Annotated in this window: 93 protein-coding genes and 1 other RNA gene (2 of these 94 only partly in view); 32 read left to right on the forward strand and 62 right to left on the reverse strand. The window is 69.4% G+C overall.

The window, feature by feature from the left end; genetic code table 11:
* Together KV106_RS10810 and KV106_RS10815 are read left to right on the forward strand one after the other, a co-directional pair.
* A protein-coding gene (locus KV106_RS10810) for an ATP-binding cassette domain-containing protein (protein ID WP_057597884.1) crosses the window boundary here: on the forward strand, positions 1–263 show its 3' end. Its footprint begins 1636 nt before the window's first position; 263 of the gene's 1899 nt are visible here — the last part of the coding sequence; the start codon falls outside the window, past its left edge; its stop codon occupies positions 261–263.
* 98 nt (positions 264–361) lie between these two features.
* Positions 362–2137 carry a phospholipase D family protein gene (locus KV106_RS10815; RefSeq protein WP_261210145.1) on the forward strand — a complete coding sequence of 592 codons (1776 nt, stop codon included), beginning with the start codon at positions 362–364 and terminating at the stop codon, positions 2135–2137.
* A gap of 25 nt (positions 2138–2162) precedes the next feature.
* Here KV106_RS10815 and KV106_RS10820 read toward each other — a convergent pair whose 3' ends face one another.
* The 4 genes from KV106_RS10820 to KV106_RS10835 all read right to left on the reverse strand — a co-directional run bounded on the left by KV106_RS10820 (position 2163) and on the right by KV106_RS10835 (position 7170).
* A complete protein-coding gene (locus KV106_RS10820) occupies positions 2163–3065 on the reverse strand; it encodes a copper chaperone PCu(A)C domain-containing protein (RefSeq protein WP_261210147.1) in 903 nt (300 codons plus the stop codon).
* Positions 3066–3109: 44 nt separating this feature from the next.
* Positions 3110–5407, reverse strand: coding sequence for a TonB-dependent receptor (locus KV106_RS10825; RefSeq protein WP_261210506.1), 2298 nt, complete (start codon positions 5405–5407; stop codon positions 3110–3112).
* 117 nt (positions 5408–5524) lie between these two features.
* Positions 5525–5896 carry a DUF2946 family protein gene (locus tag KV106_RS10830; RefSeq protein WP_057597421.1) on the reverse strand — a complete coding sequence of 124 codons (372 nt, stop codon included), beginning with the start codon at positions 5894–5896 and terminating at the stop codon, positions 5525–5527.
* Positions 5897–5907: 11 nt separating this feature from the next.
* Entirely contained in the window at positions 5908–7170 is a 1263-nt protein-coding gene (locus KV106_RS10835; protein ID WP_261210149.1) for a TraB/GumN family protein, read from the reverse strand.
* Between the two features lie 135 nt (positions 7171–7305).
* Here KV106_RS10835 and KV106_RS10840 point away from each other — a divergent pair, with 135 nt between their 5' ends.
* Both KV106_RS10840 and KV106_RS10845 read left to right on the forward strand, forming a co-directional pair.
* On the forward strand, positions 7306–7719 hold the full coding sequence (locus tag KV106_RS10840) for a VOC family protein (RefSeq protein WP_057597423.1): 414 nt from the start codon (positions 7306–7308) through the stop codon (positions 7717–7719).
* On the forward strand, positions 7716–8921 hold the full coding sequence (locus tag KV106_RS10845; RefSeq protein WP_409976508.1) for a toxin-antitoxin system YwqK family antitoxin: 1206 nt from the start codon (positions 7716–7718) through the stop codon (positions 8919–8921). Before KV106_RS10840 ends, KV106_RS10845 begins: the two co-directional genes overlap by 4 nt.
* 19 nt (positions 8922–8940) lie before the next feature.
* On the opposite strand, the gene KV106_RS10850 is transcribed toward KV106_RS10845, so the two are convergent.
* From KV106_RS10850 to KV106_RS10860, 3 genes are read right to left on the reverse strand one after another with little or no spacing between them, the layout of a single operon-like run.
* A complete protein-coding gene (locus KV106_RS10850; protein WP_261210152.1) occupies positions 8941–9915 on the reverse strand; it encodes a Bug family tripartite tricarboxylate transporter substrate binding protein in 975 nt (324 codons plus the stop codon).
* A gap of 19 nt (positions 9916–9934) precedes the next feature.
* Positions 9935–10156 carry a hypothetical protein gene (locus KV106_RS10855; protein ID WP_261210154.1) on the reverse strand — a complete coding sequence of 74 codons (222 nt, stop codon included), beginning with the start codon at positions 10154–10156 and terminating at the stop codon, positions 9935–9937.
* A complete protein-coding gene (locus KV106_RS10860) occupies positions 10153–11943 on the reverse strand; it encodes an FAD-dependent monooxygenase (protein WP_261210156.1) in 1791 nt (596 codons plus the stop codon). Before KV106_RS10860 ends, KV106_RS10855 begins: the two co-directional genes overlap by 4 nt.
* Before the next feature lie 88 nt (positions 11944–12031).
* Here KV106_RS10860 and KV106_RS10865 point away from each other — a divergent pair, with 88 nt between their 5' ends.
* On the forward strand, positions 12032–12817 hold the full coding sequence (locus tag KV106_RS10865) for a response regulator transcription factor (protein ID WP_093356030.1): 786 nt from the start codon (positions 12032–12034) through the stop codon (positions 12815–12817).
* Positions 12818–12827: 10 nt separating this feature from the next.
* Here KV106_RS10865 and KV106_RS10870 read toward each other — a convergent pair whose 3' ends face one another.
* Positions 12828–13925, reverse strand: coding sequence for a fumarylacetoacetate hydrolase family protein (locus KV106_RS10870; RefSeq protein ID WP_261210162.1), 1098 nt, complete (start codon positions 13923–13925; stop codon positions 12828–12830).
* A 132-nt stretch (positions 13926–14057) separates the two neighbouring features.
* On the opposite strand from KV106_RS10870, the gene KV106_RS10875 reads away from it, so the two are divergent.
* Positions 14058–15239 (forward strand): DUF3108 domain-containing protein, encoded by a 1182-nt coding sequence (locus tag KV106_RS10875; RefSeq protein ID WP_261210164.1) that lies wholly within the window; start codon positions 14058–14060, stop codon positions 15237–15239.
* A gap of 117 nt (positions 15240–15356) precedes the next feature.
* Entirely contained in the window at positions 15357–15635 is a 279-nt protein-coding gene (locus KV106_RS10880; RefSeq protein ID WP_057597632.1) for a BTH_I0359 family protein, read from the forward strand.
* A 54-nt stretch (positions 15636–15689) separates the two neighbouring features.
* Here KV106_RS10880 and KV106_RS10885 read toward each other — a convergent pair whose 3' ends face one another.
* Positions 15690–16745, reverse strand: coding sequence for an AbrB family transcriptional regulator (locus tag KV106_RS10885; RefSeq protein ID WP_261210166.1), 1056 nt, complete (start codon positions 16743–16745; stop codon positions 15690–15692).
* 71 nt (positions 16746–16816) lie between these two features.
* On the opposite strand from KV106_RS10885, the gene KV106_RS10890 reads away from it, so the two are divergent.
* Positions 16817–17668, forward strand: a complete 852-nt coding sequence (locus tag KV106_RS10890) for a ChaN family lipoprotein (RefSeq protein ID WP_261210168.1) — start codon at positions 16817–16819, stop codon at positions 17666–17668.
* A 94-nt stretch (positions 17669–17762) separates the two neighbouring features.
* Here the strand turns inward: KV106_RS10890 and KV106_RS10895 are convergent, their stop codons facing one another.
* From KV106_RS10895 to aptA, 4 genes are all read right to left on the reverse strand, one after another.
* Positions 17763–23141, reverse strand: coding sequence for a beta strand repeat-containing protein (locus tag KV106_RS10895; protein ID WP_261210170.1), 5379 nt, complete (start codon positions 23139–23141; stop codon positions 17763–17765).
* 159 nt (positions 23142–23300) lie between these two features.
* A complete protein-coding gene (locus tag KV106_RS10900) occupies positions 23301–24911 on the reverse strand; it encodes a CsgG/HfaB family protein (RefSeq protein WP_261210172.1) in 1611 nt (536 codons plus the stop codon).
* Positions 24912–24922: 11 nt separating this feature from the next.
* A complete protein-coding gene (locus KV106_RS10905; RefSeq protein WP_261210174.1) occupies positions 24923–25510 on the reverse strand; it encodes a hypothetical protein in 588 nt (195 codons plus the stop codon).
* Positions 25511–25769: 259 nt separating this feature from the next.
* Positions 25770–27104 carry an omega-aminotransferase AptA gene (aptA, locus tag KV106_RS10910; protein ID WP_057594449.1) on the reverse strand — a complete coding sequence of 445 codons (1335 nt, stop codon included), beginning with the start codon at positions 27102–27104 and terminating at the stop codon, positions 25770–25772.
* Between the two features lie 132 nt (positions 27105–27236).
* Here aptA and purU point away from each other — a divergent pair, with 132 nt between their 5' ends.
* A complete protein-coding gene (gene purU / locus KV106_RS10915; RefSeq protein ID WP_261210177.1) occupies positions 27237–28091 on the forward strand; it encodes a formyltetrahydrofolate deformylase in 855 nt (284 codons plus the stop codon).
* 79 nt (positions 28092–28170) lie between these two features.
* On the opposite strand, the gene KV106_RS10920 is transcribed toward purU, so the two are convergent.
* The 4 genes from KV106_RS10920 to KV106_RS10935 all read right to left on the reverse strand — a co-directional run bounded on the left by KV106_RS10920 (position 28171) and on the right by KV106_RS10935 (position 35063).
* On the reverse strand, positions 28171–28548 hold the full coding sequence (locus tag KV106_RS10920; RefSeq protein WP_057594447.1) for a YXWGXW repeat-containing protein: 378 nt from the start codon (positions 28546–28548) through the stop codon (positions 28171–28173).
* Between the two features lie 143 nt (positions 28549–28691).
* Positions 28692–30035, reverse strand: a complete 1344-nt coding sequence (locus KV106_RS10925) for an SGNH/GDSL hydrolase family protein (RefSeq protein WP_057594446.1) — start codon at positions 30033–30035, stop codon at positions 28692–28694.
* A gap of 71 nt (positions 30036–30106) precedes the next feature.
* Positions 30107–33406, reverse strand: a complete 3300-nt coding sequence (locus tag KV106_RS10930) for a carboxyl transferase domain-containing protein (RefSeq protein ID WP_261210182.1) — start codon at positions 33404–33406, stop codon at positions 30107–30109.
* Positions 33407–33416: 10 nt separating this feature from the next.
* Entirely contained in the window at positions 33417–35063 is a 1647-nt protein-coding gene (locus tag KV106_RS10935; RefSeq protein WP_261210184.1) for an AMP-binding protein, read from the reverse strand.
* 178 nt (positions 35064–35241) lie between these two features.
* Between KV106_RS10935 and KV106_RS10940 the strand changes: the two genes are divergently transcribed.
* Positions 35242–35913 carry a TetR/AcrR family transcriptional regulator gene (locus tag KV106_RS10940; RefSeq protein ID WP_409976512.1) on the forward strand — a complete coding sequence of 224 codons (672 nt, stop codon included), beginning with the start codon at positions 35242–35244 and terminating at the stop codon, positions 35911–35913.
* 23 nt (positions 35914–35936) lie between these two features.
* Positions 35937–37196, forward strand: a complete 1260-nt coding sequence (locus KV106_RS10945; RefSeq protein ID WP_261210188.1) for a branched-chain amino acid ABC transporter substrate-binding protein — start codon at positions 35937–35939, stop codon at positions 37194–37196.
* Between the two features lie 4 nt (positions 37197–37200).
* On the opposite strand, the gene KV106_RS10950 is transcribed toward KV106_RS10945, so the two are convergent.
* Genes KV106_RS10950 through KV106_RS10960 form a run of 3 tightly spaced genes read right to left on the reverse strand, consistent with a single transcriptional unit; the run spans position 37201 to position 41320 of the window.
* Positions 37201–38928, reverse strand: coding sequence for an acetyl/propionyl/methylcrotonyl-CoA carboxylase subunit alpha (locus KV106_RS10950; protein WP_261210190.1), 1728 nt, complete (start codon positions 38926–38928; stop codon positions 37201–37203).
* Positions 38925–40529: a 5-oxoprolinase subunit B/C family protein gene (locus KV106_RS10955; protein ID WP_261210508.1), complete on the reverse strand. Its 1605-nt coding sequence runs from the start codon at positions 40527–40529 to the stop codon at positions 38925–38927. Before KV106_RS10955 ends, KV106_RS10950 begins: the two co-directional genes overlap by 4 nt.
* Positions 40529–41320, reverse strand: a complete 792-nt coding sequence (locus KV106_RS10960; RefSeq protein ID WP_261210509.1) for a LamB/YcsF family protein — start codon at positions 41318–41320, stop codon at positions 40529–40531. The genes KV106_RS10955 and KV106_RS10960 overlap by 1 nt, the downstream gene beginning before the upstream one ends.
* Before the next feature lie 259 nt (positions 41321–41579).
* Between KV106_RS10960 and KV106_RS10965 the strand changes: the two genes are divergently transcribed.
* The gene (locus KV106_RS10965) at positions 41580–42272 is read left to right on the forward strand and encodes a GntR family transcriptional regulator (RefSeq protein WP_057594441.1); all 693 of its coding nucleotides are present in this window, start codon (positions 41580–41582) and stop codon (positions 42270–42272) included.
* A gap of 43 nt (positions 42273–42315) precedes the next feature.
* Here KV106_RS10965 and KV106_RS10970 read toward each other — a convergent pair whose 3' ends face one another.
* The 16 genes from KV106_RS10970 to gyrA all read right to left on the reverse strand — a co-directional run bounded on the left by KV106_RS10970 (position 42316) and on the right by gyrA (position 60355).
* Entirely contained in the window at positions 42316–42513 is a 198-nt protein-coding gene (locus KV106_RS10970) for a hypothetical protein (protein WP_261210193.1), read from the reverse strand.
* Between the two features lie 47 nt (positions 42514–42560).
* Entirely contained in the window at positions 42561–44078 is a 1518-nt protein-coding gene (locus KV106_RS10975) for a hypothetical protein (RefSeq protein WP_216087426.1), read from the reverse strand.
* Positions 44079–44576: 498 nt separating this feature from the next.
* The gene (locus KV106_RS10980) at positions 44577–45878 is read right to left on the reverse strand and encodes a TRAP transporter large permease (protein ID WP_261210198.1); all 1302 of its coding nucleotides are present in this window, start codon (positions 45876–45878) and stop codon (positions 44577–44579) included.
* Positions 45871–46380, reverse strand: coding sequence for a TRAP transporter small permease (locus KV106_RS10985; protein ID WP_057589599.1), 510 nt, complete (start codon positions 46378–46380; stop codon positions 45871–45873). The genes KV106_RS10980 and KV106_RS10985 overlap by 8 nt, the downstream gene beginning before the upstream one ends.
* Before the next feature lie 22 nt (positions 46381–46402).
* Positions 46403–47371 (reverse strand): TRAP transporter substrate-binding protein, encoded by a 969-nt coding sequence (locus KV106_RS10990; RefSeq protein WP_261210201.1) that lies wholly within the window; start codon positions 47369–47371, stop codon positions 46403–46405.
* 236 nt (positions 47372–47607) lie between these two features.
* Positions 47608–47934 (reverse strand): ComEA family DNA-binding protein, encoded by a 327-nt coding sequence (locus tag KV106_RS10995; protein WP_057589601.1) that lies wholly within the window; start codon positions 47932–47934, stop codon positions 47608–47610.
* Positions 47935–48065: 131 nt separating this feature from the next.
* Entirely contained in the window at positions 48066–49244 is a 1179-nt protein-coding gene (lapB, locus tag KV106_RS11000; RefSeq protein WP_261210203.1) for a lipopolysaccharide assembly protein LapB, read from the reverse strand.
* Positions 49234–49572 (reverse strand): LapA family protein, encoded by a 339-nt coding sequence (locus KV106_RS11005; RefSeq protein WP_261210205.1) that lies wholly within the window; start codon positions 49570–49572, stop codon positions 49234–49236. Before KV106_RS11005 ends, lapB begins: the two co-directional genes overlap by 11 nt.
* Positions 49573–49644: 72 nt before the next feature.
* Complete coding sequence (locus KV106_RS11010; RefSeq protein ID WP_057589604.1) at positions 49645–49962, reverse strand: integration host factor subunit beta; 318 nt, start codon at positions 49960–49962, stop codon at positions 49645–49647.
* A gap of 74 nt (positions 49963–50036) precedes the next feature.
* On the reverse strand, positions 50037–51722 hold the full coding sequence (gene rpsA, locus KV106_RS11015; RefSeq protein WP_057589605.1) for a 30S ribosomal protein S1: 1686 nt from the start codon (positions 51720–51722) through the stop codon (positions 50037–50039).
* A 197-nt stretch (positions 51723–51919) separates the two neighbouring features.
* Positions 51920–53932 (reverse strand): bifunctional 3-phosphoshikimate 1-carboxyvinyltransferase/cytidylate kinase, encoded by a 2013-nt coding sequence (locus tag KV106_RS11020; RefSeq protein ID WP_261210209.1) that lies wholly within the window; start codon positions 53930–53932, stop codon positions 51920–51922.
* 1 nt (position 53933) lies between these two features.
* Positions 53934–54827, reverse strand: coding sequence for a prephenate dehydrogenase (locus tag KV106_RS11025; RefSeq protein WP_057589607.1), 894 nt, complete (start codon positions 54825–54827; stop codon positions 53934–53936).
* A 19-nt stretch (positions 54828–54846) separates the two neighbouring features.
* Positions 54847–55968 (reverse strand): prephenate dehydratase, encoded by a 1122-nt coding sequence (pheA, locus tag KV106_RS11030; protein ID WP_057589608.1) that lies wholly within the window; start codon positions 55966–55968, stop codon positions 54847–54849.
* Between the two features lie 19 nt (positions 55969–55987).
* Positions 55988–57127, reverse strand: a complete 1140-nt coding sequence (gene serC / locus KV106_RS11035; protein WP_261210213.1) for a 3-phosphoserine/phosphohydroxythreonine transaminase — start codon at positions 57125–57127, stop codon at positions 55988–55990.
* Position 57128: 1 nt separating this feature from the next.
* Entirely contained in the window at positions 57129–57713 is a 585-nt protein-coding gene (locus KV106_RS11040) for a DUF2059 domain-containing protein (protein WP_261210215.1), read from the reverse strand.
* On the reverse strand, positions 57710–60355 hold the full coding sequence (gyrA, locus tag KV106_RS11045; protein ID WP_057589610.1) for a DNA gyrase subunit A: 2646 nt from the start codon (positions 60353–60355) through the stop codon (positions 57710–57712). The genes KV106_RS11040 and gyrA overlap by 4 nt, the downstream gene beginning before the upstream one ends.
* Positions 60356–60580: 225 nt before the next feature.
* Between gyrA and ompA the strand changes: the two genes are divergently transcribed.
* The 4 genes from ompA to ssrA all read left to right on the forward strand — a co-directional run bounded on the left by ompA (position 60581) and on the right by ssrA (position 63154).
* Positions 60581–61240: an outer membrane protein OmpA gene (gene ompA, locus KV106_RS11050; RefSeq protein ID WP_057589611.1), complete on the forward strand. Its 660-nt coding sequence runs from the start codon at positions 60581–60583 to the stop codon at positions 61238–61240.
* 131 nt (positions 61241–61371) lie between these two features.
* Positions 61372–62094 carry a bifunctional 2-polyprenyl-6-hydroxyphenol methylase/3-demethylubiquinol 3-O-methyltransferase UbiG gene (gene ubiG, locus KV106_RS11055; RefSeq protein WP_261210224.1) on the forward strand — a complete coding sequence of 241 codons (723 nt, stop codon included), beginning with the start codon at positions 61372–61374 and terminating at the stop codon, positions 62092–62094.
* Positions 62091–62756, forward strand: a complete 666-nt coding sequence (locus KV106_RS11060; protein ID WP_057589613.1) for an HAD-IA family hydrolase — start codon at positions 62091–62093, stop codon at positions 62754–62756. The genes ubiG and KV106_RS11060 overlap by 4 nt, the downstream gene beginning before the upstream one ends.
* Before the next feature lie 13 nt (positions 62757–62769).
* Positions 62770–63154: a transfer-messenger RNA gene (ssrA, locus tag KV106_RS11065) on the forward strand.
* A 214-nt stretch (positions 63155–63368) separates the two neighbouring features.
* Here the strand turns inward: ssrA and KV106_RS11070 are convergent.
* Complete coding sequence (locus KV106_RS11070; protein ID WP_172705375.1) at positions 63369–63527, reverse strand: hypothetical protein; 159 nt, start codon at positions 63525–63527, stop codon at positions 63369–63371.
* A gap of 216 nt (positions 63528–63743) precedes the next feature.
* On the opposite strand from KV106_RS11070, the gene KV106_RS11075 reads away from it, so the two are divergent.
* From KV106_RS11075 to ntrC, 12 genes are all read left to right on the forward strand, one after another.
* Positions 63744–65339 carry a class I SAM-dependent methyltransferase gene (locus tag KV106_RS11075; RefSeq protein ID WP_261210228.1) on the forward strand — a complete coding sequence of 532 codons (1596 nt, stop codon included), beginning with the start codon at positions 63744–63746 and terminating at the stop codon, positions 65337–65339.
* A gap of 56 nt (positions 65340–65395) precedes the next feature.
* On the forward strand, positions 65396–67129 hold the full coding sequence (ggt, locus tag KV106_RS11080; protein WP_261210230.1) for a gamma-glutamyltransferase: 1734 nt from the start codon (positions 65396–65398) through the stop codon (positions 67127–67129).
* 90 nt (positions 67130–67219) lie between these two features.
* On the forward strand, positions 67220–67951 hold the full coding sequence (locus KV106_RS11085; protein WP_057589615.1) for a pseudouridine synthase: 732 nt from the start codon (positions 67220–67222) through the stop codon (positions 67949–67951).
* 90 nt (positions 67952–68041) lie between these two features.
* Positions 68042–69061: a YncE family protein gene (locus KV106_RS11090; protein WP_057589616.1), complete on the forward strand. Its 1020-nt coding sequence runs from the start codon at positions 68042–68044 to the stop codon at positions 69059–69061.
* Entirely contained in the window at positions 69045–69866 is an 822-nt protein-coding gene (locus KV106_RS11095; RefSeq protein ID WP_261210236.1) for a polysaccharide deacetylase family protein, read from the forward strand. Before KV106_RS11090 ends, KV106_RS11095 begins: the two co-directional genes overlap by 17 nt.
* 10 nt (positions 69867–69876) lie before the next feature.
* Complete coding sequence (locus tag KV106_RS11100) at positions 69877–70851, forward strand: sterol desaturase family protein (RefSeq protein ID WP_057589618.1); 975 nt, start codon at positions 69877–69879, stop codon at positions 70849–70851.
* A 122-nt stretch (positions 70852–70973) separates the two neighbouring features.
* Positions 70974–71855: an EI24 domain-containing protein gene (locus KV106_RS11105; RefSeq protein ID WP_057589619.1), complete on the forward strand. Its 882-nt coding sequence runs from the start codon at positions 70974–70976 to the stop codon at positions 71853–71855.
* Positions 71852–72652: a competence/damage-inducible protein A gene (locus tag KV106_RS11110; protein ID WP_261210244.1), complete on the forward strand. Its 801-nt coding sequence runs from the start codon at positions 71852–71854 to the stop codon at positions 72650–72652. The genes KV106_RS11105 and KV106_RS11110 overlap by 4 nt, the downstream gene beginning before the upstream one ends.
* Positions 72653–72799: 147 nt before the next feature.
* On the forward strand, positions 72800–74215 hold the full coding sequence (gene glnA, locus KV106_RS11115; protein WP_057589621.1) for a type I glutamate--ammonia ligase: 1416 nt from the start codon (positions 72800–72802) through the stop codon (positions 74213–74215).
* A 147-nt stretch (positions 74216–74362) separates the two neighbouring features.
* Positions 74363–74866 carry a hypothetical protein gene (locus KV106_RS11120; protein ID WP_057589622.1) on the forward strand — a complete coding sequence of 168 codons (504 nt, stop codon included), beginning with the start codon at positions 74363–74365 and terminating at the stop codon, positions 74864–74866.
* A gap of 40 nt (positions 74867–74906) precedes the next feature.
* On the forward strand, positions 74907–75986 hold the full coding sequence (gene glnL / locus KV106_RS11125) for a nitrogen regulation protein NR(II) (protein ID WP_057589623.1): 1080 nt from the start codon (positions 74907–74909) through the stop codon (positions 75984–75986).
* A 24-nt stretch (positions 75987–76010) separates the two neighbouring features.
* Positions 76011–77549, forward strand: a complete 1539-nt coding sequence (gene ntrC, locus KV106_RS11130; protein ID WP_261210250.1) for a nitrogen regulation protein NR(I) — start codon at positions 76011–76013, stop codon at positions 77547–77549.
* A 51-nt stretch (positions 77550–77600) separates the two neighbouring features.
* Here the strand turns inward: ntrC and KV106_RS11135 are convergent, their stop codons facing one another.
* Both KV106_RS11135 and xth read right to left on the reverse strand, forming a co-directional pair.
* On the reverse strand, positions 77601–78149 hold the full coding sequence (locus KV106_RS11135; RefSeq protein ID WP_261210252.1) for a hypothetical protein: 549 nt from the start codon (positions 78147–78149) through the stop codon (positions 77601–77603).
* Positions 78142–78927, reverse strand: coding sequence for an exodeoxyribonuclease III (xth, locus tag KV106_RS11140; protein ID WP_261210254.1), 786 nt, complete (start codon positions 78925–78927; stop codon positions 78142–78144). The genes KV106_RS11135 and xth overlap by 8 nt, the downstream gene beginning before the upstream one ends.
* Positions 78928–79321: 394 nt before the next feature.
* Between xth and KV106_RS11145 the strand changes: the two genes are divergently transcribed.
* The 4 genes from KV106_RS11145 (at position 79322) to KV106_RS11160 (ending at position 97005) form a co-directional block, all read left to right on the forward strand.
* Complete coding sequence (locus KV106_RS11145) at positions 79322–94579, forward strand: RHS repeat domain-containing protein (protein ID WP_261210256.1); 15258 nt, start codon at positions 79322–79324, stop codon at positions 94577–94579.
* A 5-nt stretch (positions 94580–94584) separates the two neighbouring features.
* On the forward strand, positions 94585–95223 hold the full coding sequence (locus tag KV106_RS11150; protein ID WP_261210258.1) for a hypothetical protein: 639 nt from the start codon (positions 94585–94587) through the stop codon (positions 95221–95223).
* 680 nt (positions 95224–95903) lie between these two features.
* Positions 95904–96473 (forward strand): tetratricopeptide repeat protein, encoded by a 570-nt coding sequence (locus KV106_RS11155; protein ID WP_261210260.1) that lies wholly within the window; start codon positions 95904–95906, stop codon positions 96471–96473.
* A gap of 61 nt (positions 96474–96534) precedes the next feature.
* Positions 96535–97005 (forward strand): hypothetical protein, encoded by a 471-nt coding sequence (locus tag KV106_RS11160; RefSeq protein WP_261210262.1) that lies wholly within the window; start codon positions 96535–96537, stop codon positions 97003–97005.
* 26 nt (positions 97006–97031) lie between these two features.
* Here KV106_RS11160 and KV106_RS11165 read toward each other — a convergent pair whose 3' ends face one another.
* The 23 genes in view from KV106_RS11165 to flhA are tightly spaced (at most 51 nt apart) and all read right to left on the reverse strand, a layout consistent with a single transcriptional unit that may run on beyond the window.
* Positions 97032–98318 carry a tetratricopeptide repeat protein gene (locus KV106_RS11165; protein WP_261210264.1) on the reverse strand — a complete coding sequence of 429 codons (1287 nt, stop codon included), beginning with the start codon at positions 98316–98318 and terminating at the stop codon, positions 97032–97034.
* Between the two features lie 51 nt (positions 98319–98369).
* Positions 98370–99248 carry a sigma-70 family RNA polymerase sigma factor gene (locus KV106_RS11170; protein WP_261210266.1) on the reverse strand — a complete coding sequence of 293 codons (879 nt, stop codon included), beginning with the start codon at positions 99246–99248 and terminating at the stop codon, positions 98370–98372.
* A gap of 21 nt (positions 99249–99269) precedes the next feature.
* A complete protein-coding gene (fliP, locus tag KV106_RS11175; protein ID WP_261210268.1) occupies positions 99270–100352 on the reverse strand; it encodes a flagellar type III secretion system pore protein FliP in 1083 nt (360 codons plus the stop codon).
* Positions 100352–100843, reverse strand: a complete 492-nt coding sequence (locus tag KV106_RS11180; RefSeq protein WP_261210270.1) for a FliO/MopB family protein — start codon at positions 100841–100843, stop codon at positions 100352–100354. Before KV106_RS11180 ends, fliP begins: the two co-directional genes overlap by 1 nt.
* A gap of 3 nt (positions 100844–100846) precedes the next feature.
* Positions 100847–101275, reverse strand: coding sequence for a FliM/FliN family flagellar motor C-terminal domain-containing protein (locus KV106_RS11185; RefSeq protein WP_261210272.1), 429 nt, complete (start codon positions 101273–101275; stop codon positions 100847–100849).
* Positions 101272–102207: a FliM/FliN family flagellar motor C-terminal domain-containing protein gene (locus KV106_RS11190; protein WP_261210274.1), complete on the reverse strand. Its 936-nt coding sequence runs from the start codon at positions 102205–102207 to the stop codon at positions 101272–101274. Before KV106_RS11190 ends, KV106_RS11185 begins: the two co-directional genes overlap by 4 nt.
* Positions 102204–103400 carry a flagellar hook protein FlgE gene (locus KV106_RS11195; RefSeq protein ID WP_261210276.1) on the reverse strand — a complete coding sequence of 399 codons (1197 nt, stop codon included), beginning with the start codon at positions 103398–103400 and terminating at the stop codon, positions 102204–102206. The genes KV106_RS11190 and KV106_RS11195 overlap by 4 nt, the downstream gene beginning before the upstream one ends.
* 49 nt (positions 103401–103449) lie before the next feature.
* Positions 103450–103851, reverse strand: a complete 402-nt coding sequence (locus KV106_RS11200; protein ID WP_093343357.1) for a flagellar hook assembly protein FlgD — start codon at positions 103849–103851, stop codon at positions 103450–103452.
* The gene (locus tag KV106_RS11205) at positions 103851–104666 is read right to left on the reverse strand and encodes a hypothetical protein (protein WP_261210282.1); all 816 of its coding nucleotides are present in this window, start codon (positions 104664–104666) and stop codon (positions 103851–103853) included. The genes KV106_RS11200 and KV106_RS11205 overlap by 1 nt, the downstream gene beginning before the upstream one ends.
* Positions 104663–105175: a hypothetical protein gene (locus KV106_RS11210; protein WP_261210284.1), complete on the reverse strand. Its 513-nt coding sequence runs from the start codon at positions 105173–105175 to the stop codon at positions 104663–104665. The genes KV106_RS11205 and KV106_RS11210 overlap by 4 nt, the downstream gene beginning before the upstream one ends.
* Positions 105172–106611, reverse strand: a complete 1440-nt coding sequence (locus KV106_RS11215) for a FliI/YscN family ATPase (protein WP_261210286.1) — start codon at positions 106609–106611, stop codon at positions 105172–105174. The genes KV106_RS11210 and KV106_RS11215 overlap by 4 nt, the downstream gene beginning before the upstream one ends.
* Before the next feature lie 5 nt (positions 106612–106616).
* Positions 106617–107531 (reverse strand): FliH/SctL family protein, encoded by a 915-nt coding sequence (locus KV106_RS11220; protein WP_261210288.1) that lies wholly within the window; start codon positions 107529–107531, stop codon positions 106617–106619.
* Entirely contained in the window at positions 107528–108193 is a 666-nt protein-coding gene (locus KV106_RS11225; protein ID WP_261210290.1) for a hypothetical protein, read from the reverse strand. The genes KV106_RS11220 and KV106_RS11225 overlap by 4 nt, the downstream gene beginning before the upstream one ends.
* The gene (gene fliF / locus KV106_RS11230) at positions 108190–109659 is read right to left on the reverse strand and encodes a flagellar basal-body MS-ring/collar protein FliF (protein ID WP_261210292.1); all 1470 of its coding nucleotides are present in this window, start codon (positions 109657–109659) and stop codon (positions 108190–108192) included. Before fliF ends, KV106_RS11225 begins: the two co-directional genes overlap by 4 nt.
* Positions 109656–110006: a flagellar hook-basal body complex protein FliE gene (gene fliE, locus KV106_RS11235; protein ID WP_261210294.1), complete on the reverse strand. Its 351-nt coding sequence runs from the start codon at positions 110004–110006 to the stop codon at positions 109656–109658. The genes fliF and fliE overlap by 4 nt, the downstream gene beginning before the upstream one ends.
* Entirely contained in the window at positions 110003–110473 is a 471-nt protein-coding gene (gene flgC, locus KV106_RS11240; RefSeq protein ID WP_261210296.1) for a flagellar basal body rod protein FlgC, read from the reverse strand. The genes fliE and flgC overlap by 4 nt, the downstream gene beginning before the upstream one ends.
* Positions 110474–110475: 2 nt before the next feature.
* On the reverse strand, positions 110476–110859 hold the full coding sequence (locus tag KV106_RS11245; RefSeq protein ID WP_261210298.1) for a flagellar basal body rod protein FlgB: 384 nt from the start codon (positions 110857–110859) through the stop codon (positions 110476–110478).
* Positions 110860–110908: 49 nt separating this feature from the next.
* Positions 110909–112054, reverse strand: a complete 1146-nt coding sequence (locus KV106_RS11250) for a flagellar basal body P-ring protein FlgI (protein ID WP_261210300.1) — start codon at positions 112052–112054, stop codon at positions 110909–110911.
* Positions 112054–112641, reverse strand: a complete 588-nt coding sequence (locus KV106_RS11255) for a flagellar basal body L-ring protein FlgH (protein WP_261210303.1) — start codon at positions 112639–112641, stop codon at positions 112054–112056. The genes KV106_RS11250 and KV106_RS11255 overlap by 1 nt, the downstream gene beginning before the upstream one ends.
* Positions 112638–113669, reverse strand: a complete 1032-nt coding sequence (gene flgA / locus KV106_RS11260) for a flagellar basal body P-ring formation chaperone FlgA (RefSeq protein ID WP_261210305.1) — start codon at positions 113667–113669, stop codon at positions 112638–112640. The genes KV106_RS11255 and flgA overlap by 4 nt, the downstream gene beginning before the upstream one ends.
* A complete protein-coding gene (gene flgG / locus KV106_RS11265; RefSeq protein ID WP_261210307.1) occupies positions 113653–114441 on the reverse strand; it encodes a flagellar basal-body rod protein FlgG in 789 nt (262 codons plus the stop codon). The genes flgA and flgG overlap by 17 nt, the downstream gene beginning before the upstream one ends.
* A gap of 43 nt (positions 114442–114484) precedes the next feature.
* Positions 114485–115276, reverse strand: a complete 792-nt coding sequence (locus tag KV106_RS11270; protein WP_261210309.1) for a flagellar hook-basal body protein — start codon at positions 115274–115276, stop codon at positions 114485–114487.
* Between the two features lie 22 nt (positions 115277–115298).
* Positions 115299–115343, reverse strand: the final stretch of a protein-coding gene (gene flhA / locus KV106_RS11275) for a flagellar biosynthesis protein FlhA (protein ID WP_261210311.1). It continues 2052 nt past the right edge of the window; only the last 45 of its 2097 coding nucleotides appear in the window; its start codon lies beyond the right edge, outside the window; its stop codon occupies positions 115299–115301.

Here is a 115343-nt window from a genome sequence, read left to right on the forward strand (position 1 = left end):
CCAGCGTGGCCCCGGCCTCCACCGGCGCGGCGCGCAAGAAGCTCAGCTACAAGGAGCAGCGCGAATTCGACGCCCTCCCCGCGCTGATCGAATCGCTGGAGACCGAGCAGAAGCGCATCGCGGAAATCCTCGCGCTCGACGGCGGCGCGATCTACGCCACCGACGCCTCGCGCGCCACCGAGCTGGCGGCCCGCCATACGCAGATCGACGACGAACTGCTGAGCGCGATGGAACGACAGGAGGAATTGGGCGCGAGCCGCTGAGTCCGCCTGCCGTCCGACGCCGGACGGCCGCGACCTCGGCTATACATGCGGCTCCCACCCAATCCAGACCACAGACAGCGCCCGGGGGAGTCCACCGCATGCCGTTCATTCCAGCGTTCCTCGGCCGATCGATGGCGGCGACCGTGTTGCTCGTCCTCGGCGCCTGCGCCCAACTGCCCCAGGACGTGGACCGCCCGGTGTCCAATGCCCTGGCCTCCCCGGCCGGCACGGCGCTGGCCACGCTGGTCCAGGAACGCCGCCGGGCCGACGCGGCGCGCTACGAATCGGGCTTCCTCCTGCTGGCGGGCCCGCAGGCGGCCTACGGCAGCCGGCTGGCGCTGATCGATGGCGCCCAGAAGACGCTGGACCTCCAGTACTACGCCATCCACGTCGATGCCAGCACGGGCCGCCTGGTGCGCGGCCTGCGCGCCGCGGCCGAGCGCGGCGTGCGGGTGCGCATATTGCTCGACGACTTCCACAGCACCGGCCGCGACGCGCTGGTGCTGGGCCTGGCCTTCGTGCCGAACATCGAGCTGCGGCTGTTCAATCCGCTCGCCGGCGCGCGCGGCTCGACCTTCAGCCGGCTGCTGAACTCGGCCGGCGACGCCTCGCGCATCCAGCAGCGCATGCACAACAAGCTGTTCCTGGCCGACAACGTGCTGGGCGTGACCGGCGGGCGCAACCTCGGCGACGCCTACTTCGGCAACTCGCTCAACGGCAACTTCATCGACGTCGACGTGCTCGCGGCCGGCCCGATCGTGCAGGACCTCTCGCGCAGCTTCGACAGCTACTGGAACAACGAGCGCGCCTACCCGGCGCAGTCGCTGGTCTCGCGCGAGGAGCTGCAGGCGATCCGCGAGCGCGCGCGCCAGACCGACAAGGAGCTGGCCGAGGAATCGGCCCGCGCGCGCGACCCCGCCACCGCCAATTCCGGCGACCAGCCCAAGCCGCCCGACGGCGAGCCCCGCCCCGACGGCCCGCCCACGGCCGAGCAGCGCGCGCGCGCCTGGGACGAGAAGCCGCTCGACCTGCGCAGCGCGCGTTTCGTCTGGGCGCCGGCCGCGATGCTGGCCGACCAGCCCGGCAAGATCCCGGCCGACGTGCCCGGCGGCCCGGACGGCGCCCGCGCGCCCGGGCTGGTGGTGAGCCAGCCCGAGGACAAGGCCAGGGTCTCGCGCAGCGCGGCCGCGCTCACGGCCGACTCCGACCTCGCGGCCGGCAGCGAGACGGTGGTCGAAGGACTGCTGCAGCTCATCGGCCAGGCCCGCTCCGACCTGCTGATCATCTCGCCCTACTTCGTGCCCGGCGCCGACATGAAGCAGGCCTTCGCCGCCGCCCGCGCGCGCGGCGTGCGCATCCGGGTGCTGACCAATTCGCTGGCCTCGAACGACGCGCCGGTGGCCCACGTGGGCTATGCGCGCCACCGCGAGGAACTGCTCAAGATGGGCATCGGCCTGTACGAACTGCGCAGCGAGCAGGCCGGCCTGGGCAGCGCCTTCGGCGGCTCCACCGGCTCGACCGGCGGCAGCAGCGTGACCGGCGAGTCGCGCGCGATGCTGCATTCGAAGGTGCTGGTGATGGACGGCCGGCTGCTGGTGGTCGGTTCGATGAACCTCGACCTGCGCTCGCAGTTGCAGAACACCGAGATCGCGCTGCTGATCCGCAGCACCGAGCTGTCGCGCCTGGCCGCCGATCAGATCGAGCGCGGGTTGCGCGAGCGCGCGTGGCACGTCGAGCTCGTCGACGGTTCGCTGGTCTGGCATGCGCCCGAGGGCAGCGGCCTGCCCGACAGCCGGACCGAGCCCGATGCCAGCCTGAGCCTGCGCCTGCTGCTCAAGCTCTTCGGGCCGCTGGCGCCGGACCAGTTGCTCTAGTCAGCCCGGCGCCGCGGAAGCGGCCTCAATGCTTGTGCTGATGCGCGGCCCCGCCCGCGTCGGCACCGGCCGGCGCGCCCACGGGCAGCGTGACGTCGAGCGCGGTCTTCACGCCCTTCGCGTCCTCGAACTTCAGGGTCAGCGGCACGTTCGTGCCCTTGGCGACCGCGCCCTTCAGGTCCATCAGCATGACGTGGAAGCCACCCGGCTTCAGTTCCACCGTCTGGCCGGCCGGCAGGTCGAGGCCGGCGCTCAGTTCGCGCATCTTCATGGTGTCGCCTTCCATCTTCATCTCGTGCACCTCGGCCACGCCGGCCGCGGGCGTGGAGATGCCCACGAGCTTGGTGCCCGTGGGCGAAGTCAGCTTCATGAAGGCGCCGGTGCCGCTCTGGCCCGGCACCGACTGGCGCACCCAGCCATCGCGCACGTCGACGGTGGCGACACCTTGCGCCACTACGTCCAGCTTGGCGGCCGGGCGCTTGAGGCCCGCGGTGGAATTGCCCGAGGCCGGCACCTCGGCCCAGTCGGCGCTGCCCACGTCGCAGGTCTGCAGCACCTTGAACCACAGCGTGCCCGGCGTGGCCGGCGCCTTGCCGCGCACCACGAACTCGGCCTTCTCGGTGGCGGGCAGCGCGGCCTGCGCGTTCTCGGCGGTCCAGCGCACCTCGCCGCCGGCGCCCTTCTGCACATCGAGCTTCCAGCCCTTGCGCGCCTGCGCCTCGCTCAGCACGAAGCCCGCGGGCAGCTTCACCGCCAGGCCGGTGGTGGACTTGGCGCCTTCGCAGGCATGGCCGACGCGGAAGGCGGCGTCGTAGTCGCTGCCCACGGTGACGCCGCCGGGCGGCAAGGTGACGTGGGCCAGCACGGCGGCGGCGCTGCCGGTCAGCAGGACGGCGGCGACGCTGCGCAGGGTGAGGTGACGGTTCATGAGAGTTACTCCTTGAGGAAAGACGGTGGAAGACAGGGCAGGCGTCAGAGGTCGAACTTGAGTTCGCCCACGTAGGTCCGCTGCGGATAGGGATGGAAGGCCCAGTACTTGTTGTTGTTCAGGTTGTCGATGCCGAAGGATGCGCTCCACTGGCGGTCGATGCGATAGCGCACCCGCAGGTCGGCCACGAAGAACTTCGAGAAGCCCATGTAGGCGAAGCCGTTCGGATCGCTGTTGTCGAGCGTGCCGTACTGCTTGCCGCTGTAGCGCATGCCCAGGGTGTAGCTCCAGTTGGCGTCGGGCCGGTAGGTGGCCAGCAGGGTGGCGCGCACCTTGGGCACGCGCGGCTGCTGCTGGCCGACGCTGGCCGGAAAGCCGCGGTTGGCCGTGATCTTCGAGCTCGCGAGCGTGAGGCTGCCGCCGAGGTCGAGCCCGCGGAGGCCGACGTCGGTGGCGTTCAGCGCCACCTCGAGCCCGCGGGTGCGGATGGCATCGACGTTCTGCACCGTGCTCACGAGGTTGGTCAGCGCCTGGCTGTAGAGCGCGTCCTTCGTGCGCTCGAAGAACAGCGTGGTGCGCAGCACGCCGTCGAGCCCCCAGCCGTCGAGGCCGCGCTCGGCGCTGAGCTCGGTGGTCCACGAGCGCTCGGGCCGCAGGTTGGGGTCGGTGTTGACGATGCGGTTGCCGTCGATCGAGCCCTGGTAGAGCTCGCTCACGGTCGGCATGCGCACCGCGCGGCCGGTCGAGGCCTTGAACAGCCAGTCGGACGTGGCCTGCCAGGCAATCGCGGCCTTGGGCGAGTCGTAGCTGTTCTTGCGCGGCGCGAAGTCGAGCAGCCGGGTCGCGTTGCCGAGTTGGCCGCCCCAGGCCTCCCAGCGCTCGTGGCGCAGGCCCAGGGTGGTCTTCCAGTCGCGCGCGAAGCGCCAGGTGTCCTGCAGGTAGAGCGACTGCAGCCGCGTGTTGCCGTTGAAGGCCGAGAACGGCGTGACCGGCGGGCCGCCGATCCAGTCGAGGGTGTTGCCGACGCTGGTGCGCAGCTTGGCCGTGTCCTGCTGGAAGCCGAAGTCGACCACGTGCGCGCCCACGCCCTCGGCCGAGCCGGTGGGCCGCCAGGTGCCCGCGGCCTTGAAGGTGCGCCAGCCGCTGCCGCCCATGTCGGTGGTGCGGCCCGGCCCGCCGAGGAAGGCGCCGGGCAGCGGCGTGGTCGGCGTGCGCGAGGTGTCGCTCGCGTAGTCGAACAGGCTGGCCGCCACCTCCCAGTCGAACACGCCGCCGCTGTGGCTCTTGACCGAGAGGCCGTGCATGTAGTGGGTGAGCCGGGTCTCGGTCGGCACCAGCGCTCCGCTGGGCGCGTCGAGGTTGTAGCTGCGCCCGGCGATGTTGACCCGCCCGCCGTAGACCGGCTGGCCCAGCGGATCGCGCAGCCAGGTGTCGACGCTGCCGTGCGTGCTGTTGTTCCAGGCGCCCAGCGTGTAGGTGGCGCGCACCGTGGGCGAGAAGTCGTAGGCCAGCTTGAGCTTGGCCTGTTCCTGCGTGGTGTCGTAGATCGTCGCGCCACCGACCAGCCACCAGGGCTGGTTCGAGGGGTTGAGCCCCAGCACCGCGCCGGCGACCGGGGTGCCGGCATTGCCGAGCGTGCCCGCGCTCAGCAGCCGGTTGCCGAACACCAGCGCCTGGCCCTTGCTCTGCGTGCGCGAGGCGCTGAGCCACCACGACCAGTCGCCGCTGCGGCTGCCCAGCGACAGGTCGAGCTGCTGGCCGGCCGGCGAGGAATGGCTGTTGTAGAGATCGAAGTTCGAGACGAAGCCGCTGAGCTTCACGTGGGCCTCGAACTTCTCGGGCATGCGCGTCACGTAGTCGACCACCGCGCCCACCGAGTTGCCGGGGTAGGCAGCCGAGAACGGTCCGTACAGCACGTCGACGCGCTCGATCTCCTCGGGCGAGACCATGCCCCAGCGCGGCGCGTAGGTGGCGCCGTTGCCCAGCGGGTTCGACAGCATGATGCCGTCGGCATAGACCATCGAGCGCGCGCTGTTGCCGGTGCCCGAGGCGCGCGTGGCCAGCACCGCGTGGTTGAAGTCGCCGATGTAGCGCTTGCGCACGACCAGGCTCGGCAGGTACTTGAGCGCGTCCTCGCTGTCGGTGGCGTTCACCGTCTCGACGATCTGCGCGTGCGTCGTGCCTTCGATGGTGGTCGGGATCTGCGCCGGCAGCGAGGTCGGCCGGCCGCCGGTGACGGTGATGGCGCCGAGCGCGCGCTCGGCGCCGGTCGCATCAGCCGCCGCCGGCGCGGGTTGCGCCCAGGCGGGCGCGCCGAGCGAGGCGCCCAGCGGGAATGCCATGGCGATCGCCACGGCGCGGGAATGCTTGTTCACAGGGATACTGCTCCACGAAACGCTGGCCAGGAAGGACCGGAGACGCCCGTCGAACGGGCGCATCCAGCCATGGACTCGAGGGTTTCAGGAGCGCGAAGGCGGTCCGCGCGCGGGCAGCGGCGCAGCGGTGGCCGCGGCCAAGCGCGCGGCGGGAATCGGCTGGAGCACGCGCCCCAGCGGCAGGGGAAGGTCGAGGGTCGCGACCGGCGGCACCGGCGGCGGCGCGCCGGTCAGCACGCACAGCGGGCAGTCCATGTGCGAGACGCCCATTTCCTGCACGCCGTCCTCGGTGTGGACCACCGCCTTGACGGCACCGGCGCTCGAGCAGACCAGCTCGATCGCCTGCGGATGCACCAGCGGCGAGGCGATCGCCGCGCCCAGCGAGAGCGCGAACCACAGCAGCACCCAGCGGCCGGCGAGGCCGAGGAAGCGGGTGTGGCGGCGCATCAGGTGCATGGCGGGCGCGATTATCGGCGCGTTTTGGACGCGGCGGGCTTGGCCGGTGTCTTCGCGGCCGGCTTGGCCGCCGACTTGGCCGGTGCCTTGGCTGCCGGTTTGGCGCCCTTCGGCGCCGCCTTGGTGCCCTTGGCCGGCGCCGCCGCACGCGCGCCCGCCTTGCCGCGAACCGGCGCGGCCTTGGCCGAGCGGCTGCCGCGCGCTGATCGCACGGGCGGTGCCGCCGCCGCTTCGGCCTCGGGCTCCTCGGCCGCGGCGGGCAGCGTGCCGCGCTCGCCCGGCAGCACCTCGGTCACCGTGAAGCCCTGCGCCGCCAGCAGGGTCGGCAGGCCCTGCGCGCCGATCATGTGCAGCGCGCCCACGGCCGCGAACACCCGCTGGCCGCCGTCGTGCATGCGCGCGATGCCGGCCGCCAGGATCGGGTTGCGGTCGTCGAGCAGCCGCGTCATCAGCCGCTGTTCGGCCGGCGTGCGCATGCAGTCGCACCACTCGGGATAGCGCGCGAGCCGCGCGAGGTCGCTGCGCCCCCAGGCGTCGGCCAGCTCCTTGAGCTGGGCGCGCAGCTGGCCCGATTCGAGCTCGTCGAGCGCCGAGTCGATCTGCGCCGCCTCCTCCTCCTCGGAGCCGCCGGTCAGCATCTCGAGCTGGGCCGCCGGGTTCTCGAGCGCGAACACCGGCTTGTTGGCGTTGCGCGCCCACACGGCCAGCATCTCGTCGATGCCGAAATCGGGATAGAGGCCGTCGGCCCGCCCGGCCAGGCCGGTCAGCGCCGTCACCTGCAGGATCGGCTGCAGCGTCGCATTGGCGCCCGGCGTCACGCAGGCGATTTCGTTCTGCCGCGCGAGCCGGCGCGCGCGCTCGCCGCTGAGCAGCCGCGCGACCAGCGCCGGGTCGGCCGGCTGGGTCAGCGGCTTCATCGCGGCGGGATCGCGCACGTCGATCTCGAGCGCCAGCGCATCGCTCTGGCCGAGCGCGCGCTGCACGGTCGGGCCGGGGCGCAGCCAGGGCGCGCGCCCGAGGTGGATGGTGCCGTACAGCCACGAGGTGCGGCCGTCCTTCTCGATGCGCCACAGCAGGCCGCGGTCGGCGCCGCTGCGCTGGTCGCTCGAACTGCGCGAGCGCTCGAGGCTGCCGATGGCCGAGGGCGGGCAGGCCGCCTGCGCCGCCACGCCGGCCAGCGCGCAGCAGGCGCCGACCAGGGCCGGCAACGCGCCGCGCGCCCAGGAGAAGGGGAAACGGATGGAAGAGAGGAAAGATGAGGAGACCAGGCGCATGCGCCGTGCCGACCGATCGGCCGGCTTGTCGATTTCGCGCCTCGGTGCAACCAGTGCCCGGAGTATCCGCAAGGCTCGCTCCATGAAGAAAGAAAGTCCGGCATTACAACAGCACCGCTGCCCATAATCCGGAACATGCAGAGCATCTTCCATCTCGCCTTCCACGTGCGCGACCTCGACGTCGCGCGCCGCTTCTATGGCGAGGCCCTCGGCTGCGCCGAAGGCCGCAGCACCGACACCTGGGTCGATTTCGACTTTTTCGGCCACCAGATCTCGCTCCACCTGGGCGAACCCTTCGCCACCACGCGCACCGGCCGCGTCGGCGACGCGATGGTGCCGATGCCGCACTTCGGCATCGTGCTGGCCCTGCCCGACTGGCAGGCGCTGGCCGCGCGGCTCGAGGCCGCCGGCACCGACTTCGTGCTCAAGCCCCAGGTGCGCTTCGAAGGCCAGCCGGGCGAGCAGTGGACCATGTTCTTCTGCGACCCCTTCGGCAACCCGATCGAGGCCAAGGGCTTCCGCTCGCTCGACGCGCTTTACGACAAGTGACCCACGCTCCGGTCCGGCCGGTCGATGTTCCGCGGCTCGCGGCGCGGCTGGCCCTGGCCACATCGCTGGCGCTGCTGTTCGCCGGCGCGACCGCCGCGCGCGCGGCGCAGGACTGCGAGCTCAACGGCCAGCCGGTCAACCCCGCCAACGGCGGCGAGACCGCGCGCAAGACCGGCGTGCTGCGCTGCAAGGACCGCGGCAGCGGCCAGCTGCTGCGCGAGGAGCAGATCCAGAACGGCGTCTTCATGGGCCTGGTGCGCGTCTACGAGAACGGCCGGCTCGCGAAGGAGCACACGCTCAACGCCAAGGGCAACATGCACGGCCTGGCGCGCGAGTTCGCGCCCGGCGGCCAGGTGCTGCGCGAAGCCACCTACGACGACGGCCAGGAACGCGGCCTGGTGCGAAGCTTCCATGCCAGCGGCAAGCTGCGCCGCGCCAGCTTCTATCCCGAGCAGGGCGGCGACCGGGCCTCGGCCGAGTTCACCGAGCGCGGCCAGCTCTCGGCGCTGCGCTGCGGCAACGCGCCGATGCTGGCGCCCGCGGCCGACGACGCGCGGCTGTGCGGCTTCGGCGGCGCGCCCTCGCAGGTCGAGCTGTTCGACGCGCGCGGCATCCTGCGCTCGCGCCAGTCCTACCTGGCCGGCAAGCGCGTGCGCACGCAGGATTTCTACGACAACGGCAAGCCCTCGCAGCTCGACGAGATCAACGGCAACCAGCGCACCGAGCGCCAGTTCTCTTCCGAGGGCGTGAAGCGCCGCGAGACCGTCTCGCTGCTGGGGGCGTCGCGCTCGGCGATCCGCCTGCGCGACCAGGAGTTCTCCGAGCGCGGCACGCTGGTGCGCGACCAGCGCTGGAACAGCGCCGGCGAGCCGATCGGCGACGACAGCTACTACCTCAACGGCCAGCCGCACACCAGGTCGGTCTACAGCGGCACGGGCAATGCGCGCACGGTGCTGGTCACCGAGTTCCACGACAACGGCCAGCGCGCCGCGCTGGGCCGCTACCTCGTGGGCGGGCGCGGCGCGCGACAACTGCCGCAGGGCACGCACCAGCGCTTCGACGAGAAGGGCACGCTGGTCGCCGAATCGAGCTTCGACGCGCGCGGCCGCGTCACGCGCGAGCGCGGCTGGGACGAGAACGGCGAACTGGTGCGCGACGACGAGGTGTTCGAGGACGGCTCGCGCAAGGCCTACGCGCGCTGACGGGCCCCCTCGGGGGCGATCAGTCGAGCTTGATGCCTGCCTGCTTGATGATCGGGCCCCAGCGCTTCGACTCGGCGCGCGACAGCGCCGCGAACTGCGCCGGCGTGCCGGGCATGGCTTCCATGCCGAAGTCCTCGAAGCGCTTCTGCACCTGCGGATTGCCGAAGGCGCGGTTGAGGTCGCCGTTGAGCTTGTTCACCACCGGCGCTGGCAGCCCGGCCGGGCCGAGCACGCCCTGGAACGCGAACACCTCGGAGTTCGACACGCCCACCTCGGCCAGCGTCGGCACCTCGGGCAGCAGCTTGCTGCGCGCGCCCGAGCCGATGGCCAGCACGCGCACCTTGTTGCCCTTCATGATCGACAGGCCCGAGGCCAGGTCGAGGAACATGCAAGGCACCTGGCCGCCCATCACGTCGGCCATGGCCGGGGCCGCGCCGCGGTAGGGGATGTGGGTGATGAAGGTGCCGGTGCGCACCTTGAACATCTCCATCGCCAGGTGATGCGGCGAGCCGTTGCCCGGCGAGGCGTAGTTGACCTTGCCGGGGTTGGCCTTCACGTAGGCCAGGAACTCCTTGAAGTTCTTGGCCGGGAAGTCCGGATGCACCACCAGCGCCAGCGGGAACTTGCCGATCGCGCCGATGTAGCTGAAGTCCTTCTCGGGGTTGAAGGGCAGCTTGCCGAACAGGTGTTCGTTGAAGGCCAGCACGGCGTTGTCGGCCGACAGCACGGTGTAGCCGTCGGGCTTGCTCTTGGCGACCATGTCGGCGCCGATGTTGGTCGAGGCGCCGGGACGGTTGTCGATCACGATCTGCTGGCCCAGCGTCTGGCGCATGGCCTCGGCCAGCGCGCGCGCGATCACGTCGGTGCCGCCGCCCGCGGGATAGGGCACCACCCAGCGGATCAGTTGCGAGGGATAGTCCTGCGCGCGGGCGAAGGGCGCGGCGGCCATGGCGGCGCCCGAGGCGAGCGTGGCAAGAAGGGTACGGCGGTCCATGAGTGTCATCTCCAGGTTGTCATTCGGTTGCGGACAGCGATGGTACGGGCAGCGCATGCAGCGCGTCGGCCAGCGCGGCGCGGCAGCGCGCCTCGTCGCCGACCTGCTCGAACAGCAGCAGCGCGAGCCGCGCGAGGAACAGCGATTCGCGCTCGGCGCCGGCCTCGCTGATGGCGTTCGCGCAGTCGGCGTAGAGGCGGTCGCGGGCCTCGGGGGCCAGGCTGGGAAGTGCGGTGGTCATGCAGCGAGGGTCTCCAGTTGCACGGCGGCGGCCGCGCGTTCGAGCGCGCGCGGCAGCACGCCCGCGCCCAGGCGGCGCCAGCGCGCGGCCACGTGGCCATCGGGGCGCAGCAGGTAGACGGCGCCCTCGCGCGCGCCGAGGGCCTCGAACACCCGCGCGTCGGCATGGGCATCGGCGGGGCCGTCGGCCGCGACGGTGCACAGCGCGAACGGCAGGGCACCGGCGCGCGCCGCGGCGATGTCGCCGGCCGGCAGTTCGACATCCGCGCCCGCGGGCCGCAGCACGAGCAACGTGAAGCACGCGCCGATCCGGTCGGTGAGATGGCCCTGCGCGAGCTGCTGCTCGGGCATCGCCTCGCCGGGCAGCGGGCCCGCGGGCAGCGCGTCGCCATCTTCGCTCGACAGCGGCGAATCCTCGTAGCGCACCGCCTGCGTCTGGCGCGGATTGATCAGTTGCGCGATGCCGCGGTGCGCGCCCGACAGCGACAGCGCGGCCTCGCGCAGCAGGTCGAAGCCGCGCGAGGGCGGCGACATGAACTCGGTGCTGCGCATCGCGTTCTCGGCATTGACGTGGAAGGCGGCGATGCGCTCGGCCGAGTAGCTGTCGAGCAGCGCGGCATCCGACAGGCCGCGCGCCACGAAGGCCAGCTTCCAGGCCAGGTTGTCGGCATCGTCGAAGCCCGAGTTGAGGCCGCGCACGCCGAAGATCGGCATCGCATGCGCCGCGTTGCCCGCGAACAGCACGCGGCCATGGCGGTAGCTCGCGAGCGTCATCGCGCCGGCGCGGTAGACCGAGGTCCAGACCGTCTTCCACGGCAGGTGGCCCTCGCCGATGGCGTCGAGATGGCGCTGCACGAACTCGGCCACGGCCGGTGGCTGCAGCGCCTCCTCGGTGCTCTGGCCGGCACGCAGCTGGTAGTCGATGCGCCAGATGTCGTCGGGCTGCCGGTGCATCAGCACGGTCGAGCCCGGGTTCCACGGCGGGTCGAACCAGGCGCGGCGCTCGGTCGGGTGGCCGCTCTTGAGTTCGATGTCGATGATCACGTAGCGGCCTTCGTAGCCCGTGCCCTCGAGCGCCAGGCCCAGCGCCTTGCGCACGAAGCTCTGGCCGCCGTCGCAGGCCGCGAGCCACCGGCCGCGCAGGCTGTACTCGCCCTGCGCGTTGCGCGCCTCGAGCAGCACGCCCGCGTCGTCCTGCGAAAGGCCGGTGAGCTCGGTGCCCCAGCGGATGTCGATCAGCCCCGGCTCCGCGGCGTTGCGGCGCTCGATCTCCTCGAGCAGGTAGTGCTCGGCGTAGTACTGCTCGAGGTTGATCATCGGCGGCAGCTTCTGCCGCGCGTCGTGCGGCATCTCGAAGCGGAACACCTCCTCGGTCTTGTAGAAGCTGCGCCCGCCGGTCCACGGCAGGCCCTTGGCCAGGAAGGCCGGCAGCACGCCCAGGCGCGCCATGATCTCCAGGCTGCGGCGCGAGATGCAGGCCGCGCGGCTGCCCACGCAGACCGTGTCGTCGGCCTCGAGGATCACGCTGCGCACGCCATGGTTGGCGAGCCCCAGGGCGAGCGCCATGCCGACCGGGCCGCCGCCCGCGATCACCACCGGATGGCTGCCGCCCGCCACGGCCTCGAGGCCGTCGGCCGCGAGCGCCGGCAGGCGCACCGGGTAGCGCGTGTAGTCGAAGGCGCCGACCGAGGGCGGCAGGCCGGCCGCTGCCGGCGGCAGCGGTCCGCCGGCGGCATCGCCGGGGCGCGCGGCCGGCGAGGGATTCGAGGGAGCAACGGGGCGGTTCATGCCCGGGATTGTCCCGACACGCCCGCCGCCGCATTGTCATAACTTCGTACGAAGTGTTTACCCGAATCTCCTGCCCTCTCCCCGCCCCATGAAACGCTGGCGCCTTCCCGCCGCGCCCGAGGCCACGCTGTCGGCCAGCGTGGTCGGCGACGTGCTCGCCGGCGTCGGCACGCCGCACCTCGCGGCCAGCTACCTCGCCGCGATGCAGCGCGTGATGCCCGTCACCTTCTGCACCGTGTTCGCGGTCGGCGCCAGCGGCCGCATCGAGACCGTGTCGGCGGCCAGCAGCTACGGCAGCACGGCCGAGCGCACGGCCGAGCGCTACGTGGCGCAGCGCTTCGACCTGCTCGATCCCAACATGGCCTGGCTGGCCGCGCGCAAGCTGCCGCGGCGCGCGCAGCTGTGGCTGGGCCACCAGCTCGGCGACGAGGTGGCCGATCCGGCCTACCGCGCCGCCTGCTATGGCGACGTCGGCATCCGCGAGCGCGCCTCGGTGCTGTTGCTGCTGCCCACGGGCCAGCGCGTGGCCGTGAGCTTCTACCGCAGCCTGGCGCAGCCCGAGTTCGGCGCCGCCGACTTCGCCGTCATCGAGCGCCACGCCACCCTGCTGGCCGATGCCACCACCGCCCACGGCCGCAGCGCCGTGGCCGCGCGCGAGGCCACGGCACCGGCGCTGGCCTCGCGGCTGCTCACGCTGAGCCTGCGCGAGCGCGAGGTCATCGGCCACCTTATGGCCGGGCGCACCGCGAAGGAGGCGGCGCGCGAGATCGGGGTCGAGCTCACGACCGTGCGCACCCACCAGTACCGGGCGTTCCGACGGCTGGGGATACGGTCGCAGAAGGAATTGCTGCGCGGCTGGCCCGCGGCGCAGTGAGCGGGCGCGCTCAGTCCTCGGAAGCCTGCGGCTCGGCCGCGTCATCGGGCGCGGCCACCGGCGCGGGCTTCGCGGCCTCGTCCGCCGCCGCCTTCGCGCGCCCGCCCGGCGCCACGATCTCCTGGTCGATCGCGCCGAACATCGAGCGGCCGTCGAGCCCCTTCATCTCGATGCGGATGGTGTCGCCATAGCGCATGAACTCGGTCGAGGGCGCGCCGTCCTGGATGGTCTCGATGCAGCGCTTCTCGGCGATGCACGAATAGCCGCGCGGCCATTCCATGCGGCCGTTCTTCTCCACGCCCTGGTTGCTCACGGTGCCGCTGCCGACGATGCTGCCGGCGCGCACGTTGCGCGTCTTGGCGACGTGGGCGATGAGCTGGCCGAAATGGAAGGTCATCTCGGGGCCGGCCTCGCACAGGCCGACCTTGCGGCCGTTCCAGCTGCTCTGCAGCGCGAGGTGCACGCGGCCGCCGATCCAGGCCTCGCCGAGCTCGTCGAGGGTCACGGCCACGGGGCTGAAGGCGGTGGCGGGCTTGCTCTGGAAGAAGCCGAAGCCCTTGGCGAGTTCGGCCGGGATCAGGTTGCGCAGGCTGACGTCGTTGGCCAGCATCACGAGGCGGATGCCGTCGAGCGCCTGCTCGGGCGTGGCGCCCATCTTCACGTCGCCGGTGACGACCGCGATCTCGGCCTCGAAGTCGATGCCCATGGCCTCGCTGGGCACGACCACGTCGTCGGTCGGGCCGATGAAGTCGTCGCTGCCGCCCTGGTACATCAGCGGGTCCTGGTAGAAGCTCTCGGGCACCTCGGCATTGCGCGCCCTGCGCACCAGCTCGACGTGGTTGAGGTAGGCCGAGCCGTCGGCCCACTGGTAGGCACGCGGCAGCGGCGCCATGCACTGGGCGGGATCGAAGGGAAAGGCGTGGCGCGCGCGGCCGGCGTTGAGCGCGGCGTACAGGTCCTGCAACTGCGGTGCCATGAAACCCCAGTCGTCGAGCACCTGCTGCAGGCGGTGGGCGATGCCGGTGGCGTAGTGGGCGAGCGTGAGGTCGCGCGACACGACGACGAGCTGGCCGTCGCGCGAGCCGTCCTTGAGGGTGGCGAGTTTCATGGTGCGGTGCTGGGAAAAAGGCGACGGGGCGCCGCGCCGGGCCCCGCGCCGCTCCCCTAAACTGGTTGGACGGGCGGCAGTGTACCGAGGTGGCCCCGATGAACCTCGGTGGCGGCGCCCACTCCACCTTCCATGCCGACGACCGTCGCTCCCCCACCCTCCTCCCCGGCGCCCTGGCGGCCCTCGTGGCGGGCGCTGGCGCTGCTGACGCTGCTGGTGGCGCTCGCGCACATGGCGCTGCTGGGCCTCGCGCCGGCCGGGCTCGGGGCCGAGCCCGCGTCGCCGATCACCAAGTTCAGCACGCGCACCATCGTGATCGCGCCGCCGGTGGCCGAAACGCCCGCGGCGGCGCCGCCGCCCGCCGCGACGGCCCCGCCCGCGCCGACCCGGCCGCTGCGGCCGCGCGCGGTGCACGCGCCGCGTCCGAAGCCCGATCCGGTCCCTGCGGCGGCCGCGCCCTCGCCCGATCCCGCGCCCGAGGCCACTGCGGCCAAGGATCCCGAAACACCCGACCTGGTGGCGCAGGCTGCTCCCGATTCAGGAGCAGCACCCGCGCCCGAGCCGCCCGCCAGCGCGGCCGCCACCCCACCCGCCACACCGGGCAGCGCGCCCGCCACCGGCGCCGGCGAAGCGCCCGCCACGATGGCCGGCACCCAGTCGCTGCGCATCCCGGGCTCGGTCACGCTCGATTTCGAGGCCACGGGCCAGATCGGCGCCTCGCCGCAGCGCGGCGTGTTCGGCGAGCTGGTGTGGCTGCAGGACGGCACCCGCTACGACGGCCGGCTGACGCTCAAGGCCGTCTTCTTCACCTTGCTGAACTGGCGCAGCACTGGGGTGATCGGCCCCTCGGGGCTGGAGCCCGAGCGCTATTCCGAGAGCCGCAAGGCCGAGGTGGCCTCGCATTTCGCGCGCGACCGCGGCGAGGTGGTGTTCAGCAACAACGCGCCGCCCGTGCCGCTGCAGCCCGGCGCGCAGGACCGCATGAGCGTCATGATGCAGCTCGGCGGCCTGCTGGCGGCCAGCCCCGAGCGCTACCCGGCCGGCACCCGGATCGCGATCCAGACCGTGGGCGCGCGCGATGCCGACGTCTGGGTGTTCGTGGTCGGCGACGAGGAGAAACTGAACCTGCCGGCCGGCGAGTACCTGGCGCGCAAGCTCACGCGCGATCCACGCAAGCCTTTCGACCGGAAAGTCGAGCTCTGGCTGGCTCCGGCCTATGGCTACCTGCCGGTGCGGATCCGCCAGACCGAGCCGAACGGCGACTTCGCCGACGCCCAATTGCGCAAACCCCTACCCGCCACGCCCCCCGGTTGATGCGAAAAACCAGGCATCCAAACGTTTTAATGGCAACACGACAACCCATCTTGAAACTGGCGCGTTGATTGCTATGTAACCCTCATGAACGCCCTCGACATCCTCACAGGCCCCGCCATGAACATGCTTTACGACTCGGATTCCTTCGTCGTCGTGCACGTGCAGCCGAACGAAGGCGAGGTTCCTGCCGAACCCAACGTGCCGGTGCTCGAGCGCCACGGCTTCGAGATCGTCGACAAGCGTTCCGGCAAGGAGCTCTACCTCGACGGTTCCTGGGCCGAGCTGTTCCGCCAGCAGATCGCGGCCTGGCAGCTCAACACGCCGACCCAGGAAGAGGTGGAGGACACGCTCGAGGGCTATGCCGAACTGGCACAGACGCCGCTTCTGGTGCACTGAGCCGAGCTCCGTGCCAATAACGAAGCGCCCCGCGGGGCGCTTTTTCTTTGGGCCTTACCGGTAGATCCACTGGAACATCGGCCCCACAAGCAGCAAAACGGCCACCAGCCGGCAGACCTGGAACGCCGTCACCACCGGCACCCCGAGCTGCAGCACCTTGGCCGTGATCGACATCTCGGCGATGCCGCCCGGCGAGGTGCCGAGGATCATGGTGGCCGGATGCAGCCCGGTGGCCCAGGCCAGCAGCCAGGCCACGCCGGCGCACACCACGAGCATGGCCAGCGTGCCCACCGTGACCGAGCCCAGCCAGCGCGGCGCGGTGTGCAGGAACTCGCGGCTGAAGCGCACGCCCAGGCTGACGGCGATCACCAATTGGGCGGCATTCGACATCCAGCCCGGCACCGCCGACAGCGACAACCCGGCGACGGTGAAAGCCATCGCGACCAGCAGCGCGCCCATGAACCACGGGTTGGTGCGGCCCAGCGCGCGCATCGCCAAGCCGCCCGCGCCCGTGGCCACCGCCAGTAGCGCGAGGCCGCCGGGGTTCACCTCGCGCGCGCTCGGCGGGTTGATCTCCAGGCCGTGCAGCCCGCTCCACTGCATCGCGAACGGGATCGTCACCGTCACGATCAGCACGCGCAGGCTGTGGGCCGCGGCGACGAGGTCGGTGCGCGCGCCCTGGGCCTCGGCCAGCAGCGTCATCTCCGAGGCACCGCCGATCGCGCCCGCGAAGTAAGTCGTGGCTCTCATGGAGCGCTCCGGCACCTGGGGCATGCGCGGCGCATGCAGGCCGTAGAGCCAGCGCCCGAAGCCCCAGCCCAGCAACAGCGCCCAGGCGATCGCGAGCACGATCGCCCACCAGACGCTGGCCACCAGCGCGACCACGTGCGGCGTGAAGTACAGGCCCAGCGCGGTGCCGATGGTCCACTGCCCGGCGTTGCGCAACGGCACGTGGCTGGCCGTGGGCGCGCCCGCGATCGAGGCCAGCGACACCGCGAGCAGCGGGCCGATCATCCAGGGCAGCGGGGTATGGAGCGCGAGGCAGATCTGGGCCGCCACGAAGGCGAGCAGCAGCGTGGCCAGCACGCGGACCGGGAAGGAAAGGGACACGCGGAACGGACGGACAGGCGGTAGGGGCAAAGGACGGCAGCGCGCGCGGCGCCGTTGCGTAGTATGGCGCGATGTCTTTCGCGCACCGGCCCGTCTCCGTCCTCCTGCTTGCTCTTCTGGGCAGCACCCTCATCGCCGGCTGCGCGGGCTGGCCCGGCGGCGCCGAGGCGCCCGACGCCCCCATCGCCCGCCGCGTCGAGGCCCTGCTGCCCACCGACGCCCTGCTGCTCGGCGAGCAGCACGATGCCCCCGAGCACCATGCGATCGAGCGCGAGACGGTCGAGGCGCTGGCCGCGCGCGGCCGGCTCGCGGCGCTGGCGCTCGAGATGGCCGAGGAAGGCAGCGGCACCGCGCACCTGCCGGCCGCGGCCACCGAGGCCCAGGTGCGCACCGCGCTGAGCTGGAACGACAAGGCCTGGCCCTGGGCCGACTACGGTCCGGCCGTGATGGCCGCGGTGCGCGCCGGCGTGCCGGTGGTCGGCGCCAACCTGCCGCGCGCGCGCATGAAGGACGCGATGGCCGACGTTTCGCTCGACGTGCAGCTCAACGGCGAGGCCTACACCGCGCAGCAGGACGCCGTGCGCGAGGGTCACTGCAAGCTGCTGCCCGAATCGCAGATCGTGCCGATGACCCGGATCCAGGTCGGCCGCGACCGCGCCATGGCCCAGGCCATCGTCAAGGCGCGCCAGCCGGGCCGCACCGTGCTGCTGATCGCGGGCGCGGGCCATGTCGACCGCCAGCTCGGCGTGGCGCAGCACCTGCCCGACGAGGTCTCGTTCAAGACCGTGCGCCTGCTCGCCGCGCCCGCCGATGCCGCGGCGACGTCGGTCGGCTACGACCGCACCTGGCGCACCGCGCCGCTGCCCGAGAAGGACTACTGCGCGGAGCTCCGCAAGTCGATGGGCCCGGCGAAGAAGTCCTGACCGGTCCGGACGTGCGAAGGCCGCGGCGGGACGTGCGTCCGGCCGCGGCCTTCGTCTTTCTTCGCGCGACGGGCCCGCGGGCCCGCCCCCCGCTTCAGCGCGCCAGGATCGACGAGGTCGCCGAGTTGCCGGTGGCCGAGGCCGTGACCTGGTTGCCCGTGGTGCGCAGCGTGCTGCTGCCCACCGCGCCCGTCGAAGTCACGCCGGCGCCGAAGTTCACGGCGGTCACCGTGGCCGTCACCGCGCCGCTGTTGACCTGGTAGCTGCCGACCGCCGCGCTCGGCGTGCCCGTGTTCAGCGCGGTCTGCGTCACGCGGTTGGTGGCGCTGTTGCCGTAGGCCTGCGCCGCCAGCGAGTTGCCGGTGACGCCGATGCTGCCGTTGAGCGTGCCCGGGCCGGTCGCGTTCAGTGCCACCTGGTAGCTCACGCCGCTGCTCGTCGCGCTGACCGCGCCCGTGTTCACCTGGCTGTTGAGCACGCCCGCGCTGGCGCCGACGTTGAGCGCCAGCGGCGAGGCCGTCAGCGTCGCGCTGCCGGTCGAGGCCGCGCCCCCGTAGCCGCTGCCCGCGCTCGAGTCGACCACGTTGGTGGCCGCGTTGCCGCGCGCCAGCGCCGAGGTGGTGTTGCCGTTGAGCGCGATGCTGCCCGCGTTCAGCGGCACCGCGCCCGCGAGCGTGATGCCCGCGGCGGTGGTGGCGCTCGCGCTCACTGTCGCGCTGCTGGTCTGCACGTTCGACACGCCCACGCTCGCGCCCTGGGTGGCATCGCCGGTCACGGTCGCGCTGTTGGCGGCGCGGTTCGCCGAGGCCTCGGCCAGGGTGCTGTTGTTCGACACCGTCGCCGCCCCGCTCGACAGCCCGGCGGTGCCGGCCACCGCGCCGTCGTCGTTGTAGATCGCGGTGCTCGCGGTGCTGGTCACGCTGGTCGCCGCGGTCTGGCGGTTCGACACCAGCTGGTCGCCGGTCGCCACCACGTTGGCCGGTCCGCCGGTCTCGGCAAGCGAGACGCTGCCGGTGGCGGCCGCGGGCTTGATGTTGGCCGCGGACACCTCGAGCGTGTTGGTGGCGTCGTTCATCACGCCCAGCGCGGTGTTGGTGTTGCCCGAGAAGCGCACCGACGAATCCGTGGACGCGACCGGCGCGAACAGTTCGGCGCTCGAGCTGGCCGACACCGACGCCTGCGCGGACTGCGTGGACTGGATCGCGCCGCGCGCATCGACGGCCGCGCCTTCGAGGCTGAGCGAATTGGTCGCGGTGTTGGTGACCGCGCGCGCGCTCTGGCGGTTGTCGGACACGCTGATCGTCGAGGCCTGCACCGTGGCCGTGCCCGTGCTGTCGACGCCGATGCTGCCGGTCGCGACCGCCGACACCGGGCCCACGCCAAGTTGCGCGTTGCCCAGCCCATGGTCGGCCGTGATCGCCACGCCCAGGCCCGGCCCGCCCGCGGCCTGCGCCGTGGCCGGGTCGCCGGTGGCGACGCTGCCGCCCTTGACCGCGATGCTGTTGGTCGCCGAGTTGCCGGTGGCCGCGCTGCCGGTGGCGTTGCCCTCGAGCGTGGCGGCGCTGCGGGTCAAGGCATTGGTGCCGGTCAGCGTGAGCTGCGTGACGTTGGCGGCCGTCGCGGCCACCGCGCCGATGCTGTCCTGCGCGTTCAGCAGGCCGGTCTTCGCGCCCTGCGCCGTGCCGCCGGCCAGCGAGACGGCATTGCCCGCGCGGTTGCCCGCGGCCTCGGCCTGGGTCTGGTTGCCGGTCATCGCGATCGCGCTGTCGGTCACGCCCGCCGCGGCGGGCACGGCGCGATCGGCGTTGTAGATCGCGGTGTCGGCGCGCGCGCTGGCGCCGCCCACGGCCGACTGGCGGTTCATCAGCGCATGGTCGGAGACCACGCCGCCGTCGCCCGGCAGCGCGGCCTGCAGCACGATGGTCGGCAGTGGCGCGCCGGCGGGGGTGGTGTCGGCCGCGATCGCAATGCGGCTGGTGGCGTCGTTGGACACGGCCAGCGCGGTGTTCGCGTTGCCCGCGATGCGCACCGAGGAGTCGCTCACCGAGCCGGGCGCGTAGGCCTGCGCGAAGGAGCGCGCCTCCACCGGCGCGATGCTGGCCTGGCCCGACTGCAGCGCGCTGCGTCCCGAGACGTTCGCGGCCTGCAGCGAGAGGTCGTTGGCCGCGGTGTTGGCCACCGCCTTCGCGCTCTGGTCGTTGTTCGAGACGCTGAGCGTGGTGTCCGCCACCAGCATGCCCGCCGCGGTCGAGATGCCGAAGGCGCCCGCGGCCTTGGAGGAGATCGGCGCCGTGCCGATCGCGAGCTGCGCGTTCGACAGCGAGTGGTCGGCGATCGCGCCGCTCAGGATCGTGGTGTTGGCCGCTCCGGCCACCGGCAGCAGGCTGGCCGCGGCGATGTCGTTGCCCTTGACCGCGATGCTGTTGGCCGCGGCATTGCCGGTGGCCGAGCCGTGCAGCGTGTTGCCGTCGACCGAGAGCTGGGAGTCGGTCACGCCCTTGCCGCCCAGCTGCACCTGCACGCCGCCCTGCAGGGCCAGCGGGGCGCCTTCCTGGCCGATGACCGAGGCGACCTTGGCGCTGCTGAACTGCAGGTTCTGCACCGCGGTGGTGGTGGCGATGCCGAGCGCGTCCACGCTCACGCCGTTGGCCGCGCTGTTGCTCGTGGCCGCGGCGACGGTGGCGTTGTTGTCGGCGTCGATCTTCGAGCCGCCGACCGAGCCCGCGACCTGCGCCACCTGCACCAGCACCTCGGGGCCGCCGCTGCGCGTGGCCAGCACCGAGCCCTGGCCCGACTGGCCGTTCTGCACGCTGAACGAGGCCTCGGTGGTCATCGCGCCGCCGGCGACCGTGGCGCCCGGGATCACGGGGCCCGCGGTGTCGATGCCGGTCGCGCTCACCTGCACGGTGTTGCCGGTGGCCCGGCTGCCGTAGGCCAGCGCCTCGGTCAGGTTGCCGCTGCTCGACACCGATGCATCCGACAAGCCGCCGCTGACGATGGTGCGCACCGCGTTGCCGCCGACCGCGCTGGCCTCGATCTTGGTCGAGGCGCCCGCCACCGACTGCAGGTTGGTCACGTTGGCCACGGCCGCGTAGCCGCCGCCAGCGTCGATGTTGTTGGCGCCGAGCTTGAGCGCGTTGGCGCCGTCGTTGCCGTAGGCGGCCGCCACGAAGACGTTGCGGTCGTTCGCCACGCTGCCCGCGTCGACGCCGTTCGCACCGGCGACCGTGACCGCGAAGGCGTTCACGCCGACCGCGGTGGCGCCGACGGTGGACTGCACCGACTGGCTGCTGAGGATGCCGTAGGAGGCGTTCACGGCCGGCTGCGTCGCCAGCGTGTTGTCGAACGGCAGGTTGTTCGCGACGTTCACGTTGACGACCGAGGCCGGGTCCTTGCCGGCCGTGACCGCGAGGTCGCCGCCCGCGACGCCCAGCGTGTTGGTCACGGAGTTGCCGTAGGCGATGCCGCGCTGCAGGTTGTCGGTCAGCGCGGCCGAGCCGCGCACGAGGTCGGAGCCGACCGCGATGCGCGCTTCGGCGACGTTGAGCAGCGCGCCGGTCGAGGAGCTGCCGTCGTTCATCTGCACGCTGGCGATGCCGGCGCCGGTGCCGACCGCGTTGCCCTTGAGCGAGAGGTCGCTGGTCGCGCCGCTGCCCACCGCCACCGCCTCCTGGCGATTGCCGGTCAGCGAGAGCGCGCTGTCGGTCACGCCGCCGAGCGAGTTCGCGGTGAGCCAGATCTTCGAGCCCTGGTTCAGCGCGGTGGTCGTGCTGTTGTTGTAGTTGCCCTGCAGGTTGGTGAGGGTGGCCGGGCCGCTTGCCGACACGCGCCCGTCGGCGCTGGTGCCGCCGGTGAGCGCGACACTGTCGCTGCCGCCGCCCAGCGTCATGGTGTTGGCCTCGAGCGCGAGGCGCTGGTCGGCCTGGTTGCCGCGCGCGGTGGCGGCCGCGGTATTGCCCGAGACCGCGACCGTGCTGGCATTGGTCAGGCCGGTCACGCCGTCGCCGGTCTGGGCCGCGATCACCGCGCCGTCCGCTGGCGTGGTGCCGATCCGGGCCGTCACCGCCGATTCCGAGTTGGACTGCTGGTTCGAAATGCCCGCGGTGCCCGCGAACGAGGCCGCGCCCGCGCCGGGCACGATCGCGCTCGAGGCGATGTTGCCGGTCGCCGCCGCGCCGACCGCGTTGTCCTTGAGCGCGAGGCCGCCCTTGTCGAGCGATTGCACCCCGGCGAGCACCTGGCCGCTCACCGTCTGCGCGACCAGCTCGGTGCGCAGGTTGCCCTGGCTGTTGAGCACCGCGAGATCGGCGTCGAGCTTGCTCGTGACGGCCACGCCGCCGTGCACGCTGTTGTTGATGCCCGCGGTGCCCGTGCCCGCGACCGACACGCCGGCGCCGACCACCACGCGGTTGCCGGCCGTGCCGGCGGTGGCCGAGAGCGCCTCGTTACCGGTGGCCGCGCTCGAGATCGCGTTGCCCTGCACCGACAGCGAGCCCTGCAGCGTGTTGACCGCGCCGCCGCCCAGGCCGTTGACCAGGCCCAGCACGGTGGAGCCGCTGTTGTCGGCCACGTGCTTGACCGCGGCGAGGATGCCGTCGCCGTTGACCTGCAGGTTCGACACCACGGCCGCGCCCGCGAAGCTCGGCGCGCCGCCGGCCTGGACCTCGGCCGCGCTGCTGGCGCTGTTGCCCTTGAGCGTGGCCGACAGCGTGTTGCGATCGAGCGCTGCCGCCGCGGTCACGGTGTTCGCGCCGCTGGAGGTCAGCATCAGGTCGATCATGTTGCCGGCCAGCGCCGCGCCCGAGGGGCCGCCGACGCCGCGCTGCAGCGAGGTCACGACCAGGTTGCCCTGGGCGTCGAACAGCGGGGCGCCACCGGGGAAGCTCAGCGCCGCGCTGCCCGTGATGCCGGTCGCGCCGGCCATCGCGCTGCCGGTCACGAGCGAGCTGCCCTGGTTGATGGTGCTGGAGGCCGAGATCGTGTTGTCGGTGGCGCTCGCGCTGCCGCTCTGGAAGTTGTTGAGCTCGACCGCGAGCTTGCTGCTGGCGACGCCGCTGGTGATCGCGCCGCTGTTGTTCGCCACGCCCAGCGAGGCCGCGTTGTCCACCGGCGTGGCCGGCGGCGTGCTCGACAGCGGCTGGATCGCATTGGCGAAGGCGTTGCCGGTGGCGCTCGCGCCGATCAGGTTGCCGCTGGTGGCGGCCGCGACCGGATTGGGATTCGAGGGCGTGCCCGTGACGATGGTGCCGCCGGTGGCGCCGGTGATGCCCGCGCTCACCGCGCCGCTGTTGGTGGGCTGCGAATTGACCATCGGCGTGCCGGCCACCGAGCCGTTGAGGGCCGCATCGACCGAGGTGTCGGCAGCCTGCGCGGCACCGGCGGCGAGCAGGGCCGCCGCGACGGCGGAACCAATGCGGTTGAGGCGGATGGCGGGCTGGCGTGCGCCCCGGCTGCGGATCTTGCGTGCTTTCATGGAGTGACTCCTCGGGTGGGATGGCGATGTGGACGACGGAAAACGGATGAACGAACGGACGGAAAGGAAGAAGAAGGAAGGCCAGGAAGAAAACGGCGGGCGCGAGCGCCCCCGCGCGGGCCCGCTGCACGGGACGCGCCGGGACGGTTCGCGGATGGATCAGCTGCCGCGGCCCGGGCCGGCGGCGGGGTCGGGGTTGGCCGCGGCCGTGGCCGCGCGGCTCTCGACGGTTTCGGAGGCCGCGGTGGGCTCGGCCTGCGCGGCCGACGGTGCGGCGGCGCGGTCGCCGCCGGTGGCGGGTGCCGGCGCGCCGGTCGCGCTGGTCGCCGGTGCGGAGGAAGCGGCGCTCGGCGCGGGCGCGGCGGATGCGGCCGCCGGCGCCGGCGCCTGCAAACCGCCCACCACCGCGGCACCCACGCGCAGCTTCGCGACCTCCTGCAGCCCGGGCCCGTCGCGGTGGATCGAGGTGTCGGCCGCGTCGGGCCGCCACAGCACCGTGATCGCGCCCGGCGCGATGCCGCGGTTGGCCAGTGCCGAGGTCACGGCGGCGATGCGCTGGTCGGTGAGCTCGTCGCGCTTGCGCGCGTCCCAGTTCTCGGTGTCGCGCGCCACCAGCACGATGTCGGTGGCGCCCTTCTTCGCGGCCGCCGCCACCTGGTCGATCTGCGCCAGCGCGCTGCCGCCGAGCGTGGTGGCGCCGAAGTCGAAGGCCACCTGCAGCGCGGCGCCGGTCAGCCGCGCGCCGCCCGAGCCCGCGGCGTTGACGGCCACGCCGGGGCTCGCCTGCACCACCGGCGGCGCGGCGCCGGCACCGGTGCTCGCGTCGGCCGGGTTCTGCACCTTGCGCAGCTGCTCGGCCGGCACCAGCGGGATCTGCTCGCCGCCACCGGGGCGCAGGGTCATGCAGGGCCGGTGGTCGACCTGCGTGACCGCGGCCATGAGCCGCACCACGCCTTCCTCGAGCGCGGCGCGCACGCCCATCTGCACCGGCTCCTGGCCCTTCGCGCCGATGTCGACGTCGTAGAGCCGGCTGCCGAAGAAGCGGAACACGTTGAGCCCGACCTCGTAGCCGTTGAACTGCTTGGTGAGGCTCACGGTGCGCACCACCATCAGCGAGCGCGTGTCGACGATGCGCAGGTCCACGCCCACCGACTGGGTGAAGGTGCGCGCCTTCACGCCGACCTGGTTCACCGCCACCTCGGCGCCGCCCGAGTTGATGTTGTAGTTGAGCTCGGTGATGCCGCCCACGATGAAGTAATCGGACTTGTTGATCGTGCCGCCGAAGTACGGCATCCACGGCACCACCTGCGCGCCGCCGCCCGGCCCGCCGCCGAGCTGGTGCGTGCGGCCGTCGCCGAGCTGGCGCCGGTCGGCGTAGGCCAGTTCTCGCTCGGCGATCACCGGGTCGAAGCGCTCGGCGATGCGCACCGCGCCGCCGAGCTTGCCGAGGGCCGAATAGACCATCAGCGCGCCGCCCTGCGTGATCGCGTTGCCTTCGTTGATGCTGTACTTGCCGGTGTAGTCCTTCACGTCGCCCACGCCGATCACCACCTCGGGCCGGCGCGTGGCCGCGATGTGGTCGGCGAAGCAGGCCAGCACCGGTTCCATCGGCGTGACGTTGTCGCGCACCGAGGGGCCGAGCACCACCGGCGCCTCGTTGGGCGCGAAGCGCTGCTGCGGCGCCGAGACGCAGCCGGCCAGCACCAGCACGCCGGCGAGAGGGCCCGCGAGAAAGACCGCCCGGCGGGCGTGGGGCGAGATGTGCTGCATGGCGCCCCCGTTCAGTTGAGCACGCCGAAGGCGCAGGCGGCGCTGCCGCTCACGCCCGCCGTCTGCGCACCGGTGTTGCCCTGGGCCGAGTTCAGCGCCTGCCAGGCCGCGCCCTGCACCTGCGTGCTGGTGCCGCCGACGACCGCCGAGCCCACTGTGCCCGCATTGGCCTGGTTGGTGCCCACCACCGCGGCGCCGAGCGTGCCGACCGCGCTGTTGCTGTCGTTGCCCGTGGCGCCCGAGCGCGCACCGGCATTCGCGGGCGAGTTGGCGACCGTGCTGTTGTTGCCGTCGTTGCCGGTCGAGGTCGCCGAGACGTTGCAGTTGTACTGGCGGCCGACCGTGGTGTTGTAGACCGGCGCCGCGTAGTAGCCGCTCTTCTGCTTGCGGACCATGTCCTGCACCGCGGCCTGGTTGACCTTGTCGGTGCTGGTCTGGAACTGCCAGGCGGCGTTCTCGCCGACGTTGTTGGCCTGCGCGCGCGGCGCCGCCACCAGCAGCAGCGCCACCATCAGGCCCACGTGCACCGTGGCGGCCCAGCGCGCACCACGGCGGAGATCGGGACACCGGGACCCGGCGGCACGGATTGCACGAGGCATGGCAGCTCTCCTTTCAGGAGGAAGAACACTTAAACGAAAAGTGCTACTTCTTTGTAAAGAGAATGCTATGGATCGGGCCACCAGGCTGGCTATTCCGGAAACCAGTAGTACCTATGAGTACAAACCAGTGGTGAGCACTGGATGGCCGGACAGTGCGGTCGCCCCGATTTTGTGCACCTCGCAGGGTGCCGATCGGGGGGCGCGCCCCCGTGGCGGGGGTGCGTCCGCGGCCCGTTGCGGGCCGCGGGAAAGACCAGGATCAGGCGTGCGCCTTGATCGAATCCGCCAGCGTGTTCACCAGCGTGTCGATGTGCGACTTCTCGACGATGTACGGCGGCGCGATCACCAGCACGTCGCCCGCGGGCCGCACCAGCGAACCCTTGTGGAAGCAGTCGAGGAACACGTCGTAGGCGCGCTTGCCCGGCGCGCCCGCGATCGGCGCCAGCTCGACCGCCGCGGCCAGGCCGAGGCTGCGGATGCCGATCACGTTGGGCAGGCCCTTGAAGGTGCCGTGGAAGGCGTCGCCCAGGAGCTTGCCCATCTCGCCGGCGCGCGGGAACAGGCTTTCCTTCTCGAACAGCTCGAGCGTGGCGATCGCCGCCGCGCAGGCCACCGGGTGGCCCGAGTAGGTGTAGCCGTGGAAGAACTCGACCACGTGCTCGGGCGCGTCGGTCTTCATCATCGCGTCGTAGAGCTTGTCGCGGCAGATCACGCCGCCCAGCGGGATCACGCCGTTGGTCACGCACTTGGCGAAGTTCAGCATGTCGGGCACCACGCCGAAGTAGTCCGACGCGAAGTTGGTGCCCATGCGGCCGAAGCCCGTGATGACCTCGTCGAAGATCAGCAGGATGCCGTGCTTGTCGCAGATCTCGCGCAGGCGCTTGAGGTAGCCCTGCGGCGGCAGGTACCAGCCGGCCGAACCGGCCACCGGCTCGACGATGATCGCGGCCACGTTGCTCGGGTCGTGCAGCGGCAGGATGCGGGTCTCGAGCTCGACCAGCGGGTCCTCGGCCCACACCGGTTCCTGGTTGTGGATGTAGGCGTTGTTGACCGGGTCGTGGATGAAGCGCATGTGGTCCACGCGCGGCAGGAAGGCCGAGCCGAACACCTTGCGGTTGCCCGGGATGCCGCCCACCGACATGCCGCCGAAGCCCACGCCGTGGTAGCCGCGCTCGCGGCCGATGAAGACGTTGCGGTGGCCCTCGCCGCGTGCGCGGTGGTAGGCCAGCGCCACCTTCATCGAGGTGTCGGCGGCCTCGCTGCCGGAGTTGCAGAACAGCACCTTGTTGAGGTCGCCGGGGGCCAGCGCGGCGATCATCTCGGCCGCGCGGAAGGCCTTGTCGTTGCTGATCTGGAAGGCGGTGGCGTAGTCGAGCGTGTCGAGCTGCTGCTTGATCGCCTCGTTGATCGGCTTGCGGTTGTGGCCCGCGCCCACGCACCACAGCGACGAGATGCCGTCGATCACCTTGCGGCCGTCGTGGGTGGTGAACTCCATCCCGTCGGCCGCCACGAAGACCCGCGGGTCCTTCTTGAAGTGGCGGTTCGGGGTGAAGGGCAACCACTGGTTGTCCATGTTGAAGTCCTGGTAGGCCATGCGCGTGCTCCTGTGTGTCTCGTCGGGATGTGGAAGGCCCCGTCGCCGAACGGCCGGCGCCCCGGGAAAAAGGGACGTGGCGGACGGGGAGAACGGCATTCTGGCACCCCTGCGACAATCACGCCCCTGACCATGACCACCACCCCTGCCTACATCCTCACCCTCTCCTGCCCGGACCGCACGGGCATCGTGCATGCCGTCTCGGGCTTCCTGCTGGAGCGCGGCGGCAACATCGAAGAGGCCGCCCAGTACAACGACCACGACACGGGCCTGTTCTTCATGCGCGTGCGCTTCGCCTGCGCCGAGCACGGCGAGGCCGCGCTGCGCGAGCAGCTCGCCGCCTTCGCCCAGGGCTTCGGCATGACCCTGCAGCTGCAGGCCGCCGCCCAGCCGATGAAGACGGTGATCCTGGTCAGCAAGGAAGGCCACTGCCTCAACGACCTGCTGTTCCGCTGGAAGAGCGGCCTCCTGGCCATCGACGTGCGCGCGATCGTCTCGAACCACCGCGACTTCTACCAGCTGGCCGCCAGCTACAACGTGCCCTTCCACCACATCCCGGTGACGGCCTCGACCAAGGCGCAGGCCGAGGCGAAGCAGCTCGAGATCATCGAGGCCGAGGGCGCCGAGCTCGTGGTGCTGGCGCGCTACATGCAGATCCTCAGCAACGACCTGTGCCAGAGCCTGGCCGGCCGCGCGATCAACATCCACCACTCGTTCCTGCCGAGCTTCAAGGGCGCCAAGCCCTACTACCAGGCGCACGACCGCGGCGTGAAGCTGATCGGCGCCACCGCCCACTACGTGACGGCCGACCTCGACGAGGGCCCGATCATCGAGCAGGACGTGGCGCGCGCCGACCACACCGACACCGTCGAGGACCTCACGGCCCGCGGCCGCGACACCGAGAGCCAGGTGCTGGCGCGCGCGGTGAAGTGGCACAGCGAGCACCGCGTGCTGCTCAACGGGCATCGCACCGTCGTGTTCCGCTGAGCGGGCGCCAACCCGAAAGCAAAAGCCCCCGGCGCGGCCCATGCAGGCCGCCCCGGGGGGCTTTTTCGTGCCGGCCGCGTCAGTTGCGATTCGGATTGTTCGGCCGGCGGTCGTAGCGGTTCGGCACGCCGTCGCCGTCGCGGTCCCAGCGACCCGAGCTGTAGACCCAGCGGCCGCCGTCCTGGCGCCATTCGGGCGCGCGGTAGGCATAGCCCGGGCGGGCGCGCACCCAGACGCCGCCGATCCACACATGGCGGCCGCCACGCCACTCGTAGTGGCCCGGGGCCCAGACATAGCCGCGGCGCGGCGGCGGCACGCGCTCGTAGCGCGGCGGCGGCGGCGGCACCTGGATGGTCACCACCGGCTGCGCCTGGGCGGCCGTCGGCAGCGTGAGCGCGCCCACCGAGAACAGCGAGGTGGCGGCAACGGAAAAAGCGATGGCTGCGAGTTTCTTCATGGCTAGGCTCCATGAGTTGTTGGAGGAGCCTTCATGCTGCCGGTGCCTTGTGAACCGCCTGTAAGCGCCACGCGAAATCTTGTGTAGAGCTGTGACGCGCCGCCCGGCGCGCCGCCTGCAGGCGGCGGCCGACGCGCGTAGGCCTATTCCCGCAATTCCTGCAGATCGACCGCGCCGGCCATGGCCGTGAAGCCCGCGGCGTTGGGATGCAGGTGGTCGCCGCTGTCGTAGGCCGGCAGCAGCGCCAGCGGCTGCGCGGGATCGCGCAGCGCGGCATCGAAGTCGGCCACCGCGTCCACGTCCTGGCGGCCACGGATCCAGCGATTGACCGCGCCGCGCAGCGCCTCGGTGTGCTCGTTCCAGTACGACGAACCCTTGAACGGCGGGATGGTGCCCAGCAGCACCTTGAGCCCGCGCTCGCGCGCCTGCCGCACGAGCTGCTGCAGCCCGGCCTCGAGCTGCTCGGGCGTGGGGATCTCGCCGGCCGGCACGGCCTGCCCCGGCAGCCCGATGAAGGCGGTGCGGCCGATGTCGTTGGTGCCCATCAGCACGATCACGTGCGTGACGCCGCTCTGGCCCAGCACGTCGTCGCCGAAGCGCGCGAGGCCGCTGCGGCCCGCGCCGCCGTACAGCAGCCGGTTGCCGCCGATGCCGACGTTGAGCACCGCCACCTCGCGCGCCGAACCCGGTCCCTTGCGCAGCAGCGTCGCGAGCTGCTGCGGGTACGAATTGCCGCCGCCCTCGCCGTCGAGCCCGCCCGCGGTGATCGAATCGCCGAAGGCCACCACGGTGCGGATCGCGCGCGGGGCCCAGACGTCCACGCCCGTCACGAAGGCGTTGACCGGCACCCGCTGCACCTCGGGCAGCCGCGCCGCCGCCACCGCGTTGCCGTTCGACATCCAGGTGGCGTTGCTCGGCTGCAGGTGCACCGTCGACAGCGGCGTGGAGCGCTCGTAGTAGCTGCTGACCACCAGCGTCTGCCCGGCCTCGACCGCGAAGTCGACGCCGTCGCTCCAGGCCTCGGCGCCGGGCGCGATGACGATGCCCGGTCGGCCGTCGAAGCGCAGCGCGCGCAGCGAGGACGGAGAGATCGCGCCGCCACCCGTGCCGCGCGCCACGCTCGCGGCCGTCACGCCCAGCGGCGCCGTGCCGAAGCGGTTGGAGAAACGCACGCGCAGCCGCTCGCCGCCCACGCTGGGCTGCAGCTGCTGGCGCAAGGTGAGGCCGGGGAAGGCGCGGTCGTCGGGCGCGACCGGCGGCGGCGTGCCCAGCGGCGAGATCTGGCGGAAGTCCAGCGGCGCCGAGGCCCAGCTGCCGACCCAGTGGTCGGCCGCCACCGGCGAATGCGAGGCCGGCGCGGAGGCGGAAGATGCCGGGGCATCCCCCGACGGCGCCGCGCAGGCGGCGGTGGCGAGCAGCGCCAGGCACAGCGTGCCCGCCGCAAGCCTGGCGCCGATCCCGGCGAATCCATGTGAAACCAGCGTCATGCTCCTCGGGCGAAAGCGCCAGAGTGTACGGAGCCGCCTTGTCACTGCGCGTGACAAGGTCTGCGCGCGGGTTACCAGGTGTCGACGTAGGGCGCGACCGCCTCCTCGCGCCGCCCGGCGGCCGAGGCCAGCCCGCGCACCAGCCAGTCGCGCGTCTGCGCGGGATCGATCACGGCGTCGATCTCCAGCGTCTGCGCCATGTGGATCGCTTCGCCGTTCTCGTACTGCTGCGCCACCAGCTGCTTGAACAGCGCGTCGCGCTCGGCCCCTTCGGCCGCCGCGGCCAGCTCCTTGCGGAAGCCCAGCCGCACCGCGCCCTCGAGCCCCATCGCGCCGAACTCGCCCGTGGGCCAGGCCACGGTGAACACCGGCGCGTCGAAGCCGCCGGCCGTCATCGCCTGCGCGCCCAGGCCGTAGCCCTTGCGCAGCACCACCGCGAAGAAGGGCACGCGCAGGTGCGAGGCCACCATGAACATGCGGCAGACATGGCGCACCTGCGCCTGTGCCTCGATCTCGGGGCCGACCATGAAGCCCGGCGTGTCGCACAGCGAGACGATCGGCAGGCCATGCGCATTGCACAGCTGCATGAAGCGCGCCGACTTGTCGGCCGCCTCCACGTCGATCGCGCCGCCCAGGTGGTGCGGGTTGTTGGCCATCAGCCCGACGGGCCTGCCTTCGATGCGCGCGAGCGCCGTCACGATGCCCGCGCCGAAGCCCGCGCGCAGCTCGAGCAGCGAGCCGGTGTCGGCCACGCCGCGCATCGCGGCGCGCACGTCGTACACGCGCAGCCGGTTCTCGGGCACCACGTGGCGCAAGGCGCGCGGGTCGGCGCACTGCCAGTCGGCGACCGGGCCCTGGAAGTACGACAGGTACTGCTTCGCGGCCGCGACCGCCGCGGCCTCGTCCTCCACCAGGATGTCGATCACGCCGTTGCGCGACTGCACGCTGCTCGGCCCGATCTGCTCGGGCGCGAAGCTGCCGAGGCCGCCGCCCTCGATCATCGCGGGGCCGCTCATGCCGATGTTGCTGCCCTTCGTGGCGATGATCACGTCGGCACAGCCCAGCAGCGCCGCGTTGCCCGCGAAGCAGCGGCCATGCACGATGCCGACCACCGGCACCTTGCCCGAGAGCGCGGCGAACTGGCTGAAGGTGTGGTTGTTGAGGCCCGCCACGATCGGCATGTCGGTGTCGCCGGGCCGGCCGCCGCCGCCCTCGGCGAACAGCACCACCGGCAGCCGCAGCTGGTGCGCCACCGCGAGCAGCCGGTCGGTCTTGTGGTGGTTGCGCATGCCCTGCGTGCCGGCCAGCACCGTGTAGTCGTAGGCCAGCACGGCGCAGCGCGACTTCTCGGGGCCGAACTGCCTCGCGTTGATGCTGCCGATGCCGGTCACCATGCCGTCGGCCGGCGTGTTGGCGACCAGATCCTCGAGCGTGCGGCGGCGCGTCTGCGCCGCGATGGCGAGCGCGCCGTACTCGATGAAGTTGCCGGGATCGGACGCGCTGTCGCAGAGGTCGGCGATGTTCTCGCGCGCGGTGCGTCCGCCCTGCGCATGGCGTTTGTCGACGGCCGCCCGGCGGTTCTCGTCGAGCGTGAACGCATGGCGGTCGATCACCTTCTTCAGATCGGGCCGGATCGCGTCGAGGTCGTGTTCGGCGCGCGCCTCGGTGTCCACGGCCTGCGCGTCCACCGCCTCCAGCCGCAGCAGCGACTGGCCCTCGACCAGGAAGTCGCCCGGCGCGGCCAGCAGCGCCACCACGCGGCCCGCGGTGGGCGCATGCAGCAGGTGCTCCATCTTCATCGCCTCGAGCACGCCGAGCTGCGCGCCCGCGGGCAGCACGTCGCCGACCGCGACCTCGAACTGCACCAGCTTCGCGGGCATCGGGGCCTTCACCGTCAAGCCATCGTCGGCTTCATCGATCGCCGGGGCCGCCGCCTGCGCGACGACCGGCACCATCTCCTTCGCGCGCTTCTCGAGCGACGCAGCGGCCGCCAGCAGATCGCCCAGATGCGCCTCGACGAAGCGCGTGTGCACGGCCTGGGTCGCGAACTCGGGCCGCGCGGCGATCGCGCGCAGCAGCGGCAGGTTGGTGACGATGCCCTCGATGCGGCACTCGTCAAGCGCGCGCAGCGAGCGGCGCAGCGCATCGGCGAAACGCGCCGAGGGCGCATGCACGATCAGCTTGGCCAGCAGCGTGTCGTAGTGCGGCGAGGGCGCCAGGCCCGCATAGCCGTGCGTGTCGACGCGCACGCCGGGCCCGGCGGGCAGCTCGAAGCGCGCGAGCGTGCCGCCCGAGGGCCGCGCCTGGCCCTGCGCATCGAGGGTCTCGGCATTGATGCGCCACTGCAGCGCGAAGCCGCGCTGCGCCGCGGTGCGGTCGGCCTCGATGCCGAGCGCGGCCAGCGACTCACCGGCCGCCACCGCGATCTGCAGCTGCACCAGGTCGAGCCCGGTCACGGCCTCGGTCACCGTGTGCTCGACCTGCAGCCGCGGATTGGCCTCGATGAAGACATAGGGCAGCGTGGCCGAGGCCGCGTCGACCAGGAACTCGAAGGTGCCGAGTCCGCGATAGCCCACGGCCCGCGCCATGCGCAGCGCGGCCTGCGTGAGCTGCGCGCGCAGCGCCTCGGGCAGCGAGGGACTGGGCGCGATCTCCACCAGCTTCTGGAAGCGCCGCTGCAGGGTGCACTCGCGCTCGCCGAGACTGGCCACGGCCTGGCCGTCGCCGAGCACCTGCACCTCGATGTGGCGCGCATCGCGCATCAGCCGCTCGACGTACACGCCCTCGATGCCGAAGGCCGCGCGCGCTTCCGACATGCAGCGCGCATGCGCCTCGGCCAGCTCGCCGGCCTCGAGCACCGCGCGCATGCCGCGCCCGCCGCCGCCGCCGATGGCCTTGACCATCACGCCCGCGCCCTGCGCCTGCTGCTCGGCGAAGAAGGCCTGCGCCTGCGCGAGCGTCACCGCGCCCGCGCTGCCGGGCATCACGGGCACCTCGCAGCGCGTGGCCAGTTCGCGCGCGCGCGCCTTGTCGCCGAACAGGGCGAGCTGTTCGGGCGTGGGCCCGATGAACACCAGCCCCGCATCGGCGCAGGCCCGCGCGAAGTCGGCGCGCTCGCTGAGGAAGCCATAGCCCGGATGCACCGCGTCGCAGCCCTGCGCCTTCGCGGCCGCGACCAGCGCGCCGATGTCGAGGTAGGCCGCGGGTCCGGTCGCGTCGAGCGCGAGCGCCACGTCGGCCAGCTGCACGTGGAGGGCCGAGGCGTCGTCGCGCGCATGCACGGCCACGCTGGCGATGCCGAGGTCGCGCAGGGCGCGCACCAGGCGCACGGCGATCTCGCCGCGGTTGGCAATCAGGACTTTGGAAAACACGCGGGGTCTTTCAGTTCTTGTCTTTGAGCAGCCGGCGCAGCACCTTGCCGGCGCCGGTGGTGGGCAATGCATCGATGAAGCTCACGAAGCGCGGCGCCTTGTAGCTCGCCATGTTTTCGCGCGACCAGGCGATCAGTGCCTCGGCCGCGACCTCGGCGCCGGGCTTGCGCACCACGAAGGCCTTGACCACCTCGCCCTTCTCGGGATCGGGCTGCGCGACCACCGCGGCCTGCGCCACCGAGGGATGCTTGATCAGGATGGTCTCGACCTCCTCGGGGAACACGCTGTAGCCCGAGACCTTGATCATCTCCTTGAAGCGGCCGATGAAGCTGAGGTAGCCGTCGGCGTCGAGCTTGCCCATGTCGCCCGTGTGCACCCAGCCGTCGCGCAGCGTGGCGGCCGTGGCCTCGGGCTTGTTCCAGTAGCCCTTGAACGAGCCCGGGCTGGTCAGCACGATCTCGCCGACCTCGCCGGTGGGCATGTCGGCCTGCGTGTCCGTGTCGACGATGCGGATCGTCACGCCCGGCACCGCCACGCCCTGCGTGCCCCAGCGCGGCGCATGGCGCGGCGTGTAGGTGTCGCAGGTGTGGGTTTCGCTCAGGCCGTAGGCGGCCTCGAAGGAGGTGCAGTTCGGCGCATGCGAACGCCACTGCGCGGCCAGCGGCTCGGTGAAGGCGATGCCGAAGCTGGTGACCGGGTTCATGCGCAGGCTCGCGAGGTCGAAGCCCGCGATGTCGGGCAGCTGCATGCAGGCCACGTTCATCGGCGCGATGCTGTACCACCAGCTCACACGGTGGCGCGCGATGGCCTGCAGCGCCGCGCGCGGATCGAAGCGGTGCAGCAGCACCGAGGCCGCGCCCGTGAGCACCGGCACGTTGACGCCCATCAGCATGCCGGCGATGTGATACAGCGGCGCGATCGACAGCAGCACGTCGTCGGGCCCGACACCGTTGCAGTCGGCCGCGGCGCGGGTCTTGAACAGCGCGTTGCCGTAGCTGAGCATCGCGCCCTTGGGCAGGCCGGTGGTGCCAGAGGTGTAGGTCATGAGCGCGACGTCGTCCATGGCGATCGCCACCGGCTGCGGCTTCGCATCGGCGTTCATGACGGCGAGGAAGTCCTCGCAGCCCGCGGGCACCGTGCGTTCGGTGTTGCGCTCTGCGGCGAGTTCGGCCGGCAGGTCGAGCGCGGGCGTCTCGGGCGTCTTGGGCAAGAGGTCGGCGTAGTGCACGACGAACACGTGTTCGAGCGCGCTGCCGGACTTCACCTTCTCGACCACCGGCAGCAGCGGCGCGGCCGCGACGATCACGCGCGCCTTCAGGTCGTCGACCTGGTAGGCGAGCTCGTGCTCCTTGTTGAGCGGGCCGCTGGGGCAGACGATGGCACCGATCTTCTGGATGCCGAAGTGCGCCGCCAGGTACTGCGGGCAGTTGTTGAGGAACAGCACCACCGGCTCGCCCTTGCGCACGCCCAGGGCCTGCAGCCGCGCGGCGAAGGCATCGCTCGCGCGGTCCAGTTCGCGCCAGCTCATCGCATGGCCGTACCAGTGGCAGGCCGGATGCCCGCCGCGCTCGCGCGCATGGGCGCGCAGGTAGTCGTGCAGCGGTTGCTGCGCGCGCGGCGGGAGCGCGCGCAGCAAGGGTTCGTCGGTTGTCTCCATGGCGTCACTTTCTCAGGGTTATCGATAGCCGCTCGCGCCTGGCGGGCGCTTGCCATCGCCGGATGGTGCACGAACAATCCTACCCATGGGTATAACTTCCGCGACACGGCACAAACCCTCTGGGCGCAAGGCGCGCGCGGAGCAGGACGATCCTCCACGCGCGCCAGGCATGCAGGGCATGCACGAGGCGCATGCGACAGAGGCCGCGGCCCTCACGGCGCGCCCCGACCTGCCGCAGGGCACCGGCCGCCAGCGCGCCGCCACGCAGGGCACCGACCTGCAGCGCGAGCGCATCCTGCAGGCCGCCACGCAGCTGTTCGCGGCACAGGGCTACGCCAACACCACCATGGCGCAGATCGTGCGCGCGCTCGGCGTCACGAAGCCCTTCGTCTATTACTACTTCCGCGACAAGCAGGAGATCTTCGAGACCATCTCCTGGCGCCCCGCGGTCGACTGCTTCACCGCGCTCGACTTCGCGGCCGACGATCCGCGCCGCGCGAGCGAGAAGGTGCTCGAGGGCATCGAGCGGCTGATCCGCGCCACCGTCGCGCATCACCCCGCCGCCTTCTTCCCGTACCGCGAACCGCAGGTCTACCGGCCCGAATACCTGGCCGCGCAGAAGAAGCTCGCGCACCACTTCTACGACCTGCTGTGCCCGCTGCTCGAACAGGCGCGGCGCGACGGCGACCTCGATTTCGACGAGACCAAGATCACCGCGCTCGCGGCCTGCAGCCTGCCGGGCTTCCTCTACAGCTGGTACCGCCCGGGCGGACGGCTCTCGCCCGACGAAGTGGTGGCCGAGCTCACGAAGCTCGCGAGCCGCGTGATCGGGCTGCGCACCGGCCACTGACCACCCATCCCAGGAGACACACCATGAAGTTCCACCCGGCGCCCCTGGCGCGGATCGCGCTCGCCTGCCTGATCGCCACCGGTGCCGCCGGCGCCGCGCAGGCCCAGCAGACCTACAAGCTCGCCTACATCGACCCGCTCTCGGGTCCCTTCGCCAACGTCGGCGAGCTGATGCTGATGCACACGCAGTACGCGATCGAGGAGATCAACGCGAAGGGCGGCGTGCTCGGCGGCACGAAGCTGCAGCTGCTGCAGTTCGACAGCAAGCTCTCGGCGCAGGAGAGCCAGAGCGCGCTGCAGGCCGCGATCGACCAGGGCGCCAAGGCCATCGTGACCGGCGGCTCGGGCTCCTCGGTGGTGACGGCGCTGGTGCAGGCGGTGGCGCGCTGGAACCAGCGCAACCCGGGCAAGGAACTGCTGGTGCTCAACCACTCGTCGATCGATCCCGAGATGACCGGCAAGGCCTGCAGCTTCTGGCACTTCCAGACCGAGGCCAATACGGCGATGAAGATGAAGGCACTGGCCAACTACATCAAGAAGACGCCCGAGGTGAAGAAGGTCTACCTGCTGAACCAGGACTATGCGCACGGCAAGCAGTGGGCCAGCTACGGGCGCCAGCTCGTGGGCCTGGCGCGGCCCGACATCCAGTTCGTGGGCGAGGCGCTGCATCCGATCGGCCGGGTCAAGGACTTCTCGCCCTACATCGCCAACATCAAGCAGAGCGGAGCCGACTCGGTCATCACCGGCAACTGGGGCCAGGACATGACGCTGCTGCTCAAGGCCGCGGGCGATGCCGGCTACGACCTGCGCTACTTCAACCACAGCGCGGGCTCGGTGCCGGGCACGGTCACGGCGGTGTCGCAGGCGAAGCTGGGCCAGCTCACCTGGGTCGCCGAATGGCATCCGGGCCAGGCCGGCACGCCGAAGGTCGATGCGCTGGCCAAGGCCTACAAGGCCAAGACCGGCAAGGACTTCCTCGCGCCGCGCATCGACATGACGCCGCGCCTGCTCGCGGCCGCGATCGAGAAGGCCGCGAGCACCGACACCGTGAAGGTGGCGCGCGCGCTCGAGGACCTGAGCTACGACTCGGTGGTGGGCCCGGTTCGCATGCGCGGCGAGGACCACCAGTTGCTGCTGCCGCAGGTGGTCAACACCATCGCGCCGGTCGACGGCAAGACGGTGAAGCTGGGCTGGGAAGGCACGAACTACGGCTTCCGCACCGACGCGGTCTACAGCGGCAACGAACTGGCGCAGGGTACCGACTGCAAGATGGTCCGCCCTTGAACGCTCAGCCGATGCGCGCGATGGGCGTGCCCGCCACCACCGGCGCCGCGCCCGCGGCCAGCCGCGCGAGCCGGCCCGCGCGGTGGGCCACGACCTGCACCTCCATCTTCATCGCCTCCATCACCGCGATCGGGTCGCCCTGCGCGACCAGCGCACCCTCGTCCACGGTCCACGCCTGAAGCGTGCCGGTGATGGGCGCGGCCACGGCGGCGGGGTCGGCGGCCTCCTCGGACTGCGGCGATGACGACGGCGCGGCGGGCGCATCGCCGATGCCGCGCAGCAGCGCCGACGGCAGGCCCAGCGTCACGCGCCGGCCGTCGATCTCCACCGCCGTGCGCAGCAGCGCGGCATCGCGCACGGGCTCGGCGCGCACGGCCGCGGCCAGCGGCTGCGCGAAGTCGGTCTCGATCCAGCGCGTATGGACCTTGAAGCCGTCCTCGGCCACGAAGTCGGACGCCTCGACCACGGCGCGATGGAACGGCAGCACCGAGGCCACGCCCTCGATGCGGAACTCGCGCAGCGCGCGGCGCGCGCGCGCCATCGCCTGCGCGCGCGTGGCGCCGGTGACGACCAGCTTGGCCATCAGCGAATCGAAGCTGCCCGGCACGCTCGAGCCCGAGACCACGCCGGTGTCGACGCGCACGCCGGGGCCCGAGGGCGGCTCGAACAGGCGCACCGGTCCGGGCGTGGGCAGGAAGCCGCGGCCCGGGTCCTCGGCGTTGATGCGGAACTCGAAGGCATGGCCGCGCGGCGCGGGCGTCTCGCTGACCGACAGCGGCAGCCCGTCGGCGATGCGCAGTTGCTCGACCACGAGGTCGATGCCGGTGGTTTCCTCGGTCACCGGATGCTCGACCTGCAGCCGCGTGTTGACCTCGAGGAAGGAGATCGCGCCCGTGGGCCCGAGCAGGAACTCGACCGTGCCGGCGCCGACATAGCCGGCGCGCGCGCAGATGTCGTGCGCGGCGCGGTGGATGCGCTCGCGCTGCGCCTCGCTCAGGAAGGGCGCGGGCGCCTCCTCCACCAGCTTCTGGTTGCGCCGCTGCAGCGAGCAGTCGCGCGTGCCGAGCACCACCACGCGGCCGTGCGTGTCGGCGATCACCTGCGCCTCGACATGGCGCGGCCGGTCGAGGAACTGCTCGACGAAGCACTCGCCGCGGCCGAAGGCGGTGACGGCCTCGCGCACCGCCGACTCGTAGAGCTCGGCCACCTCGTCGAGCCGCCACGCGACCTTGAGGCCGCGGCCACCGCCGCCGAAGGCCGCCTTGATCGCGATCGGCAAGCCGTGCGCCTCGGCGAAGGCCAGCACCTCCTGCGCATCGCGCACCGGCGCCGGCGTGCCGGCCACCAGCGGCGCGCCGACCTCGAGCGCGATGCGGCGTGCCTGCACCTTGTCGCCCAGTGCCTCGATGGCCGCAGGCGGCGGGCCGATCCAGCACAGGCCGGCCTCGATCACGGCGCGCGCGAAGGCCGCGCTCTCCGAGAGGAAGCCGTAGCCCGGATGCACCGCGTCCGCGCCGCTGCGCGCGGCCGCGGCCAGCAGCTTGTCGATGGCCAGGTAGGTGTCGGCCGGGCGCGTGCCCTCGAGCGCATGGGCCTCGTCGGCCACGCGCGTGTGCAGCGCGTCGAAATCGGCGTCGGCATAGACGGCCACCGAGCGCACGCCGTAGTCGGCGCAGGCGCGCGCGATGCGCACGGCGATCTCGCCGCGGTTGGCGATCAGGACTTTCTTCATGGCGTGTCGGAGGAAGGAGCGGGAAGGCAGTGCGCGTCGAAGGCGCGCACCGGGTTGAAACGCAGGCGCGCGCCGACCGGGATCTGGCCGGCGCGATCGAGGTGGTGGGTGGCGACGGCGCCGATCACCGGGTAGCCGCCGGTCAGCGGATGGTCGGCGAGGAACAGCACGGGCTGGCCGCTCGGCGGCACCTGGATCGCGCCGAGCGCGGTGCCCTCGCTGGGCAGCTCGGCGGTGTCGAGGCGCGCCAGCGGTGTCTCGCCCGCGAGCCGCAGGCCGACGCGGTTGGACTGCGGCGTGACGGTCCAGCGCTGGCTCGCGAGCAGCGCGACCGCCTCGGGCGTGAACCAGTCGGTGCGCGGGCCCAGCACCACGTCGAGCACCACCTCCTCGTGCAGCGTCGGCAGCGCGGGCGGCGCGGCGTCGGGCAGGCCGACGATGGCGCCGCGCGCCACCGGCCGCAGCGCCAGCCGGTCGCCCGCGGCGATCGGCGGCGGGCCGATGTGCGCCAGGGTGTCGGTGGCGGCGCTGCCGAGCACGGGCGCGACCTCGAAGCCGCCGCGCACCGCGAGGTAGCTGCGCAGGCCCGCGCGCGGTTCGCCGACCGTGAGGCTGTCGCCATCGGCCAGCGCGATCGCCTCGTGCGTGGGCACCGTCCAGCGCGTGCCGCCGGCGCTGCGCAGCTGCAGCGGCACGTCGGCACCCGCGAAGGCCACCACCGCATCGCCGCGGCAGCTGAAGCGGAAGCCCGCGCCGACGATCTCGATGCAGGCCGCGTCGCTGGCATTGCCCACGAGGCGGTTGGCCGCGCGCAGTGCGCCGCGGTCCATCGCGCCCGAGGCCGAGACGCCCTGGCCCGCGAGCCCGTGGCGGCCCAGGTCCTGGAACAGCGCCTGCAGGCCGGTGGCATGGACCTCGAGGGCCGGCCCTTCGCGCGCGGCCGATGGCGCCGGGGCCGGAACGGATGGCGCGATGGTCGGCGCGGCCTGCCCCGAGACATCGACGAAGCGCACCGTGCAGCCCGGCTGCAGCAACGCCGGCTGCGCGCGGCCCAGGTCCCACATCGGCGTGGCGGTCACGCCGATGATCTGCCAGCCGCCGGGGCTGGCTTGCGGATAGACACCGCTGAAGCGTCCCGCGAGCGCGACCGCGCCGGCAGGGATGCGGGTGCGCGGCGTGGTGCGGCGCGGCACGTCGAGGCTGGGGTGGCCGCCGCTCAGGTAGGCGAAGCCCGGCGCGAAGCCGGTGAAGGCCACGGTGTAGTCGTGGCCGGTGTGGCGGCGGATCACCTCCTCGCGCGAGATCCCCAGGTGCCGCGCGACCTCGCCGAGGTCCTCGCCGTCGTAGTCGACCGGGATCTCGATGCGCCGGCCCGCGCGTTCGATGCTGCCGTCGAGGCGGCGCCCGCCGATGCGCCGCGCGAGCGCATCGTGCGTGACCGCGCCGGGACGGAAGCGGACCAGGATCGTGCGCGCGGCCGGCACCAGTTCCTCGATGCCCGCTATCGGCTCGGCCTGCAGCGAGGCCAGCAGCGCGAGCGTCTGCGCGAGGTCGTCGAGCTCGACCAGCAGCGCGTCGAGGTTGACCGGCAGGAAACGCATCATCGCGGCGCTCCCGCCGGCTCTTCTTCGTCGCGCGCGAAGGCCCGCACCGCGACGCCCGCGCGCTCGAAGGCGGCGCGCACCTCGCGTGCCATCTCCACCGCGCCGGGGCTGTCGCCATGCACGCAGACCGAATCGGCCTGCAGGCGCAGCAGGCTGCCGTCGATCGCCTCGACCTCGCCGTGCGTGGCCAGCCTCAGCATGCGTTGCGCCACCGCCCGCGCGTCGTGCAGCACCGCGCCCGGTTCGCTGCGCGGCACCAGCGTGCCGTCGACGCGATAGGCGCGGTCCGCATAGGCCTCGGAGACCGTGCGCAGCCCGCTCGCGCGCGCCCAGCCGAGCAGCGGCGAGCCGGCGAGGCCGACCAGCCAGAGCCGGTCGTCGATCGCGCGGATGGCGGCGATCACGTCGCGCGCCTGCCGCTCGTCGTGCGCGATGGCGTTGTAGAGCGCGCCGTGCGGCTTGACGTAGCGCACCGAGGTGCCCGCGGCGCGGGCCAGGCCCTGCAGCGCGCCGATCTGGTAGATCACGTCGGCCACGAGTTCGGCGCTGCCCATCGCCATCGCGCGGCGACCGAAGCCCGCGAGGTCGGGATAGGACACATGGGCTCCGACCGCCACGCCATGGGCCTTGGCATGGCGCAGCGTGTCGAGGATGCCGGCCGCGTCGCCGGCATGGAAGCCGCAGGCCACGTTGGCGCTGCTCACGATGCCGAGCATCGCCGCGTCGTCGCCCATGCGCCAGGCGCCGAAGCTCTCGCCCAGGTCGCTGTTGAGGTCGAGCGTGCTCACGTCGCTGTACCCGGACGAAGCGGACACCGGGCCGGGCGCGGGAGGGAGGGCTTCGGAAGGCGCATGAAGAACATGGGATCGACTCGAATCTGGCCGTTTTGTTGGAACGAAGTTTATTTGATTGTTGAACAATTCAATCAATCAGTTGAGCAATATGTATGCTGACTCTCAGGGGCAAACCCTGGTTCCGTGCCCGAGGCACCGCGGCGCGAGGAACGGAATCTGCTACAACCCCTCACCCCTGGAATCCCCCATCCGCATGACCTCCCCAGCTTCCGAACCGCTGACTCCCCCCGCCCAGGCCCTGAGCGAGCGCATGGCCGAAGCGCTGCGGCAGAAGATCACGCAGGGCGAGTTCATGCCCGGCGAGCGCCTGTCCGAGCAGTCGTTGAGCGAGAGCCTCGGCATCTCGCGCAACACGCTGCGCGAGGTGTTCCGCATGCTCGCCAAGGACGGCCTCGTGAAGCACGCGCCGAACCGCGGCGTGTTCGTGGTCATCCCGAGCATCGCGTCGATCATCGACATCTATCGCGTGCGCCGCCTGATCGAGTGCCAGGCGCTCGCGCAGGCCTACCCGCGGCATCCCGCGAAGAAGAAGATGCGCGAGGCGGTCGATACCGCGAAGGCCTGCCGCGACGCGGGCGAGTGGCTCGGCGTCGGCACGGCGAACATGGCCTTCCACATGGCCGTGGTCGAGCTCGCCGACAGCGAGCGGCTCAACCTGCTGTTCGGCTCGGTGCTGGCCGAACTGCGGCTGGCCTTCGGCCTGCTGCGCGACGCCGAGTTCCTGCACGCGCCCTATGTCGAGATGAACGAGAACATCCTCGCGCTCGCGGAGGCCGGCGAATTCGCCCGCGCCGCCGCGGCGCTCAACGACTACCTGGTCCATTCCGAACGCATCGTGCTCGCGGTCTACGCGCGGCACATCAACGATTCGGGCTGGAGCGTCTGAGCCGCGCAGCGGCCCCGCGGCGCGGGGCCGTCGCGCAGCGACCTCAGCCCGGCAGGCGGATCTTGCAGTTCGGGTCCTCGTAAGGGCCCGACTGCTTGGTCCACTTGTCCGCGGGCATGTCGGGCTCGCAGACGGTCTTGCCCGTGCTGTTGCTCTTCCAGAGGTAGTACTCGCTGGGCTGTGCCATGGCGAGACCGGCCAGCAGCAGCGAGGCGGCGGCGAGGGTGAGCTTGAGTTTCATGGTGATGCTTTCGTGTGTTCGTGAAGATAAGCGAATGCCGTGCCCCGTCACTTGAGGTTGTTGCCGATCACCACCAGCAACTTCTTCGTCTGCGCGACGATCGCCGTGCGGTAGGCCTCGAAGCGGGCGTCGGTCATGGCGTTGTCGTCGGGCACCCCGCCGGTGGCGGCGGTGAAGAAGTTCGTCATCACCGGCACATGGATGTGGCCGGCAGGGATGTCGAGCTTGAAGGTATCGCGCAGCAGCGTGTTGCGGTAGGCGCTCTCGTTCGACAGGTAGTTGCCGCCGCCGCCGGACTGCGCGCAGGCGGTGGCTGGCGGGGCCTTCACCAGCGAGGGATCGGGCATGGCGTTCATCACGCCGTTCGAAGCCACAGTCGTACCCGCCTCGTTGTCGCAGTCCGCGAAGTACGAGTAGTTGGTGTGCCAGGTCACGTCGAAGCCCTCGGCGCCCTCGCTCGTGGCGCCCGGCGGACGCGGGATGCCGGCATTCGTCTTGCCGGTCACCATCGCGGCGATCGGCAGCGACGAGGTGGTGAACTGCGGCGGTGCTTCCTTCAGCCAGGCGCTGATGGCGTCGTAGCCCAGCCAGCGGGACTGCGGGTTGGTGTCGCAGCCCGAGCCCGGCATCGAGATCGGCGCGGTGTTCGGCACGGTGATGGTGCCGATTGGCAGCACATATTTCGGCAGCCTGTTGCCAACCGGGCAATAGATGATGCCGTCGTTGCCCGCCGAGGGACCGTGGTAGCGGGCGTTCCATTGCTCGAGATTGAAGACGTTGGCACTGCCCTGGCTCATGGTGATCGAGGCGTCGACGCGCTTCGGACCGGCCTTGAACCACGGGCCCAGCGTGTCCTCCTGCATGCCCGCGTGGAACGGGTCGTAGCTCACCGGCAGGATGTAGCTCTCCACGTGCAGCACGCTGCCGTCGTCGAGCGTGATCTCGCGGCCGTCCATCTCGAGCGCGGTCGCGCCCGAGGGGTTGCCGTTGCGCAGACCGGTGTTGGGCGTGCCCAGCGCGCCGAGCGTGAAGGTGTCGAAGCCGCTCACAATCATGCGACGGTACTTGCCGCCGCCCGGCGCATTGCCTTCAGGCAGTTCGATGTCGTACTGGCCGCGCGAGGCACGCTCGAACTCCCACTGGAGCGACGCCTTCTGTGCCTCCGAGAGCGCGAACTCGGGGGCCCACTGGCGCAGCACCTTGGTCATCTGCACGCGCGCCCAGTACAGCATGCGGTCGTCGCTGTTGGGCAACTGGCTGCCAGCGGGCGAGGCACGGCGGCCCTGCACCCGGTCGACGGCCGCGCGCCACAGGGCCGCGCCCTCCGACTTGACGAGCGTCACCGCCGCGTCGTAGCCGGCCACGGTGGTCGTGCCATCGCTGGCGCACAGCTTGGCCGAGAAGTTCGGCGCGAACTGGTCGAAGCCGGTGTCCTTCACGATGCGCTCGGCGAGCGGCCTCTCGTCGATGCCCACCACGGAGGCGGTGCTGTAGGGCAGCGGCGTCGCGAGCCGGCGCTCCTCGTAGGCCAGCTTGGCACTGGCATCCCAGCTGCATTTGGTCATGGAAGACGGTGGTGGATTGCCCGTGGCGGGCGGAACGATGGAGACGACGCTGCCCCCTCCTCCACCGCCGCCGCAGGCCGCAACCACGGCCGCAACGAGGACCGAAACGGCCGAAAGCTTCACTCTGTGTCGTGTCAACATGATTCGATTTCCTTCTGAAAACTGTCCGGGCATGGCGCACTGCGGCGCCTTCTCATTCCCTGGTCGTTCTGCGATGGGTCGTCGATGGCTTTCTCGATGGCAATCCCTCCGGCCTGGCCGCACCGCGCGGCGGTGCGTGAAACAGACTCCCTTTTGCTTTGCACTTTTTTCGGTGGCGCGGGACGAGCGCGTCCCGCACGCCGCCCCGGGGGCGGGTGCTCGTCGTGGAGCGCGAGGATTCAGGACGCGGCGAACGCGGGCGGCGCGCGCTCCGCCGCATGCAGCTGCGCGACACGCAGGCGCCTGCGACCGGCGGTGCGAAGGAACGGGCAGCGGCGCATGGCGTGCGTCAGTGGGTCAGGGCGTCATCTGCTGCGGCAGCCAGGTCACGAGCTGCGGCACGAAGTAGACGAGCAGCACCGCGGCCACCATCAGGAAGAACATCGGCAGCGTCACGCGCGCGATGTACAGCAGGTCCTTGCCGGTCATGCCCTGCAGCACGAACAGGTTGAAGCCCACCGGTGGCGTGATCTGCGCCATCTCGACCACCAGCACGATGAAGATGCCGAACCAGATCGGGTCGATGCCCGCCGCGGTCACGGTCGGCATGATCACGCCCATGGTCAGCACCACCATCGAGATGCCGTCGAGGAAGCAGCCCAGCACGATGTAGAACAGCGCGAGCATCGCCACCAGCTGGAACTTCGACAGGCCCAGCGAGCCGATCCATTCGGCCAGGTGGCGCGGCAGGCCGATGTAGCCCATGGCCAGCGTGAGGAAGGCCGCGCCCGCGAGGATCAGCGCCATCATGCAATAGAGGCGCGTCGCGCCCAGCAGCGCTTCCTTGAAGGTCGTCCAGCTCAGCGCCCCCTGCGAGGCCGAGATGATCAGCGCGCCCACCACGCCCACGGCCGCGGCCTCGGTGGCCGTGGCGATGCCCGCGTAGATCGAGCCCAGCACCGCGGCGATCAGCAGCGCCACCGGGATCAGCGACATCGAGGCCTTGAGCTTCTCGGCGAAGGGCAGCCTGGCGTCCGCGGGCGGCACGCGCTCGGGATGGCGCAGCGCCCAGAACGCGATGTAGCCCGAGAACAGCAGCGCCAGCAGGATGCCCGGCACGATGCCCGCGATGAACAGCCGCGCGATCGACACGTCGGCGCTGACGCCGTAGACGATCATGATGATCGACGGCGGGATCAGCAGGCCCAGCGTGCCGGCGCCGGCCAGCGTGCCGATCACCATGTCGTCGGGATAGCCGCGGCGCTTGAGCTCGGGTAGGCTCATCTTGCCGATGGTGGCGCAGGTCGCCGCGCTCGAGCCCGAGACGGCCGCGAAGATCGCGCAGCCCACCACGTTGGTGTGCAGCAGCCGGCCCGGCAGGGCCTGCATCCAGGGCGCGAGGCCCTTGAACATGTCCTGCGACAGCCGCGTGCGGAACAGGATCTCGCCCATCCACACGAACAGCGGCAGCGCGGTGAGCGTCCAGCTCGAGGCCGAGCCCCAGATGGTGACCGCCATCGCGTCGCCCGCGGGGCGCGAGGAGAAGACCTGCATCGCGATCCATGCGACGCCCGAGAGCGTGAGGCCGATCCACACGCCGCTGCCCAGGATCAGGAACAGCGAGAGGATCAGGAGGCCGGCGATGGCGATGTCACTCATGGCGCAGCGCCTCCGTTCCGGCCGCCCTGGCCGGGCGGCCCCGCCACTCGATCACGAACTCGTCGATCGCGGCGATCGCGAAGACGACGACGCCGAGCGCCATCGACAACTGCGGGATCCACAGCGGGGTGGCGTCGTTGCTCGTGGAGATGTCGTGGTAGTCGAACGATTGCCAGGCCAGGCGCACGCTGTACCAGGCGAACAGCAGCGCCAGCAGCGCCGCCGCGCCCATGGCCCAGCGCTCGAGCCAGCGCTGCGCGGCGGGGGGCAGGTTCTGCAGCACCAGCGTCACGCGGATGTGCTCGGCGCGCTTGAGCGTGTGCGCCAGCGCGAGGAAGCCCGCGCCGGCCATCATGTAGCCGGCATAGGCGTCGATACCGGGAATGTTGAAGTGAAGCTGGCGGCCGATGATGGACAGGAGCACCGCCACCAGCAGGCCCACCATGAAAAGCGCCGCCAGGGCGGCGGCGCTCATGTAGAGAAAGTCGAGCGTCTTGCGCATCGGGTGCCGTCGGGACGCTCGCTCACATCTTCTTGTAGGCGTCGACCACGGCCTGGCCCTCGGGGCCGGCCTTCTCGGTCCATTCCTTGATCATGGTGTCGCCGACCTTCTTCATGTCGGACTTGAGCTGGGCCGAGGGAACGTGCACCGTCATGCCGTTCTTCTTGAGCAGGTCGAGGTACTCGAGGTTCTTCTTCTTCGACAGGTCCCAGCCGCGCTTCTCGGCATCGGCGGCGGCCTTGAGCACGGCGTCCTGCGTGGGCTTGTCGAGCGCGTCGAAAGCCTTCTTGTTCATCAGCACCGCGTTCTTCGGCAGCCAGGCCTGGGTGTCGTAGAAGTTCTTGATGTACTCGTAGGTCTTGGTGTCGTAGCCGGTGGAGCCCGAGGACATGTACGACTCGATCACGCCGGTGGCCATGGCCTGCGAGAGCTCGGCCTGCTGCACGGTGACGGGCTGCGCGCCGACCAGTTCGCCGATGCGCGCGGTGGCGGGACTGTAGGCGCGCCACTTCACGCCCTTGAGGTCGGCGGCCGAGGCGATCTCCTTCTTGACGAAGATGCCCTGCGGCGGCCAGGCCACCGTGTAGAGGAGCTGGATGCCCTGCTCGGCGAGCTTCTTCTCGAGCGCGGGCTTCTGCGCCTGGTAGAGCTTCCAGGCCGCGTCGTAGCTGTCGGCCAGGAAGGGAATGCCGTCGGTGCCGAACACCTGCCATTCGTTCTGGAAGTTCACCAGCAGGATCTCGCCGAGCTGCGCCTGGCCGCCCTGCACCGCGCGCTTGATCTCGGGCGCCTTGAACAGCGAGGCGTTCGAATGCACCGTGATCTTGAGCTTGCCCGCGCTGCCCTTGTCCACGTCGCTCGCGAACTGCGTGATGTTCTCGGTGTGGAAGTTGCTGGCCGGATAGGCGGTGGGCAGGTCCCACTTGGTCTGGGCGAAGGCCGCGGCGCCAAGGGTGAGGCCCGCGAGGGCAATGCCGAACTTGTGATTCATGAGCGCTCCGGTTCGTGTGAAAGTGAAAACGAAAGCGAGCATACGTGCAAATTCCGGGCCACTTGCTGAGGCCTTTCCCTGTCATGGTGCGCGCCGGCGTTGCGTTCGCGGCATGACTTCGGGAGGAAGAAAGCCGCCGCGCGGAGGGCTCCGCGGGCGGCCCTGGCGAGGCCGGCTGCGCGGCCTCGCGAACCCGTCATGGGTCTGCCGATGCGGGTCTTGATCGGCCTCGTTCGTTATTGCTTGGCGGCGCTCTTCACAGCCTTGTCGCTCCTGGCGGCCACGGGTGCCTCGCCGCCCGCGTAGGCCTTGCCGTTGACCGTGAGGCCCTCGGCCGAGAGCTTGGCCGCGGCCTTTTCCTTCACGCCCTTCACGCGCTGCATGAGATCGGCCCAGTCCTTGAACTCGCCCTGCTTGCGCGCGTCGAGGATGCGCTTGGAGAGCGCGGGCCCCACGCCCTTCAGGCCGTCGAGATCGGCTTCGCTGCCCTTGTTGACATCGACCGCCGCGAACGATGCGGCGGCGAACAGCAGGGCGGCCGTGGCCACGATTTGCTTGAACATGTTTGAACTCCCTCGTTGATGCTTTTGATGCGCCGACAAGACGTCGGCTTCGGCTCAACGAGGGCTTCGAACGGGGCGTTGACGGCCGCGTGCGAGCGGCCACCATTGTTCAGCAAGGTGATCGAAGCTGCTCAGAGCTCTTCGACGCGGCGCGGCGGATAGCTGTCCCAGGCCTGGCAGCCGGGGCAGTGCCAGAAGTGCTGGTGCGCCTCGAAGCCGCAGGCCGCGCAGCGGTAGCGCATCAGCGGCCGCGTGGCCTGGTCGAGCGCACGCTGCACCTGCGGATGGAACTGCTCGTGCTCGAAGCGTTCGCCCGCGAGCCAGCGCGAGGCCGCGACCAGCGAGGGCTGGTGCGCGAGATGCGCGATGTAGCCGTCGCGCGGCACGGGCTGCGCGCCCTCGGCCTCGGGTGCGGTGTCGGCGGGTGCGCCGCCGAGCGCGATCAACGCCTCGAGCACGTCGATCGACGGCGATTCGGCATAGCGCCGCTGCAGCAGCGCGAGCGCCTCGGGCGTGCGCTGCGCGGCCACGGCGGCCTGCTGCAGCGCGGCGGCGTACAGCGGCAGCGCGAGCGGCGCGGTGTCGCTCAGGGCCACCAGGGTGTCGAAGGCGGCGCCGGCCTCGCCGCTGCGCAGCTGCAAGGTCGCGGTGTCGATGGCCGGGCGCGGTGCCTGCGGCGCCTGGGCCACGGCCTGCTCGAGCAGGCGGCGCGCGGCCGCGAGGTCGCCCATGCCGACCTGTTCGGCGGCCTGCTCGCAGAGGTGGTGCGCGCGGCGCGTGCCGTAGCTGGCCTGGTCGGACTCGTCGAGCTTGCGCGCCACGTCGGCGGCCTGGCTCCATTCGCGCGAGCGTTCGTAGATGGCCAGCAGCGCGAGCCGTGCCTCGTTCTCGTAGCGCGTGCCCTCGAGTTTCTGCAGCGCCGCCTCGGCGCGATCGAGCAGGCCGGCGCGCAGGAAGTCCTGCGCCAGCGCGTGCTGGGCGCGCTCGCGGTCGCCGCGGCTCAGATCGCCGCGGCCGAGCAGGTGCTCGTGCACGCGCACCGCGCGCTGGTACTCGCCGCGGCGGCGGAACAAGTTGCCGAGCGCGAAGTGCAGCTCCTGCGTGTCGGGGTCGTTCTGCACCGCCTCGATGAAGGCGTCGATGGCCTGGTCCTGCTGTTCGTTGAGCAGGAAGTTGAGGCCGCGGAAGTAGGCCTTGGGGGCCTGGCGGTTCTCGAGCTTGAGCTGGCGGATGTCGAAACGGGAAGCCAGCCAGCCCAGGACGAAGGCGACGGGCAGGCTGATCAGCAACCAGCTGGGATCAAAGTCCATGTTGGCGTACGGCGGGAAGGTCGGTGGCGGCGATGGTCGGCGCCGGGGTGGTGGCCGGCACGGCGGCCGTCGCGGTGGGCGTGGGGTTGCCCGCGGTCGTGGCCGGCAGTTGCGCGGCGGCGCTGCGGTGCTTCCACCAGCCCGGCAGCATGCCGAGCGCGCCCACCACGAGGCCGCCCGCGAAGGCGGCCAGCACGACCAGCACCAGCGGCGCGCGCCAGTAGGTGCCGAAGAAGAAATAGACGGTCGCGTCGTGCTGGTTGTTCAGCGCGAAGGCGAAGAGCGTAAAAAAAATGGCTGCCTTGAGCAGCCACAGGAGGTATTTCATGCGCGGTCCCGTTGGCGGGACGATTCTACGGTTGCACCTGCGCCGGATGGTCCGCGCCGATGGGGGCCGGGTTCAGGCCTTCGGCGTCGTCTTGATGCCGAGTTCGGCGCTGCGGGCGTCGACCGCCTCGCGCAGGGCCTTGCCGGGCTTGAAGTGCGGCACGCGCTTCTCTGGAATCTGCACGCTCTCGCCCGAGCGCGGGTTGCGGCCGATGCGCGGCGGACGCCGGTTGACCGAGAAGCTGCCGAAGCCGCGGATCTCGATCCGGTGCCCGCGCACCAGGGCATCGCTCATCGCGTCGAGGATGGTCTTGACGGCGTATTCGGCATCCCGGTGGGTGAGTTGCGCAAAGCGCGCTGCGAGTTCTTCGACGAGGTCAGAGCGGGTCATAGGTCAAAGCAAAAGCAGGGGCGAAAAAAAAGACAGAGAGGCCACCAGGGCCTGCTCTGTCTTCGGGCGACGGCTTACTTGTCGCTGTTGTCCAGCTTGGCGCGCAGCAGGGCGCCCAGGCTCGTCGTGCCCGCGTTCTCGCGTGCCGACTGCTGGCTCAGGCTGGCCATGGCGCCTTGCTCGTCGACCATGTCCTTCTGCTTGATCGACAGCTGGATGTTGCGGGTCTTGCGATCCACGTTCACGACGATGGCCGTGACTTCGTCGCCTTCCTTCAGCACGTTGCGGGCATCTTCGACGCGGTCGCGCGAGATTTCCGAAGCACGCAGGTAGCCGATGATGTCTTCGCCCAGGTCGATCTCGGCGCCGCGGGCGTCGACCGTCTTGACCTTGCCGGTCACGATCTGGCCCTTGTCATTCACCGTGGTGAAGGTGGTGAACGGGTCGCTGTCGAGCTGCTTGATGCCCAGCGAGATGCGCTCGCGGTCCACGTCGACGGCCAGCACGATCGCTTCGACTTCCTGGCCCTTCTTGTAGTTGCGAACGGCGGTTTCGCCGGCTTCGTTCCACGAGAGGTCGGACAGGTGAACCAGGCCGTCGATGCCGGCAGCCAGGCCCACGAACACGCCGAAGTCGGTGATCGACTTGATCGGGCCCTTGACGCGGTCGCCACGCTTCGTGTTCTGAGCGAACTCTTGCCACGGGTTGGCCTTGCACTGCTTCATGCCCAGGCTGATGCGGCGCTTGTCTTCGTCGATCTCGAGGACCATGACTTCGACTTCGTCGCCCAGCGAGACGATCTTGTTCGGAGCGATGTTCTTGTTGGTCCAGTCCATTTCCGAGACGTGCACCAGGCCTTCGATGCCGGGTTCGAGCTCGACGAACGCGCCGTAGTCGGCAATGTTCGTGACCTTGCCGAACAGGCGGGTCGATTGCGGGTAGCGGCGCGAAACGCCCATCCACGGGTCGTCGCCCATCTGCTTGAGACCCAGCGAGACACGGTTCTTCTCGGTGTCGAACTTGAGGATCTTGGCGGTGATTTCCTGGCCGGCCTGAACGACTTCGCTCGGGTGGCGGACGCGACGCCATGCCATGTCGGTGATGTGCAGCAGGCCGTCGATGCCGCCGAGGTCCACGAACGCACCGTATTCGGTGATGTTCTTGACCACGCCGCGGACCACAGCGCCTTCCTTCAGGGTTTCCATCAGCTTGGCGCGTTCTTCGCCCATGCTGGCTTCGACCACGGCACGGCGCGACAGCACGACGTTGTTGCGCTTGCGGTCGAGCTTGATGACCTTGAATTCGAGGGTCTTGTTCTCGTACGGGGTCAGGTCCTTGATCGGACGCGTGTCGATCAGCGAGCCCGGCAGGAACGCGCGGATGCCGTTGACGAGCACCGTGAGGCCGCCCTTGACCTTGCCGCTGGTGGTGCCGGTGACGAAGTCGCCCGATTCCAGCGCCTTCTCGAGGGCCAGCCACGAAGCGAGGCGCTTGGCGGTGTCGCGCGAGAGGATGGTGTCGCCGTAGCCGTTTTCAACGCTGCCGATGGCAACGGAAACGAAATCGCCGGCCTGGACTTCGAGCTCGCCCTTGTCGTTCTTGAACTCTTCGATCGGCACATACGCTTCGGACTTCAGACCGGCGTTGACGACGACGTGGTTGTGTTCGACACGCACGACTTCGGCCGTGATGACCTCGCCGGTGCGCATTTCGGAACGCTTCAGGGACTCTTCGAATAGGTCGGCAAAAGATTCAGACATTTATGGTTCCTTCCGTCAGGCAGGGTTGGCAGGCGCTCTTGCGACATTGCGTGCGACTGCACTGGATCTGGAGACGGCGGTTGGTTGTGGGCGGAAGCCCGGTTGGTTGAACAACCAGAAGGCCGGTGCGCTGTCGCGCGAAGGGAGCCTTCTGGAGCGGTAGGCGCCTCCCGGAACACCCGGTGGGCGCGAGCCTTTCAAGCGGACTCGAAAGGCTGCACTTGTCGCCACCAGTCCAACACCGTGTCGATCGATTGCTCGATCGAGAGCTGGGAGTTGTCGAGGTGGCGCGCGTCCTGCGCCGGCTTCAAAGGGGCGACACTGCGGGACGAGTCCCGGGCGTCGCGCGCCTCCAAGTCGGAGCGAAGACTGTCGAGTGTAGTCGAAATACCCTTTGAAATCAACTGCTTATGGCGCCGCTCGGCGCGCTGGGCGGCGCTCGCGGTCAGGAACACCTTGAGCGCGGCGTCGGGGAAGATCACCGTGCCCATGTCGCGGCCGTCGGCCACCAGGCCCGGCAGCTGGCGGAAGCGCTGCTGCAGGCCCAGCAGGGCCTCGCGCACGGCCGGCAGCGTGGAGACGCGCGAGGCGTCCATGCCGGCGGCCTCGGAGCGGATGTCCTCGCTGACGTCCTCGCCGTCCAGCAGCACCTTGCCCTCGACGAACTGCAGCGGCAGGGCGGCGGCCAGCGCGGCGATCCGCGCCTCGTGCGCGGCGTCGGCGCTCAGGCCGGCACGGCGCATGGCCAGACCGGTCACGCGGTAGAGCGAGCCCGAGTCGAGGTAGTGGTAGCCCAGCAGGCGCGCCACTTCGGAGGCCAGCGTGCCCTTGCCCGAGGCGGTCGGGCCGTCGATGCTGATCACCGGGATGTCGGCGGCCGTGGAGACCGAGAACAGAGTCTCGAAGTAGTCGGGGAAGGTCTTGGCGACGCAGTGCGGCTCGAGGATGCGCACCGGCACCCGCGCCGGGTTGAAGGCGGCGAGCGAGAAGCACATGGCGACCCGGTGGTCGTCGTAGGTGCGGATGCTCGCGGGCCGCCAGCCGGCCGGCGCCAGCGGATGCACGCGGATGAAGTCGGGCCCGGCCTCGACCGTGGCGCCGAGCTTGCGCAGCTCGTTGGCCATGGCGTCGATGCGGTCGGTTTCCTTGACGCGCCAGCTCGCGATGTTGCGCAGGGTGCTGGGGCCGTCGGCGTAGAGCGCCATCACGGCCAAGGTCATCGCCGCGTCGGGGATGTGGTTGGCGTCGAGGTCGATGGCCTTGAGCGGCCAGGCGCCGCGGCGCACCGCGAGCCAGTTCGGCCCACTGTCGACCTCGGCGCCCATCTGGCGCGCGGCGTCGACGAAACGGATGTCGCCCTGAATCGAATCGGCGCCCACGCCCTCGATCCGGATGCCGTCGGGCCCGGACGCGGCCGTTGCGATGGCGCCCAGCGCGATGAAATAGCTGGCGGACGAGGCGTCGGCCTCGACATGGATGTCGCCCGGCGAGCGGTAGCTGCTGCCGGCGGGAATCGTGAAGCGCTCCCAGCCGTCGCGCCGCACCGCGATGCCGAAGCGCGCCAGCAGGTTCAGCGTGATCTCGATGTAGGGCTTGGAGATCAGCTCGCCGACGACTTCGATCGTGATGTCGCTCGCCGCTGCGAGGGGCAGCGCGAGCAACAGGGCGGTGAGGAACTGGCTCGAGACGTCGCCGCGCACGCGGATCGGGGCGTCGAGCACCAGCTCGCCGTGCGGCACCGGATGGATGCGAAGCGGCGGGTAGCCGGGATTGCCGAGGTAGTCGATGCGGCAGCCCAGCTGGGTGAGGGCGTCGACCAGGTCGCCGATCGGGCGCTCGTGCATGCGCGGCACGCCGCGCAGCTCGAATTCGCCGCCCAGCAGCGACAGTGCCGCGGTCAGCGGCCGCATCGCGGTGCCGGCGTTGCCGAGGAACAGCGACAGCAGCTCGGTGTTGCCGATCGCCCGGCCGCCGATGCCGGTGATGCGCACCTGCTTGCCGGCCGGCTCGACGCCGCAGCCCAGCGCGCGCAGCGCATCGAGCATGACGCGCGTGTCGTCCGAATCGAGCACGTCGTGCAGGGTGGTGGTGCCGCTCGCGAGCGCGGCCAGCAGCAGCACCCGGTTCGAGATGCTCTTGGAGCCGGGCAGCTGCACCGTGCCCGAGGCGCCGGTCAGCGCGGGGAGATCGAGGAAGGCCGAGGCGTACATCTCAAGCGTCCTGCTGCGAATCGGGTGACGACGAGGCGCCGGGCTGCCAGGCGGCCCGAACCCGGCGGGCGCGCGCGATCGACTGCTCGAGGGCCTGCGATTCGCCCTCGGCCATGGCGTTTTCCATCTCGAGCAGCGCGGCGCGGAAGGCGCGCGACTGCGCCAGCACCTGCTCGCGGTTGGCCAGCAGCACGTCGCGCCACATCACGGGGTCGCTCGCGGCGATGCGCGAGAAGTCGCGAAAGCCCGGGCCCGCGAGGCCCAGGAAGCGATCGCCCTGCGGCTGGCCGGCGAGGCCGTTGACGTAGGCGAAGGCCAGCAGGTGCGGCAGGTGGCTCACGGCGGCGAAGGCGCCGTCGTGCTCCTCGTGGGTCATGGTGAGCACGTTGGCGCCGATGCCGCTCCAGACCTGCGAGGCGCGCTGCACGTTGGAGCGCAGCGTGGACTTGATCGGGGTGAGCACCACTTGCCGGCCGGTGAACAGCGAGGCCTCGGCATGCTCGATGCCCGAGACTTCCTTGCCCGCGATCGGGTGCGCCGGCACGAAGTTGCCGAGCTGCCCCTGCAGGCCACGGCGCGCGGCTTCGATGACGTCGCCCTTGGTGGAGCCGACGTCCATCACCAGCGCGTCGCTGCCGATGCCGTGGCGGATCGCCTTGAAGGTGGCTTCAGAGGCCGCCACCGGCACGGCCAGCAGCACGATGTCGGCGCCCGACACCGCCAGCAGCGCCGAGGGCGCGGCGACGTCGATCACGCCGAGCTGCCGGGCCTTCTCGGTGGTGGAGGGCGACTTGCTGTAGCCCACCACCCGTTTCACCAGCCTGGCGCGCTTCAGCGCCAGCGCGAAGGAGCCGCCCATCAGGCCGCAGCCGATCAATCCCAGTTGCTCGAACATGTGCTTGCTTGCGACGGACTCAGGCCTTGACGGGGTAGGCGCCGAGCACCTTGTAGAACGCGCAGAGACCGCGCAGTTCGGCCAGCGCCGCGGCCACGTTGGGCTGCGAGGGATGGCCGTCGAGGTCGATGTAGAAGTAGTACTCCCACTGCCCGGTGCGCGCGGGGCGCGACTCGAAGCGGGTCATCGACACGTTGTTGACCTTGAGCGGCACCAGCAGGTCGTGCACCGCGCCCGGCCGGTTGGGCACCGACACGATCAGGCTGGTGCAGTCGCGGCCCGAGGCGGGCGGCATCGCGAGCGTCTGCGGCAGGCAGATCACCGAGAAGCGGGTGCGGTTGTAGGAGTCGTCCTGGATCGCGTGGGCCACGATGTGCAGCCCGAAGCGCGTGGCCGCGCGTTCGCCGGCCAGCGCCGCGAAGGCCGGGTTGCCGGCCGCGAGGCGTGCACCCTCGGCATTGCTCGACACGGCGCGGCGCTCGGCATGCGGCAGGTGCTTGGTCAGCCAGCCCTGGCACTGGGCCAGCGCCTGCGGATGGGCCAGCACGGCTTCGACGCCCTCGAGCGAATTGCTGCTGCGCAGCAGGTGGTGGCGCACCAGCAGGCTGACCTCGCCGACCACATGCGTGGGCGAGTGCAGGAACAGGTCGAGCGAGCGCGTGACCACGCCCTCGGTCGAATTCTCGACGCCGACCACGCCGTACTGCGCGCTGCCGGCGGCGGTGGCGTGGAAGACCTCGTCGAAGCTGGCGCAGTAGATCAGGTCGGCGGCGCCGCCGAAGTACTCGATGGCGGCCTGCTCGCAGAAGGTGCCCTCGGGGCCGAGCACCGCCACGCGCTGCGGCGACTCGAGCGCCAGGCAGGCCGACATGATCTCGCGCCAGATCGCCGCCACGTGCAGGTCCTTGAGCGGACCGCCGTTGCTCTGCTGCATCTTGTCGATGACATGGGCCACCCGGTCGGGGCGGAAGAACGGCGTGCCTTCGCGTTTCTTCACTTCGCCGACCAGCTCCGCCACGTGGGCCCGCTCGTTGAGCAGGCGCAGCAGTTGCTGGTCGAGCGAATCGATCTGCACGCGCAGATCGGCGAGGCTTTCGGAATGGTCGGGGGAGGAGGGCGGGGTAGGAGCTGGGGCGGTCATCGGTGAGGTGCGCGCGCGTCTAGGCGTGCGACCGCTCGAATTCTCGCATGTAGCTCACCAGGGCCTGCACGCCTTCCAGGGGCATGGCGTTGTAGAGGCTGGCGCGCATGCCGCCCACCGACTTGTGGCCCTTGAGCTGCAGCAGCCCCGCCGCGCGGGCGCCCGACAGGAAGGCCTCGTTGCGGGCTTCGTCGCGCAGGAAGAACGGGATGTTCATGCGCGAGCGGCAGCCCGGGTCGATCTTGTTCAGGTAGAAGGACGACGCATCGATGAAGTCGTACAGCAGCTTCGCCTTGGCGATGTTGCGCTGCTCCATCGCGGCCACGCCGCTCAGCGCGCCTTCGGTCTGCTCGCGCAGCCACTGGAACGTGAGCCCCGCCATGTAGATGCCCCAGGTCGGCGGGGTGTTGTACATGGACTGGTTGTCGGCCACGGTCTTGTAGTTGAACGCGCTCGGGCAGATCTCGAGGGCATGGCCCAGCAGGTCGTCGCGCACGACGACGATCGTGAGGCCGGCCGGACCGAGGTTCTTCTGCGCGCCGCCGAAAGCCAGGCCGACACGGCTCCAGTCGACGCCGCGCGAGGCGACGTGGGAGGAGAAGTCGATCACCAGCGGCGCCTTGCTGCCGAGGGCAGCGAGGTCGGGCAGCTCGTGGAACTCGATGCCGTTGATGGTCTCGTTGCTGCACAGGTGCACGTACGAGGCGTCGCCGGACAGCTGCCAGCCCGCGGGATCGGGCAGGCGCGTGTGCTGGTCGTCGGCGTTGCTCGCGGCCACGCGCGCGTTGCAGTAGCGCTGCGCTTCCTTGTGCGACTTGACGCTCCAGCTGCCGGTGACCACGAAGTCGACCGTGCCGCCGCGCGACAGGTTCAGCGGGACGATGGCGTTCTCGCCGAGGCCGCCGCCCTGCATGAACAGGATCCGGAAGTTGGCGGGTACCGCCAGCAGCGCGCGCAGGTCGGCTTCGGCCTGCGCATAGATCTCGCCGAACTCCTTGCCGCGATGGCTCATCTCCATCACGCTCATGCCGCTGCCGTGCCAGTCGAGCATCTCGGCGGCGGCGCGTTGCAGCACCGCCTCGGGCATGGCGGCGGGGCCCGCGGAGAAGTTGTAGGGGCGCGGGCCGGCCGGTTCTTGCAGGGTGTGCGGGGCGTTCACGTCACTTCTTGGCGGGAGCCTTGGCCGGTGCCTTGGCGGGGGCGGCCGGCGCTTCGGTCGGGGCGCCCAGTGCCTTGGCGACGCTGGTGTCGAGGGCCTGCATCTTCGGCTCGATGGTGGCGCGGGTCTCGGCCACCAGCTTTTCCGTCAGCGCGGTCTGCATCTTGGGGTTCAGGTCCTGGTACTTCTTGCTCAGCGGCGAGTTGATCCAGGCCAGCAGCTGCTTGAGTTCGTCTTCGGTGAAGGACTGCTCGAGCAACGGGCTCAGCGTGGCCGGGGCCAGCTGCACGGCCTTGTCGCGCACGATCGGATAGGCGTCGTCGTAGTACTTCTTGAGCTCGGCATCGGCGGCCTTGGCGGCGGCTTCACGCTTGGCCTCGGGCACCTGGGTCTGCAGGTACTGCGAACCGGCCTGCGCGATCGGGGCGCTCGACTGCTCGACCAGGCCGCGGGCCAGGGCTTCGATGCCGGGGCGCTGCAGGTCGAGGAACTGCTTGATGAGCGTGGCCTTGTCCTGGGCCAGGGCGCCCATCGAACTGCCGGCCAGGGCGACGGTCAGGAGTGCGAGCTTGATTTGTTTTTTCACTGAGGATTCTCCGTTGAAGATGTGGAAGTGTCGTCTGCGCCGGGCTCGGGTTCGCCATTGGCATCGTTTTCGACGATACGTTGCAGCCCGCTGAGTTTGGCACCTTCGTCGAGCCCGATCAGCGTAACGCCTTGCGTCGCGCGACCCAGTTCACGAATCTCGGCGACCCGGGTGCGCACCAGCACGCCCTTGTCGGTGATGAGCATGATCTCATCGTCCGAATGCACGAGTGTGGCGGCAACGACCTTGCCGTTTCGCTCACTCTGTTGAATAGCGATCATGCCTTTGGTTCCACGGCCATGGCGCGTGTATTCGGTAATGCTTGTTCGCTTTCCGTAACCATTTTCCGTGGCCGTGAGCACGCTCTGCTGCTCGTCCTCGGCCACCAACATGGCGATCACGCCCTGGCCTTCCTCGAGCATCATGCCGCGCACGCCGCGCGCGTTGCGGCCCATCGGGCGCACGTCGTTCTCGTCGAAGCGCACCGCCTTGCCGCCGTCGCTGAACAGCATCACGTCGTGCTTGCCGTCGGTGAGGGCGGCGCCGATCAGGTAGTCGCCGGCATCGAGGTCGACCGCGATGATGCCGGCCTTGCGCGGATTGCTGAACTCGTCGAGCGCGGTCTTCTTGACCGTGCCCATCGAGGTCGACATGAACACGTACTGGTCGGCGGGGAAGTTGCGCTTCTCGCCCGTGAGCGGCAGCGCGACGTTGATCTTCTCGCCCTCGGCCAGCGGGAACATGTTGACGATCGGGCGGCCGCGCGAGCCGCGCGAGCCCGCGGGCACCTCCCACACCTTGAGCCAGTAGAGCCGGCCGCGGTTCGAGAAGCACAGGATGTAGTCGTGCGTGTTCGCGATGAAGAGCTGGTCGATCCAGTCGTCTTCCTTGGTGGTGGTGGCCTGCTTGCCGCGGCCGCCGCGCTTCTGCGCCCGGTATTCGCCGAGCGGCTGGCTCTTGATGTAGCCGCTGTGCGAGAGCGTCACCACCATGTCGGTGGGCGTGATCAGGTCCTCGGTGGAGAGGTCGAAGGCGCTGTGCTCGACGAGGCTGCGGCGTGCGCCGATCTTCGACTGGCCGAACTCCTGCTTGAGCGCGCCGAGCTCGTCGCCGATGATGGTCGAGACGCGCTCGGGCTTGGCCAGGATGTCGAGCAGGTCGTCGATCTCGGCCATGACTTCCTTGTACTCGGCGACGATCTTGTCCTGCTCCAGGCCGGTCAGGCGCTGCAGGCGCATCTGCAGGATTTCCTGGGCCTGCGTCTCCGAGAGGCGGTAGAGGCCGTCGTTGCCCATGCCGAACTCGCGCTCGAGGCCTTCGGGGCGGTAATCGTCGGCGCTGATCGTGCCGCCATCGGCGCGCGTGCGGGTGAGCATCTCGCGCACCAGTTTGCTGTCCCAGCTGCGCGCCATCAGCTCGGCCTTGGCGACCGGCGGGGTCGGGGCGTTGCGGATGATGGCGATGAAGTCGTCGATGTTCGCCAGCGCCACCGCCAGGCCTTCGAGCACGTGGCCGCGGTCGCGGGCCTTGCGCAGGTTGAAGACCGTGCGGCGCGTCACCACTTCGCGGCGGTGCTGCAGGAAGACCTCGATCAGGTCCTTGAGGTTGCACAGCTTCGGCTGGCCGTCGACCAGCGCCACCATGTTGATGCCGAAGGTGTCCTGCAGCTGGGTCTGCTTGTAGAGGTTGTTGAGCACCACCTCGGGCACTTCGCCGCGCTTGAGCTCGATGACGAGGCGCATGCCCGACTTGTCGGACTCGTCCTGGATGTGGCTGATGCCCTCGATCTTCTTCTCGTGGACCAGCTCGGCCATGCGCTCCTGCAGCGTCTTCTTGTTGACCTGGTAGGGGAGCTCGTCGACGATGATCGCCTGGCGCTGGCCGCGATCGATGTCCTCGAAGTGGCACTTGGCGCGCATCACGACCTTGCCGCGGCCGGTGCGGTAGCCGTCCTTCACGCCGTTGATGCCGTAGATGATGCCGGCCGTGGGGAAATCGGGCGCCGGCACGATCTCCATCAGCTCGTCGATGCTGGCCTGCGGGTTGCGCAGCAGGTGCAGGCAGGCGTCCACCACTTCGTTGAGGTTGTGGGGCGGAATATTGGTGGCCATGCCGACCGCAATACCGCCGGAGCCATTGACCAGCAAATTCGGCAGCCGGCTCGGCAGCACGGCCGGTTCTTTTTCGGAGCCGTCGTAATTGTCCTGGAAATCGATCGTTTCCTTGTCGATATCGGCCAGCATTTCATGCGCGATTTTGGCCAGCCGGATTTCCGTATACCGCATTGCGGCCGCGTTGTCGCCATCCACGGACCCGAAGTTGCCCTGGCCGTCGACCAGCATGTGGCGCATCGAGAAGTCCTGGGCCAGCCGCACGATCGTGTCGTAGACCGACTGGTCGCCGTGCGGGTGGTACTTGCCGATCACGTCGCCGACGATACGGGCCGACTTCTTGTACGGCCGGTTCCAGTCGTTGTTGAGCTCGTGCATCGCGTAGAGCACGCGGCGATGCACGGGCTTGAGGCCGTCTCTCGCGTCGGGGAGGGCGCGGCCCACGATCACGCTCATGGCGTAATCGAGATAACTGCGGCGCATTTCCTCTTCGAGACTGATGGGCAGGGTTTCTTTGGCGAAGGACGTCATTGAGCGAGAGGCTGGCGGCAGGAAGGCGAAATTTTACGCTGCGAAGGGTGTCGCACCGCCGCAACACAAGGGCTCTATTCCGCCTCCGTCCTACGCTTCGTGGCCGCCGTGCGGCCTGTTTGCCAAAGACCCTATGGCACAATCGCCTCAACGTTTTGGGTGGTGGTCACTTAAAGCGTCCTTGATTCGCAGCGCGGCTGCGGCTTTTTCCCCAAGAGGAGAACCATGAAGAAACTGAATAAAGTGGCGATGATGTTTGCAGTCGCTGCGCTCGCCACTGCCGCCGGCGCGCAGACCCGTGTCACCGCTGCGAATGGCGGTCCTACGATCGACAACTGGCAAAACGGCACCGGCGAACTGGTTTGGAAGAACGGCACGAACGAACTGTGCTGGCGCGATGCCAACTGGACGCCCGCCACGGCTGCTGCCGGTTGCGACGGCGCTCTGGTTCCCCCGGCTGCTGCGGTTCCCCCGGCTCCTGGCGTGGTTCCGCCGCCCGCCGCTCCCGCTCAACCCCCGGCTGTCGCCGCTTCGAAGGTGACCTTCGCTGCCGACGCGTTCTTCGACTTCGACAAGTCGGTGCTGAAGCCTGAAGGCCGTGCGAAGCTGACCGACCTGGTCGAGAAGATCCGTGGCGTGAACCTCGAAGTGATCATCGCCGTCGGCCACACCGACTCGATCGGTTCGGACGCCTACAACCAGCGTCTGTCGGTGCGTCGCGCCGAAGCCGTCAAGGCCTTCCTGGTCTCGAAGGGCATCGAACGCAACCGCGTCTACACCGAAGGCAAGGGCGAGAAGCAGCCTGTGGCTGACAACCGCACCAAGGAAGGCCGCGCCAAGAACCGTCGCGTGGAAATCGAAGTGGTCGGCACCCGCGCCAACTGATAGTTCGATTCCATCGACCCTAAAACCCCGCCTCGGCGGGGTTTTTTTATGCCTGAATCAATGCAGGCTGAAAGTTTTCAAGCCGGCCCTTTCGTCATGGGCTGGTCATCGTCCGTTTCATAATCCGTCATATGACAGAAAACGTGAATGCCGATCCGGCCGAACTCGCCAAATTTTCGGAACTGGCCCACAAGTGGTGGGATATGGAAGGCGAATTTCGCCCTTTGCACGAAATCAATCCTTTGCGCCTGGAATGGATTGAAGGTATTGCGCCGATTTCCCAGCGGCGCGTGGTGGATATAGGCTGCGGCGGCGGAATTCTTTCGGATTCGATGGCCCGCAAGGGCGCGGACGTGCTCGGTGCCGACCTCGCGGGCAAGGCCCTGAAGGTGGCGCAGCTGCACGCCCTCGAGGCCGGCACGCGCGGCGTGAAGTACCGCGAGGTCAGCGCCGAGGCGCTCGCCGCCGAGCAGCCCGGCAGCTTCGATGTCGTCACCTGCATGGAGATGCTCGAGCACGTGCCGGATCCGGCATCGGTCATCCGGGCCTGCGCCACGCTGGTCAAGCCCGGTGGCTGGGTCTTTTTCTCGACCATCAACCGCAACCTCAAGTCCTTCATGCTCGCGATCGTCGGTGCCGAGTACGTGATGGGCATGCTGCCGCGCGGCACCCACGAGTACGCGAAGCTGATCCGTCCCAGCGAGCTGGCGGCCTATTGCCGCGCCGCCGGCCTCGACCTGCGGCACACGCGCGGCCTCGAGCACAACCCGATCACGCGGCGCTACTGGCTCAGTGCCGATACCAGCGTCAACTACATGATCGCCACGCAGAAGCCGGCGGAAGTCCAGGCATGAAGGGCGTACCGACCCGTGCCGTGCTGTTCGACCTCGACGGCACGCTGATCGACAGCGCCCCCGACCTGGGGGCCGCAGCGGACCAGATGCGCACCGCCCGCGGGCTGCCCTCCTATCCGCTCGAGCGCTACCGCCCCATGGCGGGCGCGGGCGCGCGCGGCATGCTCGGCGTGGCCTTCGGCATCACGCCCGATGCGCCGGAGTTCGATGCGCTGCGCGAGGAGTTCTTCGTGACCTACGAGCGCTGCATGTTCAACACGCAGGCCTTCGATGGCGTCGCGCCGCTGATCGAGGCGCTGGTCGCGCGCGGGCTGCGCTGGGGCGTGGTCACGAACAAGTCGAAGCGCTTCGCCGAGCCGCTCACGCAAGCGATGCCGCTGTTCGCGAGCGCGGGCGCGGTGGTGAGCGGCGACACCACGCCGTACGCCAAGCCGCATCCCGAGCCGCTGCACGAGGCGGCCCGGCGGTTGGGTGTGCCCTCCGAGCATTGCATCTACGTCGGCGACGACGAGCGCGACATCGTCGCGGGCCGCGCGGCGGGCATGCGGACCGTGGCCGCGGCCTACGGCTACATGGGCGCGCAGGCCGATGCGACCCGCTGGGAAGCCGATGCCTTGATAACTTCTCCGGGCGAGCTCTTGAAACTGCTGGATAGCGCCTAAAATACGCCCCCTTGGGGCTGCACTGGTTTCGACGCGGGTTCGGAGTCGCAGCGGGGCATGTCGAGCTGAATGCGCTCGTAAAACAGATTCAAACAAACTAACTGCAAACGACGAACGTTTCGCACTCGCTGCTTAATTGCCAGTGAGCCTTGCAACAGCAGGCCGATGGGCTGGGCAAGGGGGTTCTGAGCAATCAGTGCCTCCCGGCTGCAAGGATAATTACATCGGCTGGCTTCGATCCGGGTACCTTGGGTCGGGGCAAGAAAATAGGGTGCTGGCGTCCGGTGTAGCGTGCGACTGCGCGACTCCGGAAGCGAGACTTAAATCAGATCGCTAAACATGTAGAACTGCGCGATGAAGGCTTGCGGACGGGGGTTCAAATCCCCCCAGCTCCACCACATTGCCTAAGGCTGGCTCGGACCTATCCGGGCTTGGCGACCCGGGAGGCACTCCCGGGTCGGCCGCACGGCCAAGACCCCCTCTCCATGGATCAGGCGCGCGTTTCACCTGCGTGAAGCGCGTGTTCGTGCGTGAAAAGAGCGATGGGAGAGCGGCAAGGCCACATGCCTGGTCTCGACGGTGCCGAGCCCAGGTGGCCGTCGGCCAGGGGCGCTATCGCGCCAGTCGGTCGCCGTCGCTGCCCGGCTTGGGCATCGGGCCGTTCGGCCCGCGTTCGGCGCGGATGGCCGACATGACGGCTACCAGCATCGCCCCGACGGCGACACCGGCCAGGAAGACCGACAGAACGAAGGATGGATCGGAGAACTGCATGGTCAGAACGCCGATTTGTACACCCAAAGGTCGCACTTGACGCCGCGAGTCCGGAAGGTCGCGGCATTGTCTTACATGCGGCGGTCCGTCGGAGTTGAGCCCCTCCAGGACAACCCGCCCCCGGCTCTTTTCGCTGCCGCGCAGGGCTATATTCGGCGGGCGCCGGCGTTTCACGATTCCGCGCGTTCCCCTCGCATCTTCCTGAAAAGGCTGCCCGTGCCCGACTCCCTGACTTCGGTTCTGACGAGCTACTACGACGAGGTGCCCTACGACTCGCACCCGTTCCCGCAGACGGCGGTGGAGCACCTGGAAGCCACGGCATTTCTCTTCGGCCTCGAAACGCCCGCGCCCGCTCGCGCGCGCGTGCTCGAACTGGGCTGCGCGGCCGGCAACAACCTGATCCCCTTCGCCGAGCGCCACCCCGGCGCGCGCGCGCTCGGCCTCGACCTGTCGTCGGTGCAGATCGCGCAGGGCGTGCAGGCGATCGAGCGGCTGGGCCTGCCGAACGTCGAGGTGAAGACCTTCGACATCGCCGAGGTCGATGCCTCGCTCGGCCAGTTCGACTACATCGTCTGCCACGGCGTCTACAGCTGGGTGCCGGGGCCGGTGCAGGACGCGATCCTGCGCGTGTGCTCCGAGAACCTCGCGCCGAACGGCGTGGCCTACGTGAGCTACAACGTGTACCCGGGCTGGAAGGCGCGCGAGATCGTGCGCGACGCGATGATCCTGCGCGGCGGCCCGCGCGACACGCCCGAGGAAAAGCTGTCCTATGCCCGCGGGATGATCGAGTTCCTCGCGCAGTCGGCGCGTCCCGACAGCGTGCTCAAGAAGACGCTCGACGAAACCGCGCCGATCGTGCGCGACGGCGCCACCTCGTACCTGCTGCACGAGTTCCTCGAGCCCTGCAATGCGCCGTGCTACTTCAAGGAGTTCGTCGCGCGCGCCGAGAGCCACGGCCTGGCCTACCTGGCCGAGGCTGAGCCATCGACGATGTTCGTGCAGAACTACGGCACGCAGGTGCGCGACCCGCTGCTGCGCGAATGCGGCGGCAGCCAGGTGCTGATGGAGCAGTACCTCGATTTCCTGGTCAACCGCACCTTCCGCCAGACGCTGCTGGTGAAGCAGGGCCAGGCGCGCCACATCCGCTACCGGCTCGACGCCACGCGCATTCGCGGCCTGCTGTTCGCGGGCGTGTTCCATGGCGACGACGGCGCGCCGCTCACGCTCGACACGCGCGAGCAGAGCTGCACCGCGATCCGCAACGTGAAGGTCACGCTGCGCCAGCCCGTGCACAAGGCGGTCGCGCATGCGCTCGACAGCCACTACCCGCTCGCGCTGAGCGCCGAGGCGCTGGTCGCCTGCGTGTTGCCGCTGCTGAACCAGTCGCGCGAGGCGGTCGAGCCCGCGGTGATGGCGATGCTCGAGGAGATGCTGATCCTCGGTGCGCTGCGCATCCGCCGCACGCCGGTGCCCTCGGTGGCGCAGGTGCCTGCACGGCCGCAGGCCGCGGCCTCGGTGCGCAACGCGCCGGGCCTGGCGCCGGGGCAGGCCCCGTCGGTCGCGGTCTGCAACGGCTGGCACGAGACGGTGGCGCTGTCGCTGCTCGAGCGCGCGTTGCTGCCGCTGCTCGACGGCACCCGTTCGCACGAGGCGCTGGTCGAACACCTCGAGGCCGAAGTGCGCGCCGACCGGCTGCGCTTCGTGCGCAATGACGAACGGATGACCGATCCCGAGGCGCTGAGCGCCTTCGCCCGCGAGCAGGTGGCGCTGGCGCTGCGCGACCTGCGGCGCAAGGCGCTGCTCGCCGGCTGAACCTCGCACCACACACAACCTCCGCAACCAACGACATCTCAAGAGGAGACTTCCAGATGCAACAACTTCCCTCGACCCCGAAGCTGCGCGCGGCGATCGCCGCCGTGCTCGCGCTGGCCGCCGGCGCGTCGCAGGCCGCTTCGCAGGCGCCCGTCGCGGCCGAACACGGCATGGTGGTGAGCGCCCAGCACCTCGCTTCCAAGGTCGGCGTCGACGTGCTCCAGCGCGGCGGCAATGCCGTCGACGCGGCCGTGGCCGTGGGCTACGCGCTCGCTGTGGTCTATCCGGCCGCGGGCAACCTCGGCGGCGGCGGATTCATGACGGTGCAGCTGGCCGACGGCCGCAAGACCTTCCTCGACTTCCGCGAGAAGGCGCCGCTGGCCGCCACGGCCAACATGTACCTCGACAAGGACGGCAACGTCATCAAGGGCCTGAGCACCAACGGCCACCTGGCCGTCGGCGTGCCGGGCACGGTGTCGGGCATGGAATACGCGCGCGAGAAGTACGGCACGATGAAGCGCGCCGACCTGATCGCGCCCTCGATCCAGCTCGCGGAGAAGGGCTTCGCGCTCGACCAGGGCGACATCGACATGCTCTGGACCTCGACCGCCGACTTCCAGAAGGACCCGGTCTCCGGCGCGATCTTCCTGAACAAGGGCCAGCCCTTCCAGGTCGGCCAGAAGCTGGTGCAGAAGGACCTGGGCAAGACGCTGCGCGCCATCAGCCAGAACGGTCCCGACGGCTTCTACAAGGGCTGGGTGGGCCAGGCCATCGTGGCCTCGAGCCAGGCCGGCAAGGGCATCATCACGCAGGCCGACCTCGACCAGTACAAGACGCGCGAACTGCCGCCGGTCGAATGCGACTACCGCGGCTACCGCGTGATCTCGGCGCCGCCGCCGAGCTCGGGCGGCGTGATCATCTGCGAGATGCTCAACATCCTCGAGGGCTATCCGCTCAAGGACCTGGGCTTCCGCTCGGCGCAGTCGGTGCACTACCAGATCGAGGCCATGCGCCATGCCTACGTCGACCGCAACAGCTACCTGGGCGACCCCGACTTCGTGAAGAACCCGCTCGAGCGCCTGCTCGACAAGGGCTATGCCGAGAAGATCCGCGCCGCCATCGACCCGAAGAAGGCCGGCGTCTCCAAGGACATCAAGCCCGGCGTCGCGCCGCACGAGGGCAGCAACACCACCCACTACTCGATCACCGACCAGTGGGGCAACGCGGTCTCGGTCACCTACACGCTCAACGACTGGTTCGGCGCCAAGGTCACGGCCGCCAAGACCGGTGTGCTGCTCAACAACGAGATGGACGACTTCACCTCGAAGGTCGGCGTGCCCAACCTCTACGGCCTGGTGCAGGGCGAGGCCAACAAGATCGAGCCGGGCAAGCGCCCGCTGAGCTCGATGAGCCCGACCATCGTCTCGAAGGACGGCAAGCCGGTGTTCGTGGTCGGCACGCCGGGCGGCAGCCGCATCATCACGGCCGTGCTGCACACCATCCTCAACGTGGTCGACTACGGCATGAACGTGCAGGAAGCGGTCGATGCGCCGCGCTTCCACCAGCAATGGCTGCCCGACGTCACCAACGTCGAGACCTTCGCGCTGAGCCCCGACACCCGCAAGATCCTGACCGACATGGGCCACAACCTCGGCGTGCCGCAGCCGGCCAACCACCTGGCCGCGATCATCGTGGGCGCGCCCACCCTGGGCGGCAAGCCGGTGGGCAACAACCGCTTCTACGGCGCCAACGATCCGCGCCGCAACACCGGGCTGGCCGCGGGCTATTGAGCGCCGCGAGGAGGGCGCCGGACCGGTCCGCACCTTCTGAGACACTCCAGGGCGGCCGCGTGCGAAGCGCGGCCGCCTTTTCTTTTCGCCATGCAACTGCAAGACATCCTCTATTCCCAGGGCTTCGGCACGCGGCGCGTGTGCGCCGGCCTGGTTCAACAGGGCCTCGTGACCATCGCCGGCGCGGTGGTCGACGATCCCGCCACCGATCTGGACGCGGAAGGCCTGCAGTTCACCGTGCAGGGCACCGCCTGGGCCTACCACGAGAAGGCCTACCTGATGCTGCACAAGCCGGCCGGCACCGAGTGCTCGCAGAAGCCCTCGACCTATCCGAGCATCTACACGCTGCTGCCGTCTCCGCTGCGGCTGCGGCCCAACAAGGGCGCGGTGCAGGGCGTGCAGGCCATCGGCCGGCTCGACCAGGACACGACCGGACTGCTGCTTCTGACCGACGACGGCCAGTTCATCCACAAGATGGGTTCGCCCAAGCACCACGTGCCCAAGGTCTACGAAGTGACGGCCAAGCACCCGATCGACGACAAGCAGATCGCCCGCCTGCTGGCCGGCGTGGTGCTCGACGACGATCCGAAGCCGGTGCGCGCGGCCGCCTGCGAGTCCGACAGCCCGCTGCACCTGCGGCTCACGCTGACCGAGGGCAAGTACCACCAGGTCAAGCGCATGCTGGCCGCGGTGGGCAACCGCGTCGAGGCGCTGCACCGCTCGCGCATCGGCACGGTGGCGCTGCCCGCGGACCTCGCGCCCGGCCAATGGCGCTGGCTGGCGGCGGACGAGGTCGCCGCCTTGCGCGCGCCCGCGAAATAACTGTCAACCATCCACCTTTTCGGTGGCTGGCGGTCAGCCAGTCGTCGGTTCGGATCGTTAACATTCGAAGCCCCTTTTCCGGAACTTCCCTTGCGTTTTCCTTCCCGCTCGACCGGTCGCGCCGCGGCCCTGCTGTCCGCCTGCCTGCTCGGCGCGATCGCCTTCCTGGCCCCGGCCGCCGCCTCCGCGGCCCCGCCGGAACCCCCGCCGATCTTCGTGCTCAACTCGCTCGACGCCAGCGTCAGCGTGATCAACCCGGTCGACTGGACCGAGAAGCAACGCATCGCGACCGGCAAGGAGCCGCACCACATCTACATGACGCCCGACGAGAAGTCGGTCATCGTGGCGAATTCGGCCGGCGACTCGCTGACTTTCCTGAACCCGCGCACTGCCGAGGTCCAGCGCGTGGTCTACGGGATCATCGATCCCTACCAGCTGCAGTTCTCGCGCGACATGAAGTGGTTCGTGACCGCGGCCAACCGGCTCAATCACGTCGACGTCTACCGCTGGGACGGCAAGGACCTCAAGCTCGCCAAGCGCATCGTCACCGGCAAGACGCCCAGCCACATCTGGATCGACAACACCAGCACCATCGCCTACGTGACGATGCAGGACAGCGACGAGCTGATCGCCGTCGACCTGCCGACGCAGACCATCCGCTGGCGCGTGGCCACCGGCCCGATGCCGGCCGACATCTACGGCGTGCACAACGACAAGACCCTGCTCGTGGGCCTGACCGGCAGCGACGGCGTGCAGGTGTTCGACGTGGCGGGGCCGCAGCCGAAGCTGGTGGGCAAGATCCCGACCGGCAAGGGCGCGCATGCATTCCGCTCGGCCGGCGACGGCAAGAGCGTGTTCGTGAGCAACCGGGTGGCCAACTCCATCAGCCGCATCGATCTCGCCACGCTCAAGGTCGGCGACACCTACCCGGTACCCGGCGGCCCCGACTGCATGGACGTGTCGGCCGACGGCAAGACCCTCTACGTGACCTCGCGCTGGGCCAAGAAGCTCAGCGTGGTCGACCTCGCCAGCCGCAAGGTGGTGCGGCAGGTCAATGTCGGCCGCTCGCCGCACGGCGTCTGGACGCTCGACCATGCGAAGCGGATCTAGCCCGCGCCGGCGCGCGGTGGCGGCGCTCGCCGCGCTGCTGGCCGCCGCGGTGGCGATCCCCGCCGGGGCCCAGGGTGCCGCGGCGAGTTGCGAGAAACCCGTCTACCTGACCTTCGATACCGGCCACATGGGCATCGCGCCGCTGGTGGCCGAGGTGCTCAAGCGCCAGCAGGTGCACGTTACCTTCTTTGCCGCCGCCGAGCGCACGCAGACCGAGGGCGACAGCCTCGACAACCACTGGGCCGCCTGGTGGAAGGCGAGGGCGGCCGAGGGCCACGAGTTCGGCTCGCACACCTACGACCATGTCTACTGGCGCGCCGACCTCAAGGGCGTGACGCCGAGCTTCCGTGTCAAGCCCTCGGCGGGCGCGCTGGCCGGGCGCGAATTCACCTGGAGCGCGGCCGAGTACTGCGCCAACATCCGCAAGGCCTCCGAGCGGCTCGAGCTGATCACCGGCAAGAAGCCGCTGCCGCTGTACCGCGCACCCGGCGGCAAGACCTCGCCCAAGCTGCTGGCCGCCGCGCGCGACTGCGGCTATGCGCACGTGGGCTGGGCGCCCGCGGGCTTCCTCGGCGACGAGCTGCCGAGCGAGAAGTTCAGCAACGAGAAGCTGCTCACGCAGGCGCTCGACACCATCCGCCCCGGCGACATCCTGCTCGCCCACCTGGGCATCTGGTCGCGCAAGGATCCGTGGGCGCCGGCCAACCTCGAGCCGCTGATCGTCGGCCTGAAGGCCAAGGGCTTCTGCTTCCAGACGCTGCGCCAGCATCCCGACTACCGCGCCTGGATCGCATCGCACCCCTGAGGCGGTTTCCGTGATCGACTGGCTGACGGATCTCTTCTCCTCGCTGCAGGGCTGGTTCTTCGAAACCGTCGTGCAGCCCTTCGTCTATGCGATCGGCCTCGGCGGCTGGACTGAGGACGCCTTCGACGCCACCGGCTGGCTGCTGGTCGGCCTGATCCAGATCGTGGTGCTGGTCGCGCTGATCGGCCCGCTGCAGCGCTGGCGCGCCGTGGAGCCGGTGACCGACCGGCGCGCGATCCGCATCGACGTGCTCTACACGCTGATCCACCGGCTGGGCCTGTTCCGGCTCGCGATGTTCTTCACGCTGCAGCCCGTGTTCGACGAGCTCATGGGCAGCCTGCGCGCGGCCGGCTGGGGCACTTTGCATCTCGACGAGCTCTGGCCCGGCGTGACCGATGTGCCGGTGGTCGCGTTCGCGATCTACCTGGTGGTGCTCGACTTCGTCGGCTACTGGATCCACCGCGGCCAGCACCAGTTCAACTGGTGGTGGGGGCTGCACTCGCTGCACCACTCGCAGCGCCAGATGACCATGTGGAGCGACGACCGCAACCACCTGCTCGACGACGTCCTGCACGACACGCTGATCGTGATCGTGGCGCAGCTGATCGGCGTGGCGCCCGGCCAGTTCATCGCCTTCGTCGCCTTCACCCAGCTCAGCGAGAGCCTGCAGCATGCCAACCTGCGCCTGAGCTTCGGCGCCCTCGGCGAGCGGCTGTGGATCAGCCCGCGCTTCCACCGGCTGCACCACAGCATCGGGCTGGGCCACGAATCGAACGGCAAGAGCACGCTCGGCGGCCACAACTTCGGCGTGCTGCTGCCCTGGTGGGACATGCTGTTCGGGACTGCCAACTTCGAGAACCGCTACGACCCGACCGGCGTGCGCGACCAGGTCGAGCCCGATGCGGCCGGCAAGGTGCGCGACTACGGCCAGGGTTTCTGGGCCCAGCAGTGGCTGGGGCTCAAGCGCATGGTCGGCCGCGGTTGAGCGCGGCGACTTCGCTTCCGCTGCCCCACCTTCGCGCGGCGCGCGCGCGAACCGGCGAATCGCCCGGCCGCCGGCTCTGGCTTCACGGCCGCGCGGGGCGCGCCGGGTTATCCTCCGGCCCGATGCGCCTGCTCCTCGACTCCTTCTGGCGCGCGGTGGCCTATTGCATGCTGCCGCGCGTGATCGTGCTGTCGTTGCTGCCGCTGGGCCTGATGGTGCTGCTGGCCGCCGTCTTCGGCTATTTCTACTGGGATGCCGCGGTCGCCTGGACGCGCGGCGCGCTCGAGTCCTGGCCGCTGCTGGCCAGCTTCTGGAGCTGGATCGGGCGGCTGTTCTCGGGCGACGTCACCTCGATGCTCGCGCCGCTGGTGGTGGTGTTCGCCGCCACGCCGCTGATCGTGGTGCTGGCGCTCGTCATCGTGGCCGGCTTCATGGCGCCCGCGCTCACGCGGCTGGTGGCCGAGCGCCGCTTTCCCTCGCTCGAGCGCAAGAAGGGCGCTTCCTTCTTCGGCAGCGTCGCGCGTTCCATCGGCCTGACCGTGCTGGCGCTGCTCGCGCTGGTGGTCTCGATGCCGCTGTGGCTGATCCCGCCGCTGGTGCTGATCCTGCCGCCGCTGATCTGGGGCTGGCTCACCTACCGCGTGATGAGCTTCGATGCGCTGGCCGAGCATGCCAGCGCCGAGGAACGCGCCACCTTGCTGCGCGCGCACCGGCTGCCGCTGCTGTGCATCGGCGTGCTCTGCGGCTACCTGGGGGCGGCGCCGAGCATCGTCTGGGCCTCGGGCCTGCTGTTCGCGGCTGCCTTCTTCGTGCTGGTGCCGCTCGCGATCTGGATCTACACCCTGGTCTTCGCCTTCTCGGCCCTGTGGTTCGGCCACTACTGCCTCGATGCGCTCGCGCAGCTGCGGGGCCAGCGCGCGGCCGCCGCGGCGGCCGCCATTCCGGGCGACGCCGCCGCCATCGAGGCCGACCAGGCCGTTCTCTCCCAATGGAAATCCCCATGACCCGTGAATTCGGCCTGATCGTCGTCGGTGACGAGATCCTTTCGGGCAAGCGCCTCGACAAGCACATGCCCAAGGTGATCGAGCTGCTCGCGGCGCGCGGCCTGCAGCTGGGCTGGGCCGAATACGTGGGCGACGTGCCCGAGCGCATCACCGCCGCGCTGGCGCGGGCCCTCGCCTCGGGCGACATCGTCTTCTCGACCGGCGGCATCGGCGCCACGCCCGACGACCACACCCGCCAGTGCGCCGCCAGGGCGCTGGGCGTGCCGCTGGCGCTGCATCCCGAGGCCGAGCTGCTGATCCGCGAGCGCATGCAGGACACGGCGCGCGAGCAGGGCGTGGCCTACGAGCCCGACCGGCCCGACAACATCCACCGGCTCAACATGGGCGTGTTTCCCGAGGGCGCCCGGATCATCGCCAACCCCTACAACAAGATCCCCGGCTTCAGCGTGGGCGACGTCCATTTCGTGCCCGGTTTCCCGGTCATGGCCTGGCCGATGATCGAGTCGGTGCTCGACGGGATTTATGCCGATCTTTTCGTCCAGAGCCGGGTCATGGAGAAGTCCGTGATCGTTTTCGGTGCCATGGAGGCCACCCTCACGCCCCTGATGCAGGCGATCGAGGAGCGCCATGCGCGCATCAAGGTTTTCAGCCTGCCGAGCGTCGATCACCCCCAGTACGGCCGTCATATCGAGCTCGGCGTCAAGGGCGATCCGGACCTGCTCGACGCGGCCTACGGCCAGCTCATCGAAGGCCTGCACACTTTTAATGCACAACTTGGCCCAGAATTGGTGCGTTGATTTCGATTGCACCAATTTGGTGAATTCGATCGCGTTCCAGGCCCCCAAAGTGCCCGCCGCCACGCGTTCGACGCAGGCGACAATGGCACAGAAACTGCATCCCGCATCCCTGTATTCCCAACCACCCATCCAACTCAGGAGAAATTGATGGCAAAGACCGTCGCCGACGTCATGAAGCTCGTGAAGGAAAACGAGGTCAAGTTCGTCGACTTCCGTTTCACCGACACCCGCGGTAAAGAACAACACGTGACCGTGCCCGTGTCGCACTTCGACGAAGACAAGTTCAGCTCGGGCCACGCGTTCGACGGCTCGTCCATCGCCGGCTGGAAGGGGATCGAAGCGTCGGACATGCAGCTCATGCCCGACCCGAACACCGCCAACATCGATCCCTTCTTCGAAGAGACCACGATGATCCTGACCTGCGACGTGATCGACCCGACCGACGGCAAGCCGTACGAGCGCGATCCCCGTTCGCTGGCCAAGCGCGCCGAAGCCTACATGAAGGCCTCGGGCCTGGGCGACACGGCCTACTTCGGTCCGGAACCCGAATTCTTCGTGTTCGACGGCGTGCGCTGGAAGAACGACATGTCGGGCTGCTTCGTGAAGATCGAATCCGAAGAAGCTTCGTGGAACACCGACAAGGAATACGAGCACGGCAACACCGGCCACCGTCCCGCGGTCAAGGGCGGCTACTTCCCGGTTCCCCCCGTCGACAGCTTCCAGGACATGCGCTCGGAAATGTGCCTGGTGCTCGAATCGCTGGGCATCCCGGTCGAAGTGCATCACCATGAAGTGGCCAACGCCGGCCAGATGGAACTCGGCACCAAGTTCAGCACGCTGATCCAGCGCGCCGACTGGGTCCAGCTGCAGAAGTACGTGATCCACAACGTGGCCCACGCCTACGGCAAGACCGCCACCTTCATGCCCAAGCCCATCGTCGGCGACAACGGCTCGGGCATGCACGTGCACCAGTCGGTCTGGAAGGACGGCAAGAACCTGTTCGCCGGCGACGGCTATGCGGGTCTCTCGGACTTCGCGCTGCACTACATCGGCGGCATCATCAAGCACGCCCGTGCCCTGAACGCCATCACGAACCCCGGCACCAACAGCTACAAGCGCCTGGTGCCCGGCTTCGAAGCCCCGGTGAAGCTGGCCTACTCGGCCAAGAACCGCTCGGCCTCGATCCGCATCCCGTTCGTGTCGAACCCGAAGGGCCGCCGCGTCGAAGCGCGCTTCCCCGATCCGCTGATGAACCCGTACCTCGGTTTCGCCGCGCTGCTGATGGCCGGCCTCGACGGCGTGGAAAACAAGATCCACCCGGGCGAAGCCGCGAGCAAGGACCTCTACCACCTGCCGCCGGAAGAAGACGCGCTGATCCCGACCGTCTGCCACAGCCTCGACCAGGCCCTCGAGTACCTCGACAAGGACCGTGCCTTCCTGACCAAGGGCGGCGTGTTCACCGATGCGTACATCGATGCCTACATCGACCTGAAGATGCAGGAAGTCACGCGCTTCCGCATGGCCACGCACCCGGTCGAATTCGACATGTACTACTCGCTCTGATCGCGGTTTTCCGCTCGGAGTAACACGAAAGGACGGCCTCGGCCGTCCTTTTCGTTGGGGCCGGAACATCCTGTCATCGGGGGCGTCGAATTGCATGAAAATGCGCCTTTTCGCGCTTCCCCGGGCCCTCGAGGTCCCCAAGATCCCATGAAGACTGCCGCACCACTCCTCCTCCTGGCCGCTTCCCTGCTTGCCCTGCCGGCACTCGCGCAGGAGCGCGTCTGGCGCTGCGGGAACGAATACACCAACAACGCCACCGTCGCGCAGCAGCGCGGCTGCAAGGTGATGGAGGGCGGCAACGTCACCGTCGTGCAGGGCGCCTCGCGCGCCGCGCTCGGCGGTGCCGCGGCATCGACCTCCGCGGCCCGCTCGCCGGCCGGCAGCCCGCGGGTCGAGGGCGCCGACCAGCGCGCGCGCGACGGCGAAGCGCGCTCGGTGCTCGAGTCCGAACTGCGCAAGGCCGAGGCCCGCCAGTCCGAACTGCAGAAGGAATACAACAACGGCGAGCCCGAGAAGCAGGGCAGCGAAGGCCGCAATTACCAGAAGTACCTCGACCGCGTGGCCGAGATGAAGGCCGAACTGGCCCGCAACGAAAGCGACATCGCCGGCATCCGCCGCGAGATCAGCCGCCTGCCGGCCCCCAAGAACTAACCCGTTCCTGCATCGGCAGGAAGAACACCACAGGATTTCCATGGCTTTCGGAAAGAAGGCGGCAAGCGCCAGTCCGCGCTTTCAGGCCTTCGACCTGCTGTCGACCCTGATCGCGGTCGTCAACGGCAAGGGCTCGGTGCTGTTCGCCAATGCCGGTCTCGAAGATGCGCTGGGCACCTCGCGCCGCACGCTCGAGGGCTCGCAGTTCGGCGCCTGCTTCCACGAACCCCAGGTGCTGCGCACCGCCATCGACGGCGCGAGCGCCAACGACTTCGCCACCCTGCGCTACGAGGCCTTCCTGCGCCGCGTGAACCACGAGCTGATGCCCGTGCAGGTCACGCTGGCCAAGGGCGAGAAGGCCGGCGAACTGATCGTCGAGATGCTGCCGCTCGAGCACCAGGTGCGGCAGGACCGCGAGGAGCGACTGCTCGACCAGGCGCAGGCCAACAAGGAGCTGATCCGCAACCTCGCGCACGAGATCAAGAACCCGCTCGGCGGCATCCGCGGCGCCGCGCAACTGCTGCAGATGGAGGTCGAGTCGCGCGACCTCATCGAATACACCCAGGTCATCATCCACGAGGCCGACCGGCTGCAGACGCTGGTCGACCGCCTGCTGGCGCCGCACCGCCGCCCGCACGTGGTGGGCGACGTCAACATCCACGAGGTCTGCGAGCGCGTGCGCTCGGTGATCCTCGCGGAGTTCCCGCGCGACCTGCACATCGAGCGCGACTTCGACGTCTCGATCCCCGAGTTCCGCGGCGACCGCGAGCAGCTGATCCAGGCCACGCTCAACATCGTCCACAACGCCGCGCAGGCCCTGGCCGAGCGCCGCGCGGCGGGCGATGCCTGCATCACTTTCAAGACCCGGGTCGCGCGCCAGGTGATCTTCAACAAGCAGTGGTATCGATTGGCACTGGAATTGCATGTCATCGACAATGGACCGGGCGTGCCGGACGCGATCAAGGACCGAATTTTCTATCCGCTGGTGTCGGGCAGAGAGGGTGGTACAGGGCTGGGTTTGACGCTCGCACAGACTTTTGTGCAACAGCATCACGGCGTGATCGAGTGCGACAGTGTCCCGGGCCGAACCGATTTCAAGATATTGATTCCGCTGCCCTAGCAGCCACCGGCAACAAGGAGATGCATGAAGCCGATCTGGATAGTTGATGACGACCAATCGATCCGCTTCGTGCTGGAGAAGGCCCTGCTTCGGGAGGACCTCCCGACCCGCAGTTTCACCAACACGCGCGAAGTGCTGGCGGCCCTCGAACAGGCCGCCGAGGACGAGCAGCAGGGCCCGCAGGTCCTGGTGAGCGACATCCGCATGCCCGGCGGTTCCGGGCTCGAGCTGCTCGACAAGATCAAGGCCAAGCATCCGGGCCTGCCGGTCATCATCATGACGGCCTTCTCCGACCTCGACAGCGCCGTCTCTGCGTTCCAGGGCGGCGCCTTCGAATACCTGCCCAAGCCCTTCGACCTGCCGCGCGCGGTCGAGCTGATCCGGCGCGCCGTTGACGAGAGCCAGCGCGAGGAAGTGGCCGAGGAACGCATGGTCGCCGCGCCCGAGATGCTCGGCCAGGCGCCCGCGATGCAGGACGTGTTCCGCGCCATCGGCCGGCTCTCGCAGAGCAACGTCACGGTGCTGATTACCGGCGAATCGGGCTCGGGCAAGGAGCTCGTGGCACGCGCGCTGCACAAGCACTCGCCGCGCGCCAACGGCCCCTTCGTCGCCATCAACACAGCGGCCATCCCCAAGGACCTGCTCGAGAGCGAACTCTTCGGCCACGAGCGCGGCGCCTTCACGGGCGCGCAGACCATGCGGCGCGGCCGCTTCGAGCAGGCCGAGGGCGGCACGCTGTTCCTCGACGAAATCGGCGACATGCCCTTCGACCTGCAGACGCGCCTGCTGCGCGTGCTCAGCGACGGCCACTTCTACCGCGTGGGCGGCCACAACTCGGTCAAGGCCAACGTGCGCGTCATCGCGGCCACCCACCAGGACCTCGAGCAGCGCGTGAAGCTCGGCGGCTTCCGCGAGGACCTGTTCCACCGCCTCAACGTCATCCGCCTGCGGCTGCCCGCGCTGCGCGAGCGTGGCGAGGACGTGCCTGCGCTCACGCGCCATTTCCTGCAGCAGAGCGCACGGCAGCTCGGCGTCGAGCCCAAGCGCATCTCCGATGCGGCGCTGGCCAAGCTCGCGGGCTTCAATTTCCCGGGCAACGTTCGCCAGCTCGAGAACATCTGCCACTGGCTGACCGTGATGGCGCCGGCGCAACTGATCGAGGCCAAGGACCTGCCGCCCGAGGTGCTCGCCGCCGGCGGCGCGCCGCTGCTGTCGCCCGACAGCCACGCGGGCGAGCCCGCGGTGGCCGTGCCCCTGGCGTCTCATGCACCCGCGCCTTTCGTGGGGGCGGCGGTCGACAACGTGGTGCCGGCACCCGCCGTCGCGGCGCCCGCGCCCGGGGACGCGGCCGGCAACTGGGAAAGCGGCCTCGAGGCCGAGGCCCAGGCACTGCTCGCGGCTGGTCGCACCGACGTGTGGGACGTGCTGTCGCGCCGCTTCGAATCGCGGCTGATCCTCACGGCGCTGTCGAGCACGCGCGGCCGCCGCATCGAGGCCGCGCAGAAGCTCGGTATCGGCCGCAACACCATCACGCGCAAGATCCAGGAACTCGGCATCGAGTGAGCGATGCCCGGCGAGCCGGCGGCCTCGTTGCCGCCCGGCTCGTCTGCTGCTTCAGCGGCTGCGCTGCCCCTGCGTCAGCGAATCGAGCTGGAACTTCCCGCTCTTGTCCCAGAGCCAGGTGTCGATGTAGGTGTGGCCGCCGAGCTTGCCCGGGTTGGGCAGCGGCGAGGCCGCCTTGATCAGTTCCTCGATCATCGGCGGTACCTCGGGCGCATGGCTCGGGATGCGGCTGAAGGTCACGCCCGTGACCTTGCCGTTCGCGTCGATGTCCGTCTCGACCACCACCACCGCGTAGACCAGCGGCGGGATCTTGCCCTTGTAGATGCGCTGCGCGTACTTCGTGTAGATGTGGCGCGCGCCGATCTTGCGGTAGGCCCGGACCACCGGCGTCTGCGTCGTGATGAGGCGCACCGTGGGCACCTCGGACTTGGCGGGCGGCCCGTCGTCGGGCGCGGCGGCGGTGCCGCCGGGGCTCGCGGGGCTCTCGCCGCCGCCCGCGGTCTTCTTGTCGAACACCCCGCAGGCCGCGAGCGACAGTGCCAACAGGGCAACGGTGGCTGTCCTGGCGATCGCCACGCCGGGCTTCCTGGCCTCAGCCACCGAGGTCCACGTCGAGCACCACGGGCGCATGGTCGCTGGGCTTTTCCCATTTGCGTGGCACGCGGTCGATGACGCAGCCCCGGACCTGCGGCTTGAGCGCGTCGCTCACCAGCACGTGGTCGATGCGCAGGCCACGGTTCTTCTGGTAGCCGAGCATGCGGTAGTCCCACCACGAGTAGCTCTTCTCGGGCTGCTCGAACATCCGGAAGCTGTCTGTCAGGCCCAGGCCGAGCAGCTGCTTGAAGTGGTCGCGCTCCCCGGTCGTGTGGTGGATGGTTTCCTTCAGGCCCACCGGGTCGAAGCTGTCGCGGTCCTCGGGCGTGATGTTGAAGTCGCCCAGCAGCACCAGGTTCGGATTCGCGGCCAGTTCGGCGCGCAGCCACTCGCGCAGCGCGTCGAGCCATTTCATCTTGTAGGCGAACTTGTCGGAGCCCGGCGCCTGGCCGTTCACGAAGTAGCCGTTGACCACGCGCACCGGCCCGCGCGGCGTGTCGATGGTGGCGGCGATCACGCGCGACTGGTCGTCGGTGAAGCCGCCGATGTTCTTCACCACGTCGCGCACCGGCGCGAGGCTCAGGATCGCGACCCCGTTGTAGGTCTTCTGCCCGAACACCGCCGCGTCGTAGCCGGCCGACTTGAGGATCTCGAGCGGGAACTTGTCGTCGCTCATCTTGAGTTCCTGCAAGCACAGCACGTCGACCGGGTTGGCGATCAGCCAGTCGAGCACGTGCTGCAGGCGGGCGGTGAGGGAGTTGACGTTCCAGGTGGCGATCTTCATGGGAGGCGGCGAATTCTGTGGGTCCGGCAGCTTAGCAAACGGCCCGCGAAGGTTGGCATGAACTTGTTACCGGGCTCGGCCGGCGGAATTCCCTTGCGGACCAGGGGTTTACTAAACGGAATCGGAAACGCGCGGATGTATTGCCGAGAGAACCGCGTTTCGGAGGAAGAGGAGCGCCGGGCCCGCCGCATGCGCGGCGGGCCCTGAGCGACAGGGTGCGTGCCATGGCCCTTCGAACACGGTTCGTTCATGAATCTGATTCGAACGGGTAGAAAAAATGGTTGCAATCGTCAGTGGCAATAGCCTGGGCCTGAGTTTGACGTCGCTGGGCGTGTTGGGTCCGAGGGGCGGGCTGGGGGTTGCGGGGCAGGGACGCAACGGGGAGCAGGCGTATGTGAACATCGCCAACGGCAACCTGGTGCTGCAGGACCTGGAAGACAAGCTGGTGGGTCGGGGCGCGGACATCGGCGTGGTTCGCACGTACAACAGCCAGGGCTTGCTGAACGACGACAACGCAGACAACTGGGTGGTGGGGGCCTTCGGCCAGAAGGTGGTGCTCACGGGCACGGTGGGCGCCGTGGGCAGCACGCTGGTGCGTACCGACCGCGATGGCGCGAGCGCGACCTACAGCTGGAACGCGACGAAGAGCCTGTACATCAGCACGGCCGGCGCGGGCGCCTTTGACACCATCGCGTACGACGCGGGGGCTGCACGCTACGTGTGGACCGACGGCGCCACGGGCCTGGTGGAGCGCTACGAGAGCGCCGGAGCGGGCCGGCTGATGACGGTGGCCGATCCGGCGGGCAACACCATCACCTACGCGTACAACGCCAACGGCACCGTGCAGAGCATGGTGGACGCCAACGGCGAGACCACTTACTTCGACTACAGCGGCACCAACCTCACGCAGATCCGCACGGTGGCCACCGGCGGGGCCACCCTCACGCGGGTGCGCTACGCCTACGACAGCGCCAACCGCCTGTCCACGGTCACCGTCGACCTCAGCCCCGAGGACAACGCCGTGGCCGACGGCAAGACCTACGTCACCACCTACGGCTACGACGGCACGAGCACGCGCATCGCCTCGGTCACGCAAAGCGACGGCACCAGCCTGGCCTTCACCTACGTGCTGGTGGGCACGGACTACCGGGTGGCCACCGTCAAGGACGGCCTGGGCCAGAGCACCAGCTACGCCTACGACAGCGCCAACCGCACCACCACCGTCACCGACGCGATGGGGCTGGCGAGCGTCTATGTGTACGACGCGGCCGGCCAGCTCACCCAGATCAAGGCTCCGGCCGTGAACGGCGTCCAGCAGATCACCACCTTCACCTACGACGCCAACGGCCACGTGACCCGGGTCACCGACCCCAAGCTGCTGTCGGTGGACATGGCCTACGACGCCAACGGCAACCAGCGGCTGCAGCGAGACGCCGCGGGCAACACCATCACGCGCACCTTCGACGCGCGCAACCGGCTGCTCAGCGAGAGCGTGTACCTCGTGCCCGATCCGGACGCCGCCGATGCCGGCGTCGCGCCCTCGCAGCCGCTGACCACGCGCTATGTCTACGCCGAAGGCGCCAACGCCGCCAAAGACCTGCTGCGCTTCGTGCTCAGCCCCGAGGGGCGCGTCACCGAGTACCGCTACGACAGCTACGGCCAGCGCACCAGCGCCCTGACGTACGCCGCGGCCCGGTACACCGCCACGAGCCTCGCCGAGGCCGACCTGGCCACCTGGGTCGGCACCCCTCAGAATTACACCCAGGCCAGCCGCACCGACACCGTGTACGACGCGCGCGGCCAGGTGCAGAAGGTCACCGTCTTCGCCCGCGTGGACGCCGCCGGTAACGGCGTGGCCGATGGCAGCCAGTCGATCACCCAGTACGTGTACGACCGCGCCGGGCTGCTGCTGAGCACCGTCAGCGCCACCGCCGGCACCACCACCTACACCTACGACGGCAAGGGTCGGGTGCTGTCCACGCAGAACGCGCTCAACCAGAGCAGCCTCACGCGCTACGACGACGCCAACAACAAGACCGTCGTCACCCTGGCCAACGGCCTGATCACCACCAGCGCCTACGACAAGAACGGGCGCCTGGTGAGCCTCACCCAGGGCAGCGCGCTGAACGCCAACCTCGGCACCACCAGCTACGCCTACGACAAGAACGGGCGGCTCTACCAGCAGACCGACCCCACCAACGCGCGCAGCGCGCGGCTGTACGACGAGGCCGGGCGCCTGGTGGGCGAGATCGACAGCCTGCGGCGGCTGACCGAGTACGTCTACGACAAGAACGACCAGCTCACGCAGAAGATCGTCTACGCGACGCCGGTCAACGCCACCACCCTGGCGGCGTACTTCGCCGACCCGAACGCCGCGCCCGTCAACCGTCTGGCCGCGCTGCGCCCCGTCGCGAGCACGGCCGACCAGGACAGCTGGCGCATCTACGACAACGCCGGGCGCCTGGTGCGCACCGTCGACGGCGCGGGTGCCGTGGTCGACATGCGCTACGACGGCGCCTCGCGCCTGGTGGCCACCACCGCCTACGCCAACGCGCTGACCTCCACCGTGCTGGGCAACCTCTCGGGCACGCCCACGCTGGGCGACACCAACCCGACGCTCAATCCCACGGGCGATCGCGTCAGCCGCCGCCTCTACGACAACGACGGCCTGCTCGTGGGCACGCTGGACGCCGAGGGCTACCTCACCGAGTCGCGCTACGACGCCCAGGGGCGCTTGATCACGCAGGTGAGCTACGCCGCGCAGATCACCGACGCCACCCTGCGCGCCTCGGGCACCCTGGCGCAACTGGTCGCCAACGCCGGCAGCTCCGCGCCGCTGCAGGCGCAGAACCAGACCTCGCGCTGGCTGTACGACGCGCAGGACCGCGTCATCGGCCAGATCGACGCCGAGGGCTACCTCAGCGAGAACGTGTACGACGCCAACGGCAACGTCACCAGCGCCAAGCGCTACAACAAGGCGCTGAGCGCCGCCACCCTGGGGGCCATCACCACCGCCACCACGCTGGCGAGCCTGCGCGAGGCCGCCGGCACCGACGCGGGCGACCGCACCACCACCGCCGTCTACGACAAGCTCAACCGAGTCACCCAGCGCACCAACTTCGAGGGCAGCATCACCCAGTACGTGTACGACACGGTGGGCAACCTCGTGAGCACCACCACCGCGGCCGGCAGCACCGACGTGCGGGTGGCGAACGCGCGCTACGACGTCCAGGGCCGGCTGGTGGGCGAACTCACGGGCGTGGGCAGCGCCTTGCTCGTGGCCGGCCAGACCCAGGCCCAGATCGACACCGTGTGGGCCCAGAACGGCCTCACCCACGCCTACGACAGTGCCGGGCGGCGCATCAGCACCACCGACGGCAACGGCAACAAGACCCTGTTCTTCTACGACACCAACGGCCAGCTCACCCACAGCGTCAACGCGCTGGGCGAGGTCACCGAGCGGCAGTACAACCTCTTCGGGCAGCTGGAGGCCACGCTGCAGATCGGCACGCGCCTGACCAGCGCCGCCCTCACGGCGCTTGGCGGTGGCGGGCTGCTCACGACGGCCAACACCACCACCTTCAACGCCCTGAAGAACGGCACGCTCGACAGCAAGCAGAGCTTCACCTACACCGTGCGCGGGCAGGTGAGCACGGCCAAGGATGCGCTGGGCAACACCACCACGTCGACCTACAACGCCTTCGGCGAGCTCACCGGCGTGACCCAGGACCTGGGCGGCGGAGCCCAGCGCGTGCAGAACAGGAGCGTGGACCGCCGCGGCCTCGTGACCGGCACCGTGACGGACGCCTCGGGCATCAACGCCATCACCAGCGCCGTATACGACGCCTTCGGGCGCCTCGTGCGCAGCAGCGACGCCAACGGCAACGTCCAGCAGCGCGGCTACGACCGCCTCGGGCGCACGGTCTCCACCACCGATGCGCTCAACAAGGTGCGCACCACCACCTACGACGCCTTCGACCGCGTGCTCACGCAGGTCGACGCGCTCGGGCGCACCACCAGCTACACCTACGACAACGCGCTGCGCACCGTCACCGTCAAGACGCCCGAGAACGTCACCGTCAAGACCACCTACACGCGGCAGGGCCAGAAGCTCAGCGTGCTGGATGGCAACAACGTCACCACCACCTACGCCTACGACAAGAACGGCAACCTGCTGAGCACCTCCGTGGGCGGCGGCGTCGCGAGCAGCAGCTACGACCGTACCAACCGGCTCATCCAGACCAAGGACGCCAACGGCAACCTGGTCGAGCTGACGTACGACGCGGCCAACCGGGTGCTCACCCGCACCGTGGACAAGACCGGCCTGAACCTGGTCACCACCTACGCCTACGACGCCAAGGGCCAGCAGTTCAACGTCACCGACCCCAACGGCACGCTCACGAGGATCGTGTACGACCTCAAGGGCCAGGTCACGCGCAAGGAGGTCGACCCCACGGGGCTGAACCTGGTCACACAGTACAGCTACGACGCCGAGGGCCGCGTGCTCACGACGATCGACCCGACGGGCACGACCACGCAGTACGTGTACGACAAGTTGGGGCGGCGCACCCAGGAGCGCATCGACCCCGCGGGGCTGAACCTCACGCGCAGCTACATCTACGACAACAACGGCAACGTCACGAGCGCCACCGACGCGAACAACCAGGTCACGCGCTACGTCTACGACTCCGAAGACCGGCTGGTCTTCACGCTGGATCCGACCGCGGGGCTGCAGCGCATCGCCTACGACGCCGAGGGGCGCGTCGTGCTCACCGTGCGCTATGCCACGCCGATCGTTCTGACGGGCCTGCCGGCCATGCCGGCGGCGCTGACCTTCGATCAGCTGAACCCCAAGGTGCCGACGGCCAGCGCGGGCGACAGCACCGAGCACCGGGTGCTGGACCAGGACGGACGGCTGGTGGCCACGGTCAACGGCCTGGGCGAGGTGGTCAAGTACGCCTACGACGGCAATGGCAATGTGATCGATCGCATTGCCTACGCCAACCCGATCGCGCTGGGCAGTTGGGTCGTGGGCACCGTGCCTGCGCCCGTGGCCACGACCAATCCGGCGCGCGACATGCGCCTGCGCACGGTCTACGACGCGCTGAACCGGGCCACCTACACCATCGACGGGGTGGGGGCGGTCAAGCGCAATGTCTACGACGCCAACGGCAACGTGGTGGAGCGCGTGGCCTATGCGGTGACCGTGCCGCCCGCGACCGAGGCCACCGCCACGGCGCTGGCCGCGGCGGTGGCGCCGCTGGCCAATGCGGGGCGCGATGCGCGCGAGGTGATGGTCTACGACCGCGCCAACCGGCTGATCGCGAGCACCGACGGCGTGGGCACGGTCACACAGCGCCTGTACGACAAGAACGGCAACGTCACCAACATCGGCTACACGCCCTCGGGGGCGAACCTGCTCACGCAGAGCGAGTTCGCCAATGGGCTGAGCGACCTGCAGGCGCGCGGCGGGCCGGTCTCGGCGACGACGATGACGGGGTATGCGGGCGCGCTCAAGGTCGACGCGTCCACCACGGCGGCCTCCACCGCCTACAAGCAGCTGGTGACGACGCAGGGCACCACCTACACCTTCTCGGCGATCGTGGAGATGGACGACGGGCAGCCGCCGGCCTTCGGCAGCGCGACCTTCAAGGACGCGGCCAACTCCTTCGTGCTGGTGATGTACAACGCCGCGCGCAACACGCAGCAGTACACCGTGCAGGACCTGGGCGGCGGTCGCTACCGGGTGTCGTTCGCGGCGGTGGCCACGGGCACCTACACGGGCTTCGGCATCGTCAAGTACATCGAGAACGATGCGCGCGGCTTCAAGATCACGGGCTACCAGCTCGAGCAGGCGAGCGCCGCGGGCGCCTATGTGCGCACGGGCGCGACCACGGTGGCCGCCGGGGCGGCGACCTCGACCACGCGCTACGCCTACGACGCGGCCGGGCGGCTGGTCTATACGGTCGGGGCGCAGGGGCAGCTGGAGAAGAACAGCTATGACGCCGCGGGGCGCGTGACGCTGGTCACGCGCTATGCCAAGGCGCTCAACCCCGTGGGGCTGGGGGCCAGCCCCACGGTCGCGCAGATCGATGCGCTGGTGCAGGCCAATACCAACCTCTTCACGCAGAGCGAGTTCGCCAATGGGTTGGCGGATGCGCCAGGCAGGGTTGGCGTGGTCTCGGTGGCATCGATGACGGGCCTGGCAGGTGCATTGCGCATCGCGCCTGATCCGAATGGTCCTTACTCCCTCGCCTACAAGACGTTCGCGGCCACGCCTGGGACGACTTACACCCTGTCGGTGATCGTGGAGATGGAGGACGGCCTGCCGCCGTCCTTCGGAAACCCGACGGTCAATACGGCCGAGAACTCACTCGCGATCGTGATGTTCGGTGGCGGTATCGCTACGAACAAGTATGTGGTGCAGGACCTTGGCAATGGGCGCTACCGCATCTCGGCCACGGCCATCGCGCCCGCTGTGCTCGGATTGAACTTCGGGGTTATCAAGTACGCAGCCAACGATGCGCGTCCATTCCGAGTCTCCGGCTACCAGCTCGTGCAGGCCGCCACCGCCGGCACCTACGTGTCCACCACCACGGCCTCCACCGCCGCCAAGGACCAGCAGCAGCACAGCGTCTACGACAAGGCCGGGCGCCTGGTCGCCACTGTCGATGCCCGCACGGACACGCTGGGCAGCGTCGTCAAGTACACGCGCGATGCCAACGGCAACGTCATCGAGCAGCGTGCCTTCTACAACTCGGTCGCGATGGCCAGCTGGGTGCCTGGCACCGTGCCCGCGCCCACGGTCTCCGACGCGCTCGACCAGCGCACCCGCAGCTTCTACGACGCGGCCGGGCGCGTGGCCCTGAGCGTCGACGCGCTGGGCAACGTCCAGCGCAACGAGTACGACGCCCTCGGGCGCCTGACGCGCGTCACGCGCTACCCCAAGCCCGTGCCCGCGGCTACCACCAACACCTACCAGGCGCTGCTGGATGCCGCCGCCGCCCAGGTCACGACAGCCCTGCCCGCGCAGGTCGCGGTCTTCGTCTACGACGCCGCGGGGCGCAAGGTCAGCCAGACCTCGGCCTTCGGTCGGCCCGAGGCGGCCACCACGCTCTATGTCTACGACGGCCTGGGCCTGCTGATCAAGACCGTGGAGGCGCGCGGCGTCGAGCTCTCGCAGTCCGACACGACCTGGGCGCTGGTGCAGCGCCAGCAGCTGGGCTTCGTCAATGCCGCCGGCGGCGGCCTGCTGCAGGCCAACCTGACGCAGGTCCAGCGCGACGGTCTCGCGGCGCGCTACACCACCACCAACGCCTACGACGCGGCCGGGCGCAAGATCAGCGTGACCGACCCGCTGGGCGGCGTGACCGAGTCGAGCTACGACGCCAACGGCAACGTGGTGAAGATCACCGATCCGCTGAAGAACTCGGCCTTCTACTACTTCGATGCCGCCGGGCGCGTGAAGCTCAGCGTGGACCCCGAGGGCTACGCCACCGCCACCACCTACGACACGCTGGGCAAGACCCTGAGCGTGAAGCGCTTCTACAACAAGGTCACCGGTACCTACAGCGTCACGCAGGCGCCGGCGTTGCCCACCACGCACGCGAGCGACGCGCTCACGCAGTTCGGCTACGACGCCTCGGGGCGGCTGCTGCGCACCACCGACGCGGAGGGCAAGTTCGAGAGCTATACCTACAACGCGCTGGGCCAGCGCGAGACGCTGACCAACAAGCGCGGCGGGGTGACCACCTACGTCTACGACCGGCTCGGGCGCGTGGTGAGCGAGACGCTGCCGATCACGAGCAAGAACGCGAGCGGCCAGCTCGTGGCGGTGGTCAACCAGACCACCTACGACGCCTTCGGCAACAAGCTCACGACCACCGAGGCGGCGGGGCTGCCCGAGCAGCGGCTGACCACCTACACCTATGACGGGCTGAACCGGCAGTTGACGGTGCGCCTGGCCTCGGTGAGCGTCTACACCGCCGCGGGCGGCTGGACCACGGCCGCGCCCATGCGCACCAACACCTACGACGCGAGCGGCAATCTGATCGTCGCCGTGGATGCCAATGGCGGGCGCACGCGCAGCTGGTTCGATTCCAATGGGCGCAAGGTGGCCGAGGTCAGTGCCACCGGCACGCTGAGCCAATGGACCTATGACGCGGCTGGCAACGTGCTGTCGCTGAGCGTCTATGGCAACCCGGTCGCGCTGCCCGCGGGCGATGCGCTGCCCGTGCCGGTGGATGCGAGCAATCTGCGCAAGACCACCTACAAGGTCGATGCCAACAACCGCGTGGTCTCCACGACGGTGGCCAACCTGTACTTCGGCTCGCGCAGCGACACGACCGGCCAGTACGAGATCGGCTACGGCGACATGGTGCAGGAAACCGGCTACGACGCGAATGGCCAGGTGGTGCGCCAGAAGAACGGTGCCGGCGCGCTGGTCTACACCTGGTACGACAAGCTCGGCCAGAAGGTGCTGGAGGTCGATCCGCTGGGTTACGCGGTGCGCTGGGAGCGCGATACCAATGGCGCGGTCTTGCGCGAGACGCGTTATGCCAAACCGATGTCGGCGAACGACCTGGCGCTGCTCAGCGAGAGCAACCTGATGACCGCGGTGCTGGCCAAGATCCCGGAGCAGAGCTCCACGGCCAACCGCGTGACCGAGTACACCTACGACCGCAACGGCCGCATGCTCAGCGAGTCGCGCCTGGCGGTGCTCTACGGCAGCGTCAACGCCAGCACCGGTGCGCTGAGCGAAACCACCGCCGCATCGACCAAGCGCTATGGCTATGACGCCATGGGAAACCAGACCTCGATGATCGATGCGTTGAACCAGCGCACCGACCTGGTCTACGACGTGCTGGGCCGCCTGCTCACGCAGCAGAAGCCCCTGGCGGCCAACGAGGCCGGCACGCAGGTGCGCGAAACCACCGACTACGAATACGACGGCCTCAACAACGTGCGCCGCGAAATTCGCCGCGGCACCAACAATGCCTCGGAAGCAGACGACCAGATCGTGAGCTATGGCTACGATGCCACGGGCGTGCGTACCTCGATGACGACCGCCAAGGGCGAGACTTTCACCTACGGGCGCGACGCCAACGGCAACATGACCGCGCAGATGGTCGACCGCGTGGATGCCGGCGGGGATGTCTCCAAGGAAATCGTCAGCATCGCCTACGATGCGGCCAACCGCGAGACCACGCGCTTCACGGGCGCGCGCAACGCGGCCAACGCACCGGTCTACGACGTCGCGAAGACGGTGACGACCGCCTACAACACTTATGGTCAGATCGCGAGCAAGAAGACCGGTAGCGGCAACAACACCGGCGCGGCCCAGGAGTACTACGACTACGACGGCGCCGGCCGCCTGTGGCGCTCCAACTCGCAGGACGGCATCAGCAAGGCCTGGTTCTACGATCTCGCGGGCAATGCCACGCTGCTGATGCAGTCGCAGACCGTGGACCTGCGCACGCTCACCATGAGCGCGCTGGTCGGGCGCACCGACATCCTGCAGACCATCACGATCTACGACAAGCGCAACCAGGCCATCAGCGTCATCCAGCCCAAGGTCACGGCCTCCAGGCCCAACCTCGTGCTGCTGGCGACGCCGCTGAGTGTGGACTCGGGGCAGTTCGGGGGATTGAATCTCGCGATCGGGTCTTCGCAGGGAACCACGGGAACGCCGGTGATCACTGGGGCGCTCCATGGAAGCAACGTCAGCGCGGTGCAACTGCCTGCTTTCCCCATGGGATATATGCCCGGGGTCTTTTCGTTCGGGAGCCAGGAGTTCTCGAACGCCTTCGAGGCACTGTACGGACCGATTTCCACCTGGAAGATTGTGCTTCAGCCCTACGGCGGTACGGCCACGGAGAGCTACGCGCAAGGCGGAGGCCCTTGGCCCAAAGCCATCTGGACGGGGGCGGCCGATGGCATCTTTACCGGTGCCATGATCTACGCCATCACTGCGAGCGGGGAGCACGTCCAGGCCGCCGCCTCCACGATGGCGCAGGTCGTGAACGGCATCGTTTCATATCCGACGGGCAACTTCCTGCGACTGACGCAGGGCGGTATTTCCGAAGATGAGATGTCGATCACGCTTTACGACCGTCCCCTGGGATCGAACGGGCCGTTTGGCACATCCCTGCCGGTGTTCAAGGCTGGCAAGTGGGGCGAGAGCCTGAACGATGTCGGCGTCAATGGGTGGTATACGACCCGGCTCGAGAATCTCAATGGTGCAGCGACGGAGTTGCTGTTCGTCGTGACTCGGAAAAGCGATGGCGCGGTTGTGCGCCGAGATTCGATCCAGGTCTGGCCACCAACCGGCGTATCCGGCTCCGTCGCCCCCGAGAAGCCGATCTTCACGCACGACGGCATCGTGCATTTCTCCGGACTGCAGACCTCGGGCAGCCTGCGCCCCGTCTCGATCCGGGTCAGCCAGCGTTCGTGGTGGGAGCCGAACAGCAATTTCACCTCCGTCTCCGTTGGCAAGCTGAGCGAGGGCCTCTTCGACATGAATCTCGGCTGGGGCACCAAGGACCTCTATATCGAGATGCTGGACAAAGATGGAATCGTGATCGACCGCGTGCGCGGCAAGATCGATCCCGGTACGTCGCTGTACGAACTCCAGTTCGTGCGTGAACTGCCCTCGACCATCAACTTCCAGGGCATTCCCACCAACGCCACCTCGCTGACGATCGAGTACACGCCGCAGGGCCCGGGCAAGCCGGCCGGCTCGGTCACGCTCACGCGTGCCCCAGGCGCCACCACTTTCGAATGGGACACGCGCGGCGCGGGACTGATCCCCGATTTCCGCAATCTCTACAGCTACGGGATCAAGTTCGTCGCCAAGGACGCCGATGGCTTCGAGGTGATCAAGGCCACCGGCAACGTCACCGTGGGTGCCATGTCGCAAGGAACCAGTGCGACGCTTTCCGGCAGCAGCAAGCCGCAGGTGCTGACCTTCGATCCGGGCGTTGCGAGCGCACAGACCTTGAAGCTGCGCTATCGCGAAAAGGGCGCCGGCGCGCAGGCGGACTTCTCGGAAGTCGTGGCAACGCGCACGGCCAGCGGCGTCTTCAAGTGGGATGCCACCGCCGCCGGCCTCAGGCAGGACAAGGAATACGAGTACCTCTACGACATCTACAACGCCTCCGGCGCCATCATCGGCAGCGGCGAGGGCTACTTCCGGCCCGACAACAGCACGGGCAACGACGCGGCCAACATCCGCCTGCAGTGGATCATTCCTAACCTGCCGGGCGGTCCCACCGTGCCGGGCCAGTCCTCGCAGATCAACAGCAGCTGGCAGGTCCAGCGCAGCCAGAGCTACGACGCCTTCGGCCAGATCACCAAGGAAACCGATGGCAACGGCAATGCCACCACGCTGAGCTACAACGCGCTGGGCCAGCTGGTCGACAAGATCGGACCGGCCACCAGCATCACGCAGGCCAATGGCCAGGCAGTGACGGTCACGCCCACCGAGCACTACAGCTACAACCTCAATGGCCAGCTCGTCGGCAAGCGCGATGCCAATGGCAACCAGAGCACCCTGGTGCTCGATGCCGCGGGGCGTGCCACCGCGGAGTGGCATCCGGGCGTCGCGGCCGGCAGCTCCGTCGCCGTGCGCAAGGCCTACGACGTGTTCGGCAACCTGCGCACCGTCACCGACGAGATCGGCCGCGTCACCAACAACAGCTACGACGCCAACAACCGTCTCGTGCGTGTCGATCGCCCCGTCAACTCGGACGGCAGCCGTTCCTTCGACACCTACGAGTACGACGCACTCGGTCAGCGCATCGCGCATGCCAATGCGCTGGGCTTCCGCGAGCGCACCTACTACGACAGCCAGGGCCGGGTCACGCGCTACGTCTCCGCGGAAGGGCGCGCCACCAGCTATGCCTATACCTACGACAACACGATAGCTTCCATCGGCGGCGTGAAGACCGGCGGCTGGGTCTACACCACCACCGATGCCAACGGCCGGGTGATGACCCTCAAGAACGACGTGTTCGGCCGCACGATGTGGAAGCAGGACCTGGGCGGCCACCAGTTCACCTACGGCTACAACTGGTCGGGCCTGATCGCCAGCCAGACCGGTACTTCGGGCCAGAACATCACCTACGCCTATTACGCCAACGGCTACCTGCGCCAGGTGATCGATGCGGGCACCTCGACCGAAAGCTACTTCGAGTACGACAACAACGGCAATCGCACGTTCGAGGGCTACAAGTCCACGACCAACGCCACCGCGATGGTCTTCCAGCAGTCCAACGTCACCTACGACGCCTTCAACCGCGTCAAGAAGATCGTCGACGACCGCTACGTCATCGAGTATGAGTACGACGCGAATGGCAACCGCCGGCGCGTGAAGAGCCAGTACAAGAACGCCGTCACCGGCGGCGACGAGACGCAGGACTACTGGTACACCTACGACAACATGAACCGCTTCACGGTGACCATGGGCCAACTGGTCAATGGGCAGATCGTGCGCGGTTCGTCGGGCGACGGCGTGACCATCGAGTACGACAACGCCGGCCAGCGCAAGGCCGCGACCTATGCGAACGACGGCCATCGCGAGGACTACGACTACAACGGTGCCGGCAACCTGACCACGATGAAGATCAACGGCGTGCTGCGCAGCCGCCGCACCAATGACCTCGCGGGACGGGTCACGCTGTACGAGGAACTCGCGCAGAACCAGACCGCGACCCTGAGCCAGACCCGCTACTGGGACAAGGACAACCTGCTGACCTTCGACGTGGACAGCGTGACGACCTCGAGCACGCAGTACCTGCGCATGGCCGATGGCACGCTCGAGTTCACGAAGTCGGACAACTACGACTTCAAGGGCGGCACGGTCAGCAAGAGCAACACCGGCTACACCTACGAATGGTGGGACTCGGCCAAGCAGAAGGAGATCCTGGTGGCGGCGGGCAGCACGGGCGTGCCGGTGGGCACGCTGTGGATGCCTGGCTATTCGGTGTTCACGTACGACGCCAATGGCCATGTGAAGGCGGCCAGCGATCCGAACGGCGGGCGCACCTTCACCTATTGGACCAATGCCGAAGGGCAAGTGCTGCAGCGCGACGAGTACATGAGCGGCGCCTACATGCCGGCGGGACTGCCGAACAAGAACCGCTCGCATCGTTACTTCTATTTCGATGGCAAGCGCGTGGGCAACGTCGGCAACGACGGCACCGAGCGCGAGGACTATGCGCAGCAACTCGCGCGCGAGCCCAGCACCTCGGGCCCCGACAGCAAGTACAAGAAGTTCACGCCCACGAACTCGGCGGATTTCGACGAGAACTACCAGCCGATCAACTCGTACTACCCGAGCGCGACGCCGGGCAACTACACGGTGCGGCCGGGCGACACGCTCGAGAGCATCGCGCGGGCGGTGTGGGGCGATGCGTCCCTGTGGTACATGCTGGCCGAAGCCAACGGCCTCGACGGACAGCCTTCAGCGCCGCTGGTGGCAAACACCGTGCTGATGGTGCCCAACCGGGTCACGAACGTGCACAACACGAGCGAGACCTTCAGGCCCTATGACCCGGGCAAGGCGATGGGGGATACGAGTCCGACGCTGCCGGAGCCGCTGCCACCGCCCGCTCGTGGAGGCGGTGGTGGATGTGGAGGCTTTGGTCAGATCGTTGTCGCTGTTGTGGCAGTGGTTGCTTCGTTCTGGACGATGGGCGCCTCTTTGAGCTATTTCGCTCCCACCACTGCGACCATCGGCGGGACTGCGTTAGGTAGTGCCAGTGCTTGGACGACGGCGCTTGGGATGGTTGGGGTCGGCGGGTCGATCAGTGGTGCGGGTATCGGTGCATTCCTTGCCGCTGGTGCCGTTGGCGGTGCGGTCGGATCGCTTGCAGGGCAGGCTATCGGAATAGGGCTCGGGATACAGGACTCCTTCAGTTGGAAAGGAGTGCTTCAAAGTGCGTTAAGCGCCGGCGTGAGTGCCGGGATGGGTAGTTGGCTTCAAGGTGGGGCTCTCGGCGGCATTCTCTCAAGTTCAGAACCCTGGGGAGCTGCTGGGCGCATGGCAGTGAGCAATATTGCGACTCAGGGTCTCGGCATCGCTACTGGATTGCAAAAGGGGTTTGACTGGAGAGGAGTGGCCGCGAGCGCCGCGTCAGGGTACATGTCCGCATCGGTCGGCGCATGGGCCAAGGGCATGGATTGGGGTGTAGTCGGACAAAAGGCTGCAGCTGGGATGGCCGGCGGGCTGGTAAGCGCGGCAGTGCGCGGGGGCAGTATCGGCAGATCCTTGCCCGGCATCATTGGCGACACGATTGGCAATATGTTAGGGGACTCCATTGCGGCGGCCAACGGACAAAGCGACGGTGGTAGCAGCGGCCAACAAAACGGTTGGACGGGGACAGCGAAAAGTCCGATGGTGAATCCGTTCACTGGCGACTACTCGATCTTCAATGACACACCGCCGAGCAACAACTTCGCTGGAGTTGATGCGATGGCGGCGGACGCGCCCGTTTTTTGGGGTGCTGGGCCTCAGTACGTAGACCGGTCGCAGGACGTGCTGCTGGCAGCAGGGTTTGACTCCAAGGTGAACACATTGGGGGTAGGCTGGCTACCGTCAAAGACGGTTCCACCGCTCGTGGACGGAACGCCAGTGCTCGCCAGCACGGACCCGGACAATCGGCTCCTGCAGGTCGAGATTCCTACCGGTGGAAATGTGCCCTCGGTTCCAGGATACCGCGTCCAGTTGGCCCAGTTGAATGCCTCAGTGGGCACGACCTCTTACTACTTCGCGGAGAGCGCTCCCTACGCCGGTCCTGGGAGTGCAGGAAACTCGGGCGACGGGAACGCAGTACAGCAACCCAATGTCGCCGAAACGGCGGCATCTTCACCCCTTGGGCAGTTTATCAACGCAGGTTCGCAACAGCCGTACAACCCTAACTGGCAGGCGGATCTCGTTCGCAACACCTTGCGTGATGCCATCGCACAGCAGGCGCAACGCAATGAGCGCGTCGTCAGCCCGATCGACTACGCGGGCAATGCCCGTGCAGCACTTGCCCAGCAGCGGGTTATCAACAATCTGGCAGGCTCCATGGGCGGTCCGTTTGTCGCAGGTCCGATGCAAATGGCACGCATGGCAGGGCTCAATGAAAAGCAAGTTCAAGAAGCTGGCGCCTTAGGCATGGCCGTGCAGGATGCGTTGAGCACGAAGGGATCGGGTGGAATATCGGCAATGGCGCGCGGCCCTCGCAGTGCGACTACCACCATGGATTACCTGGGAGGAATGAGCCGTTCCGACAAAATGGCTGCAGGCCTGCGTCTGGAGTCGGTACAGGGGACGTTGGACACCTATTCGATGTATGGAGGGAAGTATGCGACGCAGGTGTACATGCGGGCCTTCGACACCAATGGAAAGCTGCTTCCCGGCAGCGTGCGCCTCGATGGCGTGGGTCGGCGCTTCGACGGCGGTGTCGATCTGATCGACAATAAGCTATCGGGCAATGCGCCCTTCACAAGAAAACAGGAGATTCACTATCCTGCTTTTAAGCAGAATGGAGGAATCGTGACGGGGCGCAGGGGCGGAAGCATCGGCTTGCCGAAGGACACTGTGCTGCCACCTACCCCTGTTGATGTCTTGAGGGGGCCGTTGCCTGTTTATCGCCAACCGAATTAAGAGCCATGGATCGAATCGAAAAAGCAATCTGTGCTGAGGTAATGCCGCCGTTGCGTGCTCAAGGCTTCGAGTTGAACAAGAAGTGGGGGTGCTTCGTTCGTGAGCAGCCCTTCGGATGCGACAAATTCATGATAGTCAATCAAGGCACTGCCCTCGGAAAATTCTTCGAGATCACGGCCTTCCCAGAGATTCGACACGACCGCATCGAAATCCCGTGGAATACCTTGGGCATGGTCTATGGTGATGCTCAATTGGAAACCTGCACGCTGGTCTTCGGCCAGCCACGCGGCCCAGCATCGCCTATGAAGGTGGCGCCAGCCACGATGCAGGAAGACGTCGAGACGGTGGCGCGCGAGATCGAAGCCATCTTTGCGAGTCGGGCGCTGCTCTTCTATGAGCGCTTCGCCGATCTCGTCAAGTTGGAAGCCTTCGCCAATGCCAAGCCGCTGGCTGACATTGCGGGGTACTCGCTGGGGTTACCGCTTGAACATCGCGCGATGCGCAGTTTGCTATTGGCCAAGGCGGTCAATCCGGGACGCTATCCGGTGGTACGCGAGGCGTTCGTGAACTCGCCGCAAAAGACGTGGTTCCCACGCGAGAAGTGCCTGGACATGCTGCGTCGTGTTGATGAGATGCAGGTGTAGACACGATCATCCACCAAATCCAGGCGATGCTCGGACATGCCGACATCAGCAGCACGCAGATCTATACGCAGGTGGAGATCGGGCAACTGCAGCGTGTGCACGCGATGACGCACCTTAGCATCGCCCATCCCATAATATAGGGGTCAAATTCCAATTTTGCATGCGAATTCCAATGACTGCAGGCGTCGCGAGATGCCGCTCGCGCAATGTGACAACCGATCGGAAAGCGCATTTATCCTTTGTGCATGTTCTGCGTGATCGATCCGCGAGAGCCGACTAGGGCGTGCGGCTAAAGAGTGGTGAGAAGCGATGAATCAGTTGCCATCGTCTACAGCGATCGATTTATTCGAATTACACCCTGTAGCATGAGACCGACTTACCCGTCGTGTCGGTCGTTCCTCGCAGGCGACGTCTGTCGCCGTGGACAAGTCTACGCAACGCCTTGCGCACAGAAATTCGGGTAGCTCCTATCGGTGGAGTGCTTGGGTAGATGTCGGGCATGGTTTCTACAGAAGAAGAATATGGGCGTGTTGTGTCTCGTTGACGAAATGCAGTTTTATATAAAATCGTAACTTCGATTCGAAAGTGATTTTTCCTTATTGCAGATAGTCGCGCTGTCGACTATGACAACAACAAGGCCAAAGCGAGAAATTCGGATCTTTCCAATAGAGGAATTTTCAATGCAACTCGATGAGCTTCTTTCTGCGGGTATTGCCGCGAGCCGTGCGAACGACGGCGAGCGTGCAATCGACTACTTCCAAAGAGCCCAGGCCTCGAATCCCAACTCGGGACTGCCACAATTCCTGTTGGGTTCCGAATACGCCGCCCTAGGCGACATGGCCCAAGCCGAAGCCGCCTTCGCCAACGCTGCAAGGCTGGCGCCCGATTTCCCGCTGGCACGCTACCAACTCGGCCTCCTGCAATTCAGCTCGGGCCGTGCCGCGCTGGGCCTGCTGACTTGGCAACCCCTGCTCGAACTGCCTGACACCCACCCGCTGCCTCATTTCGTCAACGGCTTCGCGGCCCTGACCCAGGACCAGTTCGATGAAGCACTGGCTCACTACGAACAAGGCCTCCAGCGCAACACCGAGAACCCCGCTTTGTCGGACGACATCGAAAAGGTGATCGCGGGCATCCGCTCGCTGCAGGCCTCCCAGCGCGACGATGCGCCCGCCGATCCTTCGGCTGACGAGGCCTCCGCCTCGCATGTGCTGCTGGCCAACTATCGGCAAAGCGGCCCCGGCCACTGATACCGGAGGGGGCGGTGGATAGACTCGGCATCCGTCCCCACGCCTCGAACTCGCCCCACCCATGATCGACCCCTCCACCCAACTGGCCGCGATGATCCGCGCCCAGTTCGCGGCGCAGTTCCGCGCGCAGTCGCAGCAGCAGTCGGCGGGGCGTGGCGGCATCGCGGGGCAGGGCGCCCAGCGCAAGCCTGCCGACGTGTCGGAGAAGGCACGGCGCGATCCGGCTGGCGACAGTGCGGATGGTGCCGATGGCTTCGGCGCGCCGGCCGATGCGGCTCAGTTGCAGCAGTTGGTGGCATTGCGCGTGCGCGCGCTGTCCCCGAACGATCCCCAGCGCGAACGCAAGGCCTTCCGGCTCTTCCTCGAATCGGTGCTGGTCCAGGCCTTCGGTCGCGACCGGCTCGACGACAAGGGCTTCGACCAGATGGTCGATGCGGTGCTGCAGCGCATGGAGGGCGATGCCGAGCTGCACGCGGCCTTGCGCGAGGCCGGTGCGCTGCTGTTGTCGGAGTCCCAGCCGGCCGGCAAGTAACTGCCAGCGGAACTCGAAACTGCGGCTCAGTGCCCGTCGTTCGGGGCCGCCGACGAGGGCGCGCCATCCGACCCTGCCTCCGGCTCCGGAAACATCTCCCCCATGTCCCCGCCCAGCGGAGAAGTCCGCCCGCCCAGCAGCCGGCGAGCCAGCCGCTGCAGGTCCTTCGCATCCTTGACCTCGCCCGAGAGCAAAGCCTGCGCATAGCGGCCCGAGACATTCGCGCGGTCCAGCCGCAGGGCCAACTCGGCGTGTTCCTGTGCCTTCTCGCGCTCCGATTCCATGGCGAGCACGACGGCCAGGCCGCCGTGGCTTTCGGCGAAGTTGCGGTCGAGGTCGAGCGCGGTCTCGAAGGTGGCGCGAGCCCCGGGCAGCTTGCCTTGGAGGATTTGGGCCCAGCCCAGGCCATGCCAGGTGCCGATGTGCTGGCCCATGACGGCCAGCGCGCGATGGAAGGCATCGGTGGCGGCGTTCAGGTCGCCGCCCAGCAGGGCCGCGAAGCCCCAGGTGGACCAGGCACGGCCGTCGCCGGGATTGCGCTGCAACGCTACTTCGGCGAGCTGGCGCGCGCGCTCGGCATTGCGCGCGGCGAGCGCGAGCGAGGCCTGCGTGACGAAGGTTTCGACGGGTTGGTCGCTGGCGTCGCCGTTGGAGAGGCTCAGGCCCGACCAGCGCTGCGCGGCGGCGAAATCGGCGGCGTCGATCGCGATGAGCCCGGCCACGCCGGCGGCCTGTGGGTCGAGCCGTCCCTGCCGCTCGTTCTCGAGGGTCCAGCCGATGGCGCGGTCGAACTGGCCATCGTGATGCAGCGCGCGCAGCCATACCTGCTGCAGCGCGCGTTCGGCGATGGGCGTCGGTTGCGCGGCATCGGCCGCGGCGTGGGCCGATCCTTCGAGCCGCGGCGCGAGGCGGTCGACGCAGACGCCGGGCTGCCCACGCCGCATGTCGATGAAGGCCAGGTTGTGCAGCACGACGTCGGCAAAGCCCGGCGGCGGATTCGGCGTGCCGGCCAGGCTTTCGAGCACGGACTGCGCATCGTCGTAGCGCTGCTGGGCCAGCCAGAAATCGCCTTCGCGCAGGCGCCATGCGAGGCCGTCGGCCTGCAGCGACTGGGCATGCCGCAGGTGGAATTCCGCGCGCTCCCATTCGCCGCAGGCCAGCGCGGTTTCGAAGGCATCGATCAGCATGGCGTTGTTGCGCGGGTCGTTGCGCAGGTAGCCGTCGAGCCGGTCGAGCCGCTGGCGCGCCGCCACCGTGCGCGGGTCGTCATGCGGCGATGCATCGGAGGTCGAGGTGGAGGTCGTATCGGTCATGCGGTGTCGGATGGATTGGAAACGGGGACGAGCGAAAGAGGCTGCACGGGATCACAACGAGACATCGAGGCGGGCGTCGGCGCCGAGCAACTCCCGCAATCGCAACAGCGCCTGCCGGTGCAACTGCGAGACGCGGCCGCGGGTCACGCCCATCATCGCCGCAATGTCGTCGAAGGGCACTTCCTGCAGGTAGTGATGGCGGATGACGGTTCTCTGCTGTTCGCCGAGCCGGTCGACCAGGCTGCGCACGACGCTGCGCAGGCGGTCGATCTCCGACTTGCGGAAATAGCTGACCTCGGGCGAGGGCGCAAGGGCTTCGCCGTCGAAGGCCTGGGCGTCGACCATGCCCGTGTCTTCGAGCATCACGCCGAGCGCGAGGCCGATGCCGACTTCGGCGAGGTAGCGGAACAGCGCATCGGCGCTGCGCGACGGGGCGGAAGAGGCCGTGGCCGGCGTGTCGTCGGGCCCGGTTTCGGCCGCGGCCTGCTTCACCGCCTCGAGGCGCTCCTGGCGCAGCCGCATGCGCACGCCGATCTGCTGGTTCTTCTCGGTGAAGCTCGCGAGGCCGTTGAGCATGGCACCCTGCACGCGCCGCGCCGCGAAGGTCTTGAACTGCGCGCCCTGGGCGGGGTCGTAGCGGTCGATGGCTTCGAGCAGGCCCACGCGCGCGTACTGCAGGTAGTCGGCGAACTCGACCTCGTCGTGGGTGCGGCGGCCATAGAGCGTGGCGGCCATCATGCGGGCGTAGGGCAGGTAGTGGCCGATCAGCAGCTCGCGCGCCTCGGGATCGGCCCGGTCGCGCCAGCGCTGCCACAGAGGGAGCGTGTCGTCGTTCGCGCCCATGCCGCCGCCGGGCGCGTGCTCGCCCGCCTCGCCGGCTGCGGGCAGGGCAACCAGCGAGGGGGTGAGCGCGGAACCGAAGCGGGGCATGGGCGTCCGGTTGCCTGCAGGTCAGTGAAAGCTCCCGACCAGCGACTTGAGCACCAGGCTCCAGCCGTCCACCAGGATGAACATCAGCACCTTGAGCGGCAGCGCGATGGTGGTGGGCGGCATCATCATCATGCCGAGCGCCATCAGCACGCTCGAGACGATCAGGTCGATCAGCAGAAAGGGCAGGAAGATCACGAAGCCGATCTGGAAGGCCGAGCGCAGCTCCGACAGCATGAAAGCCGGAATGAGCTGCACGTTGCCGATGTCGTCCATGGAGCGCGGCATCGGTGCCTTCGACAGCTCGACCATCAGCGCGAGGTCGGCCTCGCGCGTTTGCCGCACCATGAATTCGCGCAGCGGCGCCACGCCCTTCCTGTAGCCGTCCTCCATCGAGAGCTTGCCGGCCATGAAGGGCTCGAAGGCCTCCTGGTTCACCTTCTGCAGCACCGGCGACATGGTGAACAGCGTGAGAAACAGCGCGAGGCCGATGAGCACGGTGTTGGGCGGCGTCTCGTTCATGCCGATGGCATGCCGCAGCATCGACAGCACGACGATGATGCGCAGGAAGCTGGTCAGGCACACGAGCATGGCGGGCAGCACCGCGAGCACGGTGAGGCCCAGCACGACGCGCAGCGCCTGCGAGGTTTCGGTGGCCGGCGTGCTGAGCGGTGCGTTCGAGGGCTGCGGCGAGGGCGTGGAGGCGCTGTTGGCGGCAGCCGGTGTTTTGGCGCGAGGCGCGGGTGGCGTCGCGGCGGGTGGCGGTGCCGTAGGTGGCGGTGCCGTGGGTGCGGTGGCGACCGGTGCCGTTGGCGTGGCGCTGGATGGCGAAGGCGGACTGGCGCTCGATGCGGGCTCGGGCGCATTCGGCGTGCCGACGACGGCGGGTGCGACAGGGGCTTGGATGGCAGGCGCTTCCGCCGGTGTCTCGGTCGATGTCGGCGTTGCAGCCGGTGCCGCTTCGGACAACGCAGGCGTTTCCGTCGATGGCGACTGGGCGAAGCCCGCCGAACCGAAGAGCGCGGCGGCGGCGAGCGTGCCGGCGGCGAGCAGCACCCGCGGCCAGGTCCAGCGGACACCGCGGTCCTTGGCGAGCATGCGCAGCATCACGAGCGAACCTCGCTCGGCGGCGTAGCGGGCGCTTCGGACAGCAGTTGCACCGATTGATCGGTGCAGCCCAGCAGCAACTGGCGGCCATTCCACTCGACCACGTGCAGGCTGTGGCGCGGCGTCAGCCGGGTGCTCGCGATGCGGCGGATCTCGCGTTGCGCCGTGGTTTCGGGCAGGCCGGTCCAGCGCGTCAGCCAGGCCGGCGCGGCCGCCTGGCCCGCCGACTTGCGGCGCACGGCGACGAAGCCCCAGCCCGCCAGGCCGGCAATGAAGACGGCCGCGATCCACCAGCGCCCATCGGCATCGTCCGAGCCGCCGGCCATGTTGTCGCGCTTCACAGGAATGCTGGGCGGCAGGCTGCCGGAGGCCGCGCTCGGCGATTCCTGCGCACGAACGCCCGGTGCGCCGGTCAGCAGCGCGGCGGCCAGCCCGAGGCCGATCCAGCCAGCGCGCCAGGCCTTCGCCTCCGCATGCCACCAATCCCTCATGCTTCAGCTTCCCGACCCGAGGCCCAGCGCGACCGGCAGTTCGGTGATGCGCACGGCGAAGTGACCGTCGACCGCCACCAGCTGGCCGCGTGCCACGACCTTGCCCTCGATGGTGAGGTCCACCGGCTGGTCGATGCCGCGATCGAGCCGCAGCACCTGGTGCTCCTTGGCACCGAGCAGTTCGCCCACCGTCAGCGTCGCTTCGCCGACGCAGACCTGCAGCCTGGCCTTGATCTGGTGCAGCGGGTTCCAGTCCTTGAGCACGGCGGCGCCGCCGGCCGATGCGCCGCCGTCGCCTTCCGCGCCCGCGTGCAGGTCGGGCAGCGAGATGATCTGGGCGGTCGGCGCGCGGCTTTCCGCGCGTTGCTCATTGGTGCTTGGCGATGCGCCGACGCGGTGGGTGGCGGCAATGCCTTCCATGGCTTGGGTCATGACTTTCCTTCCTTCGATGGCGGTGTGCGCGGCGATGCGCCGGCGGGAGAGGCGGTGGATGAAGAGGCGGCGAGCCGCGTGAGCTCGATCGCGATGCGGCCCTCGCTCTGGCCGAGCCAGCCGTCGCAGACCTGCTGGCCGTCGGTGCCGACGACGATGGCCGGCGTGTCGAGACGGTGCGCGAGCGGCACGATGTCGTCGAGTCGCAGGCCCTGCAACTGGCCGAGGTTGAGTTCGGCGCCTTCGAGCAGCACGCGCAGCGTCACGGGCTGGTCGGACAGGGCGCGATCGAGGCGTTCCTTTGGCGATGCGGCCGGCTGTTCCGCCGGCTCGGCGGCACTCGCTTGCGCGGACCCGAGCAGCGTGGCCACGGCCTCGTACGGCAGGTCCAGCGTCCAGAGGCCGCCGCACCAGGGCCAGCGCAGCTGCAGCGCGCCCGACCAGGCGTGCGATGGCGTCTCGGCGGAGGCACTGGCCGTGGCGCTTCGCGGTGCGAGCGCGAAGCCGTTGAGCGCGGTGTCGAGGCGGTGCAGCCAGTCGTTCCAGGCCGCGAGCGCGATGCGGTCGGCCATGCGGCCCGCGGAGGCTGGCCCGGCATCGGCACCGAACATCGCCGTGCAGATCGCGAGCAGCGCCGGGTCCTGCGGTGCGCCGGCACCCGAGCCGCGGCGCGACGCGGAAGCAAAAGCCCATGAAGCGGCGGCATCGGATTCGCCGGCTGCTTCGATGACCTGCACCTCCGGTTCACGCGCGCCTGCATCGCGCAGCGGCAGCCATTCGGCGGCCCAGTCCTGGTGCAATGCGACCATGCGCCATCGCACATGCTCCTTCTGCGACGCCGGCCAACTGCGCAGCGGCCGCGCCTGGAGCGCGGACGCCGCCGGATCGAGCAAGGCCGAGGCGGTGGGATCGACAGCGAGGGTCGCGTTCATTTGCTCTTCATCGAGAACAGTTGCTGCAGCATCTCGTTGGCGGTCGATACCACCTGCGAACTGGCCTGGTAGCCGCGCTGCATGATCACGAGGTCGCTGAATTCCTGCGACAGGTCGACATTCGAGATCTCGACCCGGCCCGAGACGACCTTGCCGAACGCGCCCTCGCTCGCGCTGCCGAAGTGCCAGGCCGCCTTGTCCGCGATGTCGAACTGGTTGCCACCCAGGCTCACGACCGCATCGGGCGAGTCGAATCGCGCCAGCGCCAGGCGGGCGCCCTTCACGGTCTGCCCGTTGGTGTAGCTGATGCGAAGCGTGCCGGTGTCGTCGAAGGCGGCGCCGCTCAGGGTGCCGGGGGGAATGCCGTCCTGGTTGTTGAGCTTCAGCGTGGTGGCGCCGTCGAGCAGCGAGACGCCGGTGCCGAAATCCAGCGTCAATGCCTGCGGCGGCAGCCCGGTGGGCTTGTACTGCAGGGCCAACTGCGCGGTTTGCGCCGTCGGCTTGCCGTTCGCGAATACGAGCTTGCCCGTCGCGAGCACCGTCGACGCGTCCATCAGCTCGACCTTCACCGACATGTTCGCGCCTTCCGGCGTGATCGAGGAGAAGCGCAGGATCAGCGCATGCCGCGTGCCGGCACTGTCGATGACCGTGATGCCCTCGATGGACTGGGAGGCGTTGTCGACCGGCTTGGCATTGAGCGTGCCCTCGAACTTGAGCCTGGTGGTCGGCTGGCCGTTGTGCGAGCCCTGTCCGGCGATGCTGATCGGCACGAACTTGCCGTTCTCGCCCGATGCCATGACCTTCTCGCCGCCGATGCGGTTGACCAGCGTGCCATCGGGATCGAACTTGAACTGGCCCGCGCGCGTGTAGCGCGTCTGCCCATCCTCGTTCTCCAGCACGAACAAGCCCTGGCCGTCGACCGAGAGGTCGAGCTCGTTGCCGGTCTGGCGCAGTTCGCCCTGCTTGAACGAGAGGCTGGTGCCGGCGGTGTTGAGGCCGAAGCCGAGCTGGCTCGGTCCCTGCTGGGTGCCGCCGCCACTGAGGTTGGCTCCTGTGTAGAACAGGTCGGTGAACTGCAGGCTCGAGCTCTTGAAGCCCGGCGTGTTGAGGTTGGCCGTGTTGTTGGCGATCACGCGCAGCCCGCGCGAGTAGCCCAGGAGGCCGGTCATTCCGACGTAGATGGATTCGAGCATGGAAGTCTCCCTGTGCGGTGGTCGTTGCGGGTGGCGCTGTTTCGCGTGCCTATCGGACCGAGATGATCTGGCTCAGCGAGATGTCGGTGAGCGTGGCACCGGTGGAAGTGCGCACGGTGATCATCGGCGCCTCGCCCGACAGCGATAGCGCACTGACGGTGCCGCTGGCGGTGCCCGACTGGGTGTTGATGTCGACCGTCTTCCCGATCAGTCCCACCGACTGCAGCGCGGCCTGGTTCGTGATCAGGGTCTTGATGCTGTCGTTGAGCTGCTGCGTTTGCTGCAGGTTGGTGAACTGCGCCATCTGCGCCATGAACTGCTGGTTGTCCATGGGCTTGAGCGGATCCTGGTAGGTCAACTGGGTCAGCAGGATCTTGAGGAAGTCCTCCATGCCGAGGCTGGAGGACTGCAGGTTGGTGGCGGCGGAGGCGCCCACTGAATCGATGGCCATCAGATCTCCTTGGAGCCGGTTGAATCGAACATGTCGTGCGAAGGGCGGTCGCCCTGGATGAATTCGCCGTCGCGCCAGACCAGGCGGCCGTTGCAGACGACCTGGTGCAGGTGGCGCCCCTGCTGCTTCTGGGCGCGTTGAAGATCGAGCACCAGTTGCGGCAGCAGTGCTGTCAGCGCGCGGTCATCGGCGCGCATGGCGAGCCACAGTGCCTGGCCCGAAGGCGTCGATTCCTCGTGCAGGCGGATCGGTGCCTGCGGGTCCTGGGGTGTGGCGGTGGCGGGATCGGTGTCGCCGGTTTGGGGTGCGTTTTCCGAAGCGGCGGGTGCATCCTGCGCGGGCGAAGCATTCCACAGCGGCGAGCGCGCCCCGACGTGGGCGCTGTGGCGCTCTTCGATCGGAGCGGCGGGGTCTGTCGCGAAGGCCTTGGCGTTGACGGTCGAAACGGCGGGTGTGCCGGGCAGGTGCGGCGAAAGCGCTCCTTGAAACTCGGACGGCGGCGCTGGCGAAGCCACGGGCGACCACAGCGCCATGCGGATCGACGGTGCGGGCACGCCAGGTGTCGCGGCGCCCGCGCCGCTCGCTTGCCGCGAGCCCCTCGCCGCGCGCGAGCCGGGCTGCGGGGCGCCCTGTGAAGCGCCACGCCCTTCGTCCCGCGGCGTCGGCTTGAACCAGCCCGCCAACTGCGCACGCTCCATCTCGCGCTGCCACGCCAGTTGCTGCTGCGGATCGTCGCCAGAGCCTGCCGGCGTCGCCGGCTCGCGTGTTGCGGGCCATGCGGCGGGCAGTCCCGCGCCGATGTGCGGGTTCGTCATGGCTGTTGCTCCTTCGCCGTCACCGGCGTGCCACGTCGCGCGAGCCAGTCGCGGTCCTGCTCGTTGGCATTGCGCTGGCGGATCTCGTGCGCGTAGTCGGTCAAGGCATCTTCCTTGTGGCGGTCCAGGCCATCGAGGCGCAGCCTTCGTTCGGTGCACTCGCGGCGCAGCTCGTCGCGCGCCAGCCGCTGCGTGTCGCGCAGGGTCTCGAGCTCCTTCGAGCGCTCGCGCAGGTGCGTGAGATAGCCGAGTGCGCGCCGGTGGGCGCCGGGGTCGAGGCGGCGCAGCGTCGCTTCGCTCAGCGCGCGGGCTTGCGCATCGTGGGTCTCGCGCAGCTGTTTCAATTGCTCCTCGGTCTGGTCGAGCAGCTTCTGCGCGCGGCCCAGCGCGGCCAGGCTGCGGTCGAGTTGCCACTGTTGCCGCTGCCGCACCGGTTCGAGCGGGTAGGAGAAACCGCGGATGTCGACGTCGCGCGCAGCGGTCGAGGGTGTCGATGCGGTGGCGTTCATGGCTTGGTTCCGCCTCGCGTGGGCATCTGCATCTGCATGGGGGCGGGCATCGCCAGCGGCGACGGCGCTGGCGCGGCCGCCGGGCCGAACAGTTCCTGCAGGCCGCGCATCGATTCCGCATGCGGCACGCCGCCCGTGCTCTGCCGCAGCCAGGCCAGCAGCCGGGGCTCGAGCGCGATGGCGCGGTCCAGCTCGGCATTGGCGCCCTGTTCGTAGGCGCCGATGTCGATCATCTGGCGGTTGCGCTCGAGCACCGCGAGGTATTGCACCGCCGTTGCCGCCAGCGCGCGCTGGCGCTCGTCGGCCAGGTCGGGCATGAGGCGGCTCACGCTCTTGAGCACGTCGATGGCGGGATAGTGGCCGCGGTGCGCGAGCTGGCGCGACAGCACGATGTGGCCGTCGAGGATGGCGCGCAGCGCATCGGACACCGGCTCGTTGAAATCGTCGCCTTCCACCAGCACGGTCAGCAGCGCGGTGATCGAGCCGCCGCCGGGCGCGGTGCCGCAGCGCTCGCAGAGTTCGGGTAGTTCGGCGAACACCGAGGGCGTGTAGCCGCGCGCGGTCGGCGGCTCGCCGGCCGACAGGCCGACCTCGCGCCGCGCCATCGCGAAGCGCGTGATCGAATCCATGGTGAGCAGCACGTTGCGGCCGTCCTCGCGGAAGTACTCGGCGATCGCGAGCGCGGCATAGGCCGCGCGCAGGCGGGCCAGCGCGGGCTGGTCGGAGGTCGCCACCACCACCACCGAGCGCGCGAGGCCCTCGGGGCCCAGCTGGTTCTCGATGAACTCGCGCACCTCGCGGCCGCGCTCGCCGATCAGCGCGATCACGTTGACGCTGCCGCGCGGGTCGTTCCCTCCCTGTGCCTTCACATGGCGCGCCAGCAGGCCCAGCAGCGTGCTCTTGCCGACGCCGCTGCCCGCGAAGATGCCCACGCGCTGGCCCTGGCCCAGCGTGAGCAGGCCGTCGATGCTGCGGATGCCGGTTTCCATCACGCGCCGGATCGGCGGGCGCTGCATCGGATTGATCGGTGGCGCCTTGAGCGGCCGCCGCGCAACCACGGCCGGCGCGGGCTGGCCGTCGAGCGGGTTGCCGAAGCCGTCGATCACGCGCCCGAGCAGGGCCGGGCCGACACCCAGCTGCGACTCCACGCCGAGCGCGCGGACCTCGCAGCCGGCCGCGATGCCGTCGAGCGCGCCATAGGGCATCAAGGTGACGCGGCCCGGCTTGAGGCCGACCACCTCGGCCAGCACGCCGGCCGATTCGCCGGCCGGGTCCGTCGATGCGTCGCCGCGGACCATGATGCGGCAGAGCTCGCCCACGGCCGCGTCGGGGCCCGTGGCATCGATGGCCAGTCCCTGCATCTCGCGCACCCAGCCGATGCGCCGACGCAGGTCGGTGGCGCGCAGGGTCTGGCGGGCGGTGGCGAGCGCGTTCATCGGTGTCAGCGTCCGGTGGCCGAAGGCTGGACGGTCGCGCGGGCCGCGCCGCGCGATTGCACGAGCAACTGGGCCAGCGCGCGCAACTGGGTCTCGAGCCGCGCGTCGATCCCGCCCTGCGGCGATTGCAGGATGCAGCCGCCGAGCGCGAGCGTCGGATCGGCGACCCACTGCACCTCGCCGTCGTCGGCGGGCAGCGTGCCGCCGGCCGCGGCGGTGGCATCGCGCAGCACGGCCAGGTCGTCGGGATGCAGGTGCACGGCCACCAGCGGCTTGCCGCGCAGGCCGGTCCTGACATGCTCCAGTTGCGCGCGGATGCCCTCGGGCGTGACCGCGTGGGCCCCGAGGATCTTGCAGACCGACTCGAAGCACAGCGCCAGCATGTCGTCCTCGGCGTCGGCCAGCCGCGCCTCGATCTGCGCGGGCACGGCGGCGAGCAACGCATCGAGCTTCTGCAGCCGCGCCTTCAGCGTCGCCTGCTCCTGTTCGCCGCGCTCGCGCGCGGCCTGCGCCTGTTTCTCGAAGCGGGCCTCGAGCTCGCGCGTGGCCTTCTGCAGCGCCTGGTCCGCGCGCGCGGCGGCCTGGCGCGCCTCCTCGGCAGCCTGGGCGCGGCCCTGGGCCAGGCCTTCATCGTAGCCGCGGCGCCCGGAGGCGCCGCCATCGTCGGCACTGGCGGGGCCGGTCGCCGCGGGCTGCGGCTGGGGCGCCGCGACATTCGGCTCGGTCCGTCGCGCCGGCTGGACGGGCACGACGTTCGGTGCATGCGCGCGCGCGATTCCTTCCGCCGGCCGCGCCTCGCTCGCGCGTGGCCGCGCAAGCGAGACCTGGCCGCGCACCGCCACGTCGCGCAGCACGACCGAATGCACCGATGCCTGTGCTTCGGTGTCGCGAGGAGCGGGTGTCTGCGGCCGTTCGTTCATCGCTGTGCTCCGCGTGCCATGGCGCCGGGACGCAGCAGCCGGCTTAGCGATTGCTTCCAGCCCGCGACCCGCTCGCGTGCCGGCGCGGCGGCAGCCGGCTGCTGGCGCAGTCGTTGCGCAACGGCTTCGACCAACGCCGCGCGCAGGGCCGGTGGCAGGTCAGCGGCATTCGAGGCCTCGTCGATCGCGCTCTCGACGCGGCGTCGTTGCACCGGATCGAGCGCCTGCAGCAGGGCATGGCGCCAGGGCCAGTCGCTCAGGCGAAGGAACTGGGCGACCAGGCCCGGCGGCTCGCCGCGCAGGCTGGCCGCGAGCAGCGGCATCTGGCTGTCGACGAGGCGGCGCAGCCAGGCTTCGTCGGACACGGGCGTTTCGAGCCAGGCGTCGTCGATGCGGTCGCCGAGGCCGGTCGGGGTGGCCGGTGCCGCGGCGGCGGTGGCTTCGGCGATCAGGCTCGGATCGCGCTCGATTCCCAGTTCTTCGAGCTCGCGCAGCAGCGCCTGAAGCCCGTCGCGTTCCGCGGGCTGCAGGCTGGCCAGCACCCAGTCGCGATCGGTTGGCGCCATGGCGTGCAGCAGCAACGCCGCATGGCGCGCGCCGCCGGCGCCCAGGGCGTCGGCGCCGGTTGCCTGCGGGAGCGAGGCCGCGAAGTTCGGGTTCATCCCGGCTGCCTCCTGTTTCCGGCCGAGGTCGATCCGGCCGGCTCGCGCACCCAGTCGCGCACGCGGCGCAACGCGGCGGCGCGCTCGGCCTCCGACAACGGCGCGGGGTCGCGGCGCTCGCGCGGGGCGGGGGCACGCCGGCCGGCACGCAGCACCAGGAAGGCCAGCACCACGATCACGATCGCCGCGATCAGCCAGTGCAGCATTTCGGGGGCCGATTTGTCGCTGCCCGGCGCACCCGCGGCCGGCGCGAATTCGCCGCCGTCGGTGGCGGCGGGCGCGAGCGCGGCTGCCGGCTCGGCCGACTGCATCGCCGCGCCCGCGAGCGACTGCACGACGACGGTGTCGCCGCGTTCGAGCGTGGCCCCGACGGCGGCCGCGATGACCTTGCGCAGTTGGTCCTCCTGCGCGGCATCGAGCGCCTTGCGCACCACCGCGACCACCTGTACGCGGCGGATCGAGCCGGGCTGGCTCACGACCTGTTCGACGCGCCGGCCCACCGCGTATTCCACGTCGCGCTGGGCGCTGCCGCCGCGCGGGCCGCCGCTGTCGGTCACGCGCGTGTCGAGCGCGGAGCCCGCGTCGCGCAGCGTTTCGCGCTCACGCACGACCACGCCGGTCGACTGCAGGCCCGCGCGGTTCGCGGCCGGCAGCACGTCCTCGGTGGTGGTGCGGATCTGGTCCATGTTGAGCGTCACGTCGACGCTCGCGAGGGCCTGGCCCGGGCCGAAGCTGCGGTCGAGCACCGCCGTGACCTTGCGCGACAGGTAGGCCTCGGTGTCGCGTTTGAGATCGAGGCGTGCGCTGCTCGCGTCGCCTTCGGCATTGCCGGTTTCGTGGCGCGTGAGCGCGACGCCGTGGCTGTCGACGATGGTCACGTCCTGCATCGCCATGCCGGGCACCGCCGCGGCCACCAGCCGCTGCACGCCCACCACCTGTTCGGGCCGCAGCGCCAGGCCCTGGCGCATCGTCAGCGTGATCGACGCGGTCGCCTTCGAGGTCGCCTGCTTGAACAGGCCCTGCTCGGGCAGCGCCAGCAGCACGCGGACCTCGCGCACCTCCGACAGCGACTGGATCGTGCGCGTCAGCTCGCCCTGCAGCGCGCGCTGGTAGTTGATCTTCTGCGCGAACTCGGTCATGCCGAAGTCGGTGTTGTTGAACAGCTCGAGGCCGACCGCGCCCTGCAGCGGCAGTTCCTTGCCCATGAGCTTGATGCGCGTGGCGTGCACCGTGGCCTTGTCGACCAGGATGGCCGTGCCGTTGTCGCCGAGTCGGTACGGGATCTTCAGCCGCTCGAGCTCGGTGGTCATGGCCTGCGCGTCCTGCGGCTTGAGGTCCGCGAACAGCACCTGGTATTCGGTGCGGAAGGTCCACCATGCCAGCGCCGCAGTGGCGAGCACGATGAGCACGATGCCCGCGATCAGGCCGGCGCGGGCGCGCTGCGTGAGTCCTTGCCAGAAAGTCATATCGGCATCTTCATGACGTCTTGATAGGCCTCGAGCAGACGGTTACGCACCTGCATCATGAGCTGGAAGCTCACGCGGCTTTCCTCGAGGTTGATCATGATCTGGTGCAGGTTCTGCGCGTCGCCGACCGCGAGCTTCTGCAGGTCGACCTGACTCGAGACCAGCTGGTCGTTGACCTTCGAGAGGCCATCGGTGACGAGCTGGCCGAACGAGCCGCCGGTGCTCGCGGTGGCGGCGGGCGCTTCGGCGGCCGCCGTGCCGCCGGCCAGCGATTGCGCGGCCGTGGCCATGGCCTGGGCCTGCGGCGACAGCGCGGCGATCGCCTCGACGGGAAGGAAGCCGCTCATGCGTTGCTCCCGATGTCGAGGGCGCGCAGCGCCAGCGTGCGGCTGGTGTTCATGGCCGACACGTTGGCTTCGTAGGCGCGCGTGGCGCTCATCATGCTGACCATTTCGGTCGCCGTGTCGACGGCCGCGTAGCTCACGTAGCCGCGCGCGTCGGCCAGCGGATGCCCGGGTTCGTAGACGAGCCGGGGCGGCGTCTGCGAGGCGACGACCTGCACCAGCGGCGCTGCCATGGGCACGGCGCCGCCATCGAGGCCCTGGTCGACCAGGGCGCCGAAGGCCCCGGCCGCGGCGTCGCCACCGGTGACGAGCGACTGCGCCTGCGCGACCACGCGCAGCGGCTGGTAGCTGGCACCGCCCACGCCCTGCACCGTGTTGGCGTTGGCGAGGTTGAGTGCCGCCACGTCCACGCGGGTGCGCTCGATGTTCATGCCGATCGCGCTGATGGCGAAGGATTGGTTGTAGTCCATGGTCATTTCCTGCCGTCGCCGGCCGCCATCGAAAGAATCGAGAGATGCCGCGACAGGCCCTTGACGAGCGCCTGGTAGTGCACCGCGTTGCGCGCCATCTCGGCCGCCTCGACGTCGAGCTGCACCGGCTGCGGCGTGCCGTCCGCATCGACCGCGGGTTCGATGTGCGGTCGCACCTGGCTCAGCGCGAAGGTGTCGAGGCGCCCGGTCTGCGCCATGCCGCGGCGCGCATCGAGCAGTTGCGCCTCGAAGCTCACGCGCTGCGGCACGTAGTCGATCACGTTCGCATTGGCGATGTTGGTGGCGATGGCCTGCTGGCGCAGGCTGGCTGCGTCGAGCGCCAGGGCCAGCGCCGAGCGGGTCACGGCTTCGATTCCGTCGATCATGTCGGTCTCCGGGAAAGGGTTGTCTGGATTGGACGAAGGAAGGGCCGGGTCATTGCACGATCAGTTCGCCGTGCAGTGCGCCCGCGGCCTTGACCGCGCGCAGGATCGAGATCACGTCGCGCGTGCTGGTCTTGAGCCGGGCCAGCGACTGCACGAGGTCGGACACCGTGTTGGAGCCGGTCACGAAGCCGGTGCCGGCGGGTTCGTCGACGTCGATGCGCGTGTTGGTGACGATGGCGGTGCGGATGTCGGGACCGCCGCCCCAGACGCCGTAGGGCTGCGAGGCCGTGTTCTGGTTCGAGATCGCGATCTTGATGTCGCCGTGCGAGATCGCTACTTTCGAGATGCGCACGTCGCCGCCCGACACCACCGTGCCGGTGCGCTCGTTGATCACCACCTTGGCGCGGCGGTCGGGCTCGACCATCACGTTCTCGATGCGCGTGAACAGGCCGACCAGTTCGTCGCGCTGGCCGGGCGGTACCGCGATCTCGATGCCCGAGGCGTCGCGTGCCTTGGCGAAGCCGCCGCCGAGCTGGCTGTTGATGGCGGCCGCCACCCGGTTGGCGGTGGTGAAGTCGGGTTCGGTCAGCACGAAGGTCACGCTCTGGCGCTCGTCGAGCATCGCGGCGCGCACGCCGACCTCCACCGTGGCGCCGTTGGGCACCGAGCCGGCGGTCGGGTGATTCTTCTGCACCACGTTGCCGTTGGCGTCGTAGCGGTAGCCGCCGACCGAGAGGCCGCCTTGCGCCAGTGCATAGACGCGCCCGTTGGCACCCTTGAGCGGCGTGAGCAGCAGCGTGCCGCCGACCAGGCTGCGCGCGTCGCCGGCCGAACTCACCGTGACGTCGAGCGTGTCGCCCTCGCGCGCGAAGGTCGGCAGCGTGGCGCTGACCATGACCACCGCGACGTTGCGGCTTTGCACCTGCTCGGGCGCGATCGTCAGGTTGAACTGCGACAGCACATTGGCCAGCGACTGGCGCGTGGTGCGGTTCGAGGGCGAGTCGCCCGTGCCGGCCAGGCCGGTGACGATGCCGGTGCCGAACAGCGCGTTGTCGCGCCAGCCCTGGAGCTTGCCGAGGTCCTTGACGCGGATCGCGTCGGCGGCGCTGGCATTCATGACACCGCCGCAGAGGGCCGAGGCCACCAGCGCGGCGCGCAGCAGGCCCGAGGCCATGGTGAAGATGGATGGCTTCATCAGAATCCCCAGATGTCCAGGACGCGGCGCCACAGGCTGCGACGGGCGCGGTCGGAGACTTCGCCCTCGCCCACGTAGGTGATGCGCGCATCCGCGAGCCGCGTCGACAGGACCACATTACCGTCGGAGATGTCCTGCGGCCGCACGCGGCCTTCGAGGTTCACCTTCTGCAGTTCCTCGTTCACCATGAGTTGCTGCTCGCCGGCCACGCGCAGTTCCTGGTTCGGCAGCACCTCCTTCACGGTGACGGTGAGCGTGGCCAGTAGCTTGTTGGTGCGCTGGGTGCGCCCGCCGCCGTCGAACTCGCCGGCGATGCCGATGCCCAACTGGCCGACCACGCGGTTGCCGGTCTGCGTGACCGAGCCGCTGATGTCGTTGGCGCGCCGGGTGCCGGTGTTGGCGCTGCTGCTGGCGGAGGAGTTCTCGAACACCTGGATCGTCAGCGAATCGCCGACGCGGAAGGCCTTGTTGTCGGCCGTCAGCGGGCGGAAGCTGCCTTCCTGATAGAGGCTTTCCGAGGCGGCCGGCAAGGCGATGCCGCAGCAGAGCGCGAGCCCGATGGCCGCGAGCTTCAGGCCGCGCTTCACGGTTGCACCTCCACCTGGCCGGGGCCGGTGACGCGCGCGACGACCTCGCCGCCCGCGCCCGGCACCTTGACGCGCACGAGCTGTCCCCGGCGGCCGTCCTGTAGCACCTCGACCCGGCTTTCGACCGTGACATTTCCGCTGTGCGCGAGCAGTTGCGCCCAGTTGCCGCGCGTGACCGCGGGCATGGGCTCGAGGTGGGCGGCGGTCAGCACTTCGCCGGTCTTGAGCGCGCGGCGCAACCGCTGGTCGGCCGCACCGGGCGCGTCGGACGTAGCCAGCGGCACGCCCTGGCGGAGCTCGGCGAGATTGACTTCGCGCGAGGTGGTCGCACCGCGCAGCGTGACGGCATCGACCGCGGTCCCGCTGTCGAGCCGCGCGGCCGCCACCGTGACCGGGGCCCAGGCCGCCACGTCGAAGCTGATGGCCGTGGTGCGCACGAAGCGGTCGTCGACCCAGGCATCGACCCAGACCAGCATGCGGCGCGACGGCGTGGCCGCGGCGGACAGCGGCCGCACGCGCAGCACGGCATTGCCGGCCGGCAGCGTGAGATCGCGCGCGGTGGACACGGCCTGCACTTCCGCGCGCAGGCTGCGTTGGGAGAGCCAGTGCATGAGCGCCGAGCGCGCGGCATCGACCACGGTGTCGCCCGGCAGTTCCTGCGCGGCGGCCTCGATAGCGGTTTCGCCCGCGCCGCTCCAGCGGATGGCGGGACCCGTGCCGTCACCCGCATACAGGCCGCTGCGCGCGGCAACCCAGCGCTCGAGCGTGTCGCGCTCGAGCAGCGCCGGCGAGCCCGGCCGTGGCGCGGCGCCGACGGGCAGCGCCATCAATTGCCGCAGCACGGGCAGGTCGCGCGCGGTGAGGTAGGCGATGTCGCCGAGCCGCACCTGGCCCTGCGGCACCTGGACACGGGGGCGCAGCTCGATCGACACGGCGGCGCTGCCGTCGGTCGCCGCGGTCGCGGGCAGCGTCGCGATCGCGGCCAGCAGCAGGGCCGCCGACGAGGCGCTTCTACTTGCGCAGCGCATTGACCATCCCCAGCATTTCGTCCGACGCCTGCATGACCTTCACGTTCGCCTCGTAGACGCGCTGGGCCACCATCAGGTTCACCATCTCCTCGTTGAGCTTGACGTTGGAGCCCTCGAGGAAACCCTGCGCCAGGCTGCCCATGCCGTCCTCGGAGGCCTTGGCCAGGATGGCGTCGCCCGAAGCCTGGGTCGAGCGGTACAGGCCGTCGCCCTGCGACTGCAGGCCCGAGGGATTGGTGAAGCGCACCAGGTCGAACTGCCCCGCCTCGACCGGCGTGCTCTGGCCCGCCACCTGCACGCGCACGCGGCCGTCGCCGTCGATCTGCATGTTCTGCGCGTTCTCGGGAATCGCGATGTTGGGCTTGAGCGGAAAGCCACCCGGCGTGGCCAGCAGGCCGTCGCGGTTGATCTTGAAGGTGCCGCCGCGGGTGTAGGCGCTCGAGCCGTCGGGCATGGTCACCTCGAGAAAGCCCTCGCCCTGGATCGCGATGTCGTAGGCCGACTCGGTCTTCTTGAGGTCGCCCATGTCGAACAGTTTCGACACGGCGGTGATGCCGACGCCGGCGCCCAGCCGGCGCTCGGCGCCGAGCAGGCCGACGTCCTCGGCAGCCGGCGCGAGGCGGCTGGCCTCCTGCACCATCAGGTCGGAGAAGCCGACCTTGGCGCGCTTGTAGCCGGTGGTGTTCACGTTGGCCAGGTTGTTGGCGATGGTGTCGACATTGAGCTGCTGGGCCTGCATGCCGGTGGCACTGATGTAGAGGGCGTCGAACATGGTGCGGATGTGAGGTGGAGGTGGAAGAAGGGAGGTGCCGGGATCAGCCGAGGTCGCCGAGCTTGCGCACGGCGGCGCCGATCATGTCGTCGTAGCCCAGCGCGACGCGCTGCATCGATTCGAAGTGGCGCATCGACTGGATGAGCTGCGACATCTCCTGCATCGAGCTGACGTTGGAGTTCTCGAGGAAGCCCTGGCGCAACTGCACTTCGGCGTCGGGTACCTGCGTAGGCGCCTGCTCGGCCGACATGAGGCCGTTGCCCAGGCGCAGGAGCGCGGAGGGATCGTCGAAGCGCACGATCTTGAGCTGTGCGATCGGCGTGGCCTCGGCACCACCGCCGGGGCGGGATTCGAAGACCTGGCCGGTGGCGTCGATCACCGGGTTGGGCCGCGAGAGCACGATCTCGCCGCCCACGCCCATCACCGGATGGCCCTGCGGCGTGACGAGGCGGCCGCGGCCGTCGAGCTGCCAGCTGCCCTGGCGCGTGTAGGCGAGGCCTGTATCAGTCGAGATCTCGAAATAGCCGGGCGTGGCCAGCGCGACGTCCAGGCTCTGGCCCGTGGTCTTGAGCGTGCCTGGACGCAGGTCGGGGCGCACCATGAAACTGCCGGGCGTCGTCCGCGCGCCGCCGGTGGGCGCGCCCAGCGAGGCGGCGGCGTCGCGCATCGCGCCGGTGAAGCCGCCTGCCGCGGCATGGGTGCCCACGGGCAGCGACATCGCGACCTCGCGCTTGTAGCCGGGCGTGGTGGCGTTGGCCATGTTCATGCTCACGCGCTCCAGGCGTGCCATGTCCTGCTGCATGCTGAGGAGGCTGATTGCGAGTACGTCGCTCATGCGTGGCCCTTGGTGAGTGGTCTCAGAGTTGAACGATGCCGAAGGACTTCAGCTCGATGGTGTGCGG

The sequence above is a fragment of the Variovorax endophyticus genome (assembly GCF_025376855.1).
Classification (GTDB): domain Bacteria; phylum Pseudomonadota; class Gammaproteobacteria; order Burkholderiales; family Burkholderiaceae_C; genus Variovorax.

What these genes read in the sequence shown, in the direction of transcription:
- KV106_RS10815 (WP_261210145.1), top strand. Translation starts at nt 362, where the DNA reads ATGCCGTTCATTCCAGCGTTCCTCGGCCGATCGATGGCGGCGACCGTG.
- KV106_RS10820 (WP_261210147.1), bottom strand. Translation starts at nt 3,065, where the DNA reads ATGAACCGTCACCTCACCCTGCGCAGCGTCGCCGCCGTCCTGCTGACC.
- KV106_RS10825 (WP_261210506.1), bottom strand. Translation starts at nt 5,407, where the DNA reads ATGGCATTCCCGCTGGGCGCCTCGCTCGGCGCGCCCGCCTGGGCGCAA.
- KV106_RS10830 (WP_057597421.1), bottom strand. Translation starts at nt 5,896, where the DNA reads ATGCACCTGATGCGCCGCCACACCCGCTTCCTCGGCCTCGCCGGCCGC.
- KV106_RS10835 (WP_261210149.1), bottom strand. Translation starts at nt 7,170, where the DNA reads ATGCGCCTGGTCTCCTCATCTTTCCTCTCTTCCATCCGTTTCCCCTTC.
- KV106_RS10840 (WP_057597423.1), top strand. Translation starts at nt 7,306, where the DNA reads ATGCAGAGCATCTTCCATCTCGCCTTCCACGTGCGCGACCTCGACGTC.
- KV106_RS10850 (WP_261210152.1), bottom strand. Translation starts at nt 9,915, where the DNA reads ATGGACCGCCGTACCCTTCTTGCCACGCTCGCCTCGGGCGCCGCCATG.
- KV106_RS10855 (WP_261210154.1), bottom strand. Translation starts at nt 10,156, where the DNA reads ATGACCACCGCACTTCCCAGCCTGGCCCCCGAGGCCCGCGACCGCCTC.
- KV106_RS10860 (WP_261210156.1), bottom strand. Translation starts at nt 11,943, where the DNA reads ATGAACCGCCCCGTTGCTCCCTCGAATCCCTCGCCGGCCGCGCGCCCC.
- KV106_RS10865 (WP_093356030.1), top strand. Translation starts at nt 12,032, where the DNA reads ATGAAACGCTGGCGCCTTCCCGCCGCGCCCGAGGCCACGCTGTCGGCC.
- KV106_RS10870 (WP_261210162.1), bottom strand. Translation starts at nt 13,925, where the DNA reads ATGAAACTCGCCACCCTCAAGGACGGCTCGCGCGACGGCCAGCTCGTC.
- KV106_RS10875 (WP_261210164.1), top strand. Translation starts at nt 14,058, where the DNA reads ATGCCGACGACCGTCGCTCCCCCACCCTCCTCCCCGGCGCCCTGGCGG.
- KV106_RS10880 (WP_057597632.1), top strand. Translation starts at nt 15,357, where the DNA reads ATGAACATGCTTTACGACTCGGATTCCTTCGTCGTCGTGCACGTGCAG.
- KV106_RS10890 (WP_261210168.1), top strand. Translation starts at nt 16,817, where the DNA reads ATGTCTTTCGCGCACCGGCCCGTCTCCGTCCTCCTGCTTGCTCTTCTG.
- KV106_RS10895 (WP_261210170.1), bottom strand. Translation starts at nt 23,141, where the DNA reads ATGAAAGCACGCAAGATCCGCAGCCGGGGCGCACGCCAGCCCGCCATC.
- KV106_RS10900 (WP_261210172.1), bottom strand. Translation starts at nt 24,911, where the DNA reads ATGCAGCACATCTCGCCCCACGCCCGCCGGGCGGTCTTTCTCGCGGGC.
- KV106_RS10905 (WP_261210174.1), bottom strand. Translation starts at nt 25,510, where the DNA reads ATGCCTCGTGCAATCCGTGCCGCCGGGTCCCGGTGTCCCGATCTCCGC.
- aptA (WP_057594449.1), bottom strand. Translation starts at nt 27,104, where the DNA reads ATGGCCTACCAGGACTTCAACATGGACAACCAGTGGTTGCCCTTCACC.
- purU (WP_261210177.1), top strand. Translation starts at nt 27,237, where the DNA reads ATGACCACCACCCCTGCCTACATCCTCACCCTCTCCTGCCCGGACCGC.
- KV106_RS10920 (WP_057594447.1), bottom strand. Translation starts at nt 28,548, where the DNA reads ATGAAGAAACTCGCAGCCATCGCTTTTTCCGTTGCCGCCACCTCGCTG.
- KV106_RS10925 (WP_057594446.1), bottom strand. Translation starts at nt 30,035, where the DNA reads ATGACGCTGGTTTCACATGGATTCGCCGGGATCGGCGCCAGGCTTGCG.
- KV106_RS10935 (WP_261210184.1), bottom strand. Translation starts at nt 35,063, where the DNA reads ATGGAGACAACCGACGAACCCTTGCTGCGCGCGCTCCCGCCGCGCGCG.
- KV106_RS10940 (WP_409976512.1), top strand. Translation starts at nt 35,242, where the DNA reads ATGCACGAGGCGCATGCGACAGAGGCCGCGGCCCTCACGGCGCGCCCC.
- KV106_RS10945 (WP_261210188.1), top strand. Translation starts at nt 35,937, where the DNA reads ATGAAGTTCCACCCGGCGCCCCTGGCGCGGATCGCGCTCGCCTGCCTG.
- KV106_RS10950 (WP_261210190.1), bottom strand. Translation starts at nt 38,928, where the DNA reads ATGAAGAAAGTCCTGATCGCCAACCGCGGCGAGATCGCCGTGCGCATC.
- KV106_RS10955 (WP_261210508.1), bottom strand. Translation starts at nt 40,529, where the DNA reads ATGCGTTTCCTGCCGGTCAACCTCGACGCGCTGCTGGTCGAGCTCGAC.
- KV106_RS10965 (WP_057594441.1), top strand. Translation starts at nt 41,580, where the DNA reads ATGACCTCCCCAGCTTCCGAACCGCTGACTCCCCCCGCCCAGGCCCTG.
- KV106_RS10970 (WP_261210193.1), bottom strand. Translation starts at nt 42,513, where the DNA reads ATGAAACTCAAGCTCACCCTCGCCGCCGCCTCGCTGCTGCTGGCCGGT.
- KV106_RS10975 (WP_216087426.1), bottom strand. Translation starts at nt 44,078, where the DNA reads ATGACCAAATGCAGCTGGGATGCCAGTGCCAAGCTGGCCTACGAGGAG.
- KV106_RS10980 (WP_261210198.1), bottom strand. Translation starts at nt 45,878, where the DNA reads ATGAGTGACATCGCCATCGCCGGCCTCCTGATCCTCTCGCTGTTCCTG.
- KV106_RS10985 (WP_057589599.1), bottom strand. Translation starts at nt 46,380, where the DNA reads ATGCGCAAGACGCTCGACTTTCTCTACATGAGCGCCGCCGCCCTGGCG.
- KV106_RS10990 (WP_261210201.1), bottom strand. Translation starts at nt 47,371, where the DNA reads ATGAATCACAAGTTCGGCATTGCCCTCGCGGGCCTCACCCTTGGCGCC.
- KV106_RS10995 (WP_057589601.1), bottom strand. Translation starts at nt 47,934, where the DNA reads ATGTTCAAGCAAATCGTGGCCACGGCCGCCCTGCTGTTCGCCGCCGCA.
- lapB (WP_261210203.1), bottom strand. Translation starts at nt 49,244, where the DNA reads ATGGACTTTGATCCCAGCTGGTTGCTGATCAGCCTGCCCGTCGCCTTC.
- KV106_RS11005 (WP_261210205.1), bottom strand. Translation starts at nt 49,572, where the DNA reads ATGAAATACCTCCTGTGGCTGCTCAAGGCAGCCATTTTTTTTACGCTC.
- KV106_RS11010 (WP_057589604.1), bottom strand. Translation starts at nt 49,962, where the DNA reads ATGACCCGCTCTGACCTCGTCGAAGAACTCGCAGCGCGCTTTGCGCAA.
- rpsA (WP_057589605.1), bottom strand. Translation starts at nt 51,722, where the DNA reads ATGTCTGAATCTTTTGCCGACCTATTCGAAGAGTCCCTGAAGCGTTCC.
- KV106_RS11020 (WP_261210209.1), bottom strand. Translation starts at nt 53,932, where the DNA reads ATGTACGCCTCGGCCTTCCTCGATCTCCCCGCGCTGACCGGCGCCTCG.
- KV106_RS11025 (WP_057589607.1), bottom strand. Translation starts at nt 54,827, where the DNA reads ATGTTCGAGCAACTGGGATTGATCGGCTGCGGCCTGATGGGCGGCTCC.
- pheA (WP_057589608.1), bottom strand. Translation starts at nt 55,968, where the DNA reads ATGACCGCCCCAGCTCCTACCCCGCCCTCCTCCCCCGACCATTCCGAA.
- gyrA (WP_057589610.1), bottom strand. Translation starts at nt 60,355, where the DNA reads ATGACGTCCTTCGCCAAAGAAACCCTGCCCATCAGTCTCGAAGAGGAA.
- ompA (WP_057589611.1), top strand. Translation starts at nt 60,581, where the DNA reads ATGAAGAAACTGAATAAAGTGGCGATGATGTTTGCAGTCGCTGCGCTC.
- ubiG (WP_261210224.1), top strand. Translation starts at nt 61,372, where the DNA reads ATGACAGAAAACGTGAATGCCGATCCGGCCGAACTCGCCAAATTTTCG.
- KV106_RS11060 (WP_057589613.1), top strand. Translation starts at nt 62,091, where the DNA reads ATGAAGGGCGTACCGACCCGTGCCGTGCTGTTCGACCTCGACGGCACG.
- KV106_RS11070 (WP_172705375.1), bottom strand. Translation starts at nt 63,527, where the DNA reads ATGCAGTTCTCCGATCCATCCTTCGTTCTGTCGGTCTTCCTGGCCGGT.
- ggt (WP_261210230.1), top strand. Translation starts at nt 65,396, where the DNA reads ATGCAACAACTTCCCTCGACCCCGAAGCTGCGCGCGGCGATCGCCGCC.
- KV106_RS11085 (WP_057589615.1), top strand. Translation starts at nt 67,220, where the DNA reads ATGCAACTGCAAGACATCCTCTATTCCCAGGGCTTCGGCACGCGGCGC.
- KV106_RS11095 (WP_261210236.1), top strand. Translation starts at nt 69,045, where the DNA reads ATGCGAAGCGGATCTAGCCCGCGCCGGCGCGCGGTGGCGGCGCTCGCC.
- KV106_RS11105 (WP_057589619.1), top strand. Translation starts at nt 70,974, where the DNA reads ATGCGCCTGCTCCTCGACTCCTTCTGGCGCGCGGTGGCCTATTGCATG.
- KV106_RS11110 (WP_261210244.1), top strand. Translation starts at nt 71,852, where the DNA reads ATGACCCGTGAATTCGGCCTGATCGTCGTCGGTGACGAGATCCTTTCG.
- glnA (WP_057589621.1), top strand. Translation starts at nt 72,800, where the DNA reads ATGGCAAAGACCGTCGCCGACGTCATGAAGCTCGTGAAGGAAAACGAG.
- KV106_RS11120 (WP_057589622.1), top strand. Translation starts at nt 74,363, where the DNA reads ATGAAGACTGCCGCACCACTCCTCCTCCTGGCCGCTTCCCTGCTTGCC.
- glnL (WP_057589623.1), top strand. Translation starts at nt 74,907, where the DNA reads ATGGCTTTCGGAAAGAAGGCGGCAAGCGCCAGTCCGCGCTTTCAGGCC.
- ntrC (WP_261210250.1), top strand. Translation starts at nt 76,011, where the DNA reads ATGAAGCCGATCTGGATAGTTGATGACGACCAATCGATCCGCTTCGTG.
- xth (WP_261210254.1), bottom strand. Translation starts at nt 78,927, where the DNA reads ATGAAGATCGCCACCTGGAACGTCAACTCCCTCACCGCCCGCCTGCAG.
- KV106_RS11150 (WP_261210258.1), top strand. Translation starts at nt 94,585, where the DNA reads ATGGATCGAATCGAAAAAGCAATCTGTGCTGAGGTAATGCCGCCGTTG.
- KV106_RS11155 (WP_261210260.1), top strand. Translation starts at nt 95,904, where the DNA reads ATGCAACTCGATGAGCTTCTTTCTGCGGGTATTGCCGCGAGCCGTGCG.
- KV106_RS11160 (WP_261210262.1), top strand. Translation starts at nt 96,535, where the DNA reads ATGATCGACCCCTCCACCCAACTGGCCGCGATGATCCGCGCCCAGTTC.
- KV106_RS11165 (WP_261210264.1), bottom strand. Translation starts at nt 98,318, where the DNA reads ATGACCGATACGACCTCCACCTCGACCTCCGATGCATCGCCGCATGAC.
- KV106_RS11170 (WP_261210266.1), bottom strand. Translation starts at nt 99,248, where the DNA reads ATGCCCCGCTTCGGTTCCGCGCTCACCCCCTCGCTGGTTGCCCTGCCC.
- fliP (WP_261210268.1), bottom strand. Translation starts at nt 100,352, where the DNA reads ATGCTGCGCATGCTCGCCAAGGACCGCGGTGTCCGCTGGACCTGGCCG.
- KV106_RS11180 (WP_261210270.1), bottom strand. Translation starts at nt 100,843, where the DNA reads ATGAGGGATTGGTGGCATGCGGAGGCGAAGGCCTGGCGCGCTGGCTGG.
- KV106_RS11185 (WP_261210272.1), bottom strand. Translation starts at nt 101,275, where the DNA reads ATGACCCAAGCCATGGAAGGCATTGCCGCCACCCACCGCGTCGGCGCA.
- KV106_RS11190 (WP_261210274.1), bottom strand. Translation starts at nt 102,207, where the DNA reads ATGAACGCGACCCTCGCTGTCGATCCCACCGCCTCGGCCTTGCTCGAT.
- KV106_RS11195 (WP_261210276.1), bottom strand. Translation starts at nt 103,400, where the DNA reads ATGCTCGAATCCATCTACGTCGGAATGACCGGCCTCCTGGGCTACTCG.
- KV106_RS11200 (WP_093343357.1), bottom strand. Translation starts at nt 103,851, where the DNA reads ATGGCCATCGATTCAGTGGGCGCCTCCGCCGCCACCAACCTGCAGTCC.
- KV106_RS11205 (WP_261210282.1), bottom strand. Translation starts at nt 104,666, where the DNA reads ATGACGAACCCGCACATCGGCGCGGGACTGCCCGCCGCATGGCCCGCA.
- KV106_RS11210 (WP_261210284.1), bottom strand. Translation starts at nt 105,175, where the DNA reads ATGAACGCCACCGCATCGACACCCTCGACCGCTGCGCGCGACGTCGAC.
- KV106_RS11215 (WP_261210286.1), bottom strand. Translation starts at nt 106,611, where the DNA reads ATGAACGCGCTCGCCACCGCCCGCCAGACCCTGCGCGCCACCGACCTG.
- KV106_RS11220 (WP_261210288.1), bottom strand. Translation starts at nt 107,531, where the DNA reads ATGAACGAACGGCCGCAGACACCCGCTCCTCGCGACACCGAAGCACAG.
- KV106_RS11225 (WP_261210290.1), bottom strand. Translation starts at nt 108,193, where the DNA reads ATGAACCCGAACTTCGCGGCCTCGCTCCCGCAGGCAACCGGCGCCGAC.
- fliF (WP_261210292.1), bottom strand. Translation starts at nt 109,659, where the DNA reads ATGACTTTCTGGCAAGGACTCACGCAGCGCGCCCGCGCCGGCCTGATC.
- fliE (WP_261210294.1), bottom strand. Translation starts at nt 110,006, where the DNA reads ATGAGCGGCTTCCTTCCCGTCGAGGCGATCGCCGCGCTGTCGCCGCAG.
- flgC (WP_261210296.1), bottom strand. Translation starts at nt 110,473, where the DNA reads ATGGACTACAACCAATCCTTCGCCATCAGCGCGATCGGCATGAACATC.
- KV106_RS11245 (WP_261210298.1), bottom strand. Translation starts at nt 110,859, where the DNA reads ATGATCGACGGAATCGAAGCCGTGACCCGCTCGGCGCTGGCCCTGGCG.
- KV106_RS11250 (WP_261210300.1), bottom strand. Translation starts at nt 112,054, where the DNA reads ATGAAGCCATCCATCTTCACCATGGCCTCGGGCCTGCTGCGCGCCGCG.
- flgA (WP_261210305.1), bottom strand. Translation starts at nt 113,669, where the DNA reads ATGCGCTGCGCAAGTAGAAGCGCCTCGTCGGCGGCCCTGCTGCTGGCC.
- flgG (WP_261210307.1), bottom strand. Translation starts at nt 114,441, where the DNA reads ATGTTCGACGCCCTCTACATCAGTGCCACCGGCATGCAGGCCCAGCAG.
- KV106_RS11270 (WP_261210309.1), bottom strand. Translation starts at nt 115,276, where the DNA reads ATGAGCGACGTACTCGCAATCAGCCTCCTCAGCATGCAGCAGGACATG.